The 95,567-nt window shown below is 65.6% G+C and carries 72 protein-coding genes and 2 tRNA genes; 24 read left to right on the top strand and 50 right to left on the bottom strand.

Going from position 1 to position 95,567, the window contains the following annotated elements; genetic code table 11:
* The 8 genes from FRC96_RS21060 to FRC96_RS21025 form a co-directional block, all read right to left on the bottom strand.
* Positions 1–402: DnaJ domain-containing protein (locus tag FRC96_RS21060; protein ID WP_146977525.1), on the bottom strand; the 402-nt coding region annotated here is incomplete at its 3' end.
* Positions 403–510: 108 nt separating this feature from the next.
* Positions 511–2,349 carry a molecular chaperone DnaK gene (gene dnaK, locus FRC96_RS21055; RefSeq protein WP_146977524.1) on the bottom strand — a complete coding sequence of 613 codons (1,839 nt, stop codon included), beginning with the start codon at positions 2,347–2,349 and terminating at the stop codon, positions 511–513.
* Between the two features lie 46 nt (positions 2,350–2,395).
* Entirely contained in the window at positions 2,396–3,217 is an 822-nt protein-coding gene (gene grpE, locus FRC96_RS21050) for a nucleotide exchange factor GrpE (protein ID WP_146977523.1), read from the bottom strand.
* 94 nt (positions 3,218–3,311) lie between these two features.
* Positions 3,312–4,352: a heat-inducible transcriptional repressor HrcA gene (hrcA, locus tag FRC96_RS21045; protein WP_230470544.1), complete on the bottom strand. Its 1,041-nt coding sequence runs from the start codon at positions 4,350–4,352 to the stop codon at positions 3,312–3,314.
* 119 nt (positions 4,353–4,471) lie between these two features.
* Positions 4,472–5,542, bottom strand: coding sequence for a lysylphosphatidylglycerol synthase transmembrane domain-containing protein (locus FRC96_RS21040; RefSeq protein WP_146977521.1), 1,071 nt, complete (start codon positions 5,540–5,542; stop codon positions 4,472–4,474).
* Entirely contained in the window at positions 5,539–7,254 is a 1,716-nt protein-coding gene (locus FRC96_RS21035; RefSeq protein WP_146977520.1) for a hypothetical protein, read from the bottom strand. Before FRC96_RS21035 ends, FRC96_RS21040 begins: the two co-directional genes overlap by 4 nt.
* Before the next feature lie 87 nt (positions 7,255–7,341).
* Positions 7,342–7,719 (bottom strand): response regulator, encoded by a 378-nt coding sequence (locus FRC96_RS21030; RefSeq protein ID WP_146977519.1) that lies wholly within the window; start codon positions 7,717–7,719, stop codon positions 7,342–7,344.
* Positions 7,720–7,973: 254 nt separating this feature from the next.
* Positions 7,974–8,044: transfer RNA gene (locus tag FRC96_RS21025), tRNA-Cys, on the bottom strand.
* A 166-nt stretch (positions 8,045–8,210) separates the two neighbouring features.
* Between FRC96_RS21025 and FRC96_RS21020 the strand changes: the two genes are divergently transcribed.
* Both FRC96_RS21020 and FRC96_RS21015 read left to right on the top strand, forming a co-directional pair.
* The gene (locus FRC96_RS21020) at positions 8,211–8,858 is read left to right on the top strand and encodes a nucleotide exchange factor GrpE (protein WP_146977518.1); all 648 of its coding nucleotides are present in this window, start codon (positions 8,211–8,213) and stop codon (positions 8,856–8,858) included.
* An 832-nt stretch (positions 8,859–9,690) separates the two neighbouring features.
* A complete protein-coding gene (locus FRC96_RS21015) occupies positions 9,691–11,457 on the top strand; it encodes a M64 family metallopeptidase (protein ID WP_146977517.1) in 1,767 nt (588 codons plus the stop codon).
* Here FRC96_RS21015 and FRC96_RS21010 read toward each other — a convergent pair.
* From FRC96_RS21010 to FRC96_RS20995, 4 genes are all read right to left on the bottom strand, one after another.
* On the bottom strand, positions 11,423–12,841 hold the full coding sequence (locus FRC96_RS21010) for a PAS domain-containing sensor histidine kinase (RefSeq protein ID WP_146977516.1): 1,419 nt from the start codon (positions 12,839–12,841) through the stop codon (positions 11,423–11,425). The genes FRC96_RS21015 and FRC96_RS21010 overlap by 35 nt on opposite strands.
* Positions 12,838–13,938, bottom strand: coding sequence for a PAS domain-containing protein (locus FRC96_RS21005; RefSeq protein WP_230470543.1), 1,101 nt, complete (start codon positions 13,936–13,938; stop codon positions 12,838–12,840). The genes FRC96_RS21010 and FRC96_RS21005 overlap by 4 nt, the downstream gene beginning before the upstream one ends.
* A 139-nt stretch (positions 13,939–14,077) precedes the next feature.
* Positions 14,078–15,727: an NAD(P)/FAD-dependent oxidoreductase gene (locus FRC96_RS21000; RefSeq protein WP_146977514.1), complete on the bottom strand. Its 1,650-nt coding sequence runs from the start codon at positions 15,725–15,727 to the stop codon at positions 14,078–14,080.
* A 53-nt stretch (positions 15,728–15,780) separates the two neighbouring features.
* The gene (locus FRC96_RS20995; RefSeq protein ID WP_230470542.1) at positions 15,781–18,975 is read right to left on the bottom strand and encodes a serine/threonine-protein kinase; all 3,195 of its coding nucleotides are present in this window, start codon (positions 18,973–18,975) and stop codon (positions 15,781–15,783) included.
* A gap of 253 nt (positions 18,976–19,228) precedes the next feature.
* Between FRC96_RS20995 and FRC96_RS22715 the strand changes: the two genes are divergently transcribed.
* Positions 19,229–20,833 carry an amidohydrolase family protein gene (locus FRC96_RS22715; protein WP_146977512.1) on the top strand — a complete coding sequence of 535 codons (1,605 nt, stop codon included), beginning with the start codon at positions 19,229–19,231 and terminating at the stop codon, positions 20,831–20,833.
* Positions 20,834–20,887: 54 nt separating this feature from the next.
* Complete coding sequence (locus tag FRC96_RS20985) at positions 20,888–21,739, top strand: hypothetical protein (RefSeq protein ID WP_146977511.1); 852 nt, start codon at positions 20,888–20,890, stop codon at positions 21,737–21,739.
* Positions 21,740–21,759: 20 nt separating this feature from the next.
* Here FRC96_RS20985 and FRC96_RS20980 read toward each other — a convergent pair whose 3' ends face one another.
* From FRC96_RS20980 to FRC96_RS20970, 3 genes are all read right to left on the bottom strand, one after another.
* Positions 21,760–22,824, bottom strand: a complete 1,065-nt coding sequence (locus FRC96_RS20980; RefSeq protein ID WP_230470541.1) for a S41 family peptidase — start codon at positions 22,822–22,824, stop codon at positions 21,760–21,762.
* A 65-nt stretch (positions 22,825–22,889) separates the two neighbouring features.
* Positions 22,890–23,786, bottom strand: coding sequence for a hypothetical protein (locus FRC96_RS20975; RefSeq protein WP_146977509.1), 897 nt, complete (start codon positions 23,784–23,786; stop codon positions 22,890–22,892).
* A 122-nt stretch (positions 23,787–23,908) separates the two neighbouring features.
* The gene (locus FRC96_RS20970) at positions 23,909–24,808 is read right to left on the bottom strand and encodes a hypothetical protein (RefSeq protein WP_146977508.1); all 900 of its coding nucleotides are present in this window, start codon (positions 24,806–24,808) and stop codon (positions 23,909–23,911) included.
* A gap of 141 nt (positions 24,809–24,949) precedes the next feature.
* Between FRC96_RS20970 and rho the strand changes: the two genes are divergently transcribed.
* Positions 24,950–25,897: a transcription termination factor Rho gene (gene rho, locus FRC96_RS20965; protein ID WP_146977507.1), complete on the top strand. Its 948-nt coding sequence runs from the start codon at positions 24,950–24,952 to the stop codon at positions 25,895–25,897.
* 120 nt (positions 25,898–26,017) lie between these two features.
* Here rho and FRC96_RS20960 read toward each other — a convergent pair whose 3' ends face one another.
* Entirely contained in the window at positions 26,018–27,004 is a 987-nt protein-coding gene (locus FRC96_RS20960) for a YheT family hydrolase (protein ID WP_146977506.1), read from the bottom strand.
* Positions 27,005–27,145: 141 nt separating this feature from the next.
* On the opposite strand from FRC96_RS20960, the gene FRC96_RS20955 reads away from it, so the two are divergent.
* Positions 27,146–27,403 carry an acyl-CoA-binding protein gene (locus FRC96_RS20955; RefSeq protein ID WP_146977505.1) on the top strand — a complete coding sequence of 86 codons (258 nt, stop codon included), beginning with the start codon at positions 27,146–27,148 and terminating at the stop codon, positions 27,401–27,403.
* Positions 27,404–27,413: 10 nt separating this feature from the next.
* Positions 27,414–28,688, top strand: coding sequence for an alpha/beta hydrolase family protein (locus tag FRC96_RS20950; RefSeq protein ID WP_146977504.1), 1,275 nt, complete (start codon positions 27,414–27,416; stop codon positions 28,686–28,688).
* Between the two features lie 53 nt (positions 28,689–28,741).
* On the opposite strand, the gene FRC96_RS20945 is transcribed toward FRC96_RS20950, so the two are convergent.
* On the bottom strand, positions 28,742–29,944 hold the full coding sequence (locus FRC96_RS20945) for a hypothetical protein (protein WP_146977503.1): 1,203 nt from the start codon (positions 29,942–29,944) through the stop codon (positions 28,742–28,744).
* Positions 29,945–30,108: 164 nt separating this feature from the next.
* On the opposite strand from FRC96_RS20945, the gene FRC96_RS20940 reads away from it, so the two are divergent.
* Both FRC96_RS20940 and FRC96_RS20935 read left to right on the top strand, forming a co-directional pair.
* The gene (locus FRC96_RS20940) at positions 30,109–31,428 is read left to right on the top strand and encodes a lysyl oxidase family protein (RefSeq protein ID WP_146977502.1); all 1,320 of its coding nucleotides are present in this window, start codon (positions 30,109–30,111) and stop codon (positions 31,426–31,428) included.
* 271 nt (positions 31,429–31,699) lie between these two features.
* On the top strand, positions 31,700–31,912 hold the full coding sequence (locus FRC96_RS20935) for a cold-shock protein (protein ID WP_111728387.1): 213 nt from the start codon (positions 31,700–31,702) through the stop codon (positions 31,910–31,912).
* A 177-nt stretch (positions 31,913–32,089) separates the two neighbouring features.
* On the opposite strand, the gene FRC96_RS20930 is transcribed toward FRC96_RS20935, so the two are convergent.
* Positions 32,090–32,755, bottom strand: coding sequence for a CAP domain-containing protein (locus FRC96_RS20930; protein WP_146977501.1), 666 nt, complete (start codon positions 32,753–32,755; stop codon positions 32,090–32,092).
* Positions 32,756–32,841: 86 nt separating this feature from the next.
* A complete protein-coding gene (locus FRC96_RS20925) occupies positions 32,842–33,048 on the bottom strand; it encodes a cold-shock protein (RefSeq protein ID WP_111728389.1) in 207 nt (68 codons plus the stop codon).
* 517 nt (positions 33,049–33,565) lie between these two features.
* On the opposite strand from FRC96_RS20925, the gene FRC96_RS20920 reads away from it, so the two are divergent.
* From FRC96_RS20920 to FRC96_RS20900, 5 genes are all read left to right on the top strand, one after another.
* On the top strand, positions 33,566–33,886 hold the full coding sequence (locus tag FRC96_RS20920; protein ID WP_146977500.1) for a hypothetical protein: 321 nt from the start codon (positions 33,566–33,568) through the stop codon (positions 33,884–33,886).
* 76 nt (positions 33,887–33,962) lie between these two features.
* Entirely contained in the window at positions 33,963–34,172 is a 210-nt protein-coding gene (locus tag FRC96_RS20915) for a hypothetical protein (RefSeq protein ID WP_146977499.1), read from the top strand.
* Between the two features lie 58 nt (positions 34,173–34,230).
* The gene (locus FRC96_RS20910; protein ID WP_146977498.1) at positions 34,231–34,905 is read left to right on the top strand and encodes a DUF6483 family protein; all 675 of its coding nucleotides are present in this window, start codon (positions 34,231–34,233) and stop codon (positions 34,903–34,905) included.
* Positions 34,906–34,949: 44 nt separating this feature from the next.
* Complete coding sequence (locus FRC96_RS22710; RefSeq protein WP_146977497.1) at positions 34,950–37,244, top strand: NADP-dependent malic enzyme; 2,295 nt, start codon at positions 34,950–34,952, stop codon at positions 37,242–37,244.
* Between the two features lie 195 nt (positions 37,245–37,439).
* Entirely contained in the window at positions 37,440–38,933 is a 1,494-nt protein-coding gene (locus FRC96_RS20900; protein ID WP_146977496.1) for a hypothetical protein, read from the top strand.
* Positions 38,934–38,940: 7 nt separating this feature from the next.
* On the opposite strand, the gene FRC96_RS20895 is transcribed toward FRC96_RS20900, so the two are convergent.
* From FRC96_RS20895 to FRC96_RS20880, 4 genes are read right to left on the bottom strand one after another with little or no spacing between them, the layout of a single operon-like run.
* On the bottom strand, positions 38,941–39,726 hold the full coding sequence (locus tag FRC96_RS20895; RefSeq protein ID WP_230470540.1) for an alpha/beta hydrolase: 786 nt from the start codon (positions 39,724–39,726) through the stop codon (positions 38,941–38,943).
* Between the two features lie 47 nt (positions 39,727–39,773).
* On the bottom strand, positions 39,774–41,132 hold the full coding sequence (locus tag FRC96_RS20890) for a LemA family protein (protein WP_146977494.1): 1,359 nt from the start codon (positions 41,130–41,132) through the stop codon (positions 39,774–39,776).
* A 49-nt stretch (positions 41,133–41,181) separates the two neighbouring features.
* On the bottom strand, positions 41,182–42,195 hold the full coding sequence (locus tag FRC96_RS20885) for a DUF4105 domain-containing protein (protein WP_146977493.1): 1,014 nt from the start codon (positions 42,193–42,195) through the stop codon (positions 41,182–41,184).
* On the bottom strand, positions 42,195–42,923 hold the full coding sequence (locus FRC96_RS20880; protein ID WP_146977492.1) for a DUF1963 domain-containing protein: 729 nt from the start codon (positions 42,921–42,923) through the stop codon (positions 42,195–42,197). The genes FRC96_RS20885 and FRC96_RS20880 overlap by 1 nt, the downstream gene beginning before the upstream one ends.
* A 215-nt stretch (positions 42,924–43,138) precedes the next feature.
* Between FRC96_RS20880 and FRC96_RS20875 the strand changes: the two genes are divergently transcribed.
* From FRC96_RS20875 to FRC96_RS20865, 3 genes are all read left to right on the top strand, one after another.
* Positions 43,139–44,221, top strand: coding sequence for a hypothetical protein (locus FRC96_RS20875; protein WP_146977491.1), 1,083 nt, complete (start codon positions 43,139–43,141; stop codon positions 44,219–44,221).
* A 68-nt stretch (positions 44,222–44,289) separates the two neighbouring features.
* A complete protein-coding gene (gene sppA, locus FRC96_RS20870; protein ID WP_230470539.1) occupies positions 44,290–46,857 on the top strand; it encodes a signal peptide peptidase SppA in 2,568 nt (855 codons plus the stop codon).
* A 37-nt stretch (positions 46,858–46,894) separates the two neighbouring features.
* Entirely contained in the window at positions 46,895–47,497 is a 603-nt protein-coding gene (locus FRC96_RS20865) for a tRNA-(ms[2]io[6]A)-hydroxylase (protein ID WP_146977489.1), read from the top strand.
* Between the two features lie 101 nt (positions 47,498–47,598).
* On the opposite strand, the gene FRC96_RS20860 is transcribed toward FRC96_RS20865, so the two are convergent.
* The 10 genes from FRC96_RS20860 to FRC96_RS20815 form a co-directional block, all read right to left on the bottom strand.
* Positions 47,599–48,072: a hypothetical protein gene (locus FRC96_RS20860; protein ID WP_146977488.1), complete on the bottom strand. Its 474-nt coding sequence runs from the start codon at positions 48,070–48,072 to the stop codon at positions 47,599–47,601.
* Between the two features lie 194 nt (positions 48,073–48,266).
* Positions 48,267–48,350 (bottom strand) — tRNA-Leu (locus FRC96_RS20855).
* Positions 48,351–48,547: 197 nt separating this feature from the next.
* A complete protein-coding gene (locus FRC96_RS20850; RefSeq protein WP_146977487.1) occupies positions 48,548–49,459 on the bottom strand; it encodes a hypothetical protein in 912 nt (303 codons plus the stop codon).
* The gene (locus FRC96_RS20845; RefSeq protein ID WP_146977486.1) at positions 49,456–50,187 is read right to left on the bottom strand and encodes an OmpA family protein; all 732 of its coding nucleotides are present in this window, start codon (positions 50,185–50,187) and stop codon (positions 49,456–49,458) included. Before FRC96_RS20845 ends, FRC96_RS20850 begins: the two co-directional genes overlap by 4 nt.
* Entirely contained in the window at positions 50,175–51,557 is a 1,383-nt protein-coding gene (locus FRC96_RS20840) for a DPP IV N-terminal domain-containing protein (protein ID WP_230470538.1), read from the bottom strand. The genes FRC96_RS20845 and FRC96_RS20840 overlap by 13 nt, the downstream gene beginning before the upstream one ends.
* 19 nt (positions 51,558–51,576) lie before the next feature.
* Positions 51,577–52,428 carry a TonB C-terminal domain-containing protein gene (locus FRC96_RS20835; protein ID WP_146977484.1) on the bottom strand — a complete coding sequence of 284 codons (852 nt, stop codon included), beginning with the start codon at positions 52,426–52,428 and terminating at the stop codon, positions 51,577–51,579.
* Positions 52,428–52,931, bottom strand: a complete 504-nt coding sequence (locus FRC96_RS20830; protein WP_146977483.1) for a biopolymer transporter ExbD — start codon at positions 52,929–52,931, stop codon at positions 52,428–52,430. Before FRC96_RS20830 ends, FRC96_RS20835 begins: the two co-directional genes overlap by 1 nt.
* Positions 52,932–52,952: 21 nt before the next feature.
* Positions 52,953–53,684, bottom strand: a complete 732-nt coding sequence (gene tolQ / locus FRC96_RS20825; RefSeq protein ID WP_146977482.1) for a protein TolQ — start codon at positions 53,682–53,684, stop codon at positions 52,953–52,955.
* Between the two features lie 156 nt (positions 53,685–53,840).
* A complete protein-coding gene (locus FRC96_RS20820) occupies positions 53,841–55,073 on the bottom strand; it encodes a hypothetical protein (RefSeq protein ID WP_146977481.1) in 1,233 nt (410 codons plus the stop codon).
* Positions 55,070–57,280, bottom strand: coding sequence for a penicillin-binding protein activator (locus FRC96_RS20815; RefSeq protein WP_230470537.1), 2,211 nt, complete (start codon positions 57,278–57,280; stop codon positions 55,070–55,072). The genes FRC96_RS20820 and FRC96_RS20815 overlap by 4 nt, the downstream gene beginning before the upstream one ends.
* Before the next feature lie 151 nt (positions 57,281–57,431).
* Between FRC96_RS20815 and FRC96_RS22520 the strand changes: the two genes are divergently transcribed.
* The gene (locus tag FRC96_RS22520; RefSeq protein ID WP_230470536.1) at positions 57,432–57,818 is read left to right on the top strand and encodes a VOC family protein; all 387 of its coding nucleotides are present in this window, start codon (positions 57,432–57,434) and stop codon (positions 57,816–57,818) included.
* 9 nt (positions 57,819–57,827) lie between these two features.
* On the opposite strand, the gene FRC96_RS20805 is transcribed toward FRC96_RS22520, so the two are convergent.
* From FRC96_RS20805 to FRC96_RS22515, 4 genes are all read right to left on the bottom strand, one after another.
* Positions 57,828–58,775: a dimethylarginine dimethylaminohydrolase family protein gene (locus tag FRC96_RS20805; protein ID WP_230470535.1), complete on the bottom strand. Its 948-nt coding sequence runs from the start codon at positions 58,773–58,775 to the stop codon at positions 57,828–57,830.
* 80 nt (positions 58,776–58,855) lie between these two features.
* Positions 58,856–60,331: an MATE family efflux transporter gene (locus FRC96_RS20800; RefSeq protein WP_146977477.1), complete on the bottom strand. Its 1,476-nt coding sequence runs from the start codon at positions 60,329–60,331 to the stop codon at positions 58,856–58,858.
* Between the two features lie 202 nt (positions 60,332–60,533).
* A complete protein-coding gene (gene ttcA, locus FRC96_RS20795; protein WP_230470534.1) occupies positions 60,534–61,346 on the bottom strand; it encodes a tRNA 2-thiocytidine(32) synthetase TtcA in 813 nt (270 codons plus the stop codon).
* Between the two features lie 91 nt (positions 61,347–61,437).
* On the bottom strand, positions 61,438–62,658 hold the full coding sequence (locus FRC96_RS22515; RefSeq protein ID WP_230470533.1) for a hypothetical protein: 1,221 nt from the start codon (positions 62,656–62,658) through the stop codon (positions 61,438–61,440).
* A gap of 202 nt (positions 62,659–62,860) precedes the next feature.
* On the opposite strand from FRC96_RS22515, the gene FRC96_RS20790 reads away from it, so the two are divergent.
* Genes FRC96_RS20790 through FRC96_RS20780 form a run of 3 tightly spaced genes read left to right on the top strand, consistent with a single transcriptional unit; the run spans position 62,861 to position 64,508 of the window.
* On the top strand, positions 62,861–63,169 hold the full coding sequence (locus tag FRC96_RS20790) for a hypothetical protein (protein ID WP_146977475.1): 309 nt from the start codon (positions 62,861–62,863) through the stop codon (positions 63,167–63,169).
* Between the two features lie 41 nt (positions 63,170–63,210).
* Complete coding sequence (locus tag FRC96_RS20785; protein ID WP_146977474.1) at positions 63,211–63,693, top strand: low molecular weight protein-tyrosine-phosphatase; 483 nt, start codon at positions 63,211–63,213, stop codon at positions 63,691–63,693.
* 17 nt (positions 63,694–63,710) lie between these two features.
* Positions 63,711–64,508: a protein-L-isoaspartate O-methyltransferase family protein gene (locus FRC96_RS20780; protein WP_146977473.1), complete on the top strand. Its 798-nt coding sequence runs from the start codon at positions 63,711–63,713 to the stop codon at positions 64,506–64,508.
* Positions 64,509–64,585: 77 nt separating this feature from the next.
* Here FRC96_RS20780 and FRC96_RS20775 read toward each other — a convergent pair whose 3' ends face one another.
* From FRC96_RS20775 to icmF, 4 genes are all read right to left on the bottom strand, one after another.
* Positions 64,586–76,063 carry a tetratricopeptide repeat protein gene (locus FRC96_RS20775; RefSeq protein ID WP_146977472.1) on the bottom strand — a complete coding sequence of 3,826 codons (11,478 nt, stop codon included), beginning with the start codon at positions 76,061–76,063 and terminating at the stop codon, positions 64,586–64,588.
* A gap of 703 nt (positions 76,064–76,766) precedes the next feature.
* The gene (locus FRC96_RS20770; RefSeq protein WP_146977471.1) at positions 76,767–77,570 is read right to left on the bottom strand and encodes a hypothetical protein; all 804 of its coding nucleotides are present in this window, start codon (positions 77,568–77,570) and stop codon (positions 76,767–76,769) included.
* 320 nt (positions 77,571–77,890) lie between these two features.
* Positions 77,891–79,789: an ABC-F family ATP-binding cassette domain-containing protein gene (locus tag FRC96_RS20765; protein ID WP_146977470.1), complete on the bottom strand. Its 1,899-nt coding sequence runs from the start codon at positions 79,787–79,789 to the stop codon at positions 77,891–77,893.
* Between the two features lie 78 nt (positions 79,790–79,867).
* Entirely contained in the window at positions 79,868–83,104 is a 3,237-nt protein-coding gene (gene icmF, locus FRC96_RS20760) for a fused isobutyryl-CoA mutase/GTPase IcmF (RefSeq protein WP_146977469.1), read from the bottom strand.
* Positions 83,105–83,266: 162 nt separating this feature from the next.
* Between icmF and FRC96_RS20755 the strand changes: the two genes are divergently transcribed.
* On the top strand, positions 83,267–83,659 hold the full coding sequence (locus FRC96_RS20755; protein ID WP_146977468.1) for a hypothetical protein: 393 nt from the start codon (positions 83,267–83,269) through the stop codon (positions 83,657–83,659).
* Here FRC96_RS20755 and FRC96_RS20750 read toward each other — a convergent pair.
* The 7 genes from FRC96_RS20750 to FRC96_RS20720 form a co-directional block, all read right to left on the bottom strand.
* Entirely contained in the window at positions 83,641–84,210 is a 570-nt protein-coding gene (locus FRC96_RS20750) for a NifU family protein (RefSeq protein WP_146977467.1), read from the bottom strand. The genes FRC96_RS20755 and FRC96_RS20750 overlap by 19 nt on opposite strands.
* Before the next feature lie 3 nt (positions 84,211–84,213).
* The gene (gene sufU / locus FRC96_RS20745) at positions 84,214–84,690 is read right to left on the bottom strand and encodes a Fe-S cluster assembly sulfur transfer protein SufU (protein WP_146977466.1); all 477 of its coding nucleotides are present in this window, start codon (positions 84,688–84,690) and stop codon (positions 84,214–84,216) included.
* The gene (locus tag FRC96_RS20740) at positions 84,687–85,931 is read right to left on the bottom strand and encodes a cysteine desulfurase (protein WP_146977465.1); all 1,245 of its coding nucleotides are present in this window, start codon (positions 85,929–85,931) and stop codon (positions 84,687–84,689) included. The genes sufU and FRC96_RS20740 overlap by 4 nt, the downstream gene beginning before the upstream one ends.
* 46 nt (positions 85,932–85,977) lie before the next feature.
* Positions 85,978–87,315, bottom strand: a complete 1,338-nt coding sequence (gene sufD / locus FRC96_RS20735; RefSeq protein WP_146977463.1) for a Fe-S cluster assembly protein SufD — start codon at positions 87,313–87,315, stop codon at positions 85,978–85,980.
* Positions 87,312–88,070, bottom strand: a complete 759-nt coding sequence (gene sufC / locus FRC96_RS20730; protein ID WP_146977462.1) for a Fe-S cluster assembly ATPase SufC — start codon at positions 88,068–88,070, stop codon at positions 87,312–87,314. The genes sufD and sufC overlap by 4 nt, the downstream gene beginning before the upstream one ends.
* A gap of 106 nt (positions 88,071–88,176) precedes the next feature.
* The gene (gene sufB, locus FRC96_RS20725; protein WP_146977460.1) at positions 88,177–89,613 is read right to left on the bottom strand and encodes a Fe-S cluster assembly protein SufB; all 1,437 of its coding nucleotides are present in this window, start codon (positions 89,611–89,613) and stop codon (positions 88,177–88,179) included.
* Between the two features lie 55 nt (positions 89,614–89,668).
* Positions 89,669–90,160 carry an RrF2 family transcriptional regulator gene (locus tag FRC96_RS20720; protein ID WP_230470532.1) on the bottom strand — a complete coding sequence of 164 codons (492 nt, stop codon included), beginning with the start codon at positions 90,158–90,160 and terminating at the stop codon, positions 89,669–89,671.
* 357 nt (positions 90,161–90,517) lie between these two features.
* On the opposite strand from FRC96_RS20720, the gene ligA reads away from it, so the two are divergent.
* Positions 90,518–92,500, top strand: coding sequence for an NAD-dependent DNA ligase LigA (gene ligA / locus FRC96_RS20715; RefSeq protein WP_230470531.1), 1,983 nt, complete (start codon positions 90,518–90,520; stop codon positions 92,498–92,500).
* A gap of 273 nt (positions 92,501–92,773) precedes the next feature.
* On the top strand, positions 92,774–94,048 hold the full coding sequence (locus FRC96_RS20710) for a hybrid sensor histidine kinase/response regulator (RefSeq protein WP_146977455.1): 1,275 nt from the start codon (positions 92,774–92,776) through the stop codon (positions 94,046–94,048).
* On the opposite strand, the gene FRC96_RS20705 is transcribed toward FRC96_RS20710, so the two are convergent.
* Both FRC96_RS20705 and FRC96_RS20700 read right to left on the bottom strand, forming a co-directional pair.
* Complete coding sequence (locus FRC96_RS20705) at positions 94,042–94,899, bottom strand: class I SAM-dependent methyltransferase (RefSeq protein ID WP_146977453.1); 858 nt, start codon at positions 94,897–94,899, stop codon at positions 94,042–94,044. The two genes, FRC96_RS20710 and FRC96_RS20705, sit on opposite strands and share 7 nt — an antisense overlap.
* A partial coding sequence (locus tag FRC96_RS20700) for a tetratricopeptide repeat protein (RefSeq protein WP_146977452.1) occupies positions 94,896–95,567 on the bottom strand: 672 nt, incomplete at its 5' end. The genes FRC96_RS20700 and FRC96_RS20705, both read right to left, overlap by 4 nt.

Here is a 95,567-nt window from a genome sequence, read left to right as displayed (position 1 = left end):
CGGCACCCGTACCGCGCGCCGACCTCCGGCGTGGGCCTCCTCCAGGCTCAGGTCCAGGCGCACGCGCACATCCGCGCCTCGCCGCGCCCGCGCCTGCGCGCGGCCGACGCTGCCAAAGACCGAGTTAAAGATCTCGAAGATATCCCCGAGCCCCTCAAACGAGGGCCCACCCATGGTGTTGACCCCGCCGATGCGCCCGGAGCGATCGTAGGCGGCGCGTTTGGCCGGATCGCTGAGCACCTCATAGGCGTGCGCGAGCTCCTTGAAACGCTCCTCCGCGCTGGCGTCGTCGGGGTTCTGGTCGGGGTGGTAGCGCAGCGCGAGCTTGCGATAGGCCGCTTTAATCGTCGCCCCATCGGCGTCGCGTCGCACGCCCAACACCTGGTAAAGATCTGCCTTCATAACACCGAATCGAAAAGGGTTGCCGCCGGAAACAACCGGGCCCCGGGGGTCTGCGTTGCCAACCTCCGGGGCCCTCAAACTATTCTCAACCTGAGCAAGCCAGCGGACTCACTCCTCGACCGCAGCAGCGCCGTCGTCCATCGAGGCATACATCAGCTCGGCCAGACGGTAGGCACCGGCTTCCAGGGTCGCAACGATCGTGTCGAGCTCCTCGAAGGTCGCGTCCTCAATGAGCTCTTTGATGGTGGTGATATCCGCCATCAGGTCGTTGCGCTCTTGCTCGGGCATCATGCTGCCGAACTCCTCCAGACTGCGCTCGGTGGAGTAGAGCAGCCCCTGCGCCTCGACGCGGCGCTGGGTGAGCTCTTTGGTGAGCTGATCCTGCTCTTCGTTGGCCTGCGCCTCAGCGATGAGGCGCTCGATATCCTGATCGCTCAAGCCCCCGTCAGCCACAATGTTAACCGACTGCTCCCGGCCGGTGGCCTGGTCACGGGCCGCGGCGGTGACAATGCCGTTCTCGTCGATGTTAAACGTCACCTCAATGCGCGGCACACCTCGGGGCGCCGGCGGAATGCCCGTGAGTTCAAATACCGCCAGGCTCTTGTTATCGGCGGCCATCGAACGTTCGCCCTGAAGCACATGCACCCGCACCATCGACTGGTTGTTGATGCTCGTGCTGAAGACCTCGCTGTAGCTGCAGGGCACAGTGGTGTTGCGCTGGATCATAGGCGTGAACACCCCGCCGGCGGTCTCCACACCCAGCGTGAGCGGGGTGACGTCGAGGAGCAGCACATCGGTGAGCTCGCCGCGCACGATGCTGCCCTGCACCGCCGCGCCCATCGCCACCACCTCATCGGGGTTGACCGAGGTGTCGGGACGTTTGTTGAAGAACTGCGCCACGCGCTTTCGCACCCTGGGCATACGCGTCATGCCGCCGACCAGCAGCACCACGTCAACCTCATCTCGGCTCACGTGCGCATCCTGAAGGGCGGTGCGACAGGGGTCGAGGGAGCGCTCCACCAGGTGGTCGACCAGCTCCTCGAGCTTCTCGCGGGTCAGGGTGGCTTCCAGGTGCAGCGGGCCCTCATCACTCATGTGAATAAAGGGCATGTTGATCTCGGCCTCTTCGGTGCTGGAGAGCTCGCACTTGACCCGCTCGGCGTCCTCTTTGAGGCGCTGCAGAGCCATGGGCACCTCCCGAAGATCCACGCCGTGCTCATCTTCAAAGGTGTCGGCCAACCAGTCGATGATGGCGTTATCGAAGTCCTCGCCGCCCAGGTAGGTGTCGCCCGAGGTGGAGAGCACGCTGAAGACCCCGTCGGAGAGCTCCAGAATCGAGATATCGAAGGTGCCGCCGCCGAGGTCGTAGACGGCCACCTTCATGTCGCTGGTGTCGGTGCGCGCAAGGCCGTAAGCCAGCGCCGCGGCGGTGGGCTCGTTGACGATACGCAGCACATTGAGGCCCGCGATGCGCCCGGCGTCTTTGGTCGCCTGACGCTGGGCGTCGTTGAAGTACGCGGGCACCGTGATCACCGCGTCTTCGACCTCCTCGCCAAGATGATCTTCGGCGATGGACTTCATCTCTTTGAGGATCAGCGCCGAGATCTCCGCCGGTGAATAATCTTTATCCTGAGCACGCACCCAGGCGTCGCCGTTGGGGCCCTCCACAATGGGGTAGGCGCAGCTGCGCTTGGCCTGCTCGACATCGGGCGCGTCAAACCGACGACCGATCAAGCGTTTGACCGCGTAGATCGTGTTCTCCGGGTTGGTCTGCGCCTGACGCTTGGCCACCTGCCCGACAATCCGCTGGCCGTCGTCGGTAAACGCCACCACCGAGGGCGTGGTGCGCGTGCCCTCCGCGTTGGGGATCACGATGCGCTCGCCATTGGCGATCACACACACGCAGCTGTTGGTCGTCCCTAAGTCGATGCCGATCGTAAATGCCATGCGTCTCGCCTCATCCGAGATTCAAGGAAGTTGGTCCTACCGCTGCTCAGTCCTGAGCGGCCGCGCCCTCATCGCTATCGTCCTCAGGCTCGCTGGCCGCTTCGACCTGGTCTTCGTCGCCGGAGTCTTCAGTCTGCGGGGCGTCGATGCGTTTTGCAACAGCGACCAGCGCCGGGCGCAGCAGTCGGTCATGCAGGAAGTAGCCTTTCTGGTACTCTTCGACGATCGTACCGGTATCAAATTCAGTGCTCTCAACCTGCTGAATCGCCTCATGGCGCTGCGGGTCAAAGAGCTCCCCTTTCGATACGAAACCCTGCACACCGTACTTCGCGAGCGCGTTGACGATCTGCTTGTAGACCATCGTCACCCCGTCGACGATCGAGGCCGGGTCCTCTTTGCCTTCGGCGTGCTGCAAGGCGCGCTCCAGGTTGTCGACGGCCGGGATGAGGTCGGAGACAACCTTGTCGATGCCGTATTTGCGCAGGTCTTCTTTCTCGCGATCGGCGCGGCGGCGGTAGTTCTCCAGATCGGCCACCGAGCGCATCAGCTTATTCTTGAGCTCGTCGCGCTCTTCGCTGACCTCGTTGAGACGGGTGCGGGACGCCTCGAGTTCGGCTCTTAACGCTTCCTGCGCTGCCTCGTCCTCGTCATCCTCTGCGTCGCTGTCGTCGTCCCCGGCGTCGGAGTCCTCGTCACCCACCACGATGACCTCTTCGTCATCGCCATCCTCATCCGGGCTCAAGAAGAGGTCATCGTCGAGGTTCTCGCTCTCCTCCTCATGACCTGCGGGCTCTTCGGCCCCGGTGGCTTCGGTGCTGACTTCGGTGGGTTCGTCCATCGATTCGTCGTGCTTCTCGTTCTCAGTCAAGGCGCGCTCCTCATTGAGACACAAGCTGGACGAGTCACGCCATTGCGCGCGCTCGCCCCAGATCAGGTTGAAAAGGAAGGGTTGTTGTAGCCGTTTAGCTCAGCTCATCAAGCTCTTTCGATAGCATACGGGCGGTATGCTCGACTAGAGGAATGATCCGGGCGTAGTTCATGCGTAAAGGCCCCAGAACGCCGACCAGGCCGACCTGTTCGCCCTCACGGTAGTAGCCGCAGGCGATCAGGCTGAGGTCATCACCCAGGTCCAGCCCCAGCTCCGACCCGATAAGCGTCTGAACCTTACGCGCCTCGCAGATACGGTCGAGCACATCGAGCACCCGCTCCTTATCTTCGAGCGTGCGAAGGACCTCACGCACCCGGGCGATGTCATGGGCCAACTCCCCGAAGTCGAGCACGTTGAGCTGCCCCTCGACATAGAGCTCAGCGCCGGTCGCCAGATCGAGCACCTGCTGGCTGAGCGAGAGCGCGCGGCGCACGTAACTTCGGTAGCGCGATTCGCTCGCGGCGAGCTCCTGACGCACACGACGCCGCACCTCGACGAGGCTTCGGCCGACGACCAGCTCGGAGAGGTAGTTGCGCATCCGCTCGATGGAGTGGCGCTCCACGGCCTCCTCCATGCGGACCACGCGGTTGAAGACGCGGCCATCTTCGGTGATGAGCACCACCAGGATGCGACGCTCCGAGAGCCAGGAGAGCTGCACATCACGCAGGCGCGCGGCGGCCAGGCGAGGCGTTGAGACCAGGCTCGTCAGATGTGAGATCTGGCTGACAAGCAACCCGGCGCTGCGCGCCATCTGTCCCACGTCGTCGGCTTCCAGCTCCGAGAGGGTCACCATCCAGTCGGCATGCGGACCGGTGACCACCGCGCCGGTCGCCACCAGGTGGTCAACATAGAGGCGCATGCCGCTGGCCGTGGGCACCCGCCCGGCCGAGGTGTGAGGTTGATGAAGAAGCCCCAACCCCTCAAGTTCCGCCATCACATTGCGGACGGTAGCCGAGCTCACCGAGATCGTCTCGGCGCGCGAGACAGCCGCGCTGCCCACAGGCTCGCCGGTGCGGTTGAAGAGCTCAACCACCTGCACCAGGATCTTGATTTGCCGTTCGCTAAGCAATGTCACGACGTCGTCTCGGGGCGTAGTCGATCGGAGCGGCGATGCTGCCGCGTTGCACTCAAGAGCCCTAAACCCGCAGGCGTGCACGAGGATTCCTCGACGCTACGGGCTGACGCTGACACGTGTCAATCTGCGCCGGTCGCCGACGCCCTGGCCCGGCGCGCATCGCGGCGCCACAGCCAGGGCGCGCGCGCCATCACCCAGGCACCTGGCAGCACGATCACCAGCAGCTGAAGCACATGAACAAGCACGGCAAAGACGGCGACCTGCGCGGCCAACAGGCTCACTTCAAGGTCCACAAAGAGTCCGAGCCCCTGCGACATAAAGAACTCGAAGTTGCCCGCCATCGCCGGGCCGGCCGGGACCATAATACCGATGACGAGCACCGCCATCACCGTGGCCATCTCCCAGAGGTTGACCTCCAGATCAAAACCCAGCGCGAGCAGCGCCCACATCGAGAGCGCGTTGGTGCTCCAGTAAAGGGCGGTCGCGGCCAGAAATCGCCCCAGGTTTTGACCATCGACAAGGGACTTAAAGCCCTCGACAAAGCCCATCAAAAGCCCCGAGACGCCGGAAGCGAGTTTGGAGGACACCCGCCCCAGGGTCTGCTCCACGATCACCTCGGCCCAGTGGCGGCGGGTGTAGGCGATGATGCACATGATCATCGCCGGCAAGAAGATCATCAGCGCGATCAGCCCCGCCCCCCGCGCAAACGCCACCGGCGCCTCGCCCTGGTAGGTGGAGAGGGCCAGAAAAAGCAGGCCGGTGATGATCAAGCCGTCCATCACCCGCTCCACCACCGCGGTGGCCAGCAGCCCGGAGGCCGGAAGGCTGGAGCTGCGCGAGAGGACCACCGGCCGCACAAACTCCCCGAGCCGCAGCGGCAGGAGCACAATGGCCGTAAACCCCAGCGTGCAGGCCTGATTGACCATCGAGGTGGAGACGTCCCCCAGCGGTCGCACCAGGTAGTTCCATCGCCAGATGCGCGCGCCGTGACAGATGGTGTAAATCGCCACAAAAGCCAGCGACGCCACGCCAAGCCGACCGTAGTCCGCGCTCGCCAGGTAGGCGCGCACCTCGTCGAGGGGCAGCCCGCGGGCGGCGAGCCAGAGGAAAAAGAGGCCGATCAACGAGGCGACCCCGAAAGAACCCGCGATGCGAGCCGCCCCGGACATCTTCGAGCCGGACTGTGTCATTCACCAAGTTCGCGTTTGATGCGGTCTTTGAGGCCCTTAAGATCGCGGTCGACTTCCATGCGCTGGAAGCGCTCTTCGATCTGCGAGCTGCGCTCGGAGGTGGCCGCCCCACCCTCATCGCCGGCCTGCGGCGCCCCACCACGCGCGGCGCTCTTGAGCTTCTCTTTCTGACGGCGGATGTCAGCGAGCTCCTGGACCAGGGGCCCGGCCTCATCCTGATAGCCACGCAAGATCGCGCGGGCCTCGTCCTCCAGATCCTTTTCGTTCCACTCCCGGGCAAGCTCCAGGCGGCCTCGCCAGCGCTCCTGGTGCTTTTCCAGCTCCTCGAGGCGGCGCTCGCACTCGCGCTCGCTCAAGATCAACTGCGCGAGCTGCTCGCGGGCTTCCGCCGCGCTGATGGTGGCACGAGGGGCCTCCGGCCGGCTGCGCGGCGGAGGCACCACCAGCGCGCCTTTCTCACCGGCCTCACTCCCGGCGCTGCCCGTCGCGCCTGGCGAAGCGCTCGGGGTCTCGGCTGACGTCGTGGAGCCGGCGTCGGCGCCGGCGCTTCGACCGATGCTCTCAAAAGGACCGGCCGCCGGGGCCTGCTCACCGGCGGGCGGCACCTCGGGTGACGCTGGTTTGCGCCAGACTTCGCGTGACGAAAGCGCCGCCATCAGCGCGTCGACGACCCGGGTGTTGGCCTCCCCGTCGCGCGCCTCCAGAAGTTGCTCACGCAGATCTTTTAAACGTTGCGGCTCGGTAAAGCGGTCAAGCTCACTGCCCAGGCGCAGCACATCGCGGACGCGGCCGGCCAGCCCGCGCTGCTGCAGCGCTTCAGCCTCGACGTCCGCCGCCTCACTCGTGCCCAGCAGCAACGCCGGCGTTCCGCAGACCATGACATCGGCCAGGTAAGGATCATCACCGGCAGCGAGGACCAGATCAGCGGCCACCACATAACGCTCCAGGTCGGCGACCTGCCCGAACATGGAGGCCGGCAACCCGTACTGATCCGCCGCGCGCCGCAGCGTCGCGGCGACCGCACCGTCGCCTCCATGATGGAAGATCACGCGCGCCTGACGGTCCATCAGCGTGCACTGAAAGACGAGCTTCTCCAGGGTGGCGTGATCGATGTGTTCGGCGCGCACCAACACCACCAGACTCTCGGAGAGCCCGAGCTCCGCGCGCGTGGCGTCGCGCTCCGGGGCGTTGAGGCTCTGGGGGCGCACCACCGGTCCGGCCACCTGCACCCGATCCGCACGCGCGCCCTCCCCTTCGAAGGCCTCCGCCGTCTTCGCGTCGGGCACCACAAAACCATGCACCGAGCCGGCAAACCACGCCGTGGAAGCCACGTGCTCATGCACAAGGCCGACCTGAACCGCGCCCACCCCGGTGAGACTCTCGATGACGCTGAGCGCCCGCACAAAACGCGGGCTCGTGAGCACGAGCACGTCGGGGCGAGCCCGGCGCAGCGCGCCGATAAAGTCCTCGTCGCCGGCATGGCCGCGGGTGGCCACCCGAATGCCTCGCAAGAGCCGCTCGGCGCCGCCGGCCAGCGCCTCACGCGCCGCCGTGCCCAGCACCTCGGTGATCGAGACCAGCTCGGCGTCCACACCGCGGCCCTTCAGCCCCTGAACCACCGCCTCGTACGCGCCCTCGCGCGAGCGCTGATCCGAAAGAATCCAGATGCGCCCGGACTCGCCAGAAGATGCCTCGTCGATGACCTCAGTCATACTCTCGCTCCTCAAGGCGCCGGGCCTGCTCGCTCCCCCGGTCGCCGCATTCAGGGATCAGGTAACTCGATAACTAAAAGACGTTGTTCAGTACTCGTAGAACTTATCGAGGAAGTCACCGATCTGGGTGACATCCATCGACTTGCAGAAATACCCGTTGATCTCGTTATCGACACAGAACTGCTGGAGACGATCGGCGTCCATGTCGCTGTAGGCCACGATCACCATCTCATCGTAGTCCACCGAAGCGCGCAGCGTCCCGAGCAGGTCGTCGATGTTAAGGCGATTCATCGCCACGTCGATCAACAAAATCTCGGGGCGCTCATATTCGATCTTTGAGAGCGCACCGTTGGGGGTGGCCAGATGCACCACCTCGTATCCCCCGCCCCCCTGGAGGCTCTGCTCAACCTCCATCACATCGAGGATGTTTTCATCGAGAATCATCACTTTGCGACGAGACTCCATCGCTGCCTCCTGACACGTCGTTGGTTCGACACCTGAGACGCAACGAATCGTTACGCCGACTGCGGGCCACACCCTAAGCTGCCCCCCCGCACATCGTCAAAGAAATCGGAGGGTCAGGGGCACACCCGACCATGATCGCCACTTCCCCGCCGAACGCAACCCGATTCCGGGGAGAAACGCGCCGGGCGACGCGCATGAAAAAACCCCGATGAAACGAGGTTCATCGGGGCTTCTTCGACACGCTGAGTTGTGAGAGGCGGCGACCGGATTCGAACCGGTGATCAAGGCTTTGCAGGCCCATGCCTTACCACTTGGCTACGCCGCCAGCGCAGGATTTGAACTAACACCGCCCCGGGGGGCTGTCAACGATGTTTGTGCCCGCGATCCGCATTAAAGTCAACGTCGCCCTGTGCTCCGGCGCTGCGTTGACCCGGGGGCGGCTCCGGGTGCAGACTCCGCAGCGCATCTAACCCCTTGAAAGGACAGCAGGGATGACGGTTGCACTACTTATAATCATGACGGCGGTCGCGCTCGGAGCGCTGGCGCTCTTTTTTTCGTACCATCGCCGCGAGCTGCGTCGGCTGCAGCGCCACCACCGCGCCGAGCTTGAGCAGGCCGACGACGATCACAGCCGCCGCGTCGAACGCCTGGGCCGAGAGCACAGCCAGGAGCTGCAGTACGCCCACCACCCGGTGGTCCGCGACCTGCTGCCAGCCCTCGACGCGCTGGATGAGGGGCTTCGTCACAGCGCCCCGGACTCCGAGAACGACGCGCTCTATGAGGGCCTCAAGATGGCGCGTGGGTCGCTGGTGCAAGCGCTGGCGCGCCATGGGATCGAGCGCATCGAACCTGGCCCCGGCGAGCCTTTCGAGCCTCAATGGCATGAGGCGGTTAGCACCCGCGTCAGCGACGAGGTGCCCGCGGGAAGCGTGCTCAGCTGCCTGCGCGCGGGCTACCGCCATCAGGATCGTCAGCTGCGCGCGGCGATGGTCGAGGTGGCCTCCGATCAGCGCTTCGACGCCCCATCATCCCCGGCGGCGGGCTCGTCTTCGGCGGACGACTCGTCATCGGGCGGCGAGCCGGACTCCATCTCTTCGGCGGCCACTTCAGGCTCGGACGCCTCGGACTCCCCTTCCTGATCCTCGGCCGAGGCCTCCCGCGAGGTGTCTCTGCCAAAGATATCGAGCGAGACCTGCTCATACTGGGTGGAGCGCGTCGAGGTCAGCGGGCCGACCTCGACCGAGCTGTTATAGAGTAGCACGGCCACACGCAAGGTCTCGCGAAGCAAACGGTCGACGACCTCGGCCTCCACCTCATCCTCGGCCACCACGTAGAGGGAGCGGTTGCCCAGGCGCAGCGAGGTGACTTTCTCGGCGAGCGCCACCATGCGCTCACGCAGGTTGGCGTCGAGCAGCGCCTCGATCTTCTCGGAGGCAGCCTCACTGACCATGGTCGCAAAGCGCGCGTCAAAGGCCTCATCCCCGGTGCTCACCGCCACCAGCCCGCGCCCCGGGAGCACACGCCCGTTGCTTCCTTTGCGGCGAATCTTCATCGGCTGGCGCAGCACCTTTGGGAACCGCACCGAGAGGCGATACGCGTCGCGCTGGGGCTCGTCCCAGAGCTCGCCGCGCACCCGGAAGCCGTTGAGTTCGCCGCGCATACCGATGACGTGGGACTGAAAGATCGAGGTCTCCCAGACGTGGTCGAGCCCCATGCGATCGGTAAAGGTGCGCACGTCGCTGAGGCGCTCCGCGCGCGCCTCACCGGCGCGACGCATCCTCGCCAGGCGCCAGCCGAACCAGCCCACGGCCGCGATCAACACCACCAACACCCCGAGCGTCATCCAGGTCCACATCCTTCCTCCTCGCGCCGGCTCACTACCCGGCCTGGCACCCACGTTGTGTGCTAACTTACACTCCGCTAGCCTGCACGGGTAGTCCCCCCCTCAACCTCCTTATCTGTGGAACGCGCATGCATCGACTTCTCCGTTGGTCCCTGGTCGCGGGCGCCGCGATCATGTTGAGCGCCTGTGTCGAAGGTATCGACGACGGCTCGACCCTTCAGCTGCGCACCGCAGCACCCGAACAGGAGGGCGCACAGCTGGGCATGGACGAAGGCAACACCGTCGAACTCGCCGCCGAAGCCCGCCAGGCGCGTATGGTGATCTTCGACGCCATTCTGGGGAGTAACCCCTCCGCGCCGCCCTCGGTGGAGGTCGCCCGGGTGGTCGACACGCCGCTCTTCGTCGATGACGACGCTCACGACACCGACACCCACTGGATCACCCGGGCGCGCATTGAAGATACGCAGGGCGCCACCCTCTGGTCCCAACGGGTCAACAGCCTCTTTCAACTGCTGGAGTTTTTGAACCTGCTCCTCGACCAGCAGGCTGCCGTCGAGCTCAACGCCAACCAGGTCTACGCGCTGGTGCGCGCGCAGTACACGCCGCTGACCCAGTTCGCCACGCGCGTCCCCACAGATGTCGCCGGGGCCGAGGACTACATCCTGGAGCTTGCGCAGGCCGATGGGAGCTGGGTCGAGCTGGGCCGCTTCCCCATCGAGGAGCTTCTTGCGCAGGCCGAGCCCAACAGCGTCGAGGGGCAGGTCGACACCATCGTCGAGAGCGGTCCGGCCGACGATCGCATGGACATTGTGATCCTGGCCGACGGCTACACCGACGAGGAGCGCGCCCTCTTCGAGGGCGACGCTCAGGCGGTGGCCGAGCGCATCCTGCAGACCTCACCCTTTATCGAGCACCGCGATCTTTTCAACGTGCACAGCGTGTGGACACCCAGCAACGAATCCGGCGCCGGCTACGACTGCCGCTTCGGGCAGACGGCGTGCGAGGGGCGGCTGCGTGACACGGTCTTTGAGACGACCTTTGTGATCCCGGCGGTGGCCGACATCTTCAACATCGATATTGGCGAGGTCTCCGACCGGGTGGCGCTGCCGATTCAGGTCGGAAGGATGTTTGAGGCCGCCGCGCTGGCGCAGTACGACGAGATCGTGCTTCTCTCCAACACGCGCAAAGTCTCCGGCTTTGCCGGCGTCTACGTCTCGCTGGTGACGACCTACGACAACCGCCAGAGCTTCCCGGACACCGTCGTCCACGAGCTGGGCCACACCCTGGGCATGCTCGGCGATGAATACATGGTCGACGGGGACCCCTGCTTCTTTAATGAACCTTTCATCCCACTGCCGGCCAACATCGACGAGCTGCGCCAGGGCGAGCCCTTAAGTTGGGATGCCTGGGTGGGCGCAGATACTCCGCTGCCGACGCCGCCCAATCAGGCCACGGCGCATCCGGTGGGGGCTTATGAGCGGGCTTACAACTGCGAGTTTCTCGTGCGCCCGAGCTACGAGTGCATGATGAAAGACAGCGGCGACGACTTCTGCCCGGTCTGCGCCGAGCAGATGGTGCGACGCTTCTACTCCGGGGTCGACCCCACCCCGAATGAGGCGCTGGTGGTGGAGCGCGTCTCACCCGGTGTGATCGAGGCGCGTGTGCCGCGACGCGACGCGCCGGGCCGCTACGCGGTGACCTGGTATCTCGGGGATCGCAAAATCGGTGAGGGCGCTCGCCAGCGCGTGGGAGGTGCGACGTTTACCGACGCCGAGGGCTCCGGCTGGGTCGAGCTGCGCGCGCAGGTCACCAACACGACCGATTTTCTGGCGAGCGACCACCCGGCGGTCAACGACACGTTTACTCTGTGGGTAAAACGGGAAGACGCACCGTAAAGGTTGTGCCCGAGCCCTCCTCCGACTCGGCGCTGACGCTTCCCCCGTGCTGCTCCACAATCCGGCCGACGAGCGAGAGCCCGAGGCCGGAGCCCTTGCCGTTGGTAGATGTGGTGAAGAAGGGCTCAAACGCACGGTCGAGCACCGAAGGGGCCATCCCGCAGGCGTTGTCACGGACCTCGATCACCGCCTCGTCCCCGTCGACGCGCGTGCAGATGTCGATGCGCCCTCCGGGCCCCTCCATCGCGCGGGCGGCGTTGGTGATCAGGTTCACAAAGATCTGCTGCAGCCCTCCGGCGTGCCCCAGCAACGCGAGCGGCGCCTCGGCCAGCTCGTAGCGCACCTCCACCTGATGCTGCTCAAGCGGCACCTCGCACAGCCCCACCGCGGTGCGAATGCATCCGTGAAGCTCCACCTCTTCGAGCGTCGCCCCCTCGGTGCCGGCCAGGTTGAGAAGATCGCGCACGAAGCGATCGATACGCTCCACGCCCTCAATGATGTGCTGCAGGCGCTCGCCATCGCGAGGATCAAAGAGCTGCCCGCGGTACTTGCGCAGCAGATAATCGGCGTAGTTCAGGATGCTTGTGAGCGGGTTCTTCAGCTCGTGGGCCACACCGGCGGCGAGCTGCCCCAGGCTCATCAGCTCCTCGGCGCGAGCGAAGCGGCGCTTGAGCTCTTCGAGCGAGGATTGGCTGGGCTGAACCACCACCACAAGACCGCGCATCGGACGATGCCGACTCCCCTCCTCTGGCGAGATGGGGCGAATGCGCACCTGCACTTGCTCCCCGCCGTCGGGCAAGTCGCTGCCCACCAGACGCGTGAAGACCGGCTCGGGCATGGTGCCGGCGAGGGCGCGCGAGGCCGCCACCCGCAGACGCGGGCGGTCCTCCGGCGCGAAGATGTCGAGCAGGTCGCATTCCGGATCTTCGCCTGGAGCAAGCCCCAGCACCCGGGTCAGCGCCGCGTTGGCCAGGCGCACCTGACGTCGGCCGTCGCAGATCGCCACCAGCGCGTCGATCTGATCGATGATCGGGGCCAGGCGCTCGTCGGTCTCCGGCTCAAAGAGCACGCGGTAGTTGCCATCACCCATGGGCGCCAGGCTCACCGAGACCGTCTCGCGCTCGCACCCCTGCAGCGAGACGCCGCCCAGAAAATACTCTTCGCGGCCGTCTTCGGATGGCTGCAGCCGCATCTGAGAGAAGGTCTCGCGCTGGGTGAGGTTCAACCCCGGCAGCGCCGCGCCCTGCGCGATACCGAGGAAGGCTCGCGCGAGCCGATTGACGTAGATCAGCTGTCCGGTGGCATCACATACCGCCACCGGGTCGCGCAGCTCATCGAGCACCCGCGCGAAGTTGATCATCTCGGCTGCGACGGTCTCACTCATAGTCCATCTCCTTGCTCGGAGGCCGGTGAGGGCACCGGCTCCGAGGGTCCTGCTTCATCCAGATCCACAATCAGCTCACCCCCGGCATACTCTTTGGTCTTGTAGCGTGTGATGCGCCCGATCTTGCGCACAATCTCGCTGATACGACGGGCCTCCTGATGGATGGTGTCGACGGCACGCTCGGCCAGCTCGGCGCTGTGCCCCTGGCGCTGCAGAAGCTCCGCATAGCCCATCAGGCTGGTCAGCGGTTGGTTGAGCTCATGGGCGGCGGCGCCGGCCAGCTCGGCGATCACCGCCTGGCGCTGCGTGCGCTCCAGCGTCTCAAACGCCTCCTGAAGACGCTCCTCCATCGCCAGGCGTTGGCGAAGATCGGTGAAGATGCCCACGGTGGCCACCTCCCGCTCATCCTCCATCACCAGCGCGGCCGAGATGTCCACCGGGATGCGCTCTCCGTGACGATCTACGACCTCCTCGCGAAGCGACTCAATGCGACCGCGTCCGCCATGCTGGCCGCTGCGCAACATATGCATGATGCGCTCGGCCCCCCGAGGCGGATAGAGATCGCGCACGTTGAGCGTCATCGCCTCGCTCTCACTCCAACCCAGCACCCGCTGGGCGGCGGCGTTAAAGAGCACAACCTCACCCGTGCGCCTTGCCGCCACAATAGCGTTGGGGCTGGCGTGAATCACCCGATCCAGAAACTCAAACGAGCGCGTCGCTTCGTCACCACCTCCGACCTCGCGCCTCGCCACGGGCAGGCGCCAGCGCACCCGTCGCGCAAGCTCGTCCCGAAGCGAGGAGCGCCTCACCGCGTCGGTCGCCCCGCGCGCCATCGCCAGGTCGATGACCTCGTCCTGCGCATCGTCTTCGTGGACGAGGATCACCGGCATCGTGGCCGTCTCGCTGAACTGGCGCGTCCATCCCAGGATCTCATCGGGAGGGATCGTGCATTGCTCCACGCCCAGCACCACCAGCTCGGGCGCGGCGCGCCGAGCATGGAAGACCGCCTTTCGGGCGTCCGCGTAGACGCGAAGGGTCGCGTTGAGCGGCGCCAGAAGTTCGGCGATCTCTGCGGCGCGCTCATCGAGCGCGTCCACAATCCAAATCGTTCGAGAAGGGGCAGACGTCATAAGGCGAGTCAAAAGCGCGTTATCGGCCGCGCACGGGGCGACCACAGCGTCTAACCTCGCAGTTTGACGCCACAATCGCAAGTTTCCCGCCCGCTCCCGGAGAGGCTCAGGCGCTGAGCGTCTCCAGGATCGTCTCCGCCACGCGCAGCCCGTCGATGGCCGCGCTGACGATGCCGCCCCCGTAACCGCTGCCCTCACCACAGGGGTAGAGCCGCGCCACCGAGGTGGACTGGTAAGACGACGCGTCGCGGTCGATCTGCACCGGCGCGCTGGTGCGCGTCTCCACGCCGATGAGCAGCGCGTCGTCGCTGACAAAACCACGCATCCGCCGCTCAAAGCCGTCGAGGGCCACGCGCAGCGCGTCGATCACAAAGGTCGGATAGCAGCTCGACAGATCACCGGGCGCGATACCCGTCTTGTAGGTCGTCTTTCGCACCGAGGTGCTCGCCACCCCTTGTTTGAAGTCGCTGACACGCTGGGCCGGCGCCACAAAGCCTCCACCACCGAGTGTGTATGCGCGTCGCTCCGCCTCGTGCTGAAAAGCCATCCCGGCGAGCAATCCGTCGTAGTCGTCGAGCTCCTCAATGGGGCCGAAGGCGCCAAAGTCTTCGGGGCGCACGCTGACCACCAGCGCCGAGTTGGCCCAGTGCCCTTTTCGGCTGGCGTGGCTCATGCCGTTGACGCAGATGCCATCGGGAAGCGTATGCGAGGGCACCACCTGACCGCCCGGGCACATGCAGAAGCTGTAGATGCCCCGGCGCTCGGCGCCTTTGCCCAGGTTTTCGGCAAGGCGATAGTCGGCCGCCGGAAGATCGGGAAGATCCGCGTATTTGCCGTACTGAATGCTGTTGATGAGCTCCTGACGATGCTCCACCCGAAAGCCCACCGCGAAAGGCTTGGGTTCCATAGCGACCTTTAAGTCGGCCAGGTGGCGGTAAATCTCGCGGGCGGAATGCCCCACCGCCAGCACGACGCGGTCGGCGTCGATGCGCTCCCCGTCGCGCAGGCGCACGCCCTTGACCACCCGCTCGCCACGCTCCTCTTCGACGATCAGTTCGCTCACAAACGCCCCGAATCGCACCTGGCAGCCCTCATTGAGGAGGTGCGCTCGAAACGCTTTGCAGAGCGCGACCAGGCGGTCGGTGCCCAGGTGCGGTTTGCCATTGATGAGGATCTCTTCAGGGCCGCCCAGCGCCACGATGGTCTCCAGCACGTGGCGCACGCGCACGTCGTTGACGCGAGTGTAGAGCTTGCCGTCGGACCAGGTCCCGGCGCCGCCCTCGCCAAAGCAGATGTTGCTGTCTTCTTTGAGCTCGCCGCGGTGCATCAACGCCGAGACATCTCGCCCCCGAATTTCCACCGGTTGCCCGCGGTCGAGCAGGACCGTCTCCACGCCGCTGTCGGCCAGTCGGTTGGCGCAGAAAAGCCCCGCCGGGCCGGCGCCGATGACGATCACGCGCTCCTTTTTGCGGGGGTTGAAGCGCTCGGGTGCCAGGCTCCCGGGCGCCGGCGCCTCTTTGACCCCCTCGGGCAGCTTGCCCAGTGATTGCGCATCGCTGAGCGCCACCTCCACATTGTAGACGTAGCGCGGCCGCCCGCGCGCATCGAGGCTGCGCTTGAGGATCTCAACCTCCTCGATATCCGAGGGGCTGACCCCTAACTTTTTGGCGGCCTGAGCGCGAAGCTCGCTCTCATCGGACTGAAAGTCCACGCGCAGATCGCCCACGCGCAGACGCTTGCTCTTCGACTGGTTCATCGCGGTCACTTCGAGGTGATTTGGGAGGCATGGGCCGGCGGCATCGCGCCGACTTAGAGCCTGGGGAGGAGCCCGTGAGCTCCCATACGGAAGGCCTGGTTTCGCCCCCGTTGCAGAAGACGCGCACCGACATCGGCCAGCTGCAGCTCGATCATCAGATCGCCTGTGGCCATCAGCAGCTCGGCGCGCTCGACCCTATAATCTTCTCGGGCGTCGAAGGCCAGCGCGACACGCTCGAGCTGCTCGGCGCCGATCTCCTGCTCAGCACGGCTACGCAGCACAAGCCCGCCCAGGAAGAGCGCGATCTTCTCCTCAGAGGCTCGGTGTCCCAGCTCCTGAGCCAGCCGGTAGGCCTCCGAGGCCCGGCGACGCGCATCGGAGCGGTTGCCCAGCGTGGCCAGGGTCCAGGCCAGCTGAAAAAGCGCCTCGATTACCACCCAGGCCCGCTCCGCCTGCAGGGCAAGATCGAGGGCCTCCAGGAGCGCATCGCGCGACTCCACCGGGCTGCCAATACGACGCAGATCGGCCCCGTAGCCTGTGCGCACCTCCGAGCGCAACCCCTCCTCGCCCAGCCGATCGGCCGTCTCAATGGCCTGCTGATAGCTCTTAAGCCCCAGGGCCGACTGGCCGCAGAGGATTTGCACGTGCGCGAGGCTCCCGAGCGCGCTGGCCTGACGGTAGAGCACCACCCCGTCTGCGGCACGCTCAACGCAGCGCTGCAACATCTCTCCGGCGAGCTCAAGCTTGCCGCGCCCGAGCAGCAAACGCGCGTCAAGGGCGAGCAGATCGACGACGCCAAACTCCGAGACACCTTCCTCGTCGATGCGTGCGCGCCAGCGCTCCGCCTGCGCCATATCGCCAACGTAGAGCATCAGCTCCGCGCCGCGGAAGAGCACCTGCCAGCGCAACCAACGCGAGGGGCATGATCGCGAGAGCTCCTCGGCGCGCTTCAGCCACGAGCGCGCGCCCGTCGCATCGAAATGGGCCATCGCGAGATTGGCCAGATGAAGGCTCACCAGCGCGCGCTCCGGCCCATCGGTGAGCGCCTCATCGGCTCGCTGAAAGAGCGCGAACGCCCGGGCGATGTCCCCGTCGGCCCGCTCCTCCTCGGCCGCCATGATGAAGTAATGCGCCGCCAGATCGAGGTTGCCCCCGGCGGCCAGATGATGCGCGGCCTCCGCCGCACGTGCCGCCCCCCGACGCCAGTCTTTTGTCAGCTGCTGACCGATACGCCGATGCAAGGCCCGCCGCCACTCCGGGCTGATCATATCCGAGACCGCTTCGCCAAGCTCATCGTGGATCAGCCGTACAAAGCGGCCGCCGGCCAGAAGATCGATCTCCACGAGGTTGCGCCACAACACCGTCTGCAGCGTGCGCTCAGCCTCCGCGGCGCTCGCCCCGCCGGCGACCAGGAGCTTGCGGACGCTCTCCCAGAGCAGCGGACGCTCCATCAGCGAGAGAAGCTCCAGACATTCTCGCCCGGCCGCACCCACCGCGGTGACCCGACGCCTGAGCGACTCGCGCAACGACGCCGGGACGCCTCGCGCCTCCACCTCGCCAAGCCGCGCCTCCCAGCGTGAAGCCGACTCACGACGCAGCAGCCCGGCATCAATCAGATAGCGACACAGCTCCTCGACGTAGGCCGGACGCCCCCGCGCAGCGCGATTGACGTCCTCAATCCACTCCTCCGAGAGGCCGCGCAACGCCAGCTGCTCTCCAAAGAAGTCGGAGACGTCGTCGCGCACCACCCCCTCAATTGGCAGCAGCTGCACGCCCTGCCCTTTTTGAAGGCGGGCGCAGACGTCACCCTCGGTCAACGCGGCGACGATGTCGGGGCGGTTTCGCACCTTCACCGCCCGAAACCAGTCCTCCAAAACCTCGAGACTCGCCTCATCGGCCAGGTGCAGCTCATCGATGAAAAAGACCAGCTGCTGGGGCTTGAGTAACCCCACGGCCTCTTCCAGAGCCGCGCGCATCCAGGCCTGCTCCACATAAGGCTGCACCCGCTCCCCGGCGGTCAGAATCCCCAGCGAGGTCATCAGCTGGCGGGCCTGCAACGCCGGTCGATAGGGCTCAAGCCCCAGCTGATCCTGGCTGAGCGCGAGCTCCATGGTCTGCGTCACAAGGTCGGTCAGCAGCGCGTAGGGGCCCATCCCCTCATAACAGGTGCTCTCGAGCACCACGTGTCCTCCCAACTTCGAGGAGGCCTGCACGTCGTGCAAAAGACGCGACTTCCCGGCCCCGTCCGCACCGCGGATCAGGTAGAGCTGGCCCATCGCCTCGGTCTCATTGGTCGAGAGCCACTCCAGCAGAAGATCGTCTTCATCGATCCGCCGCGCCAGAATACCGCGCTCGAAATAACCGCGGATCACCGGCGTGGCCGCCACGTCGAGCGAGTTGGCCATCCGCCCGGCCGACCACTGCTCAAGCACGCCGGTGTCCTGGGCCAGCGCCTGAAGCGCCTCGCCAGCGTCGGCATAGTCGACGTCGGGGAGCTGTCGCAAAAGCGCCATCGTAAAGCGGCTCAACTCCAGCGGCACCTCCGCGTTGAGGCGGTGGGGCTCCGGCGGCCGAAAGTCCTCTTCGGTCGGCGGCGGGTCCTCTTTGCTGCGCGGACCGAAAGGAAGCACCCCGCAGAGCGCGTAATAGAGCGTGACACCCAGGCTGTAGAGGTCGGAGCGCTGCTCGCCCTTCTCGCCACGAATGACCTCCGGCGCCATGTACGAGCGCGTGCCCCCGCGCAGCGTGTCGCGCTTGGGATCCATGCTGGAGAGGCCGAAGTCCACCAGCTTGGCCATCGGCAGCGCCGAGGCGTCGTCGAGCCACAAGAGCATCACGTTGGCCGGCTTGATGTCGCGATGAATCATGCCCATCGCGTGCAGGTAGCTTAACCCCTGCAAGAGCTGCAGCGTGATGTCGATCAGCGCCGCGGGCTCCAGGAGCGCGCGGGCGTCCTGCAGGCTGAACCCGTCGATGTACTCCTCGGCCAGGTACACCCCGCCGTCGGGGAGGCTGCCGTAATCGAAGACACGCACGAGGTTGGGGTGCGAGAGCTTGGAGAGGATCTCAAACTCCCGGCGCAGCATCTTACCCTGCACGCTGTTGTATGCGTCGGCCGAGAGCACCTTGAGCGCCACCTCGCGCTCGCCCTCGCGCAGATCTTCGGCCAGATAGACCGAGCCGCCCGCCCCCCGGCCCAGCGGCTTTTTGTAGGCGTAGCGCCCCGCAAAGACCTTGGTCGCAGACACGCTCCTGGACTTGCGCTTGCGCGCTCGCTGCTTGTTTTCAATGGCCATCTAGTTTGCCCGGGGTTACTCGCCACAGGATCGACCCACACCGGTCAATGCCGCGTCTGCCTAACATGCCACGCGCCCCGCAGATCCTCAACCGACTCACCGGTCAGCCCCGCCGCCGTGGAACGATACGGTGACGATCTGGCGAAGATCGTTTCACCTACGAGGCGAAGTCGATACACTGGCGCCGACTTCAATGGGAGAGACCATGCGATCTTCGCTTTATCTGTTGCGCGCCACAGCCCTGCTTGTCCTCGCTCTGAGCGCCGCCTGCTCCAGCGCCGACCCGCCCATCACCAACCCCGATACCGGCCAGCCCGATACCGAGGCCCCCGACGCCGGCGATCCGCCGGATGCCGAAGACGACACCGACGCCGACCCGATCGAAGACGTGGGCTCGCAGCCCTCCCCTCCCGCCGAAGTCGAGCGCGCAGGCGCCGGAGGCTTTTTGCTCCGCGGCACCGTCCTCACCCTGGACGGTCCCATCGACGATGGCGAGGTGCTCATTGAAGGTGGCGCCATCACCTGCGTCGCCGACGATTGCTCCGGCGAGCCGGGCGCGGCGACGGTGACCGTGATCAATACGAACGGGGTGATCTCCCCGGGGCTTATCGATGCCCATAATCACCTGCCCTACAACTTCTTGATGCCCTGGATCCCCGGCGACGCCGGCTTCTTCGGAAACCGCTACCAGTGGGCGGAAGATCCCGGCTATGAGGCGCATGTGGCGCCTTACGCCAACCGCCGTAGCACCGGCACCCACTACTGCCCGGCTGCCAAATGGGGAGAGTTGCGTTCGGTGATTCACGGCACCACCACCGTGATGGGGCAGTCCTTCCAGCAGCGCTGCGTCGACTGGGGCACGCGAAACGCCGACCACTACCACGGGCTGGGCTACAACCACATGCGCACCACCATCGGCTCGCCACGCGACATCACCGACTCCGACGCCGAGAGCTACATCGAGAGCTTCAACGATCCGGACGAGCCCAAGACGCGCCTGGCCGTGCACATGGCCGAGGGCATCAGCGGCGACAACATTGAGCTGGAGTTCAGCTCCTTTGCCGGCCGCGACACCCGCGACAACCGCCACGCCGGCACCTCGCTGCTCTACAACGGCACGGCGATGCTGATTCACTCGGTAGCGCTAACCGACGCCGAGCTTGAGGAGGTCTACATGACCGACTCCAAGATCGTGTGGTCTCCGTCGAGCAACCTGGCGCTCTACGGGGTGACGGCCGACATCGAGTCCATCCTCGACTTAGGCATCATCACCGCGCTCGGCCCCGACTGGACCGTATCTGGCGAGTTCGACATGCTCGCCGAGATGCGCGTGGCCTACCGCTACGGCCAGGAGCAGGAGATCGAGGCGCTCACCCCTCAGCGCATCTGGGAGATGGCCACCTGGGACGGTGCCATCGCCGTGGGCCTGGAGCACAGTGTCGGCCAGCTGGAGCCGGGGTACGGCGCCGACATCGTCGTCTTCGGACGCCAGGCCAACGATCCCTACCTGGCGGTGCTGGAGAGCGAAGCCTCCGACGTGCGCCTGAGCATGATCGATGGCCAGGTCTACTTCGGAGACGCCGATCTCGAAGAGGCCGCCGCGAGAAACGAGTTCTGTGAAACCTTCCCGACCTGCGGCACATCCAAGTTTCTGTGCGTCCAGGATAGCCCCTCGGCCGGCGATCGTCGCGATGAGACCTACGCCGCGATCCGCCAGCAGCTCATTGACATCCTCGAGGGCACTGGCTACCCGGAAGACGAACAGTACGGTCGCGGCGACGAGCTCCTCGACCTGGTCCTTTGCCCCTGATTTTTCGGCCGAGATTGCGATGGATGATCCTCGGCCAGACTGAGCCGTAGAATCATGCCCAAATCGCTTCGCCTCCGCGCCGCGCTGCCCCTCTGCGCGGCGCTTCTCGTCTCGTCACTCGTCTCCACCCTGGCCATGCCCGAGGCGCTGGCAGGCCCCTGGACCAAAGACAGCGGCGACTACTACGTCAAAGTCGGCGAGTCGGCCTATCAGGCCAACGCCTTCCGGACGCCGGAGGGCTTTCTGGTCACCGGCGTCGACTACTTCAGCGCCACGACCTACCTCTACGCCGAGCTGGGCCTGCTCGATGGCGTGCACCTGCAGACCTATGTCCCGCTGACGTATGCCCGAAACCGCTTCGGCTCGCAGAGCTACTCCGACTTTGGCCCGGGCGATATGAACCTGGCGATCCAGGCGTCGCCGCTCAACCTCAAGGTGCCCACCTCGGTGAGGCTGGAGGCCAAACTCCCCCTCTACGGGCGCCCCCCCGGTGACCTTACGCCTGCGCGCGGCGACCAGCAGGTCGACCTGACGCTCTGGCTCTCCGCCGGAGGCGGCCACCATGATCTGGGCGTCTACTTCTACGCCGATGTCGGCTACCAGCATCGCAGCGCCTGGACCTTTGATGGTACCGAGGTGGGCGACTTCTCCGATGGTTTGGTCACCATGGCCCAGGTGGGCTACAACCTCTTTGATACCGCCACCGTGGCGCTGACCTCCTCGGCGGTCTTCCCTCTGAGCGACGACCGCATCTCGAAGAGCTACCTGACGGTGGGCCCGTCGATCTTCGTTCCCCTCACCGAGCGCATCGCTTTGGAGGCCGACGGCTACCTGACCCCCTTCTCGCGCAACAGCGCAGCGGGCTGGGCGGTGGGCCTGGGCGTCTCAGTGCGAAGCCCCGACTGAGGCCGGGGCCCCATCGCCTCTCAGCGCGCGGGCAGCCCGGCCTGCTTTCGCAGGTGAATGAGCGCCTGCTCCAGGATCGCGTCGCGATTCTGGCTGACGTCATCCGGGCTGTTCTCCACATAGATATGCGGCGGCACTCCCACGCGCTCATAGAAGATCCCGTCGGCGTCGCGGGTCTCCTGCACCGAGATGGTGTAATGCCAGCCATTGGGAAGCTCCCGCGGCAGAAACATCGCCAGGCCTCCCCCGCTGTTGGTGCCGATATGCGTGACGTGATCGTACTGACGAAGCGCCAGCGTGAGCCACTCCGCAGCGCTGAAGCTGTAGCGGTTGGTGAGCACGACCACCGGCTTTGTAAATTGGCGCGGCCCCGCCGGTGAGACCTTCCAGACCGTGGGTGACGAGAAAGCGTCGTGGCGCGCCCCGTTGCGGGTGCGGGTCACCACGAAGTCGCGGGTGTCGGTCGCAAAGCGACTGGCAACGAAGGTGGTGTTAAAGGCCCGGCCCCCGCTGTTGTTTCGAAGATCGATCACGAGCCCTTCGGCGTCTTTAAAATACGCCAGCACCTCGTCGAGATCTTCAATCCAGCCATGAACATCCTCGCCAATGCCCTCGGCGCCGCTCAACGTCGCCAGGTGCACGTAGCCCAGGGAGTGACCGGCCCAGCCGTAGCGGAAGTTCCCCTCTCCGGCGCTCAGCTCCGTGCCCATGATGTAGCGCCGGCTGATCAGGTTGCGGTCGTAGTTGCGGCGCGAGCCCCGCAGATGAAGGTCACTCTGCACCCTCCCCACCTCGCCGGCCGAGACATACACGTGGCCGTCTTCCAGGTAGCGGATCATCTCGCCAAAGATCTCCAGAAGTTCCTCGTCGGTGGTCAGGGAGTCCACGCGCGGGCGGTAGCGCCGGTAGACCTCGTCCCAGTCCACATCCTTATGCACGAAATGCGCGTAGTGACGGTCAAAGGACTCCCAGAAGATCTCGAAGTTGCTCTCGGGCGTATTGGCCGGGTCAGGCCCTAAAAATGCCCCGCACCCGCCCATCATCAGCAGCAGCGCCAAAAGCACCCCACGAAACCACCCGCTCATTCGCGCTCTGGTCTTCATCGCATCCCCCCGGTTGTCGGTACCTGCTACATCGCGCGTTCTCGGACCTACCTGTAGAGCAGCCCCAACCCCAGACTGAAACGATGGCTGTAGGTACGGGTATCGAGCGGCAGATCGTAGCTGAACGCCCCGCCCCGGTACGCGGCTACCACGCCCAGGTACTTGCCCGGTGTCCACCACAGCTCGGCGCGGGTCTGCACCATGCGGAAGCTGCCCCAGCTGGCAAAGCGGCCATCGGTCACCGCCCGCCAGCGCTCCTGGACCAGGCGCACCCGCTCGTCCCCACGCACCGCGTAGCTGGGGCGCATCAGATAGCCCCCCAGGGGTACGTTGATGCCAAGATGCAGCTCTCCCCAGCCCCCCAGCGCCTGACGAAGACCGGCCGACGCATCCAGCGAGACAAAGGCCTCCCAGACCTCCACCGAGCCGATCTGCGCCGGGTCGTACTGGTAGGAGCGGTACATCGTCCAATGACTCAAGCGGGGACCAAGCTCCAGACGGCGACCGCCGCGGTTGAACAAGGCGAAACGCCACTGAAAGGACGCGTCCACAAAACTCGCGTTGGCCCAATGGCCCTGGCCATCATCGATCGCCGAGCTAAGCCGCCCCCCGTTGAGCCCCGGCGTAAACCCGCCCAGCTCCAGCGCGCGGCTCCACCGGGGCGCGCTTCGCCCCCAGCGCAGCATCAGCGGATAGGCCTGGCCTCGGTACGCCAGCGGCGAGCCGGTGGCGTCGCGGTTTCCCATCTGCTCGATGCCGCTGAAGAGCAGGAGCTCGCCACGCTCCTCCACCCTGCGATCCTCGTTTGCCCCCGCCTGCGGCTCCGCGCTATGCGCCCACCCGGCAACACACCAGTATCCGAGCGCGATCAGCAGCGCCAGCCCCCGCCCGGTCCACGTCGAATGGACCCGCAGAGAGGCGCACCTGCCCTTGAGGCTCGCCATCCTTTCCCCCTTCTTGTGTGGTATCCGATCGCAGCAGCTGACGACGCCACACCCTGCGCGCGCCCCTGCGACCTCTCCACCTCTGAAGCTAACCCCTCAACGCAGCGAGACAACGCCGCGCCTCAGCGCAGGTACGTGCTCAGAAGCCCCTTGAGCGCCTCGCCAGTCTGCTGACGCTCGAAGGGAAGCAAGAGCCTGGAGGCCACATCCCGCCCCAGCTCCAGCGCTCGCCAGGAGCCCGCGCGACGAATCCGCGCCATCGGCGGCGGCGCAAGCCCGCTCAGCGTATCCATCGGGCTTGAGGCCCACTCGACCTGCCCCCGGCCGCTGGCCTGAAGCACCACCGCCAGAAGGTCGCAGATCGCCTGAAAGGCCACCGGCTCCACCCAGCCGAGCTCCCCCGGGGAAGCATCGATTAAGAGCGCGCAGAGCCGCTCCAGGCCCTCCACGTTGGGCCCGAGCTCCAGCTGCATCACGCGGCCCAGCTCCTCGACCAGCCACTTGCTCGGCCAGCCCGGACGGTCGCCAAAGACCTGCTCGCCATGGCGCCGGGCGCTGGCCACACACGCCCTCTTGACCATCCCCTCCAGCATGCCACCCGGCCGACTGAACCCGAGCCGCCACAGCGAGCTCGGATCGCTGACCGTCCCCCCGCCGCTTCGACGCGCCTCATTGCGAAAAACACTCAAGCGCTCGAGCTGCTCGGCGTCGAGCGCCTCGGGGATCATCGCAAAGCCCAGCGCACGCAACCCGGCCTCATCGCTCTCGCTGAGTTCGCTGTAACAGGCCACATCGAAGGAGAGGATATCGGCCTCCTCGACCTGCTCCAGGTAGGCCGAGGGCGGCATGCTCAGATGCGCCAGATAGCGCGCCTGAAGCAACCCGCGCAGCGCGCGCATCGTGGCGCGCCCCTGGCTTTGCCAGAGCGCCGCCGTCCAGCGCTTTCCGTCCGGCCAGCTCACCGTCAGCAGCGCCGGATGCAGGCCGCCATGTGAATTTTCGTTTTCAATTTCGCGCGCCATGTGCATATTCTCTTGACTATGGAGTCGTGACTTCGTACGCCCGCGCCTGCAGCTCCACTCGTGTCGAGCAGCTTTCCCCATAAATCGCCGGGCCCACGCACTCTTTCGACCCTTCCTTTAATCTACCCCATCGATGCTGTCATGAGTAGAAATCGCAGCCGCGGTCGCCGCCGCAGCGGCAATCGCCAGAGCTCCAAGCCCAAAGTCGACCTGGCTACGCTGACCGCGAAGCTCTCCGACTACACCCCCATCCAGCCCAAAGAGCGCATCCGGCTGGAGACCGACCGCTACGAGTACATCGGGCGGATCATGGACATGTTCACCCCGATCTCCCGGGGTCAGCGCTGCCTGATCACAAGCCCGCCCAAGGCCGGCAAAACCACGATCCTCAAGACGATCGGAAAAGCCGTCCACAAGAACCACCCCGACATCTTCCAGCTCGCCGTCCTCATCGACGAGCGCCCCGAAGAGGCCACCGACTTTCGTCGGAAGATGCCCTTCGACGTGCACGCCTCAACCTCCGATCGCTCCTCGAGCAACCACATCAAGGTGGCGGAGAAGGCGTTCACCATCGCCCTGGAGAAAGTGCTGGAAGGCAAGGATGTGCTCATCCTGCTCGACTCCATCACCCGTCTGGCGCGCGCCTACAACGTCGAGCACACCGGCTCGGGCGGGCGCACCTTAAGCGGTGGTGTCTCCGCCGGCGCGCTCGATATCCCCCGCCAGCTCTTCGGTGCGGCCCGCAACCTGGAGGGCGGCGGCAGCCTCACGATCATCGGCACCGCGCTGATCGAGACGGGCAGTCGCATGGACGAGGTGATCTTCCAGGAGTTCAAGGGCACGGGCAACATGGAGCTTTTGCTCGATGAGGAGCTCGTGCTGCGACGGGTCTTCCCGGCCATCGACATCGCCAGCAGCGGCACCCGCCGCGAGGAGATGATGCTCGATGAGCTCGAGCGCAAGCAGACCCCGCTTCTGCGCCGTCGCCTCATGGACCAGAGCCCGGTGGAGGGCATGCAGTGGATGATCAAGCGGCTGCATGACTCCAAAAACAATCAGAACTTTTTGCGCTCCATCCCCCAGCTTTAAGCTACGCGCCGGACCGGCTCAGAGCTTACAGGCACCCTGAAAGCGCGCCCCTTTTTCCGGGGGCGTGCTTTTGTCGTTTTGGGATGAACTGCCGCCTGGAAGCGTCAGGGTCACGGCAGCTCAGCGGAAGCACCAGCTCAAGATCTGCGCCTCCAACCCCGGCTCCCCGCCGAAGCCCAGATCGACATCGGACCGAAAGAAGACATGCCCCCCGCCGGCGATCCAGCGCGCCTCGACGCGGGTCGCCGCGCTCACCAGCGGACCGCGCAGCGAGTCGGCGGGAATCATCGGATCGCCGGGGCTGGCCACCACAAGCGTCGGGACCTCCAGGGTCTTGAGCAGCGGGCCCACCGACTGCGAGCGATAATAATCGTCGACGTCGCGAAACCCGAATCGCGGCACCACGGTGAGCTGGTCCCACTCGCGGATCGTGGTCGCCAGGCGCACCCGCTGCGGCGGCGTGGGCACCGATCCGCGCTCGGCGATGCCCGCATACATGGCGTTGAGCCCGCTGAGCAGATGATGCCGATAGATCAGGTTCCCCGGCGCATCCAGACAGCGCTGGGTGGCCCCCAGGTCCAGGGGCGGGCAGACGGCGGCCACGGCCTGAACCTTCGGCCCCACGCCCTCGGCAACCGCTTTGAGGCAGACATGACCTCCCATGGAGTAGCCCAGGAGCGCGATGCGCTCAAAGCGCTCAAAAAAAGGCTGCTGGAGCACCGCGCGCAGATCGTCGGTGAGGCCGGCGTGGTGCATATCCTCGCCAAGCCCGTCGGCGCCGCGCATCGCCAGACGCAGACAGGGCAGCCCGGCGCGCTGCGCGGCGCGGGCGGCCTCCACGCAGTAGCCGCGATCCACCGAGCCTCCCAGCCCGTGCACCACCACCACAAGATCGCTGACGCCGGGCACATCGGCGAACATCCCGCTGAGCGTCACCTCACCACCGCGGCCGTCGGCCACCCGCGTGCGCCAGAGGCTCGCCCGGGGGGCCTTACGCGGCAACCAGTCATGGCGGAGCGCCGGAGCGATCGTCTGCAGGTGCCCTCCCAGGCGCTCTCGGAGCGCGGCGCTGTCGGGCAGTCGTTCCAGCGGGTTTCGCATCTTCATCGATCCTGTCCTTTTTTAAGATTAGGTATCTGCGGACGCGCACAGCCAGGCCCGGGCCCGCGCTTGCGCCTTGCCGCTTCGTTCAGCTCTGGTAGTTTGAAGGCTCCTACTACCCCAACCTCCTCCCAGGGTCGAGCCAGAATGAGCCTCCAAAACGACTTCGAATCCGCCACTCGCCGGGTGCAAACGCTGGGCAGCACGCCGGACAACGCCACGCTGCTCGATCTCTATGCCCTCTTTAAGCAGGCCACCGCCGGCGACGTCGAAGGCAAACAACCCTCCCGCTTAAAGATTCGCGAGCGGGCCAAGTTCGACGCCTGGGCTCAGAAAAAGGGCATGTCGCAAGACGCGGCCAAAGAGGCCTACATCAAGCTCGTCAACTCTCTGGTCAACGCCTGAAGGACACCCGATGCGCAGCCCCAGTCGTGTTCGCCTGGCTCTGGCCGGGCTTGCCAGCCTTCTTGTCGTCGCCTGCGGCGACGATCCGGCCACCGAGAGCCCCGACGCGGGCACTCCTGACGTCGAACTCGTCGCCGACGCCGACTCCGGCGATGTCGACGCGTCGGACGCCGGTGACGATGCGGACGCCGATCCCCTGGACGCGCTCCCCGAGCGGCCCTGGCCGCTTGAGGAGCGGGGACATTTCCGCCCCGGCTACTCCTACACCAAAATCAGCTACCTCCCGCGTGGCGATGGCGAGGAGGAGCGCGAGATCTTCATCTCCATCTGGTACCCCACCCTCGACTCCGAGGGGCGACCGGCGCGCTACCTCAACTCCATCAACGCTCCGGGCGTGCTTCGCGAGCCTGCGCCGGCCATCGACGAGGAGGAGCCTGCGCCGCTGATGGTCTTCTCCCACGGCAACGGCAGCTTCAGCGTGCAGAGCTATTTCTTTGCCGAGTACCTCACCAGCCACGGCTACGTCGTGATCGCGCCGGATCATAAGGGCAACACATTTGGAGACACCGGCGGTGCGGTACGGCTGGAGTCAACCGTCTATCGCCCTCAGGACGTCAGCGCGATCCTGGACTGGGTCGAGGCGCTCCCCGAGGATCACGCCCTCTACGGCAAGATCTCGCCATCGAAGATCGCCATCAGCGGCCACAGCCTCGGCGGCTTCACCACACTGGCCAACACCGGAGCGACGCTTGATATGGAAGCCGTCACCACCGGCTGCGCCGACGACACGATCAGCGACCGCATCTGCGAGATCTTCGAAAACGATGAGAACGCCATCTTCGACGAGGGCTTCCTCGATGCGCGTTTCAAAGCCTCCATCCCCATGACCCCGGCCGGCGCCGAAGTGTATGTGCCGGGCACCTCCGCCATCGAGATCCCCACCCTGATGTGGACCGCCGGACGTGACCTGACGCTGCCCAATGAGCGCGAAGGCGATCCTCTCTGGGAGGCGATGGAGGGTGTACAGCATCGCCGCATCGACATCGCCAACGGCGGCCACTTCACCTTCTCCAACCTCTGCGAACTTCTCGGAGGCGCCGTCGATGACTTCCAGGAAGACGGCTGCAGCGCCACCAACATGGGCTATGAAGAGGCCTACCTGGTCATCAACGCCTACAGCATGGCCTTTTTGCGCCTGCATCTCGACGGAGACACCACGTATGAAGCGATGCTCAACGGCGAAGATCCCTTGAGTGACCAGCTCATCTTCGATCGCCACGAGTGAGCGGCCGAAAGGCACTGTCGGAAGCCATCGCCGCCCTGACGCCGGCCGCGCCCTTAGAGGCCGGGCTGCGTCGGGGTGCCGGGGTCCACGTCCAGCTGAAAATCCACCGCGATGCCGCGACCGCCGTTGGCCTGGGGTGAGACGAAACGCACCCAGCACTCCCCCGGGTTGATCGCCCGCACAAGCTGCACGGAGTTGGCCGTGGGCGCGGTGGGGAACTCACAGGTCGCCGGGGTCATCACCTGCTTCTGGACCACGGCGTCGCCCCCGCAGAGCGGCGCCTGCCCCAGGGTCGGCCCGAGCTGAAGCTCATAAAATCGTCCCTGCTCCATGCGGTTGACGGCAAACCCGCGCTGGCCCTCGCTGGTCACCTCAATGACGCGCGGCTGGGCTCCGTCAACCGCCTCCGGGCCTCCGAGACGAAAGCTCATCAGCGGCTGGCCCTCCTCGTCGTTGAGCGCGATCACCCCACTCTGAGCCGGCTCCAGCCGAATCTGATGCAGGCTCTCCTCGCCATCAAAAAGCGCCATCGCCTCGGGCGGATCCACCTCAAACGCGAACTGACCGGAACCGCGAAGAAGTTGGCCCTCCGCGTCGAGTTTTCGCTGCTCGACGGTGATGGCAAGCTCGCCGGGATCGTCAAACACATAGGCCCCGGCGCCGGTGGCCGGGCAGCTCCCGTAGCGCCCCTGCGGGTCGACGCCCCCGGTCACCCGACGCAGCTCCACGCGCTGCACGTCACGAACCTCCACCTCGAACGCGTCCACAAAATGTGGCTCGTCGTCAGGGTCCGCCTCGCCATCCGCGTCGCTCTCAGGCGGGGGCTCCAGGCCTTCCACATCAAAGACGAGCTCCACGCGGGCGCGCCCGGGCTGCAGGGCCTTTAAGGCCACCCGCGCCCCGGCCACCCCCATCAGCTCCACCTCTTCAAAACCCACCACCTCCACCACGCCCTCGTCGCCACTCAGGGAGATGTCGTGCGCCTCCAGCGCGCGGTGGTCGGGGTAGCAGCCGATCGTCTCATCGCAGATCTGCTCACCGTTGGTCGGTCCGAGCACCAGGATCGTGGCATCCCACCCGGCGGCCAGCGGCGTGTTGAGATCCACAAAAAGATGACCCGCTTCACTGTTTGGAGCCGGCCCCTGCTCGGAGGCCACGCAGCCTGCGGCGCCGAGCAGCCCCATTAAGAGGGCTCCCACCATCGTACACATCTGTCGGGCGGCGGCGTGGGTGGGTCTCTTCAGGCTCAGTCTCACGGCGTTACTCCGGGTAGGTCTTCGGGTGAATGCTTCGCCAGGATCGCGCAGCGAGGCCCTGGTCGATGGCGACTTTATGTTTACGCTCTACCTGAACGCGATCCAAGAAATCAGGGGGCACGCCGGGCGCTGCGCACGGCGCCCTCTGCGCACACGGGGGGAAGATGAACCACGCGTCGAATCGAGTCCGGCTGTGGTGCTCGGCGCTATTGCTGGCGCTGTCGGTGCTGCACCTGAGCGCATGCACGTCCGGGAGCGTCGAAGACGCCCTGACCTCCTCGCCGGTCCCCGGCGCCGAGCTCCGGCTCTACGCCTGGCCGCCGCCCGAATCCACGGGTTATAGCTGGGAGTGGCCCCGCGATCTTCGGCGCGAGCAGCCGGACCACTTCGCGCGCAGCGCTCAAGCCCGCCTCAACGGGGCAAACTTCGGGCTCGGCGGCGCCGGCCCCTGCCTGGTTGACCCGGAGTCGACGCTGAGCCCGGGGCAGTGGTACCGCGTGCGCATCGACCACCCGGACTACCGGCCCGGGATCTTCTACCGCTTTCACGACGGCTACAACGAGCAATGCACCTTCGACCTCTGCACCTCACAGGCCGTCGAGAGCGCCGGCGGGCCCTGCCGCCGCGAAGACTTCGCGCTCTGGCCGCGTGAGGGCGACTACCAGCTCTTGCCCGACATCATCGTCGACGTGCGCGAGTTCGAAGATAACCTCTGGCAATGCGCGATCATGCCCTCCGGCCCTCCCCTCTTCGGTCTGCGTGTCGGGGCGAGCACGGCCAACGTGGGCACCGGCCCGCTGCACCTGGAGGGGCGAGGATTTGGCCTGGAAGATGACCCGGAGCAAGCGCAGGTGGTGCAGAAGATCGACCGTCATCAGGGGGGCCAGGACGAGCTCGACCTGGGCCAGGACGCCTTCGAGCTTCACCCGGGGCATAACCACATTCATTTCAAAGACTGGCTGGCGCTCGAGCTGATTCAACCCACCGCCGAGTGCGACACCCCGGGCCCGCGCCCCGAGGGCTGCTCGCTGGCACAGGGCACCAAGCTCTCCTTCTGCATCATGGACCTGGAGCCTTTCGACGCCGAGATCCGCCAGCATTATGCGGGCTTTCAGCGTTATCCGGAGCCCCCCACCTGCGACAGCGTCGAGCAGGGGCTCTCCCCGGGGTGGAAAGACGTCTACCACGCCCTGCTCGAAGGTCAGGTTGTCATCGTCGGGGATGCCGATGCGATGGACGCCTTGCCTGCGCAGGTGATCGTGGAGGCCAGCGTCGACCCGCAGGGCAAGCTCACCGAGCTCAACACGACCAACAACCGCGCCAGCAAAGTACTTGCGCGTCCTCTCGACCTGCCTGCGCTCTGCGACTCTCCCTTGAGTCGCATTGACTGCAGCGGGCCGGAGTCTAGCTTTGACGACGAAGAGCAGGAGATGTGTCCGGACTACCTGCGCTTCATTGACAATCTGGCGGTGCGTCGCCCCTGACACCCTGACCTCTTCTGAGGTTCGTCCTTGCCATTCCCTCCGGCATCACGTAGGAAGGCCTCGACGGTGGTGTCCCCTCGAAGTTGCTCGTGTTTGTAGCTTCGCCCCTCCCCTGGAGGGATGTGTCATCGCGTTTAAGCGATGTCCACGGCTCATCGTCGCTCGATTCATACCCACAGCCCACATCTTTAGATGGGCACGCGTTGCCAGGGGTGACGCGACAGGTGGCGACCTCCCAAACTTTGAGGCCACCACCACAGGAGAAAGCAACATGGCACAACGTCTCGTCGGTTCAGTGAAGTGGTTCAGCGAACAAAAAGGCTTCGGCTTCATCAGCCAGCCCAATGGTGAAGATGTGTTCTGTCACTTCAGCGCCATCCAGACCTCGGGATTCAAGACCCTGCGTGAAGACCAGCAGGTGGAGTTCGAAGTCGAGCAAGGCCCCAAAGGCCTGCAGGCTGTGAACGTCATCCCCCTTGACTGATCCGACTTAGAAAGTATCGGTCTATCAACCGCGGAGTTTCGGCTTCGCGGTTTTTTTTGTGTCTACACATCGTCGACTCGATAAAAATTATTATGTAAATCCCCCCCCCCCCTTGGTACCTGTGAACCGTCAGGCCCCCCTCTCCGGTGGTCCCCGCTGTTCGTCACGACACCCGGGTCAGGGCTGGGCCATAAAGAGCGCCGTCTTGAAGTAGCCCCGCTCGCTGGCGACGATGCCGACGCCGTAGTGGGTCAGCCCCTCGCGCAGCACGTTCTGTCGATGTCCGTCGGAGTCCATCCATCCGCGGTGGGCATGCGCCACGGTCGGCGCCAGCCCGATGTTCTCGGCGGCCGCGCGGTAGGCGAGCCCTACCGCGTCCATGCGCTCGAAGGGCCCCTGCCCCTGGGGGTTGACGTGCGAGAAATAGTCGCGATCGCGCATATCGGCGCTGTGCTGGCGGCCCAGCGCAACCAGGCGCATATCGCAGGAGAGCTCGCTTAATCCGCGTTCGCGGCGCTCGCAGTTGGCCAGGCGAAAGAGCGCCGTCTCATAATCGTCGCCGCAACGCTCACCGCGGTCGGCAACGACCGACGACCAGCTCGACACCGCCTGAGCTTCCTCCACGTTCGCGCCGAGATCATCAATGCGGATGTCATCGCCACCGCAGCGCACATGGCGAGAGCTTCTGGCCCACTCCCAATCCCCCTCGGCGACCGTAGCGCCCAGGCCCCCCTCAACCTCCACATAACGTGTCACCGGCGCGTCGTTCTGGCTGGCTGCGCAGCCCACCGCCATCACCGACACCACGATCCCCACCGCCCCGACCACCGCTCGCAAGCCCATCGTTACCTCCTGAGGACATCCTGAGGATCATAAAAAAAACCCCGACGTCTCGCGACGCCGGGGTTCTATTCTAAGTCGTGGAGACCTTAGTCAAGCGGCACAACGTTGACCGCCTGAAGACCCTTGGGGCCCTGCTCAACTTCAAACTCAACGCGCTGATCTTCGCGAAGGGTCTTGAAGCCCGAGGACTGAATCGCGCTGAAGTGGCAGAAAACATCTTCGCCATCAGGCTGGGTGAGGAAACCGTAGCCTTTGTCCGCATTGAACCACTTGACCGTACCTTGAATCTTCATTGCCTTACTCCTGAAACATGATCTGCGCTGCCTTTGACCGTCGCCTGACAAAGACAACCCGGGACCTCCCCGGTCCTAACTAACCCACCACGCACCATGCCGTGATGGGAAAATCCGAACGACGCCCCCGGTGGGGGTACTACGCGTCGACGACGTGGATCTCGAGCGACCGGCGAGCGCCTTACATGCCCTCACCTCAAAACAAAAATCGCTCTGGTGTTCATACCAACAGCCCCCTTGAAACCCTCCCCCTGCTGCCAGACCTCGACGTCACGCCGGGGCTCCGAAAGCTCGGTAAGAACTCGCGTAAGCAAATTGCCATGAACGTGATGGAGTATGACACCTCCAACGCGAACTTTCAACGTCTTCTGTTGACGCAGCGCGTCGCGCGATCTTACCGCCGGGTCAGGCCCATCGGGCCATCGGATATGTTGGTTGTTCATACCCGTAAAATTGCCTACATGTCGAGTTCCTTTCCCGAGGCGTCCTGGCCTCCCCCCGAAGTCCTGAGGGTGCCGTGCAACGTTCCAAGCTCATTGTAATCGCTATCGCCCTGGTCATCGTCGGCGGCGTCGCCGCGTGGTCCTACGTCAACTTTGTGGAGAGCCCTCCCTACGACCCGCAGGTCGCTCATGAGTTCGCCCACTACTTTGAGCGACGTTGCGTCGGGCAGTTCGAGGAGAGCGTGTGTGCCGACGCCATCGGCAGCCATCACCGCCCCTGCTTTAACGAGGCGATGGTCATGAATGAGACCGGCGACTTCGCCCTCGACCATGACCGCGACGTGTACATGGCGTGTATGCGGGCGACACTTCCGCAGGTTGAGAGCGCCCGCTGAGCTGTCGGAAGGTAAAAGGGTGCTTATCACTCTCTGATTGCAGTTTCCTTTGAACCTTCATCTCAGGGAGCGCACCATGAAACGACGTGTCAGCCGTGAACAACTGATCATGATGCTCGACGAGCTCGATCGTGGAGAGCTTGAGCCTGGCGAGGTCGAACGTCTCATCACCACTCTGGAGCTCTCGATGAGCGATGCTGACGCACTGACGATCATCGAAGACGACGAGCTCAGCGCGGGTGAAATCGCCGACCAACTCCTGGGTTATGACCCCCGGGAGAGCTGAGAGGTGGGATGTCCGCCCCGCGGCATATGCGTGCCTGTATGAGACTTAATCTGCTGCCATGATCGTAAAGAACGAACATCTGATGCGCGCGCTGGAGGCGCTCTCCCGAGCGTACAAACGCGTCGCCGGCGCGCGCACCGAGACCTCGGACGACGCGATGGCGCTGGCGGCGCTCGACCAGACTCTGGCCGAACATCTGCACACGCGCCCCGAGCTCATCCACACGCTGAGCTACGACGATCTTCGCGCGCTCGACTCGCCGCTTGTCGCCTCGCTGGGACGGTTGTTCACGTTGCGCGCGGCGATGCTCCATGATCTGGGGAAGGCCGGTGCCGCAGCCCACAGCGCGGCGCTGGCGTTTTCGATGTTGCGCCAGACGGTGCGCGAGCGCCTCGACGACGAAGACCGCTACGCAGCACACCACCTGCATCGGCTGCTCGTGCACCCGGTCGCAGCCCTCGGGTTGCAGCCTGACGAAGTTGCGCGAGCCTACGTCGAGCTCTTTGACTTCTACGCCGAGCATCGCATCGACGATCGCGCCGAGGACACGCTTTTTCATGCTCTGGAGCTTCTGGCCGACGACGCCCCGGAGCGTGCGCGCCTTGGCCAACGTGCCCGAAGCTATTATCAACGTCTGCGGACGCTCGACGACATCGAGCTCCGACGACGCGGCCTCTCCCGTTTTGACGTCACCCAGGCCCTGGCCGACCTCGACGATCTTTTAGGCTGGTGAGGGGCGCCCTCGCCAGACCTCCCCCCTCTCGGAGTCCCTCCCCCATGACCGTCAACTCCAAGCACGACGGCCCCATCCGCCGCAAAGACGCGCTCGACTACCACGAGTTTCCTCGCCCCGGGAAAGTGGAGGTCCTGCCCACCAAGCCCCTCTCCACCCAGCGGGATCTGGCGCTGGCGTACAGCCCGGGGGTGGCTGAGCCCTGTCGCGAGATCGCCGCCGATCCGCAGGCAGCCTTTCGCTACACCAACCGCAAAAACCTGGTGGGCATCATCACCAACGGCACCGCGACCCTGGGGCTGGGCGACATCGGCGCGCTGGCCAGCAAACCGGTCATGGAGGGGAAAGCGGTCCTGTTTAAGGTGCTTGCGGGCATCGACGCCTTCGATATCGAGCTCGACGAACGCGATCCGGACGCGTTTGCTCGCTGCGTCAAAGCGCTGGAGCCGACCTTCGGCGGCATCAACCTCGAAGACATCGCCGCGCCGCATTGCTTTGCGATCGAGGAGCGGCTGCGCGATGAGCTCGACATCCCGGTCTTTCACGATGATCAGCACGGCACGGCGATCATCACCGGGGCGGCGCTGATCAACGCGCTGGCGCTGCAGAAAAAAGAGATCGAAGAGGTGCGGGTGGTCTTCGCCGGCGCAGGCGCTGGCGCGGTGGCCTGTGCGCGGCTTTATGAGTCGCTCGGGGTCAAGCGCGACCACATCACCATGGTGGATATCCACGGCGTGATCTTTGAGGGGCGAGAGGTCGACATGGACCCCTACAAAGGCTACTTCGCCCGCACGACCGAGCAGCGCACCCTGGCGGAGGTGATGGTCGACGCGGACGTCTTTGTCGGGCTGGCGGCCGGCGGCATCGTCTCCCGTGAGATGGTCGCATCGATGGCCGAGCGCCCCATCATCTTTGCGCTGGCCAACCCGGACCCCGAGATCGCCTACCCGGAGGTGATGGCCGTGCGCGACGACGCGATCATGGCCACCGGGCGCAGCGATTATCCCAACCAGGTCAACAACGTGTTGGGCTTTCCCTTCATCTTCCGCGGCGCGCTCGACGTCGGCGCCCGGCGCATCACCGAGTCGATGAAGCTGGCGGCGGTGCATGCGCTGGCGGCACTCGCGCGCGAAGAAGTTCCGGAGGTGGTCTCGGAAGCCTACGACGAGAGTCATATCCGCTTTGGGCCCGAATACATCATTCCCAAACCCTTCGATCCCCGCGTGCTGCTGCGTCTTTCTCCGGCCATCGCCGAGGCCGCGATGGCCGAGGGTGTGGCGCGCCAGAGCGTTGATCTGCCGGCGTACGTCGAAGAGCTGGAGCGCCTCCAGGGTGTCTCGAAGGGCCTGATGCGCCGCCTGATCAATGTCGCCAAGCGCGACCCCAAGCGCATCGTCTTCCCGGAGGGCACCGAAGATAAGATCATCAAAGCGGCTCAAATCCTCGTCGATGAGGGCATCGCCTGCCCGATCCTGCTGGGGCCGGTGGAGGTGATTCGAGCGCGAGCGCGCGAGCTCGACATTGACCTGACGGGCATTGAACTTCTCGACAACGAGCGCGACCCGCGCTTTGAGGAGCTGGCCCACGTGTATTATCGGATGCGCCAGCGCAAAGGGGTGACGATTGCCGATGCGCGCAACCACCTGCGCAGCCCGGAGCCCTACGCGATGCTGCTCGTGCACGAGGGTCTGGCCGACGGCGTGGTCTCGGGGGTGACGCGGCCCTACCGCGAGTCGCTCAAGCCTGCGTTGCAGATCATCGGCGTCGATGAGCGTCAGAGTCGCGTCGCCGGCATGCACGTCGTGGTCACTCGCCGCGGGGTCAAACTCTTCGCCGATACGACGGTGAACATTGAGCCCGATGCCGAGACCCTGGCCGACGTCGCCATCGCCACGGCGGACTCCGCTCGCCTCTTCGACCTGGAGCCCCGGGTGGCCATGCTCAGTTACACGAACTTCGGGGCGAGCCGTCACCCGGACGCGAGGCGTGTGGCGGAGGCGACGAGGATCATTAAGGCGCGGCGCCCCGACCTCAACGTCGACGGTGAGATGCAGCTGGAGTTTGCCACCGAAGCCGATCTTCGAGCCGACAAGTTTGCGTTCTCCACCCTGGAGGGTGAGGCTAACGTGTTGATCTTCCCGGACCTCAACGCCAGCAACATCGGCTACAAGCTCCTCAACCAGCTCGGGGGCGCCGAGGTGATCGGTCCCATCTTGCTGGGGATGCGACGGCCGGTGAATGTGTTGCAGTTCGCGTGCTCAGTCCCCTCGATTGTGCATCTTTCTGTCGTAACCGTTCTGCACGCCCAGCAGCTGGAGCGCGAACGCGCTCAGCGCTAGGCGCACTCCCTTCTGAGGGGTGATGCCCCGAGAGCTCGTCGTGAGCTGTCGGGGCACTTTTTTGCGCCATACTCTTGCAGGAAACGCGACGCTTGCAGGGCCCACGCTCGTTGTCTCCGCGTGACCGGTCATTACGATCGCATCGACACGATGCAGCCCGCTGGATGCCCGAATCTCTGTTGATGGAGCCCACCGATGTTGAAGCGCCCTGCCCTGCCCCTGCCGTTGATGGCCGCGATTGCTGTGACGCTGCTGGCCCTTCCCGGCGCCGTCGCTCAAGCCCCCCCTTTGCCGAGTGAGGCCGAACTCTCGCCGCAGGACACCGCTCCGGCCGACGCCACGGAGGCGATCGACACCATCGCCTCGCTCGCCAGGGATGCGGGGTGTGAGGTGGTCGCCAGTCTGATGCTGGACCCGGGCCCGGTGCTGGCGTGCGCCGACCAACGCGTGGTGATCTTCGGCGAGGAGGGTCGGGAGGTTCGCCGCGCCGCCGGCCCTATCGACGCGCTGCTGCCGGCGGATGATGACGTCTGGGTGATCACGCGTCGCCAGGAGGCCAGCCTGCTCTCGGGTCTTCCGCAACCCGGCAGCTCCACGACCTCGCCAGAAGGCCCCGTGTCGCCGCGGCCGACGCCCCCCGCATCACCCGGCCCCGATGAGGCGTTCGTCGCAACGGTCGTGGAGAGCGACTTCGGCAGCGTCATCATCGACATGGGCAGCGCACAGGGCCTTGAGGACGGCCAACTTCTCGAACTTTATGAGATCGAGAACGTGCGCCTGGGCGACACCACTGAGAGCACCCGGCGACTGCGCACTCTGGCAATTGCTCCCATCGACTCGCTCAGCGAGAACCGCGCCGAGCTCAACCTGGGCATCAACGAGCGCGTGCCCGCCGGCGCGCTGGCCCGCCCTACCAGCCGGGAGCGCACGACCAGTCGGCTGACTCCTCCGCGCCTCCCGGGGCTGGCCCGGCTGAGCTTTACACTGCGCCCCTTTCTGGCGCTGGGCACTGTGGGCGCGGGCTCATTGAGCGAAGCCTCGGCCGCCTACCAGTTTGAGGGCCCCTGGACCGCCGAGGTTCTTGTCGATCCGCTGGCGATTGGCTTCTCGCGTGCGGCCAACCTGCTGGCCGTGATCGGCACGGCCATCGTCTCGTATGACACCACCCCCTTCCAGGTGGGCATCGGTGTGGGCACGACCACCATCAACTCCACGGCGTATCAGAGTGGGGGCAGCGATACCGGTGGGTTCGGCGCGGAGCTGGGGTTTGCCATCTCCCAAAAAGTTCGGCTGGGCGCGCTGGACGGCATCCACATTCAGCTCGTAAATAACTTCTTTCTTTACGATGGCGCCTTCCGCTACGGGGGCACCGCCGGCGGTGCGCAGGTACCGGCGGGCTCTATCGGGAAGTCCTCCTGGATCGTCGCGCGAGGCGGCGCCGGCTTTGCCGGCCATGCCTTCGGGGAAGTAGGGCTCAAAGTGCTGGCGCGCGGCAACGGCGACCACGGGTCGATCTTCTTTGTGCCCACGGTCGGGCTCGCCCAACTTCGCGGCACCCGGGAGGTGGATTGCGGCAGCGGCCCCGAAGTGCCCCTCGGTGAGCCCGCCCCCTCCGGGGCTCGAACCTGCTACGCCGAGGTCAGCCAGGGCGGGCCCATGATCGGGTTTCAGATCGAGTGGCGCCCCTGAACCTCGCTTAAGGTGCCAGGGTTAAGGTGGGCACAAACGCCGCCCCCTCCCCAGCGTGACGGGTCAGAAACGCCGCGAGCGCGCTGTGGTAAAGCGGGAAGTTCGAGAGGTCGTTATGCGCGCCGCCCTCAATTAGGTGAAGCTCGGCCCGCTCGCCAAGAGCCCCGGCCAACGTCTGGCTATGATGCGCCCCGATGAGCTCGTCCTCGCTGCCGTGAAGCAGAAGCACCGGCAGTGTGGTCTCCGCCAGATGATCCTGGTTCGGGAAACGAAAACGCAGCGTGAGCCGCGGCAGCGCCCAGGGCATCAGCTCGCGTCCCAGGGCCACCAGGCTGCTGAAAGGCGACTCCAGAACCAGCGCGCGGGCCTCGACCTCACTCGCCAGCTTTGAAGCCACCCCGCTGCCGATGCTGCGGCCGTAGAGGATCACGTCGTCTGCGCGATAGCCCTGCTGCATCAGCCAGCGGTAGGCCGCGCGACCATCTTCGTAGAGCCCCGCCTCGGTGATGCGACCGGTGCTCTTGCCATAGCCCCGGTAGTCGACAACCAGCGTGTCGTACCCCAGGGGGACGAGGTCGGAGCTGACGTCTTTCCAGGTGCGCAGGCTGCCGGCGTTGCCGTGAAAGTAGAGGATGACGCCGCGGCTGGCCTGCGCGCGGTAGAGCACTCCGCTGAGCACCTCCTCATCGGAGGTTGGGATGCGCACCTCTTCGGCGGTCAGGGGGAGTTCGAAGTCGAAGTCCGCCGCCAGGCGCTCCGGGTAGAAGATCAGTCGGCTCTGCCAGGCCATCATGATGACTCCACATGCAATGAGGATCACAGCCAGTGCGCCTGCACGTTTCATCGGACGCTCGCGGCGTTGGTGTGGCGGCGCTCGCGTTCATCGGGCACGGGACGCACGCCGAGGGCGCGCGCGACCAGGCTGTCGGGGAAGCGCTGCAGGCGCGTGTTATGGCGTTCGACGGAGTCGTTGTAAAAGGCTCGGGCCCGGGCCACGCGATCTTCTGTAGCGCGAAGCTCTTCCATCAACCGTCGGTAATGCTCGCTGACGCGAAGATCAGGGTAGGCCTCCGCCAGGGCGTCGCCACCCGCCACAGGGTCTTCGCCGGGCTGCGCCAGCGCGCGACGTCGGGTGAGCTCGCGCAGCAGTTCGGCCTCCCTCGCGCCATAGCCGCGGACCAGTTCGACGAGCGTTGTAATGAGGCGATGGCGCCGGGCCAGCTCCACCTCCAGCATCGACCAGGCCCGCTCGACGCGGTTCTGCAGCGCGACCATCCCGTCGAGGATCACCTTGAGGTAGAGCACCACCACGCAGGCAAGCGCCCAGACCATCAGCAGCGCACGCGCGCCGGGGTAGGGTTCGGAGGTCGGTCCTCCGGGCGCCGCCGTCTTCATCGCCAGCAGGTCATCCGAGCCGACCCACCAGCCGAGGATGGCGATCGCCACCAGGAGTAAAAAGAGCGCCCACCGCCCGTAGTTGCGTGTGATCTTCGCTTCACCCAGGGTCGTGATCACATAGGCCGGCGCGCTCCAGTGTCCGGGGCCGATGCGCAACCTGTCGCCCGCCTCCACCAACCGGGCAGGCCCGATGATGCTGACCTCCTCGCCAGGATGAATCACCCGAACCTCGCGGCGGCGAAGGCCCGTGCGCCCACCGCGTCGCCTCGCCCGGGAGCGTCGGCGAGTGTTGGGCCCTCCGGTCTCGATCACCTCCTGGAAGTCGACGCGGGTGTGCATCTGCGCCCCCTGCGGGTCGACCTCGACGCGGCCGGTCTCGTCTTCGAGCCAGAAGGATGCGCGAGAGGCGCGACGGCTGACCTCGCGCCACTCATAACGCACGCGTCGATGACGGCGGCGGCGCCGAGTCGGGGGGGCCTCGTCCACCACGGCGACCTGCTCTTCGACCCGCTCCGACCAGTACACCACCGGTGAGTTTGAACCGGGCGCTCTTAAGAGGTCGTGCTCACCGTCGGCACGCGCTTTGCCGCGCACACGGCACATCCCCACCGTCAGGCCGGCGCAGGTTGAGAGGGGCAGATCTTCGATGAAGCGCTTTTGGGCCAGCGCGCGGAAGGCCAGAAAGAGCATCAGCGCCACGCCCAGCAAGAGCCCGAGGTCGGCCAGGGAGACGCTCGCCAGGCGGGCGCCCTGCCAGACGTCGTCGATCAGCGTGAGGTGGCGAATGAGGCTGACGTCCATGGTGGCTCCAGAGTGCGAGTGAGGCTCGGCGATGGTGCGGGGCGTTGAATCAGGGCGTGCTGCGGATGGCCTCGGAGAAGTTCGCGTCGAGAGGCGCTGCGAGCGCCCGTTCGTTGATCAGATAGCGTTCGCGCGCCTGCGCGACGCTCATGCCTTCGGGCAGCAGATCGAGCTCGGCGATGAGCTCTTCGCTGAACCCGGGGAGCAGCACCCGGTAGTCCGGCGGAAGTTCGACGGCGTTGATGCGCTCATAGTGGGCGGCCAGGTTGGAGGAGCAGGAGTTGAGCACCGTGTGGTACCAGCCGGGCTCGGTGGCCAGGGCCTCCATACGCTCGACCATGTCGACGAAGAACGCCGCGGTCTTCTCCGGTCCGGCGTTCATGGGGATGACCCAGGTCGGGTCTTTGTGAACGCGGGTGCGAAGCCCCAACGCGTCGCGTTCATCGGCGGCGACGTAGAAGAGCTCGTACTGGCGAAACATCCCGCCGATCGGATCGTAGCTCTCGCCAACTTCTCGTCGGGCTTCGGCGGAGAGCACCACAAAACGGCCGTCTTCAAACTCAAAGCTCACCATAACATGCGCCACCCCGGGCACCCCGCCGAAGGTTGTGAGGACAAAGTAGGCCTGCTTCATCTGGTCGAGGTTGTAGGTCGCATCGTACCAGCGGGCTTCTTCGACCTCGCCATCCTCGCTGTAGCGGAAGTCGCGAACATGGCGCAGCGTGACCTCCCTGCCCTCGATGGTGGCGCGGGGCGCGCGGGAGACGTTCTCCTGCCAGTCGCGCTCGGTGGCCGGGCGCTGCGCGATGAAAAAGACGCCTACGAGCGCGGCCACCAGCGCCACCAGCAACCCGCCGCGTTTGACGCCGAGCATCACCGGCCAGGCGAGCATCGCGACCATGACCGCAAGCCCAAGACCCAGGCGCATCGGGTTGAGCTCGCCGCCGACACCGCCGGCGTAGGTCAGGAGCGCAGCGGCAAGCAGCGCCGCCGGGAGCATCGCCACCGTCACCGCCCAGCGAAGCCAACGGGGTCCCTCGTCGTGTGGGGTCGTCTCGCTCATCAGTAGCAGGCCCAGGCAAAGGTCAGCACGTCGGGGTGGTTCGGACAGCAGGTCAGGTGGCCTGCGCCCATGTCGCCAAACATGTAAGGGAGGTTATCTTCGGAGTCGATCTGCAGGACGAGCTCCATCCGCGCGTCGCATTGCGGGCAGGAGGGGTACTCTACGCCCTGGACCCAGGCGGGCCAGCCGCCGAGTTTATCGCCGGTGGCCGGGCGCTCGGCCTTGTCGAGCGCTTCTTCCTCTTCGGGGCTGAGCTGGTCGCCCATCTGATAGAGCTCCTCCCAGCCGGGGACGTCGTCGTCGATGGCCTCCCACCCTTCGATGCGTCGCGCGGCGAGGGGCTCCGCAGGGCCTTGCGCTGCGGTGTTGGCGGGGGCCGAGGGGTCGTCGATGCGGCGGGCCATGACGCTGCGCGCGAAGGGGAAGTAGGCCTCGCATTGCACCTCGCAGAGGGGATCGCTGCTGGTGCAGTAGAAGAGCTGCAGAAGACCATGATCGCCCAGGCGTGTTTGCTCTGCGGGAGGGAGGCTCGCGAGGTTGAGCTGAACAAAGAGCTGCTGCGCGGTGTTGCAGTTGGGGCAGGTGGGCCAGCTCTCATCCGCCTTAAGCCAGGGACGTCCGCTGAACTTGCTCGCTGTGAGCTCGCCGTCGCCTTCGGTGGTGACCGGTCGGTAGGCCGTACGACGGTGGGTGAGGATCGTGGGCGGGAGGATGGTCTCGTTATTCATGATGCCTCGTGAGGTGAGGTGAGGTGAGGTGGCGCGTGGCGGCGTCGGGACATTGGCACAAGCCCGTGATGCGCGGTCATCCTACGCGCGGCAGGTGCTCGCTTACAAACCCGCGCCACGCCTTTACACCCCTCGCGGCCAGACCTAGTGTGAGGCGACATCGACATGTTTGCCCCTCCGAGCCCGGGGCTGACGCGCTACCAGGGAGCCACGTGATGAAGACGAACTTATCTATGCTGATGCGATCGGCGCTGACCTTTGGCGTGAGCGCGCTGGTGTTGCTGACGACGCTGCCCGCCTTTGCGATGGGCGATCTTCTGGAGACGCTGCCCGGCGGACACGACGCGGTGATGGCGGTGGACTTCGACGAGACGCGCGACTCGCCATTTTTCCGCGCAGCGCTGGGGTGGATGCGCTCGCATCCGGCGGTGGGGCCGGCGCTCTCGGCGGTGGAAGAGACGCTGCAGATCGAGGTTCAGACCGATCTCGATGAGCTGGTGATCCTCTCGGACACTCCGCCCCTGAACCTGGCGATGCTCAGCGGCGGGGCCAACCCGATGGATCCGTCGAGCCTGGACTTGAGCTCGGTGCGAGGTTCGGTGCTGGCGGCGCGAGGTGACTTTGAGGCGGGCAAGGTCCTGGAAGGCGTACGGGCGCGCAACTCGGACGCCGCGGCGCTGAGCGTGGGGGAGCGCGCCGGGGTGCGCACCGCGCAGATCGATGTGGTCACGCTGGCGCCCAACGCGGTTCTGGTGCTCACCGGAGAGCGCGCCTATCGCGATGAGGTGCTCGCGCGGCTGGAGCGTGGCGAGCGGCTGGGCGCCCGCTTTGTGGGCGCGCTGGCCAAGTTGGGAGAGGCGCCAGGGGTGGTGATGATGATTCAGCCGAACTATGAGGGGGAGGCCGGTGACGCGAGCTTTGCGGCGCTGAGCGTGCGGCTGAAGTCGCGCGTGCTGGCGTCGATGGTGATGACGATGCGCGACGACGAGCGCGCGCGGGTCTCGGCGCAGGAGATCGCTTCAGCCCGACAGCAGGCGCTGAGCAACCCGCTGGTGGCGATGTTTGGCCTCGGGCCCGCCGCGCAAAACCTGGCGGTGCGTCAGCAGGCGGCTGATCTTTTCGTATCGACCTCGATGACCAACGATGAGGCGAAGATCCTCTTTGATCAGGTGATGCGCATCGTCAAAACCTCCGGTGAGTTGGAGCAAGGTGCAAGTCCCGCAGCGCCGGTGGTGCCCCCGACCCAGGCCGCCCCGGCGCCGGTGCCGGAAGACGGTGTGGAAGCTGACTTCAATTGATGCCCCGGCGCGCCCGCATTGAGGCGCGCGAGGGTCGCTGCCCGTGTCTTGATGCAAGGACCATCCCTATGAACTGCCCTCGCCAGCGCGTCGCGCTGCTGCTCGCCACCCTCGCGCTTTTGCTGCCCTCCTCCCTGGTTGCCCAACCCTCGCCGAGCCAGGGGGTGGCAGTGCCGGACAGCTCACTGACCACCCAGGCCGACAGCGCCAGCCTGGAGGTCAACCCCGCCGGGCTGGGGTTTGTGAAGGGCTCGGAGCTGGGGTACCGCTACCTGATCCCCTCGGACGCCTTTGATAACGTTCTGGGCTCGGGCCACGCGGCGAGCTTCGCGCTGGGCAATGGTTATGTGGGGCTGGGGGGCCAGGTGCAGTGGCTCAAGCGGCCGGAGCTCGGCCCGGAGCTCGGGAGCTATCGCAAGTACACCCTGGGGATGGCGGTGGCCGCGCCACGCTTTTTCAGCCTGGGGTTGGGCGTCAATATGTTCGGGAGCCGCAGCAGCGAGCGCCTCAACGACCTGACCACGCTGGATGTGGGGATGCAGTGGCGGATCGGTGAGCACCTGGGGCTGGGGATGATGGTGCGTGACGCGATGCCGGCCTACCTGGAGCAAGACAGCGCGCTGCCGATGCGGCTGGGGCTGGGGCTTGCGCTGCGCGGGTTTGAGGGAAGGCTGGTCTTTGACACGGAGCTCTACCACGTGCGCGGGGCTCGTCTCCTCTCGGTGGAGCCCCGGGTGATGGGGGAAGTGTATCCGGGGCTGCGCCTCTTCGCGCGCAGCGCGATCACACTCGATACCGAACGGGAGCATGAGCCGCGCATGGTGGCGATGAGCGCGGGCGCCGAGATGAGCCTGGGACTTCTGGGGACGTCGGTGGCGGCGCTGCTGAGCAAAGATACCGAGAGCGCCGATGTGGCGTTTAATGCGCTCAACGGTCGGGTGTGGATGGGCAATCAGCGGCGGCGCTCGGTGGTGGGCTCGTCCCGGCGGTGGGTGCGGCTGGACCTGGACAACTCGATCGCCGAGCAGGCCATCTCGCAGCTCTTCGGGCCGTCGACGCGAAGTTTTCTGAACCTGATGGAAGATATCGACGCGATCACCAACGACCCCACTGTGGCCGGCGTGATCCTGGGGGTTGGCAACTTCAACCTGGGCTACGGCCAGCTCTGGGAACTGCATCAGGCATTCCAGCGACTTCATGAAGCGGGCAAACACAGCGTGGCGTTGATGAGTTCGACGACCACCGCCGGCATCTATGCGGCCTCCGCCGCGCGCGAGGTGTGGATGCTGCCGGCGACGCCTTATGCTCCGACCGGACTGCAGGCCGAGCTGACCAGCTACCAGGGGCTGCTGGAAAACCTGGGCGTGGAAGCGGAGTTCGTGCGCATTGGCGCGTACAAGTCAGCGCCGGAGGCCTTTGTGAACGCGATGCCTTCCGAAGAGGCGCTGGAGCAGACCGGGGAGTATGTCGAGGCGATTTATGACGAGCTGACGAGCCGCATCGCGCTGCGTCGGGGGCTGGAAGCCGAGGCGTTCAAGGCGATCGTCGACAACGCCCCGCTGCTGCCGGATGAGGCGCTGGATCGGGGCCTTGTGGATGCGCTGGTGTATGATGACGAGCTTCCCGAGCGGATGCGCGAACTTTTTGGTTCCGGGGTTCGCGTCGAGCAGGGCTACCGACCGGTGGTCATCGATGATGAGGCCTGGGGGCTGCGTCCGGAGATCGCGGTGGTCTACATCGACGGGGCGATCATCGACGGCGGCTCGGGTCGCTCCCCGCTGGGAGGCAGCGTGATGACCGGCGCCGCCAGCGTGAACGCCACGTTGCGGCAGCTCGCGAGCAACGACCTGGTGAAGGCGGTGGTGCTGCGCATCGACAGCCCGGGGGGCAGCGCGCTGGCAAGCGACCTGATCTACCGGGAGGTGCGGGCGCTGGCGCGGACCAAGCCGGTCATCGCCTCGATGGGCAATGTGGCGGCCAGCGGCGGGTATTATGTGGCGGCGGGCGCCGATGAGATCTTTGCGACCCCCAACACGCTGACCGGCTCGATCGGCATCTTTGCCGGAAAGTTCAACTTCGAGCGCTTCGCCAGCCGACTGGGTGTGAGCTCGACGCCGGTGCAGCGCGGAGAGCGCGCCGGGGTCTTCTCGCTGTGGCGAGGCTGGAGTGAGGAGGAGTTGGAGGGGGTCAGTGAGACGATGACCTACCTCTACCGCCTCTTTTTGACGCAGGCTTCGGCCGGGCGGCCGTTGAGTGCCGATGCGCTCGACAAGGTGGCCCGCGGGCGCGTATGGACGGGGACGGCAGCGAAAGATGCGAAGCTGGTCGACTCGATCGGCGGCATCCTCGACGCGGTGCGCCGTGCCGAGGAGCTGGCCGGGCTGGCTCCGGATCGCGCTGAGGTGACGAGCTACGGTGGCATGAGCGGGTTGCCCGCGCCGCAGGGCTTTGGCGCCTGGCTGCGTGCCTTCGTCGCCGCCGACCCGGCCGCCAGCGCGCCGCGGCTGCTCGATCATCTGCCTCAGGGTGCCTTTCGTCGCGCGTTGGAGACGGTCGAGACCCAGGCGCTGTGGCCTCTTTACTTCGAGCAGGGCCAAACGCTGATGCTTCCGTCCCACCCCCTGCGCCTTCATTGAGACGCTTACCCTTGAGACGCTTATCCTTGAGACACGTATGAACGCCCCTCTCTCTCGACAGATGCTCAACCTCGCGCAGCCGACCGACGATGGATGGTATGAGCGAGTGAGGGAGCATCTCGACACGATCCTCATCGACCACGCCCACCTGGAGAAGCGCGCCGCGTCGACGGCGCTGAGCATGATCTTTCGCTACACCGGGCGCGCCGGCCTGGCGCGTCAGCTCAGCGCGGTCGTGCAGGAGGAGATGGACCACTTCTCGCGGATGCTCGACGTGCTGGAGGCCCGCGGGGTGGAGTTGGTGCGGCTGGAGCCGGCCCCCTACGCCTCGAAGCTGGTGAAGGCGGTGCGCTCGGAGGAGCCCTACATGTTTATGGATAAGTTGCTGGTGGCCGGGCTTATTGAGGCGCGCAGCTGTGAGCGCTTTGCCATCCTCAGTGAGAACGTCGAGGATGCCGAACTCGCGGCCTTCTACCGCGAGCTCTTTGAGACCGAGGCGATGCACTACACCCTGTACACCAACCTGGCTCGGGACCACTTCTCGCGTGAGGAGGTGAAGGCGCGGCTCCAGGAGCTCGCGCTCATCGAAGTTGAGGCGCTGCGCGCCGGCGGTGAGACGCCGCGTCTGCACTCCTTCTAGCAGTGTGGTGGCCGCAGGTGGCCCGGAACGACAAAGGCCGCGTCCCCTCCGAGAGGGGCGCGGCCTTTTTTGTGTCGTGAGGGCCGTGTTCGCCCGAGAACTTATTGCACCTGACCAGCTCGGTAGACCGCCGCGGCCTGGGTGGCGAAGACGGTGAAGGTCGCGTCGTTGGTGGCGCTGCGCAGCTGCATGTAGGCGGGGGCCTCGTTCTCGACGACCAGCTCGCCGGTGAGCACGTGGCCGTTGTTGAGCACGATCTGGTCCAGGGCGTCGATGCCCGCGGGCTGAGAGCCGTCTTTCCAGTTCACGGCGCTGACCTGCGAGGCGGGCACGGTGCGGATCTCACCGAAGCGCTCGACGGTGTAGAAGTCGGCGTTGATGGCCACGACGTTGCCCTGGATCTCTTGCCCGCTGGTCAGCTGCAGGACGTCGGTGGTGACCGCGTCGCAGGAGGGGCATACCGAGCTGACGTCGCTCCAATCTCGGAAGCTGTAGTCCTGGGCCGAGGCCGATGCAGTAACCATGAAGATTGTCAGGGCTACCAACGAAAACAGCGCGCCACGCACGTGCGACATAACTCTCTCCTTGACCATACAAGTTTGGCGTTGCTTCCAGCAGTACTCAGGGTCTTACCACCGCCGGCGAAGGCAGGCAAGCCCCCGCCCCACCGGTCAAAAAAAGTGAAGATGGCCAGGGGGGCAGGTCGGGCGTTGAAGGGAGGATCAAAAAAGCCCCTCAACGCGCGGGCGTTGAGGGGCTTTTTTGGTGATACCGGAGGCGGGACTTGAACCCGCACGATCTCTCGATCAACGGATTTTGAATCCGCCGCGTCTACCGATTCCGCCACTCCGGCGAGTCTTGCGCCCGGGTCGGGCGAAGTGCGCTGTTATGTAGAGCAGACCGGTGCAACCCGCAAGCGCATTCTTCAGTTTTCGTGAGGAGGTTGCCCGTAGAGGGCGAGGCAGGTTGCATCCGCTTGTTAAGGAATTTAAGGGTTTGTAGGGGAATACGCAAGCGAAAAGGTGAAGGCCTTATGAGAAACCTTGCACGTTACGTGCCGGACGGCGTCACCCAGCGCCCCTGGAGGCGGGGGGAGTCGGGATCGGGGCTTCCGGTGTCGAGCAGGTAGAGGTCGCGCAGCGAGGCGCTGGCCAGGAGCGCGCCGGCGACGTCTTCGGCCGGGGCGAACTCAACTTCGTCGGCCCAGTCGGTAGAGCGCTCAAAGCGAGCGCGAGGGGTGTCGAAGAGGCCGTGGGTGTCGCGGGCGGAACGGAGGAGCGTCTCAAGCTGGCGAGCGAGTTCGGGGGCGGCGACCTGGACGCGGGCGCCGGCGCGGGAGAGCGCGCCGAGGTCTGCGACGCCCTCCTCTCCCAGGCGCTCCCGAGAGGTGGCGGCGACAAGCTCCGGGCTGATCTGGCGCGCGCTCACCTGACGGGCAAGGCCCAGACGGACCTCGGCGCGGTAGCGCTGCTGGTTGGCGATGGCGCTCAAGGTCTGGGGGGCCTGCTCTCCGAAGATCGAGGTGTCGGTGAGGTCGGGAAGATGGTCAAGCAGGCTGGCCGTCCAGGGCACACGCTCCAGGACGCACATGCCCCGGTCGCAGGCGCCAAGCCCGGCGGCCGGATGCAGCGTGATCTGCGCGGCACCCATCGCCAGGACGCTCGCCATGCCGCTGACCTCGTGGGGCACGACGACGGTGAGCTCCACGTCGAGGTGGCGCAGCGTGCGCAACAGCGTCTCGGCGAAGGCGACGTGGCCTCCGCGCGCGACGATGATGAGGGCTGCCTGCTGGACGTTTGCCTGACGAAAGCGCTTTAAGAGCTGAGCGACAAGGCGGTGGCCCGCCTCTTCGTCGAGGTCGACGGCGTACTCCCCCTGCCAGCTGGCCAGCGCGATGAAGGTGGGGCATCCCAGGAGCGCTTCGAGCTGATCGACGATGGCGTTGAAGTCCGAGGTGCTCATCGGGGCAAAAACTCCACGCGGCGGTTGCGAGCGAAGTCATCTTCGGACTGACCGAAGGCCACGGGCTTCTCTTCCCCGTAGGAGAGGGTGGAGAGTCGGTCGGCCTTGATGCCGCGCTGCACGAGAAAGTCGCGCACGAAGCGGGCGCGGCGCTCTCCGAGCGCGACGTTGAACTCCGAGGTGCCGCGCTCGTCGGTGTGGCCTTCGAGCAGGATGGTGGCGTCGGGGTTTTGACGAAGCCAGCGCAGGTTGGTCTCCAGAGCCTGGCGCGACGTCTCGGAGATCTCGGCACTGTTGTAGGGGAAGTGCACCGTGGTGAGCTTGAGCTCTTCCTGCGGCTCCTGCGGCTCGGTTTCGGTGGTCTGAGGTTGGCCTGTGCCTTCGGCGGCGCGACGGGCGGCTTCCAGGCGACGCTGGCAGTCTTCCCAGGTCTCATCGGCCTGCTGCTGCGCCTCGCGGGCGAGACGTTCGGCGGCGCGGGCCTTGCGTTCGGCGGCCTCGTACTCTTCGGCCTGCACATGCGCACGAGCCTCTTCCAGCAAGGCCTCCGCCGCCGCGAACTTCTCGCCGGCGCAGTCTTTGCGACCTTCGGCGGCCAGCACGGCGGCCTCGGCGGCGTCGAGGGCCTCCTGGGGAGGTTTGGGGCAGGCGCTGAGCAGTATGGCCAACGCCACGAGCATCGGGGTCTTAAACCAGGTGCTCAAGCGGTACTTGTTTAACGTTCCCATGCGGCCTCCTCGTAGCTCGAACCCTCTTCGGTAAGCAGTTTCTGGAAAAGCCCGTCGGCGCTCATCAGCCAGAGGCGCTTGCCCTGCCCTCCGCGGTCGCTGGTAAAGACGAGATAACGTCCGTCGGGGCTGTAGCTGGGCTCGAAGTTATTACCCTGGTCCTGGGTAAGGCGTTCGATATTGCCCTGCATATCGACGGTGAAGATGTCGTAGTGATTGCGTTCGTCCCGGCCGCTAAAGACGATGCGATCGCCGCGGGGGGACCACTCCGGGGTGGTGTTGTAGGTGCCCTGGAAGGTGAGGCGACGTTGCTCGGTACCGTCGGCGTTCATGACGTAGATGTGGGCGCCGCCGGAGCGTCCGGAGACGAAGGCGATTCGGCTGCAGTCCGGACTCCAGGTCGGGGAGACGTCGATGGCCCAGTGGTCGGTGAGGCGCTGCACGACCGAGCCGTCTTCGGGGCTGATGAGGTAGACGTCGGTGTTGTCGCCGCCCAGCGAGAGGGTCACAGCGAGTTTCCCGCCGCAGAAGGCCGCGCCGCTATTCTGACCGCTGCGGCTGGAGAGCTTGGAGACGCTGCCGCCTCGCCAGACCCAGAGGTCGGGGTTCTGGTCCTGGTAGCTCGTGAAATAGATCGATCCACCGGGCCCGAAGGAGGGGAGCAGGTTGATGGCGTTGTTGCGGGTGATGCGTTGCACACCGCTGCCATCAATGTTCATCACGTAGATGTGCTTGGCACCGGAGCGGGTGCGCTGGGAGTACGCGATGCGCGATCCGAAGAAGCCGGGCTGGCCTGTGTAATGCTCAATGACCGCATTGATGAAGGCGTTGACTTCCTTTCGCACGTCGTCGGGGCTGAGCGTGCTGGCCGACCAGTTCAGGGAGATCTGACGGCCCTGGTCGACGGAGAAGAGGCGCAGATCGAGGGCGATCTGATCGCCTTCGGCGCGCACCGAGCTCTTGACGAGGCCCTGGGCGCCGACGTTCATCCAGTTGGGGAAGTTAATGTCGGCGGCGGCAAGCCCCTCGTTGTGTGTGTCGAAGAAAAAGCTGTCGACGGGGAGCACGCGGAAGTAGCCGGCGAGGTCGAGGTTGCGGCGCAGAGTCTGCTCCACCTGGTCGGCGATGGCGCCGTCGGCGCCGGCCAGCGCCTGGGTGTCAGGCACCGCGACGGGCAGAAGGGTTCGACGTGCGGAGCCGCTGACCTCGACTTCGATGCCGGAGAGGTCGCCTTCGGTGGCGGTGTCGCCGGAGGGAGGTGCGTCCTGGGCACTGGCGTAGAGAGGCGTCAGGGCCAGGCAGAGCCCGATGAGGGCGGAGGCGCTCCGACGGAGGCGTCGGTGTCGAGGGGTGGGCGCGAGAGGTCGCATCATCAATTCCTTGTCGAGGTCATCGTGCGGTGGAGTCCCACCGCGTCAGCAAGAGCCCCTCACGGAGCACCTCGCGTCGAACATCTTCATTGTCAGGGAGCGGCAGGGTGCGGCCGCCGTACTGGACATGAAACTGGCGGATGGCGCGGTCGATGCTGGCGTCGAACTGCTTGTTTCCGCTGCGGGCGCGGAAGGTGTGGCTGACGATCTTTCCGCCTTCGGAGAGGCGGACAAAGACGCGCACGCTGCCGGCGAGTTGAGCGAGCTCGGCGTCGCCCAGGGTGGTGGGGACGGTCCAGGCACGGAGGAGTTCCTGGAGCAGGCGCGCCTGGTAGGTGCCCATCATGTTGGCCATGGCCGCATCGGAGACGGTGCCGCCGACAACGCCGTCTGCGCTGCCCTCGGGGGCGTCGTCGTTGTAGGGGCGGTCGGGGTTGCTCAGGGCGCTCAGCGCTGCTTTGCGACGGCGTTCGCGCTCTTCCTGCTCACGGCGGCGCTCCTCTTGTTCTTGCAGGCGCTGGCGCTCCTGCTCTTCTTCGTGGCGCTGAGCCTGGAGGTTGACCTGATTCTCATCGGGTTGGGGCTCGGGGTCCGGGACCACGACGGCCTCATCAGGTGCGGGCGGGGGCGGCTCCGGGTTGGCCATCCGGGGCAGCGCGGCCTCCTCCCGCTCCTCGCCGAGCGCCAGGAGCTCGACGCGCTCGAAGACTAGCTCAAGGGGTGGGGGCTCTTCGGGGGCGAGTGTGGAGGCCCACCAGACGCTGAGCGCGATGACGCCGTGGAGCGCCAGGGTGAGCGCAATGCCCGCGCCCATCTCGAACACTCCCCCACCCTGCTGCGTCAGGGCTGGTTTTGGCAGGTTCGACGTCATCACTTAGGCTCGGCCTGTCGGTACTCGGGGTTGGTCACCATGCCTACGTTGGAGACGCCGGCCAGGCGGATGCGATTCATCGATCCGACCACAAAGCCGTAAGGGATGTCGGGGTGGCCGAGGAGATAGAGGCGCCCCTGGTCCTGGAGCTTCTGGTTGGAGGCGACTTTGGATTGCAGCTCATCAAAGCAAGGCTCGAAGCGCTGCGGCTCGACCTGGTCGAGGGCGGCGGTGCAGTCGACGATCATCGTCTCACCGATGAAGATCTGGAGGTCGTCGTTGATCTCCAGGATGATCTGGTCGGTCTGATCGAGGTTGACGCGGCTCTCGTTGTCGCGGGTGACCGGAAGGTCCATCTCGACTTCTCGCTTCTCGTCGTCTTGCTCGATCAGCGGCGTGGTCACCATGAAGATGACCAGGAGCACGAGCATCACGTCGACCAGCGGGGTGACGTTGATCTCGGAGAGGACGGTCCCCCCACCACCTGAGGAGTTCATAGCCATGGGCTATCCCTGGGACGCGGATTACTTGAAGAAGTGGCGCTTGACGATGTTGAGGAAGTCCGAGGAGAAGTTATCCATCTCGCCCCCTAAGACTTTGATCTTGTTAACGAACAAGTTGTAGGCGACGACGGCCGGAATGGCCGCGAAGAGGCCCATGGCGGTGACGATGAGAGCCTCGGCGATGGGTTGACCGACGACGTCGATGCCGGCGGCCCCGGAGGCGCTGATGTTGAGAAAGGCGACCATAATACCCCAGACCGTGCCGAAGAGGCCGATGAAGGGTGAGGTTGAGCCCACGGTGGCGAGGAAGGGGACGAGCTTCTCCAGCTCGGTCATCTCGGTGCGGGAGGCGCGGCGCAGAGAGCGCTCGACGTTCTCAATATCTCCGAGCTGCTGGCGCATCGACTCCGCGCCGGCGCCTTCGCTGCTGCCCTTGAGCTTGGAGAGCTCGATGTAGCCGGCCTTGAAGACGCGGCTCACCGGGGCGCGGGGGAACTCCTCGGAGGACTGGTAGATGGCGTCGAGGCGTTTGGACTGCCAGAAGACGTCCATGAAGTCCTGAGATTCGGACTGGGCGCGGCGGAAGTAGAGGGCCTTGTAGCCGATGATGTACCAGGAGATGACGCTGAGCACGGCCAACAAGATGAGGATGGCGGTGACGACGGCGTCGGCGTCCATCACGATCTCGATGACGCTGATGTGCGAGCCGGCGGCTTCGGCAAGAAGGGGCGACGACAGGAGGTTTGCGAGCATGCGGCGCTCCTCGCGAACAGATGGGGTTGCTGAAGTGGTGGGGCACCCGACGAAGTCGAGGACAACACGGTGCGGGTGCCAACTACAGGACATACCGGGGTATCACGAGCGCCGGAGCACTGGCAACGCGCTTGAAAGCGCGCTCAGCCCGGGGCTTTATTCCCCCAGCCAGAAGGCCAGGCCGGCGCCGGCGCTGACGCCGTCGCCGAAGGCGGCAAAGAAGCGCAGGTCGAGGCGGCGGGCGCTGCGGTAGAGGATATGAAAGACCGGGACGCCGATGCGGGAGTTGGAGGTGAGCATCCAGTCGCCCTGCCCTCGCTCCAGGGCCGCCAGGAAGCGGAGCTCGTCGGTGAGGTTGAGGCCGAGCTCCACTTTGAGGGGGACACCCCAGCCTCCCCAGCGCCAGCCCTCGGTGCCGGAGGCGCCGGCGCTGCCCGGGGCAAAACGAAAGGAGCGCAGGGCGAAGCCGGCCTCGGCGGTGAGCGTCATCTGGTCGAGGTGGGCGAAGAGCCTGCCGAGGTTGATGGTGCCTATCGCGCTGAGCGCGACGCGGGCGCGCTCGTAGGGGAGATCAAGGCGATACTGAACCAGGCCGCCCTGCAAGGCGACGCCCACGCTGGTCTGGGCGGCTGTGGCCACCCAGGGGCGCCAGACGCCGCGCAGCTTGTAGTCGGACATGCCCAACCCCAGCTCCTGGGCGACGCGCAGGTCGAGGTCATAGTGGCGACGGCGCCAGTAGGCCTGGGCGGCAGCGACGTGGCGCAGGCTCAAGTTCTCGGGGCGGATGTACTCGTAGCCCAGATGCAGGCCGAGGCCATGATCGCGACGCGTTGAGGAGGGCACGCCGAGCTCGTCATGAAAGGCGGTGCCGAGCACGTCGATGAGCCAGGAGCTGGAGAGCGTGGCGATGCCAAGGAAGAGAAGTTCATTGCTGAACTGGTCGATCTGGGCGTTGCCCGTGGGGCGAAGTTTGAGGACGGCGCCGCCGGCGATGGTGGTCAGGCCCACGAGCTCGGCGCCGGCCAGGAAGTAGGCGGTGGAGGGCTCTTTGAGGTGCCAGTGCCCCACCCCGTGGAGGATCACGCCAGCGCTTGCGGCCAGGAGGGTGGCGTGTGCGCGGCGGCGCTGCTCGACGGTGCTGACGAACTCAAAGCCCTGATCTTCGAGTTCGTCGCGGGTGCGCCCTTCCAGAGACTCCCCACGTTGCGCTTCGGGCGCGATCGCGTCGGCGGGGGCGGTTGAGGTGTCGGTGTCTTGCGCGGCGTCCGTGTCTTGCGCCCGATCTGGAGCGGGCTGGGCGTGCAGCGGAGCAGCAGGCACCGTGAGCGCCAGGAGCACGACGCCCAGCCCCACGATGAGGTTTGAGACGCGGGATGGCGCAAAGGTCACGGCGCGCTCCCGTCGGCGTCGGGAGCGGGGGCGGTGGAACGGTGCAAGGGGGTCATGATGCTGCGCTCATAGGCCGCCCACTCCCCCGACGCCACCTGGAGCATACGCAGCTCCCTCACCGGCTCGCCGCGATCATCAAAGCGGTAGCGTCCGGTGGCGCCGCCGGCCCACTCGTTGCCGTGGAGGGAGTTTGCGAGGGTCTCGGAGCGACCGACGCCGCGCTCGACCATCAGCTCGCGCAGGCGCTGGACGGAGTCGTAGGCGAAGGCCTCAAAGTAGTCGGCGCCGCGCTCGTAGACGGCTTCAAAACCGGCGCTGAACTGGCGGGTGTCGGCGTCGTCAAAGGTCGGGGAGTACCAGGCCGGGATGAGCGCGCCTTCGACGTAGCTTGCGGCCTGACGGGTGACGATGGGGTCTTGCCAGAGGCTGGTGCCCAGGTAGTGGACGTAGGTGCGCTGGGCTCGGGGTGAGGGGCGCTTGTCGGGGGCGTGGCCCCAGATGTTCTCCTGGGCCATGAATGCGCTGAGCTGAGCGATCTTGCTTCCGGAGTCCGGGATGAAGATGGCGTCGGGGGTGGCGCGGGCGACGGCCTTTGCGGTGTCGACGAAGTTGGAGCTGGAGCGATCGTAGGCGACCTCGGCGACGATCTGACCGCCGCGGGCGCGGAACTCCTGCGCGAAGGCCTGGGCCATCACGCGGCCGTAGCCCATGTCGGGGAAGACGACGGCGGCGCGGCGGTCGTGGAGCTGCTCAAAGGAGAGCGTGGCCATGGCGCGGGCTTCGGAGGTGGCGCTGAGGAAGTTGCGAAAGAGCAACGAGGTGCGGTCCTGAGCGGCGCCGTCGATGGCTTCGGGGGCGAGCGCGATCATGGGGATGGCGGCGTCGGCGGCAGGTTGACGAAGTTCAGCGGCGATGCGGCCGTCGAGGGGGCCGACGATGGCGAGCGCGCCCTGCTCTACCAGGCGTTGGAGGGCGGCGGCGGGGTCGGCGGCGCTGTCTTCGATGACGAGTGTGACGGCGGGCTCACCGGCGACGTGAAAGGACTGCTGGGCGATGAGCATGCCCGAGAGGGCGCGGTAGCCGACCGCGCGGTTGGGACCGCTTAATGGAAGGAGCGCGCCGACGACCAGGCGTCGCGCTTCGCTTAAGGAGGCGATGGTCATGGAGAGCTCGGCGGCGCGACTGGCGACCCCCATCTCCAGGAAGTACGGGGCGTTCTCGTTGAAGATCTCCAGGAGGGCTTCCTGCTCGCGCTCATCGATGCCCTGACGGGCTTCGCGGCGGACGTAGGCCCAGGTGGCCAGGGCACGAACGAAGGGGCGCTCGGCGTTGAGGAGCTCGGCGGCCTGGCGATCATTCAAGGTGTCGGCGGCGTCAAAGGCACGGGAGACGGCCATGACCTGAGCGGGGAGGAGCGATTGGCCGTCGCCGAAGGCCACGTCTTCATCAGCGCCGGCGTAGGTCTGAATCTGGGCGGCGCCGGCGTCGTCGAGGGAGGGTTCGTCGGTGCCGGCTTCGGCGTCGGAGGAGGTGTCCGCAGCCTCCAGGGGAGCATCAGCCCGGGGTTGAGGCTTGAGGGCCTCAAAGGTGCGCGCCCAGGCCTCGATCGCATCGGCGGGGCGCTGGGCCTGCTGGAGCCCCTCGGCGATCAGGGGCCAGACCCAGGGGCGGTCTTTTTCGAGGATGGCCGGGCTCATGGAGGGGCCCGGGTAGGCGCGTAAGGTCTCGGCGACCTGCGCCGGCTGGGCGTTGAGGGCCTGGCTCAATGCCAGGTAGGCGGCCGCGCCGAAGCGTACGCGCTCATCCACTGTGGCGGAGGAGGCCAGAGGTGCGAGGAGACGTTCGACCTCGGGAGCGAGCTGCTGCCACTGGCCCTCTTCCATCGCTTTGAAGCGCGCGTCGATGTCTCCGATGAGGGCGCGGGCGATGTAGAGTTCGGCCATCTGGGCGATGCGATCGTCGGCGTTTTCGGCCTGCAAGAGGCGAAGTCGCTCGGCGGCCTGGTCGTAGTCGCCGGCGTTGAGGAGGGCGACGGCGTCGTCGAACTCCGCCTGCACCTCGGGAGACTTCGCCACGATGGGCGGCTCCTGCTCCAGGGTCGTGCTGCTGCGGGTGGTCTTGCAGCCGAGTGGCGCGCTGAGGAGAAGCACGCTCAGCGCCAGAGTCAGGCCTCGGGTCGACTTTCGGAAAAGGTGCACCTTGATCATTACTTGCTCACCGTCATCATCGCTGATGCGGGCGATGGAGTCGCCGCGCTACGTCACCACCCGATGTACCACAGGGCGTCAAAAGCTCGAAATTCTTCCGGTGGTCGCCCGGCTATGCGAGGCTCCGTCTGACCATTGTTCAGGAGAAGAGATGAGCCACGGAATGCATCATATCGCCCTGGGGGCCCGTGAGGTTGAGGAGGTGGCGCGGTTCTATGCCGGGGCCTTCGGGCTGAGGGAGCTGACGCGCCATCATTATGCGGATGGGGCGCTGCGCTCGGTCTGGCTGGAGTTGAACCCGGGCGTGCTGATGGTGGAACACACGCGCGAGGAGCGGGCGCGGGTGGAGGGTGTGGGGGCCGGTCCCTTTTTGCTGGCGTTCGCGATCGCGGCGGAGGAGCGAGCCTTGATGCGCGGGCGTCTGGAGGCAATGGGGTGTCAGGTTGAAGACGAGAGCGCGTACACGCTCTATGCCCGCGACCCGGAGGGGAACCGGGTCGCGGTGAGCCATTACCCCCACCCTGCCCCCGGGGGTTGATGGGACGGTTCAGCGGATGCGGCCGCGGCGACGGCGCAGGCTGTTGATGTGGCGCGCGTGGCGGAAGGCGCTCTGCTCCTCGGTGAGGCCGGCTTCGGCCGGATCGCAGACGCCGAGGTTGAAGACCATGCATTTGGGCCCGCCGCCGCCCTTGCCGAAGAACTCCGAGACGTCGATCTCGATGACTTCAACGCCGAGCTTCTCGATGGCCTTCTGGGTCTTTTTACGGACGCCGGCCGGGACAAAGAGCAGACGTCGGTCTTCAACTTCGACGTAGAAGGAGTTTCCGAGGAAGGCTTTTGCGTCCTTCTCTTCGATCTCGACGAGGCGATCGCCCAGAGCCTCTTTGATGCGCTCGCGGGAGACGGGCTCGAGGGCGTCGAGGTAGACGAGGACGTGGTCGCCCAGGTCACAGATGGCGGTGTCGCCGTGGTAGTAGCGCTCGTCGGAGAGGGTGAGGGAGACGACGTCTTCGTTGAGCAGGCCGCTCTCCAGCCAGTCGCCGACCTCGGAGTCGGAGCGGAAGCCGTGGGTGAAGATCCAGGTCTGCTCATCGCCCTTGAGGACGGGGAAGGCGTCGGCCTCCCCTTCCCAGCGCCACTGCTCGGGGATGTCGCTGACCTGCAGGCCGAAGTTGGTGAAGAAGTCGGCGAAGCGCTCGGTCTCCCCCATGCGGTGCTCCACCATGAAGTGGGAGGGGAAGAAGGTCTTCTGGGGGGAGGGCTTCGTGTCGCGCAGCCCGTAGATGAAGCCGGCGTTGGCGGTGAAGACCATGCCGGTGAGCTCGGGGGTGGCGTCGATGACGTAGACGTCGAGGCCGCATTCGAGGAGCTGGTCGACGTAGGTGTTCCACTGCTCAAGGGCCAGGGTGGGATCGACCTCTTTGAGGGATTTGTCCTTGTTGCGCGTGTGGGGGTTCGCGCCGCCTTTGATCGCAAAATGGCGTGGGTGCGCCATCAATACCGCTGGTTTCATCAACTACCTCTGCCCGGTGCTGTGTGGTGGTCAGTGATGTTCAAACAATGCGCGCCCTTCTATCACATTCGCACGCTGCGCGCACCACGGACGCGGGTGGTGGCCTGGGAGCGTTTGAGCGCGCGCCAACGCGCGCTGAGGATGATGGCGTAGGTAACAGCTTTGAGGACCGAGGTCAGGCCGATGGTCCAGACCAGGGCGGCAAAGGGGCCGATGACCTCGGGGGCGTCGGCGGCGCCGAGGGTGACCCAGCGCACGCCGTCGATGAGGTTGTCGAGGCCAAAGAGCAGGCCCGCGGCCAGGGGGATGCGCAGGAGGTTGTAGCCACCGGAGACGGCCAGGGCCGTGCGGGACTGCCCTGCCCCGACCATGGCGCCGAACATCGACATCTCGAAGCCCACCGCCCACATCACCCAGCCGATGTAATAGACGTAGATCATGGCGTAGCGCAGGGTGTCGAGGTCGTCGGTGACCATGCGCGAGAGGGGTTCGGGGAAGAGGATGAAGATCAGGCCCACGAGCTGGCAGCAGAGGGCGCTGAGCCCAGCGCTGATCCAGGCGCCTCCCCAGGCGCGGTCCATTTTGCCGGCACCGACGTTCTGACCGACGATGGAGATGCTGGCGGTGAGGAAGCCGCTGCCAAAGGCAAAGCCGATCCACTCGATGCCGCGCAAGCCTGCGCCCAGGCCGCCCTGGGCAGCCGATCCGAGTTCGCCGGCCATACGGTTAAGCATCAGGTAGACGCCGCCGTAGATCAGGCCGGAGAGGGCCTCGAAGATGCCGATGGCGGCCATCTGGCGGGAGAGGTCGAGGTCGGGGCGCCAGGCGATGAGGCCGCGGACGCCGGCCATCGGGTCGAAGTCAAGGTCACCGCGCAGGATCATCCAGAGGCCCACGACGCCGGGGAGACCGCGGCTTAACGCGGTGGCGAGCGCAGCGCCTTCGATGCCCATGGCAGGAATGGGGCCCCAGCCGAGTACGAGGATGAAGTTGAGGACGATGTTGACCAGGAGGCTTCCGATCTCCAGGACCAGCGGGGTGCGGGTGTCGCCGCAGGCGCGGAAGACCCCGACGACGACGAGCATCAAGGCGAAGGTGGGTGTGGCCCAGTAGATGATGCGGAGGTAGTCGGCGACGTGCAGGCCGACCTCGGGGGTGACGTTGGCCAGGCTCACAAACCAGGGCATCACCAGGACGCCCGCCACTGCGATGATCAGCGAGAGGCCCATCGTGGTGGTGACGGCGCTGCGAAAGAGCTGCCCGATGCGCTCGGGCTTGCGCGCGCCGAAGGCCTGGGCGATGAGCGCGGTGGCCCCGACCGGGAAGACCTTGATGAAGGTGAAGTGGAGGATGAGCAGCGCGAAGCAGGCGGAGAGCGCGGCGGTGGCCGCAGCATCGCCCAACATGCCTACAAAGACAAAATCGTTGAAGGCGTAGAAGTTGGCGAGGATGGCCTGCAGGACGGCCGGCCAGGCCAGCTGGGCGGAGCGGCCAACGAGGCTTCCCTCGGTGGTGTCGACGGTGGAGGCGCGTGCCATCGGGGTACCTCAAAGCCCGTTGCGGGCTCGGCGAACGTCGACGGTGATGTGGGCCGTCGACGCCCGTTACAAAGGGGGAGGCGCACAGGAGCGCGCGAGGGAGGGGGTTGGGTCGGTAGCTGCGTGGAGCGGGTGCAGCGACGCGAAGGTGAGCACGGATCGGGCGCAGACGAGCCCGTTACCGGAGGGGTATGAGGGAGCGTTAGAAGAGCGCCGGCTCGGTGACGCAGCTTCCGGTCGGAAGGGGCGCGGCGGCGTGTTCGGCCAGGGCGCGGAGGTCGTTGTCGAGGAGGTGGCTGGGTTTGACGTTGCCCATGGCGGCCAGGATGCTGTGGCGGACATGGGGGATGGTCGTCTCCAGGTCGTCGAGGAGACGTTTGACAAACTTGCGCTTGCCCTCGATGGAGCCGCAGAGGTTGCAGGGGATGATGGGGAAACCACGCATCGCGGCGTAGGTGGCGATCTCGTCTTCGGCGGCGAGGATCAGGGGACGGATGACCTGGAAGCGGCCATCGTCGGTGGTGAATTGGGCGGGCATGCCCTGGGTGCGGCCGGAGTAAAAGAGGTTGAGGAGGAGGGTCTCGATGCTGTCGTCACGATGGTGCCCCAGAGCGATCTTGTTGCAGCCCAGCGCTTCGGCGCGACGGTAGATGATGCCGCGACGCATGCGGCTGCACAGCGAGCAAGGGGTGGCGTCGGGGGCGAGCTTCTCCTGGACGACGGCGTAGGTGTCTTCCTCGCAGATCTCAAAGGGGATGGGTTGCTCTTCCAGGTAGGCGCGGAGCACGCCTTCGGGGTAGCCGGGCTGCTTCTGGTCGAGGTGAAAGGCGGTGAGTTTGAGCTCGAAGGGGCTCACCCGTTGCAGCTCCAGGAGCATGTCGAGGAGGGTATACGAGTCTTTGCCTCCGGAGAGGCAGACCAGGATGTGGTCGCCGTCTTCGAAGATGCCAAAGTTCTTTGCCGCGGTCTTCACCTTTGCGAGAAGACGCTGACGACGTCGATCAAGCTCGGCCATACTCACCTCAGGGAGCCCGGAAATACTACCGCCGCCGTCTATACTCGTTGCGGCGGCTAGGCTCAACCCGCATTGTCTCAGGCGCGCAGGGTCAGCGAGAGGGGGGATGGTTGGGGACGGCGTGGGCCGGGCGGATGATCTGATGGGAAGGTTGCGAGCCTGACTTTTCGTCGGCCTGGAGGGTCTGGAGATGTGCATCCCAACTCTGAGCGTCGTTGCGGGCAATGACCTCCAGCGGGGTGAGGGGAAGCGAGGGTGGAAGGCGGGCGGCGGCGTCATTGAGCACGTAGTGGTGGGTGAGGATGATGGGAAGCGGCGGGCCGCCGCCGGTGGCGCGGGAGGCGGCGTCGTCCCAGGGGTTGCCGGGGGTAACGACTTCGGCGGGTGCGTCGCCCTGCCCTGCGGTCGTGAGCACGGGGCCAGCCGGCAGGCCGAGCTCGGCGAGGGTGCGGGCGGTCAGAGGTGTGCTCTGTTGATCATCGACGAGGTAGATGACGAGGTAGCCGCGGCGGGCGTAGTAGGCGGCGAGCTCCCGGGCGCCCGGGGTGAGCGAGGGTGCGGGCTGCGAGGTCGCCCCGGGAGGTGCGGAGGCGTCGGCGGTGGTGGTCGCCGGAGCCTCTTCGGCGGATGGGACGTCCTCGGGTGAGGTTTGCGGCGAGGGTGGAGCTGCGTCGGGGCTTGAGGTTGGGAGGTTGGGGGCGTCGGGCGCCGGGGGAGACGTTTGAAGGATCGCGGAGGCGGCGATGGCGACCGCGCGAACCTCGGGGGCGACCACCCAGATGTGCCCTGTGGCGAAGGTGCGATCGCCGGCGACCTGAACGGCGTAGGCGTAGCGGCCGCGGGTGGGTCGCGTGGCGAGGGGCCAGGCGAGGCGGCCGTCTTCGTCCGTGCGCACATGTCCGATCTGCTCCCAGCCACGTTCACAGCCGCCCCAGAAGATGCGTGCCCACTCGCCGCGGAGTGGCGCCTCACCGTAGGTCAGGCGGGCGTGTAACGTGATGGGTTGCCCGGTGGTGATGATCTGGTCGGGAGCCTGGTGGGTGGGCGGTTGGGTGGTGGCGAGGCGTTCGGAGGCGGCGCTGATCCAGGGTCCGGTGCGCGCAGGTTGAAAGTCTGTGGTCGGGCAGCGCTGAACGAAGCGCATGTCGGTGGAGGGGGGGCGAAGCTCTTCGACCAGAGGCATCAGGGGGCGTTGCGGGGGGCGCCAGTCGGTACGACTGGCGCAGCCCGTTGCGGCGACGATGGCGATTGTCAGTGCGATGATGGCGATGGCGCGAGGCGCCGGGCGTCGGTCCCCCGGGATGGTGTGCATGGCGTTTCCCCCCCCTGATTGTCGAATGCTCGTGGGATAAATGTAGGATCGCGGGAGAGATGGTCGATCGGGGGGGCGGTTGGGGCCTTGAAAGGAGGCGGGGGATGGCGCAAACTACGGGCGAAAAACATGCGTAAGGATCATTCCCCTGATTGGATAGGCGATGCGAGACCGGAGGTCTCGTCGAAGCTGGAGATATGAGATGAGTTTGACACTGCAAGCGCTGGAAGATGCGGGGTTTCCGACGGAGAACTGGCCGGAGGATCTGCCGACACCGGGGGAGTCGAATATCTATTCGAAGGAGTTGGAGGGGAAGAAGGCGTTGTACCGCTACCAGGTCAACGTTGAGGGTGCGACGTATGCGATGGAGGTGCTGCTGGATCTTTCGACAGCGCCGGACCCGGCCGAAGGCGTAGGGTTTATGTTGAACCAGTTTGCGTTTTTGTGGCGACAGGATCGGTCGCAGGTCGCGGTGCAGCCCAACGGTGCGTGCCGACGGATCAACTTCTGAGTGGCTGCTCGATGCGGCGCCAGGCGTAAGGAGAGCGAACGATGACGACCCGTGTGATGTTCTTTTGTCTGGGTAATATCTGTCGTTCGCCGCTGGCTGAGGCGTTGTTTCGGTACCATGTGGAGGCGCGGGGGTTGGGGGATCGCTTTGAGATCGCGTCCTCGGGGACGAGTGGCTATCACGTGGGGGAGCCGCCCGATCCGGGGAGTGTGAAGGTGGCGAAAGAGCGGCTGGGGCTGGATATCTCGGGGCAACGGGCCCAGAGGCTGGTCGGTGCCCATGTTCAAGCGTACGACTGGCTGGTGGCGATGGATGGCGCCAACCTGCGAGACGCCAGGCGACTGGAGGGTGGGGAGCGCCAGAAGCTGGTGCTGCTGCGGGATTACGAGCCGAGCGAGGCACAACGCGGAGGGGATGTTCCCGACCCGTGGGGCGGAGGCCCGGAGCATTTTGAGCAGGTCTTCGAGATGGTGGAGCGGTGCACCGCCGGGCTGCTCGATGCGTTGATGGCCGACAGAACCTGAGAGAGCGAGGAGAGGCTATGAGAGGCTGGCCAGAGGTGTGCCGGGTGGTGGGCCTGAGTCTGCTTGCGGGGGTGGGGTTGATGGGGTGTGAGCGCTCCCCTGCCCCGTCGCTTGAGGGTGGGCAGGAACAGGCGGATGTGACGATGGGGACCATTGAGCCGGAAGCGGACCCGGAGGCGGCGGCGCGCGCGGGGGAGCGGGACCGGATGGTGCAGTCGCAGGTGGTGGCGCGAGGAGTGAAGGATCGCACGGTGGTCGAGGCGATGCGCGAGGTGCCGCGCCACGAGTTTGTGCCGGCGCCAGTGCGTCCGCGGGCGTATCAGGATGCGCCCCTGCCGCTGGGAGGAGGACGCACCGTGTTGCAGCCCTACCTTGCCGCGCTGGTGCTGGAGCTGCTGGAGGTGAGCCCGGATGATCGCGTTTTGGAGGTGTCTCCCGGCAGTGGGTATACGGCAGCGGTGCTGGAGGCGATGGGGGCGGACGTGACCGTGATGGAGGGGAATTGTGAGATGGCCGGGTTGATGAGCGATGACCTGGTGCGTGCCGGGTATCGGGGGGTGGAGGTGCACTGTGGCAATGGGCTTGAGGGGTGGCCGGAGCCCGACGTGGGTTTTGAGGGCGTTGCCGTACACGAAGCCCTCACCGAGGTGCCCGAAGCCCTCATTGCGCAGCTCTCGCCGGGGGGACGCATGGTGGTGGCGCTGGGTGAAGGTGGGGAGCAGGCGCTGACGGTGGTGATGAAGGGGGAGGATGGGATCGTGACGCAACGGGATGTGGAGCTGGTGCAGTTCTGGCGTTCGGGGGAGGCGGAGTAGGCTGAGCTTCGCGCCGAGGTCAAAAAAAGGGCCGCCCGAAGGGGCGGCCTTTTTTGTGAGGTTGAGGGAGGTGGGGCTTATGCGCCGAGGGCGTCGAGGGCTTGCTGGCTGGGGGCGTGCGACGCGTCGACGCGGAGGGCGCGCTTGTACATGTCGCGGGCGCCGCGCTCGTCGCCGGTGGCCTGTCGGATGGCACCGAGGTGGTAGTAGACGTCGACCTTGTCGGCGTTGTCTTTGATGTTCATCTGATGGAGCAGGAGGATCTGGAAGATCTTGAGTGCGTGCTCCATGTCTTCGCTGTGGAAGGCGAGCTTGCCGAGGCTGAGGAGGTTGGGGACGTAGGTGGCGTCGATCTTGTGGGCGGCCTCATAGGACTCTCGGGCGCTGGTGAGATCGCCGGCCTGTTCGGCGAGCTTGCCCTGGAGGTGATAGAAGCGCACGACGTCTTTCATCTGGCGGGCGTCGAGAAGTGACTCGATGACAGCGTTGAGGATGGGGGTCGCCCGGTCGAGGAGGCCCTGCTCGATGTAAGCGTCGAGGAGAGGCTCAACGATGGCGAGGTCATCGTCGGTGATGGCGCGGGCCTTCTCCAGGGCGTCGGTGCGCAGCGAGGTGCCGGGGAGGTGAAGTCGGGCGAGCTCTCCCATTTGCAGATAGAGCTGGACCTTTTCGTCGGCGGCGTCGGTACGTTGGGCGCGGTGGTCGAGAAGGTTGTAGACGCCGAGGTGGTCGTCTGTGCGCTTGTAAAGGGCATCGAGACGGCTGAGCACGACCTCGTCATCGGGGTAGGACTCCAGGATGGCGAGGTGGGTCTCGGCGGCGGCCTGGGGTGCGTCGGCGTCCTGCTCCAGGGTGCGGGCTCGCTCCAGCATCAGGTCGTAGCGCTGCTGCTCGTCGGCGTGCTCCATGCGGCGGTCGAGGACGGCGATGACGTTGTCCCAGGCGTGTTGAGAGCGGTAGATGGCCTCCAGGCGGTTGAGGGCGTCGGGGTGATGGGGGTCGGCCTCAAGGACGGTGCCGGCGAAGCCGGCGGCTTCGTCAAGTTGAGAGAGTTCCTCGTGACAGATCTGGGCCATGACGAGGAGGTGGTGGATCTGGGCGTCCTGGTCGGGGGCGCGGTCGAAGTGGAGCCGGTGCAGGGCGAGGAGGTCGTCCCAGCGGGCTTCGTTTCGGTAGAGATCGCCAAGGGCGGCGATGATGTCGGGGTGATCGTCGCGCAGGGCGAAGGCGGCCTGGTAGTCCTCGATGGCGGCGTTGGGGTCGCGGTCGACCTCGTAGCGCAGGCGCGCGCGTCGGAGGAGGAGGCGGACGATCTCGTCTTCGTTGCTGGCGAGCTCGAGCTGGCGGTCGAGTAGATCGCGCAGAGCCTGGTGGTCACCGAGGCCGTGGTAGACGTCTTCGAGAGCGCGCAGGATCTGGAGGTCGTCGGGGGCGAGCTCGCGGGCGCGGGTGTAGGCGTCGAGAGCGCGCCCGTGTTGTTCGAGGCGATCGGAGGTGACGGCGCCGAGCTGCGTGAGGAGTTCGAGCTGATGTTCGGGCTCGGTGCGGTGGTTGAGGAGCCGATCCAGGGTGTTGGCGAGCTCCTCGTAGCGTTCGGTGATCTCGAAGAGGCCGCAGAGGGTTTCGAGGACTTCGGGATCTTCGCCCTGGAGGTCGGTCAGGCCAACAAGGGCGTCGATGGCGCCGGGGTGATCCTGGAGGCCGAGGCGCACGCGTCCGAGTTCGGCGTAGAGGTCGGCCTGTTCGGAGGCGTCGTGGGAGGACTGGAGTCTGGCGGCAAGCACAGCTTCCAGGCTCTGGTCGTCGCCCTGCTGGCGAGCGATGCGCTCGAGGTTTTCAAGGGCCTGCGGGTGGGTGGGTTCCGCAGCGAGGACGACACGGTAGAGAGAGGCGGCCTGCTGGTCGTCGCCGAGGATGCGGGAGGCCCAGTCGGCGGCGCGCTCGGCGAGTTCGAGCTGACGGATGGGGTCGTTTAGGTTCTCGACGATGTCTTCGTAGAGGGCCACGAGCGCCTCGTAGAGGTCGCGTTGCTCGGCGATGGCTTCGATCTTCTCCTGGACGTCGACGTCGTGGGGATCTTCGCGGAGCGCCCTGCCCCAGTGGGCGTATGCAGCTTCGACGTCACCGAGCTCTTCGTACTCCAGGGTGGCGACTTCGCGCAGGAGGTCTGCCCGCTCAGCGGCGCTCTCGACGGTCTCGAGCTTCAGCAGGTAGAGGCGGCTGAGTTTGAGCCAGTCCTGAGCCTCGCGGTAGGTGGGTTCGAGAAGTTGCAGGATTTCCGGACGTAGTTCATCGAGATCGCTGAGGCGCTCCAGACCCTCGACGGCGCCAGCGTGGGTGGGGTCGTCGAGGAGGACGCGGCGGTAGAGATCGAAGGCCTCATGAGGCTCTTCGATGGCGAGTTCGAGGAGGTAGGCGAGCTGGTAGTGGGTCTGAAGGAGCTCGTCGCCGTCGACCACGGTCTGTTTGGCGCGGAGGATTTCGACGAGGTTGGGCCAGTCTTCGAGGGCCTGGTAGATCTGGTCGAGCCAGCGCAGGGCGTCGAGGTCGTACTCATCCATCTCGAGGACGGCCTGGAAGTGCTTGATGGCCTCGTCGGCCTCGCCCATGCCCTGGGCGTAGCCCTGGCCGACGGCGAGGTGCATGGAGCGCCGGACCTCGAGGTCTTCGACGCCGAGCTCGAGGGCTTCTTCGTAGAGGGCGACGAGGTCGTCCTGGAAGCCGAGGTGGTCGGCGAGGAGTTGGAGCTGCTCGCGGAGGAAGTCGACCTGGGGGACGTCGCGCAGCGCTCGCCCCAGGGTGGCGAAGGCTTTCACGGGGAGGTCAAAGGCGTCGATCTGGAGTTGAGCGAGATCGATATAGAGGCCCGCGCGTTGCTCGGGGATCTCGTTGAGTTCGATCATGCGCTCGTAGAGGGCTTCGAGCTCATCCCACTCTTGCCCGGTGCGGTAGGCCTCCTGGAGGGCCTGACCGGCGGGGACAAGGGCTTCGGGGTGGGTCATCAGGCGGAAGAGCGCGCCGCGGACCAGGTAGTTCTGGGGGTCACGCTCAAGGGCGCTGGCGTAGCGGTCGAGGGCCTGAAGAGGATCGTTGAGGTGCTCAGCGAGGACATCGCCCTGTCGGACTTCGAGGGAGGTGATGTCGCTGAGGGCCTCGGGGTCAAGGAGTTCCTGCCGGGCGTGGAGCGCGTCGAGGAGTTCGGGCCAGCGCTGGTTGGCGTTGTAGAGATCGATGAGGGCGTCGAGGGCGTCGGTGTCCTCGGGGTTGATGGCTAAGGCGTCGATGAAGCTGGCGATGGCGTCATCGGGGCGCTGGAGGTGGTCCCGGCGGAGTTGCCCGAGGCGATGGAAGGCGCGTGAGCGCAGGGCGTCGCCGTCGACGATGCTGAGTTTGTCGATGAGGAGCGCTTCGAGGCCCTGCCAGTCTTCGAGGGATTCGAGGAGACGCTCCATGACGAGGAGGTAAGAGAGCTCGGAGGGGTCGTCCTGGCGGAGCTCTTCGTAGAGGCGGAGGGCCTGGTCGGGCTGGTGAAGGGTCTCGTCGTAGATGCGGGCGATGCGCACGCGCAGGCTCTTGCCCTCTTCGGGGTCGTAGGTCTCCGCGAGGCGACGTTCCAGGATCTGGACGAGGGGCTCCCATTTGGAGAGTTCGCCGTAGAGTTGCTGGAGTTTGCTGAGGGTGTCCTCGGTATCGGGAGCGATCTCGACGCTTTGCTGGTAGGCGGCGATGGCGCTCTCTTTGTCATCGAGGGGGCCTTCGTAGACGCGAGCGATGGCGGCGAGGATGCGGCCCTGGCGGGCGACGTCGTCGGAGTCTTCGAGGGCGGCGAGGTAGATGGGGATGACGCGCTGCCAGGCGTCGAGATCGGTGGCGAGGACTTCGACGAGCTCTTCGATCTCGGCGTTGGAGGGGTCAAGGCAGTAGGCGCGCGCCAGGGTGATGAGGGCCTGGGAGCGTTCGACGACGTCTTCGCTGACGCGGAGCATGAGCTGAGCGCGCTCGACGAGGACCTGGACTTTGAGTGCGACGTCGTCGAGGAGGCGGACCTTCTCTTCGAGGAGATCGTCGATGCGTTGCCAGGCCAGAGACTCGTCGTAGGTGTTGAGGAGGAGGTCGATGACGCTTAAGCGCATGGGCTCCCAGGGGCCGCTGCGGCGCTCGAGGTCGTGGCGCAGGCCTTCCAGGGCGCGGATGGTGGGGCCATGGGAGGGCTCATCATTGAGGATGGTTCGGTAGGTCTCGATGGCCTCTTCGACGGCGTCGAGGTGAGCCTCCTGGAGGCGGGCGAGCTTGAAGCGGTTGTCGAGGACGACGTCGGGGTCGAGGGCGTCGCCGATGCGCCAGCGGTAGATCTCGGCCAGGTCGAACCAGCGCTCGACTTGAGCGAGGAGTCGCTCCAGCGAGGCCCGGTAGGAGGCGGAGGTTGGGTCGACGTCGAGGAGTTGGTTGTAGGTGTCGATGGCGGCTTCGACATCGCCGAGGACTTCTTCGAAGAGGACCGCGAGTTTTTCGAGCCAGGGCGCGGCGTGTTCGGGCTGCTGCTCGGCGAGGAGGCGGTAGTGGTCTGCGAGCGCGTGCCAGTCGCGCTCGCGTTCCAGGAGACGCTCGCGAAGATCGATGGCGCGCTCCAGGTCCGGGGCGAGGCCCATGGCGAGGTTGACGGCGTCGGAGGCACGCGAGGCGTCGAGGAGGCGGTCGGCGAAGATCTCGGCCTGCTCCACCCGCAGGTGCGCGCGGAGCGCGTCGTCGATCTCGTAGCTCTCGCGCAGGACGGTGTCGTAGCACTCGGCCAGGGTGAGCCAGCCCTGCTCGGGGTCGGTGACCCGGGCGGCGAGGATGGCGAGGGCGTCGCGGGCGGGTTGGTCGGCGGGGTCGAGGGCGAAGATGCGGCCGTGGATCTGCCAGGCCCAGGCCGGATCGTTGAGTTCATGGTCGACGATCTGGGCGAGCTCGCGCAGCCAGGCGAGGCGCTCTGCCGGGAGTTCGCTGGCGGCGGCGCGGGCATCGAGGACGCGAGCCAGGCGGGGGCGGTCTTTGCGCTGGCGGTAGAGGGGTTCGAGGTGCTGAGCGGCCAACGCGCTGTGTTCGGGGTCCTCGTCGAAGACAGCTTCGAGGGAGGCGATGGCGTGGGGGTGCTCGGCGTCGATGTCGAGGGCGCGGCCGTAGAGTTCGATGGCGCGGGGGACTTCGTGGAGGGGGCCACGGCAGAGGTCCGCCAGGGCCAGTTCGGCCTGCAGCACTTCGGAGGGGAGGCTGCTGGAGGCGGCGATGTCGGTGTAGAGGTCGGCGAGCTCTTCCCATCGCTCCTGTTGGGTGAGGAGACGGACGAGGTTGTCGAGCGCGAGCTGGCCGCGGGGCTCGAGGGCGCGGACGCGTCGCCATGTTTCGACGGCGGAGAAGGTGTCGTTGAGACGGGTCTCCTGCAGCTCGGCGATCTTTCGAAGGAAGGTGAGCGCGTCGGAGGGTTTGGTGTCGAGGAGCGCCAGGTGGCGCGCCTCGAAGATCTCAATGAGGTCGTGCCAGCGCTCCTGGTGGTCGAGGAGAGACATGAGGCTGGCGAGGGCTTCGGCATGGGAGGGTTCCATGGCGAGGACTTCGCGCAGGTGGTGTTCGGACTCGGCCTCATCGCCCAGTGCGTCGCCGAAGATCATGGCGAGCTTGAGGTGGAGGTCGAGGATCATGCGGGGTTCGAGGGCACGCTCCAGGACGGTGCGGAGGTGTTCGGTGAGGGTGTCCCAGGCCTGGAGGCGGCTTCCCAGTGAGATGAGGGCGTCGCCGTAGCCCTCGCGCTGAGGCTCCAGAGCCCAGGCCTGAGCAAAACAGGTCATGGCGAGCTCGCCGCGGTCCTCGAAGCGGTCTCGGGCGATGACACCGCGGTCGAAGAGGACGGTGGCCTTCTCGGTGGGGTCGAGGAGTTGGGCCGCGAGGCGATCCAGGAGATCGAGGTGGCGAGACCATGTGTTGTTACGGCGGTAGATCTCGCGCAGATCGGGCGCGACGTCTTCGATCCAGGCTTCGTCTTGAGCGAAGGCCTCGAGGCGTGCGAGGGCGTCGGGCTGGTCTTCGACCCTGGCGAGGATGGCGCGGAAGACCTGGAGCGCTTCGGCGGTGTCGAAGAGTTCGTCGGCTAAGGCGGTGCCGAGTTGAAGTTCGAGTTCGAGGCGAAGCTCGGGGTCGCGGGCGGCGGGGCTGTCGAGGCGCTGGCGGGCGACGTCGACCCAGTCTGCCCAGCGGGCTTCGTCGCGGAGAATACGGTCGAGTTGGGCGAGCGCGTGAAGGTGACCGGGGGTTTCGGCGACGATACGGCGGTAGGTCGCGATGGTCTCTTCGAGATCGTGGAGCTGGTGTTCGTAGACTTCGGCGAGTCTGGCGAGGACGCCCATGCGAGCGGCGCCCTCCTCGACGAGTTCAGCCTTGCGCTGAAGGAGCTCGGCGAGTTCGAAGTGCTGGTCTTGCGCGGCGTAGAGGCGCTCAAGGGCTTCGACGACCTGGAGATCGGTTGGGTCGGCCTCAAGGATAAGGCGGTTGGTGTCGATGGCATCGGGCGCGTTGTCCAGGACCTGCTCCTGGAGAATGGCCACGCGGCGCAGGAGCTTGAGGCGCTGCTCGGAGGTGGCGACTTCGGACTGGCGCAGGAGGATGAGGCTGAGGTTTTCGGTGTCGCCGGTCGCCTCAAAGAGGCGCTCGAGGGCCTCCATGGCGGGGATGTCGTTGGGGTCGAGCTCCAGGGCCTGCTCAAAGGCGGCGATCGCGCGGGTGGGATCGTTGAGCTTCTGGGTGGCGAGCTGACCGACGCGTTTCCAGATGGCGCCGGCGGCGAAGGCGTCGGCGCGGGTGGCGGCCTGCTCAAGGGTGGAGGCGGCCTCATCGAGGGCGTCTACAGCGTTGGCGAGTTCGATGAGGCGTTTGCGGCGGTCCTCATCGTCGGGCTGGATGAGGACGGCGCGGGCGATGGCGTCGAAGGCCTGACGGGGTCGGCTGAGCTTTTTGTGGCGAAGGGTGACGAGCTCATCGAGGATCTCGAGCTGCTCAAAGGGGTCTTCGCAGAGCTCGAGACGGATGGCGAGGACGTGGTCGAGGCGGTCGTACTCACTGCGCAGGCGATAGATGGGCTCGAGGGTGCGGGCCAGGTCGAGGCGAAGCTCGGGCCAGGAGGCCTCGGAGGCCAGGCGGTCGTCGAGATCGGCGACGAAGGCCAGGACCGCGTCGTCACCGGGGTCGTCTTCGAGGAGATCGATGCTGATGGCGACGGCGCCGGGGAGGTCGTCGAGTTGCTCAAAGCGCAGGCTGGCGAGGCGTCGCAGGAAGGCGCGGCGGCGCTGGGGCTGGAGGGTCTGGTCGGCCTGTTCGGCGAGTAAGGCGTCGAGATCGTGCCAGGCCTGCTGATCGCGGAGGAGGCGCTCGAGGGCGTCGACGGCGTCGGCGTGATCGGGCTCGATGGCGAGGATTTCGCGGTAGAGCTCGATGGCGTCGACGGGCTGATGGAGGGCATCGTCGAGGAGGCTGGCGGCCTCGGTCAGGAGGTTGACGCGGTCTTCGTCGAGGTCGACGAGGAGCGCGCGTTTGCGGAGGATGTCGACGAGATCGGCGGTGCGCTCGTCTTTACGGTAGAGGCGTTCCAGCGCTTCGACGGTGGGGAGGTCCATCGGGTCGTAGGCGTGGAGGCGCTCCCAGGCTTCGAGGGCTCGCGGGCGGTCTTTGAGCTGGTGCTCTCGGATGGCAGCCAGGTGACGGAGCAGGTCAAAGCGCGTGGGGGACTCATGACCGAGGAGAGGGCTCTCGGCGGTGAACATCTCTTCGATGAGGGCCCATCGGTTGAGACGAGCTCCGAGTTGTTCGACGCGGAGCCAGATATCGTCGCGTTCGGGGTCGATGTTGAACTGGCGGCAGGCGTGGGCGAAGGCTGCTTCGGTGTCTTTGAGTTCGTCGGCGTAGAGGGGGATGAGTTCGTCGAGGATCTCCTGCTCTTCGAAGGGATCATCGCAGACTCGCAGTCTCGCCTCGAGGGCTTCGGCGAGGGGCTCGTGGGCGTTGAGGTCGCGAAGGATGGGCTCGAGGAGTAAGGCGGCGTCGCGCGCGAAGTCGTCGCGATCGAGGAATTGACGGGCGGCAGTGAGGGCGCCGTCGTGTTCGGGGTTCTCCCCTAAGACCTCGGCGTAGGCTCGGAGCGCGCCGTGGGGGTCATCGAGGTGGTCGCGCATGAGGTCGCCGAGTTCCATGCGGGCGCGCCAGACGGCTTCAGGGCCCTCGTAGGCCGCCAGGGGGATCTCGCGCATGAGGAACTCGGCGACGTCGTGGTGACGCTCGTCGAGGCGGTGGAGTTCTTTGACGCCGCGGAGCGCCCCGAGGTGGTCCGGGTCGCGGTCGAGGATCTCCATGTAGGTCTGGCGGGCGGCGTCTTTCTGGTCGAGGTGAGCGCGCTGGACGTCGGCGATCTTGGAGAGCTGATCGACAAGATCGGCGTCTGCGGCGCCCTGCTCTGCCAGGAGCTGGATCTGAGCGCGGAGGGTGTCGACGCGATCCTCGTGGCGGCCGGCGCGGTCGTAGAGGGGATCGAGGGCAGCGAGAATTTCCAGCGACTCGGGCATGCGGGGGCGCAGCAGCTCAAAGATCGCAATCGGCCGCTCGGTCTGCTGGAGGTCTTGCGCCAGGAGCGTGGCGGCGCGGGAGAAGAGGTCGTTCTGTGTGGCTTCGTCGTCGATGGCCTCGGCGCAGTCGATCCAGGCGTCCGCGAGGGTCTGCTGCAAGGCAGCAGCGCGGGCGTAGACCAGGGAGACGTCGAGGATTTCGGGGTCCGCCGGGAAGCGCTCAAAACACTTGAGGGCCCAGGCCAGGGCCTGGTCAGGTTGAGCGCGACGGTGCTCGAGGTCGGCGATGGCGAGCATGGACTCGACGCGGGGGCCGTCTTCGTCGCGTCGTTCCAGGAGGAACTGATGGGCCTCAATGGCGCGATCGAAGTGATCGTTTTCGACGTAGGTCGGGAGGAGACGCTCGTAGAGCGCGGCCTGGGCGTCCTCGTCAGGAGCGCGCAGGAGGAGGTCTTCCAGGGCCGCGATGAGGCGGGCGTCGTCCTGGAGGTGCTGTTGCGCGAGGCGGACCTGGCGTTCACGCAGGTCGATGACGGCGGCGTCATCGCGGCCGTCGGCGAGGAGGTCGAGGCGCTCGTAGAGATCTTCGGGTCGCCGGGCGTCGAGGTAGAGGTCTTCGAGGGCGTCGAGCCGGGAGGTATTGCCGAAGATCTCGCTGAGGCTGTCGAAGGCCTCGTGATGGTCGGCGTGGTCGCTGAGGATGGCCTGCCAGGCGCGGGCGGCTTCGTCGAGATCGTTGAGGCGTTGATGGAAGAGGCGCGCGGCTTCTTCCCGGGTGCTCAGAGCCCTATCGGGGTCAAAGGAGGAGGCTCGGGACTCAAGGAGGGTGGCGAGGGAGCGCCAATCTTCGAGGCGGCGGTAGGCGCGTTGGAGCTCGTCGAGGCGCTCTTCGGAGGGGTGGGATTCGGTGAGGGCTTCGAGGACACGCGCTTCACGCTCGGGGTCGCGAAGTTTCTCGCGGGCCATCTCCAGAAGTTCGGTCAGACGGGTCTCACGATCGTCGCCGAGTTCAAGGACGGCCTCTTTGACCTCGAGATCGAAGAGGGAGCGGAAGTCCCGACGTTGCTCGTAGATCTGGCGGAGGCGGTCGCGGACGTCGGCCTCTTCGGGGGCGATCGCGATGACGCGTTCCAGGTAGGGGATGGCCTGGGTGACGTTGTTGAGTCGCTCCTGCCAGATGTCGGCGACTTCGAGGAGGAGGCCTACGGCGCGGCCGATGTCGCCCTGCTCTGCGGCGCGCTCGGCGGCATCGGAGAGCAGGCTTGCGAGGTCATTGAAGCGACGGTTCTTCTCGTAGAGATCGCGGAGTTGATCGAAGGCCGAGGGATGGAGGGGATCGAGCTCCAGGATCTGGGCCATGATCGTGATGAGCATGGAGTCGAGGTTGAGGCGAACGCGGTAGATGTCGGCCATTTCCTCGAGGAGCGCGATGCGCTCAGTGGTGTTTTCGGGATCGTTCTCCTCGAGCTGGCGGACTTCATCTTTGATGAGGTCGACGAGGGCGTTCCATTTACCGTGGTCTTCGTAGAGGTGTCGGAGGCGACGACGTGCTTCGGGATCGGCGGGGTATTCGCGGAGGAAGTTTTTCCAGACGTCTATGGCCTTCTCAGCGCTGCCGAGTTCGGTCTCGGCGATGTCGGAGAGGCGTTCGGCGACGAGCCAGTAGTCCTCGCGGTCTTCGAGTTGGGTGAGACGGCCGGCGAGCAGGGAGAAGAGCTTTCGCCAGTCTCCGGCGTCTTCGTAGTAGGCTTCGTAGAAGGCGAAGACGTCGGGGTGGGCGTCGTCGAGGAGCTTGAGGCGTTTGAAGTAGTACTCGGCGCGCTCGTCGTCGTTGAGTTCCAGCCAGTAGAGTCTGGCCAGCTCGGTCATGACTTCCCACTCACCGTCGCGCTTGCGCAGGTAGCGCACGGAGTGTTCAAGGGTTTCGGCGAGTTGGCCGATGTTGCCCTGTTCGCGGAGTTCGGCGCGGATTGCGGCGAGGGCGGAGAGGTTGGCCGGGTCATCCTGGAGGGCCTGGCGGGCCGCATCGAGGTCGCCGTCGAAGGGGGCGACGGCGTCGAAGAAGGCGTTGACGCTGCGCTTCTGAGGTGCGGGGGAATCTTCGGAGGCAGAGCCAGGCTGAGTCATAGCGTCGGCGTCGTTGGAGGTAGGAGCAGAGGCGTCGGGTCGGGCGTTAAGTTCGTCCACGATGAGGTGCGCGTCGTCGTTCTCAGGGTCGGCGTCGAGGGCCTTCCGGGCAAACTGGAGCGCACGCGCGGCATCACCGGCAAGCCGGTCGTACTCAAGCTGGGCGGCTTCCAACCAGGCCTGCGCGGCGTCGGTGCCCTCCCCTTCCGCCAGCAGTTCGGTGGCGAGTTCGTCGGCTTCGGCGATGGCGTCGGCCATTGTGACGCCGCGCTGGTAGAGGGCGGTGAGCTGTTCGACGAGAGGGTCGGGATGCTCGGTTTGCGCCAGCGTGTCGAGCGCGGCGGGGAGATCGCCCTGGTGCTCAGCCTGGATCTGCGCGATGGCGAGAAGGAGGCGTGCGCGCTCGGCGGGATCGGCGGCGACGCGTGCCTCGATCTGATGGGTGGTGAGGAGGTTGTCCCACTCTCTATGGCGAAGGTAGACGGCGGAGGCGCGCTGAAGCGGGAGGGCGTCTTCGGGGTGGGCCTTGAAAGCGGCCTGGTAGGCTTCCATCGCGCGGGCGCGCTGGTCGAGGTCTTCGAGGTAGAGGTCGCCTAAGGCCAAAAGAGCGCGGGCCTTTTCAGGTCCAGGCTGAAGGGATTCGGCGAGTGTGTGGAGGCTCTGCGCGAGGCTCTGGTAGTCGGGTTTGAGGGTGCTGATGCTGGCTTGTTCTCGGGCCGCGGAGAGGGCTTCTTGCCAGTGTCCGTGTTCCCAGCAGAGGCTCTGGAGGGCGCGGAAGATGTCGGGGTTACCGGGGTCGGTGGCCAACTGGTCCTGGAGCGCGCGGAGCTGATCGGTCATCGATCTTACCTGTCTGTAGAGCGGGAGTGCCTGCCGCGAGAATGTCGTCGGTGAGGCTGATGGCGAGCGCGGTATCCTACACTGATCGGGGGGTGAAGCCGTCTGGCAAATGTAGCAATCAAAGCGGGAGGGCGGCAAGGCGGTCTGTGTGATGAAAGGGGTGCGGTTACAAGACGTAGCGAACAGGTGAGTTGGAGGTGGGGTGTGGGCCCGTGTCAGGAGGCAGGCGGAGCGCCGGGGGTGGGGTTCGAGGGTGAGGGGTGATGGATGTGGAAGGCTGAGGGTGAGGCGATGCGCGAGGAGGCGATGGAGGCGTCGGGCTCGATGTAAGGTAGGATGTTGCGAGGTGAGCGAGGGGTCGGGCTGAGGGTCGAGTCCCACCGGGAGGGGTGTGAGAGGGGTCAGGCTGAGGGTCGAGTCCCACCGGGAGGGGTGTGAGAGGGGTCAGGCTGAGGGTCGAGTCCCACCGGGAGGGGTGGATCATGCCCCCGAATGAGGGATAACCTGCAAGCGTTTACAGGCCCGAGAGGGGTCAGGGTGAGGGCGAGGCAAGGAGGGACGGGCGTGATGAGGGGTTGGTGCGCGGGTGGCGGGCGATTTGGCGTCCGCAGGGAGGCGGACCTGTGATGTACGGAGCCCAAAAAAAACGCCGGGCGAATGCCCGGCGTTAGCGTGTTACGCGCAGATGCGATGATGTGAGCCTTTATTCGGCGTCAGGAGGCTTGGGGAGGTCGGCGTCATCGTCCGGTTTGGTGGGGAGGTCGATGATGTCGATGTCGTGATCATCGGGGCTGTTGTTTTTGCCGCGGCGGCGGTGGTGGAGGGCGATACGGGCCTGCTGGTCGCGGATGGACGCGAGCAGGTCAGCGCGGAGCTCGGGCTGCTCGAAGGTGCTGGCGAGGATCTGGACGATGACGTTGGCGTACGCTTCGCGTGCGGCGTGGCGCGCGCCTTTGACGCGCTCAAAGGAGAGGACGTCATCATGGACCACGAGCTGGCGTGCGAAGTCGTTCTTGTAGGTGACGAGGTCGGCGACCAGGTCCACGATGCCGACATCGACGACCTGAACGTGGAGGTCGCGCTGGAGGCGGCGGGTGAGGAGGTCGTAGGCGGCGAGCTGCTCCTCCATACGGGAGGAGACCACGGGGCGTACGCCTCGGGGGAAGGCGACCTGGAGCACCTCGATGGCAGCGAGCTTGCGGGGCGTCTCGCGGTGTTGGGCGCCGAAGGTATCGCAGATATCATGGATCTGGGAGAGGGTGCGGGCGATGAGGGCGCTGGTTTTGACGGCTTCGGCTCGCGAGGGCAGTCCGGTTTGACCGGAGTTGGCCCATTGGTCGTCGAGGAGCTGGGAGCGTGCGCAGGCTTCGATGGCGATCTCAGTGCGGGAGCAGACCTCGTCGAGGCCGGCGTCGCAGGCTTTCTCAGCGATGTCGGAGAGGCAGAAGGCCATGCTGCCGTTGGGCTGCTGGTAGAGGTTGAGCGAACTCCAGGTGGTTTCAAACATAGTGTCTCCGTCGGGAGGGGAGCCGAAGGTAGGCTCAGGGTCAGCGCGGCGAGGGCATGGTCGACGGCATGCCCGGGGTGCGTTGAGGGTCCCCGACGGCATCGCAAGGCTGAGAGCTTGCGACGGAGATGTGCGACGCCAACGCCCGGCGAGGGGCTTCGACCTGAAGACGGGGAAGGTGGCCACGCGTCACCGCCCCGACACATCGCATATGAAGTGGGGGGAGTCTGGGCGCGGGGTGGCCAGGGTCAAGTCGATTTTTCGAGAACGGGGGCGTGTGGGTTTGGTAGCAGGCCATGATCGGGCCGCCATCGGTGGGGTCAGGCGAGTTCGGAGAGCTCCATCCAGCGCTCCAGGGCGGCCTCAAGTTCTGCGCTGAGTGTGGTCTTTTCTTCGTCGAGTGCGGCGACGGCTTCGTAGTCGGTGGCAGATGCGACCATGGCCTGGTCGATGGCTTCGAGACGCGCTTCGATCTCAGCGATGCGAGGCTCGAGGGCTTCGAGCTCGCGGCGCTCTTTGTAGGAGAGTTTGCGGGGGGCGTCGGGATTAGGGGCGGCCGGCTCGGGGGAGGTCGTGCGCTCGGCCTCGGCGCGAGCGGCAGCCTCCTGACGCTCTGCTCGGGCCTGCAGGGCGCGACGCTCTTCGAGGAAGGCGTAGTTGCCGGGGACCTCTTCGACGTGACCGTTCTCTTTGAAGGTGAGGAGGTGTTCGCAGGTTCGGTCGAGGAAGTAGCGGTCGTGGCTGACGGTGATGACGGCGCCTTCGAAGCTGTCGAGGTAGTCTTCGAGGACGGTGAGGGTGTCGACGTCGAGGTCGTTGGTGGGCTCGTCGAGGAGGAGGACGTTAGGCTGACGCATGAGGATGCGGAGGAGGTAGAGGCGTCGGCGCTCACCTCCGGAGAGTTTGTGGATGTAGGTCCACTGTTTGTCGCGGTCGAAGAGGAAGAGGTCGAGCATCTGGGAGGCGGTGAGGAAGCCATCGGAGGTGGGGATGCGGTGTGCGACCTCGGTGATGTAGTCGTGGACACGCATGTCGGGATCGAGGCCTTCGGCCTGCTGGTCGAAGTAGCCGATGACGACGGTTTCACCGATATCGACGACGCCCTGGTCGGGGGTGAGGCGGTTGGCGATGATGTTGAGGAGGGTCGATTTTCCGGCACCGTTGGGACCGACGATGCCGAGGCGGTCGCGGCGGTCGACGGTGTAGGAGACGTCGTTGAGGATGGTGCGACCTTCGTAGGCGTGGGAGACGTGGTCGAGGCGGATGATCTTTTTGCCGAGGCGACTCTCGACGGTGTCGATCTCGACCTTCTGCTCGTCGAGGTTGACGGCGCCGTCGATGAGGGCGTGGGCGCGCTGGATGCGGGATTTACTTTTGGTGGTGCGGGCTTTGGGGCCTCGACGCAGCCAGGCGAGTTCCTTTTTGGCGAGCTGAGCGCGCTTGGACTCGGCGATCTGTTTGAGCTCTTCGCGGTGTGCGCGAGCTTCGAGGAAGGCGGAGTAGTTGCCGGCGTGGCGGTAGACGGTGTGGTCTGCCAGCTCGAGGATGACGTTGGCGACACGGTCGAGGAAGTAACGGTCGTGGGTGATGAGCAGGAGGCCGGTGCTCCGGGAGGCCAGGTAGTCTTCGAGCCAGGCGACCGTCTCGATGTCGAGGTGGTTTGTGGGCTCATCGAGGATGAGGAGGTCGCTGGGGCGGACGAGGGAGCGGGCCATGGCGACGCGTTTTTGCTGGCCACCGCTCATCTGACCGACGGGCTGGTCGTGGTTGAGGATGCCGAGCTGGGAGAGGATGGTTTTGGCCTCGTTCTCCAGGGTCCAGCCGCCGACGCGGTCCATCTCTTCGCCGAGCTCGGCGACGCGCATGATGAGGTCGTTGTCCTCAGGGTTGGTGGCGAGTGCGCGGCAGGCGGCCTCGTAGGCCTCGACGACGCGGAAGGCCTGGGGTCCATCGGCGATGACGGTCTCCAGCGCGGTGCGTTCGGGATCGAGATCGGGTTCCTGGGGGAGGTATTCGATGCGGGCCTGGCGGGCGTGGGTGACCTTGCCTTCGTCGGGGGGCTCGAGGCCGAGGAGGATACGAAGGAGGGTGGTCTTGCCGGCGCCGTTGACGCCGAGGAGGCCGACGCGATCGTCTGCGCCCAGGCCAAAGCTGACGTCTTTAAAGAGGGTGCGGTCGCCGAAGGATTTTGCGACGGAGTCCACAGAGATGACGACCATAGAGCCTCAGATCCCCCCTGGCGGGGGGAGGAGTAAGGGGGAGCGCGTGGGTGTGGAGAGGCGGGTACCGAATGGGGGTTACATCGAGCGTCGGTATTGCCCGCCGACCTCGTAGAGGGCGCGGGTGATCTGCCCGAGGCTTGCGACGCGGACGGTGCGCATAAGCTCATCGAAGATGTTGCCGTCGCTGAGCGCGACCTCTTTGAGGCGTTGGAGGGCGGCGTCGGTCCGGGCGTCGTGGTCGGACTTGAAGCTGGCGAGGTTGTCGAGCTGGGTTTGTTTCTCTTCGGTGGTGGAGCGGATCAGCTCGAGTGTGGTGCCATCGCTGTCGTCGATACCTTCAGGTGCGATGAAGGTGTTGACGCCAATGATAGGGAGTTCGCCGGAGTGCTTCTTGAGTTCGTAGTGGATGGACTCATCCTGGATTTTGGAGCGCTGGTACTGGGTCTCCATGGCGCCGAGGACACCACCGCGGCGGCTGATGGCCTCGAACTCCTGGAGGACGGCTTCTTCGACGAGATCAGTGAGTTCGTCGATGACAAAGGAGCCCTGCCAGGGGTTCTCGTTCATGGAGAGGCCGAACTCGCGGTTAATGATCATCTGGATGGCCATGGCGCGGCGGACGCTGGCCTCGGTGGGGGTGGTGATGGCTTCGTCAAAGGCGTTGGTGTGGAGGCTGTTGCAGTTGTCGAAGAGGGCCAGGAGCGCCTGGAGGGTGGTGCGGATGTCGTTAAACTGGATCTCCTGGGCGTGCAGGGAGCGGCCGGAGGTCTGGATGTGGTACTTGAGCTTCTGGGAGCGCTCATTGGCGCCGTAGCGCTCGCGCATGGCGACGGCCCAGATGCGGCGGGCAACGCGGCCGAGCACGGTGTACTCGGGGTCCATGCCGTTGGAGAAGAAGAAGGAGAGGTTAGGGGCGAAGTCGTCGATGTTCATGCCCCTGGCGAGGTAATATTCGACGAAGGTGAAGCCGTTGGCCAGGGTGAAGGCGAGCTGGCTGATGGGGTTCGCGCCGGCCTCGGCGATGTGGTAGCCGCTGATGGAGACGGAGTAATAATTTCGGACCCTGTGGTCGACGAAGTACTCCTGGATGTCGCCCATCATCTTCAGGGCGAACTCGGTGGAGAAGATGCAGGTGTTCTGGGCCTGGTCTTCCTTGAGGATGTCGGCCTGGACGGTGCCGCGGACGACCTGGAGGGCGTTCTCGGCGATGTCGTCGCGCTCGGCGTCGGAGGGCGCCCTGCCCTCGCGCGAGGTGAAGGCGTCGACCTGCTGGTCAATGGCGGTGTTGAGGAACATCGCCAGGATGATGGGCGCCGGACCGTTGATGGTCATCGAGACGCTGGTGTTGGGGGCGCAGAGGTCGAAGCCGTCGTAGAGGCGCTTCATGTCGTCGAGGGTGCAGACGCTGACGCCGGAGTTTCCGACTTTCCCGTAGATGTCGGGGCGAAGGTCGGGGTCTTCGCCATAGAGGGTCACCGAATCGAAGGCCGTCGAGAGGCGGTTGGCGGGCTCCCCCTCGCAGAGGTAGTGGAAACGTTTGTTGGTGCGCTCGGGGGTGCCTTCGCCCGCGAACATGCGCTTGGGCTCTTCGTCGCGGCGTTTGAAGTTGAAGACGCCGGCGGTGAAGGGAAACTCCCCGGGGACGTTCTCAAGGAGCTGCCAGCGGACGATGTCGCCCCAGTCCTGGAAGCGCGGCAGGGAGACGCGGCGGATCTTGGAGCCGGAGAGGGAGGTGGAGGTTAGCTCGAAGCGGCGGACCTTGTCCCGAATCTGAACTTCGAAGTGGTCGCCGGCGTAGCGCGCTTTGAGGTCATCCCAGCCGTCGAGGAGTTTTTGGGTGCGGCGGTCGAGGCGATCTTCGAGCTCATCGCGGCGGGCGTGGAGGGCCTCGGCGTTGTCTTCGCCCAGGAGCTTTGCGGCGCCGTCGAGCTGGTAGAGTTTGGTGGCGACATCGGCCTGCTGCTCGGCCCAGGCGCGGTAGCCGCGGCAGGTGTTGGCGATATCGGCCAGGTAGCGGGTGCGGTCGGCGGGGATGATCGTGTGGGTCTTCTGGCTGACGGGGCCGTCGAAGCTCCAGCGGGAGTCGAAGCTGCCGAAGAAGCGGGTGGCCAGGGCGTGGTAGAGGGCGCTGACGCCGGTGTCGCCGAACTGGCTGGCGATGGTGCCGAAGACGGGGACCTCTTCATCGGGGATGTCGTAGGAGATCTGACGGTTGCGACGCAGCTGCTTGCGGACAGCGCGCAGGGCGTCTTCGCTGCCAGCCTTCTCGAACTTGTTGATGGCGACGAAGTCGGCGTAGTCGAGCATGCCGATCTTCTCGAGCTGGGTGTGTGCACCAAACTCGCTGGTCATCACGTAGAGGGAGCAGTCAGCGTAGTCGACGATGTCGGCGTCCCCCTGACCGATGCCGCTTGTCTCCACGATGACAAGATCGAAGCCGGCGGCCTGAACGACCGTGAGGGCGTCCGCGAGGGCGTCGGAGACTTCGCCCTTGGAGCCGCGGGTGGCCAGCGAGCGCATGTAGACGCGGTCGTCGTCGATGGCGTTCATGCGGATGCGGTCGCCGAGCAGCGCCCCGCCGGTCTTCTTGCGGGAGGGGTCGACGCAGATGAGCGCGATGCGTCGGTCGTCGAAGTCCATGAGGAAGCGGCGGATGAGCTCGTCAGTGAGGCTGCTCTTCCCTGCCCCGCCGGTGCCGGTGATGCCGAGGACCGGCGCTGCGGTCTGGGGGGCCGGGAGGCTGAGTTCGCCAAGGCGGCCCTGCTCCGCCATGGTGATCGCGCGCGCCAGGGCGCCGGGGCGAGCGGCGAGGACCTCGGAGGGCTCGGCGACGCCGACGCGGGCGACCGGATCGTAGTCGGTGAGTTCGAGCATGTGGTTGATCATGCCCTGGAGGCCGAGGCGGCGGCCGTCTTCCGGGCTGAAGATCTTCTGAACACCGTAGGCTTCGAGCTCGGCGATCTCCTCGGGGACGATCACCCCGCCCCCGCCGCCAAAGACCTTGATGTGGGAGGCGCCCCGCTCTTTCAGCAGGTCGACCATGTATTTGAAAAATTCGACATGTCCGCCCTGGTAGCTGCTGATGGCGATGCCCTGGGCGTCTTCGGCGATGGCGGCGTTGACGATCTCGTTGACGGAGCGATTGTGACCCAGGTGAATCACCTCGGCGCCGGAGGCCTGGAGGATGCGGCGCATGACGTTGATGGCGGCGTCGTGGCCATCGAAGAGGCTGGCGGCGGTCACAAAACGCACGGCGTGGGTCAGAGAGATGGGGGTGTTGACCGTGTCGGGTGCGAGGGCGTGGACGCTCATAGGCTCATCCGTATGTTCTGGGTCTGGAGGTCCGGGCTCGCTCGCCGTGAGCGCCCGGCTTGAAGTATGATGGGGGCACTTAAGCAAATGGCGCCCCCTGTTGACAAGCCCCCGGAGCGAGGATGTAGCGGTCCCCTCGTCTCCACGTTCCCCGAGGCATCGATGCCCGTCCCAGACGCCCTTCGACGTTGGTTCATTGTGCATTTTGTGGCCGACGTGATCTTTGCGGTGCCCCTGATGGTGGCACCCGTCGCCTTTTTGACCGCCCTGGGATGGGACAGCGTCGACCCGATCAGCGCTCGCCTCGTCGGGGCAGCGTTGATCGGTATCGGCGTGGAGTCCTGGTTGGGTCGCGACCGTTCAGCGTCGTCGTACCTGACGATGCTTCGGTTGAAGGTGCTGTGGTCGGCCAGCGCCTGCGTTGGCATCTTCGTGTCGATGCTTCAAGGGGCGCCGGCGATGGGGTGGGCCTTCTTTGCGATCTTCGCCGGGTTTAACACGCTGTGGCTCACCTGGTACCGGCGCCTGAAGAACGCTCAGACCGTAGCGACGTAGAGCTCCGGATCGACCTCAACCTGCAGGAGGTTCTCAATGGCCAGCAGGGTTCCGGTCATGGAGGCAGGGCAGGTTCCGCAGGCGCCCTCGTAGCGCACCAGGAGCTGGTTATCGACCAGGCCCATGATCTTGAGACCGCCGCCGTCGCCGGCGAGGAAGGGCATGATGTGCTCGTCGATGGTCTCGCGGATAAGCGGGATGCGGGGGTCGTCCATGCCCGGGAGGTCAGAGTCGTCGGTGTCGTCGCCGCTGACCGAGAGGCCACCCTCGGGGTTAGCGTCGGCGAAGCTGGCGGCGCGGATGGGCTCGGCCACGGCGCGCAGGAGTTGCGACCACTCGGCGCCGCCATCCTGGGTGACCGTGATCCAGCGGTCGGCGAAGTAGACGCTGATGACGTGGTCGATCTCGAAGATCGCTTTGGCCAGGGGAACGGTCGACGCCTGGTTGAAGTCCTCGAAGGAGCGGGTCACGAAGCCGTGGGTGATGGCCTCGGTGAGGACGAACTTCATGGCGTTGGGGTTTGGGGTGGGCTCGATCTCGGCGATTTTCATGGGTTACTCCTTGCTCCAGATGTCCGAGTCGCCCTCGGTGGAGGTCTCGTCGTCGCCTTCGAGGGCGGCGTGCATGGCGTGCCAGGGGAGCACGGCGCATTTGACCCGCTGGGGAAGCTGGGCCACCCCTTCGAAGACCGTAAGGTGGCCGAGGCTGTGGTCGCCCTGAAGATCGAGTTCGCCGGTGAGCATCGCCCGGAACTCCTCGATGAGTTGCTCGGCCGACTCGACCTTTTTGCCCTTGATGCGGGTGGTCATCATCGAGGCGGCAGCTTTGGAGATGGCGCAGCCGCTGCCCTCAAAGCTGACGGCTTCGACGATGTTATCGTCGTTCACGCGGGCGTAGATGGTGTAGTTATCCCCGCAGAGGGGGTTGGTGCCCTGGGCGACGCGGTTGGCGCCTTCGAGGGGACCGAAGTTACGAGGCTTGCGATTATGATCCAGGATCACCTCCTGGTAGAGCGCGCGCATATCACTCATACGCCGAAGATCTCCTTGACCGAGTGGATGCCGGCGACGAGGCGGTCGATGTCCTGGTCGTCGTTGTAGAATGCGAAAGAGGCGCGGGCGGTGGCCGGCACGCCCAGGCGCGTCATGACGGGCTGGGCGCAGTGGTGGCCGGCGCGGATGGCGACGCCTTCGCTGTCGAGGATGGAGCCGATGTCGTGGGGATGGACGCCTTCAATGTCGAAGGAGAGGACGGAGGCCTTGTGTTCGGCGGTGCCGATGAGGCGCACGCCGGGGATGGCGCCGAGGCGCTCGGTGGCCTTCGCCAGCAGTTCGGCCTCGCGCGCGGCGATGCGCTCAAAGCCCAGCTCCTGAAGGTAGTCGATGGCCGCGCCCATGCCCACGCCGGCGGCGATGGAAGGGGTGCCCGCCTCGAACTTATGGGGGAGCCCGTTGTAGGTGGTGCCCTCCCAGCTCACGTTCAGGATCATATCGCCACCGCTTCGGTAAGGCGGCATCTTCTCAAGCCAGCGCTCCTTGCCGTAGAGGACACCGATGCCGGTGGGGCCGCAGAGCTTATGGGAGGAGAAGGCGTAGAAGTCGGCGTCGAGCGCCTGCACGTCAACCTGCATGTGGGCCACGGCCTGGGCGCCGTCGATGAGCACGGGGATATCGCGAGCGTGCGCGCGAGCGATGATCTCTTCGATGGGGTTGACGGTGCCCAGAGCGTTGGAGACGTGGTTGACGCCGACGATGCGGGTGCGATCCGTCAGGAGCTCGTCGAGATCGTCGAGCAGAAGCTCACCGCGGTCGTTGATGGGGATGACGTCAATAAAGGCGCCAACCTCCTCACAGATGCGCTGCCAGGGCACGATGTTGGCGTGGTGCTCCAGAGCCGAGAGGAGCACGCGGTCGCCTTGCTTCAAGAAGGCCTTACCGAAGCTGTGCGCCACCAGGTTGATGGCGTCGGTGGTGCCGCCGGTAAAGATGCACTCTTTGAGCGAAGGCGCGTTGAGCAGCTGCTGGACCTTGAGGCGCACGTCTTCAAAGGCTTGCGTAGCACGCTGGCTCAAGGTGTGGACGCCCCGATGCACGTTGGAGTGCAGCGTGCTGTGGTACCAGACCAGCCGGTCGATGACCTGCTGCGGCATCTGGGCGGAGGCGGCGGTGTCGAGGTAGGCCAGCGGGTGGCCGTTGATCGACTGCGCCAGGATGGGGAAGTCGGCGCGGACCTCCTCCCAGGAGCGGTTGAGGGCGGTGGGTTGTGCGGACATCTGAACCTCGTTAGGCCCGGGCTTTGAGCCCGGGCCCGTGTGCTGCTTAAAGCCCGGTGTCGGTGGAGGCGATCACGGCGTCGGCCAGCGATTCGCGTACCGAGGCGACCGTGATGGTCTCAATGACTTCGGCGGCGAAGGCGAAGGTCAGCAAGTTGCGCGCCTGCGCCTCATCGATGCCGCGGCTCTGCAGGTAGAAGAGCTGCTCGTCTTCGAGCTGCCCGACGGTGGCGCCGTGCGAGCAGACGACATCGTCGGCCAGAATCTCAAGCTGGGGCTTGGTGTCGACGTGACCCCGAGCCGAAAGGATGAGGTTCTGGTTGAGCTGCTCGGAGCGGGTGTTCTGTGCGTCCTGGCGGACAAAAATCTTACCGTTGAACACCGTGTGGGCCCGATCATCGACGATGGTCTTGTGCAGCTGGTAGCTGCGCGAGTTGGGCAGCGCGTGGTCGATGGCGGTGTGGGTGTCGGCGACCTGCTTGCCGCGCACCAACGCGAGCCCGTCGAGGGTGCAGTCGATGTTCTGACCGACGTAGCGCGCGTAGGAGTCGTTGCGGGAGAGCGCCGCCCCCAGGGTGATGGCCGTCGAGATGTAGCGGGCATCCTGAGAGAGGGTCACCAGGTTTCGGGCGACGTGGAAGGCGTCGGTGGATTCGCGCTGCACTTTGAAGTGCTTGACGTCCGCGTTGGCCCCGACGATGACCTCGTCGACGACGTTGTTGAGGTAGGCGCCCTCGCCAGCCCCGCGGTACTCCTCCACCACGGTGAGCTCAGCGCTCTCACCGGCGACGATGAGGTTGCGGGGGTTGGCGTGCACCGCGCCCTTCTCACCGGTGGTGAGGAAGAGGAGGTGAATGGGCTTCTCAACGACCTTTCCGCGCGGCACGAGGATGACCGCACCGTGACCGAACTGGGCGGTGTTGACCTCGTAGAAGACGTCGTTGTTGAAGTAGTCGTTGGTGCCGACGTACTCGGCCAGGGTGTCGACCTGATCGTGATCGAGGACCTGGCTCCAGTCGGCGATGACGACGCCTTCGGGAAGCTCCGCGGTCGATGAACGCGCGCTATCAAAACGCCCGTTGATGTAAACGAGCGTCGCGGCGCAATCTTCGGCGAGTCTGAGGGCGTCGATGGCCTCATCACCCGGATCGACGTTGACGTCGTCGGGAGAGATGAACTCGGTGTCGAAGATGGTGGCCGGCTTGATAAAGCGCCATTCCTCGTGACGAGAGGTCGGCACGTCGATGGAGGTGATGCGACCGAGCGATTCGGTGCGCAGCGCTGCCCACCAGCCCGGGAGCCCCTGGTCTGCCAGGGGGCCGGGCTGAGCGAGCGACTCACCGATGAAGGGGTGCTGCTCCGGGGTGTTCTTCAACGCGCTCATGCCGCTCCTTGCTCTTCCAGGATCCAGTCGTAGCCACGCTCTTCGAGCTCGAGGGCGAGCTCCTTGCCGCCGGACTTGACCAGGCGACCGCCGGCCATCACGTGCACAAAGTCGGGCTGCACGTAGTTGAGAAGGCGCTGGTAGTGGGTGACGAGCACCACGGCGTTACCTTCGTTGGAGAGGGCGTTGATGCCGTTGGCCACGACGCGCAGCGCGTCGATGTCGAGCCCGCTGTCGGTCTCATCGAGGAGCGCGACGCGCGGATTAAGCACCGCCATCTGCAGAATTTCGTTGCGCTTTTTCTCACCGCCGGAGAAGCCGACGTTGACGCTGCGGTTGAGGAAGGCCGGATCCATCTCAACGAGCTTCATGCGCTCGCGGACGTAGTCGTCAAACTCCAGCGGGTCGAGCTCGTCGAGGCCGTTGGCGATTTGTTTGGCGTTGTAGGCCTGGCGAAGGAAGGCCGCGTTGGAGACGCCGGGGACTTCGACCGGGTACTGGAAGGCCAGGAAAAGTCCGGCGCGGGCGCGCTCATCGGCCTCAAGCTCAAAGAGGTCGTTGCCCTCAAAGGTGACTTCGCCGCCGGCAACTTCGTAAGAGGGGTGGCCTGCGAGGACTTTGGTCAGCGTGCTCTTACCGCTGCCGTTGGGGCCCATAATCGCATGCACCTCCCCGGGATTTACCGTGAGGTTGACACCTTTAAGGATCGTCTCCTCGCCAACCGTGGCGCGTAGATCTTTGACTTGCAGTAGCATAATGCGTCCTTCGATTTTAGAGCGCGGTCAAAGGGCGACGCGCTCGTCGCGTTTGTACGTCGGGCGGGCGGCCACGGGGCCGACCCGGTGATATCTGTCAGGGGGCTTAACCCACCGAACCTTCGAGTTTGATGCCAAGCAGCTTCTGGGCTTCGACGGCGAACTCCATCGGGAGTTCCTGGAAGACGTCTTTGCAGAAGCCGTTAATGATCATCGAGATGGCGTCTTCCATCTCGATGCCGCGCTGCTGGAAGTAGAAGATCTGATCTTCGCCGATGCGCGAGGTCGAGGCCTCGTGCTCCACTTTGCCGGTGGGGTTGCGCACGTCGATGTAGGGGAAGGTGTGCGCGCCGCAGCGGTCGCCGATGAGCATGGAGTCACATTCGGAGTAGTTGCGCGCGCCGTCGGCACCGGGGGCGATCTTGACGAGGCCGCGGTAGCTGTTCTGCGAGCGACCCGCCGAGATGCCCTTGGAGATGATGGTGGAGCGGGTATTTTTGCCGATGTGCACCATCTTCGTACCGGTATCGGCCTGCTGCATGTTGTTGGTCAGCGCCACCGAATAGAACTCACCGATGGACTCGTCGCCCTTCAGGATGCAGGAGGGGTACTTCCAGGTGATGGCCGAGCCGGTCTCCACCTGGGTCCAGGAGATCTTGGAGCGGCGGCCGGCGCAGAGCCCGCGCTTGGTCACAAAGTTGTAGATGCCGCCCTTGCCTTCCTCGTCGCCGGCGAACCAGTTCTGGACGGTCGAGTATTTGATCTCGGCGTCGTCCAGGGCGACCAGCTCGACGACAGCCGCGTGCAGCTGGTTGGTATCGAACTGCGGCGCGGTGCACCCCTCCAGGTAGCTGACGTGGCCGCCGTCTTCGCAGACGATCAGCGTGCGCTCAAACTGCCCGGTGTTCTGGGTGTTGATGCGGAAGTAGGTCGAGAGCTCCATGGGGCACTTGACCCCTTTGGGGATGAACACAAAGGAGCCGTCGGTGAAGACCGCCGAGTTGAGCGCCGCGTAGAAGTTGTCGGTATAAGGCACGACCGAGCCGAGGTACTTTTTGATCAGCTCGGGATGCTCCTGCACCGCCTCGGAGAAGGAGCAGAAGATGACGCCCGCCTCGCTCAGACGCTTCTTGAAGGTCGTGGCCACCGAGACCGAGTCGAAGACGGCGTCGACGGCGACGTTCTGAAGCATCTTCTGTTCGTGAAGCGGGATGCCGAGCTTCTCGTAGACTTCGAGGATGTCGGGGTCGACCTCATCGAGGCTGGCCTTCTTCTCTTTCTGCTTGGGGGCCGCGTAGTAGATGATGTCGTCGAAGTTCGGCTTCTGATAGTGGACGTTGGCCCACTCCGGCTCCTCCAGGGTGAGCCAGTGCCGGTAGGCTTTGAGGCGGAACTCCAGCATGAACTCCGGCTCGTTTTTCTTGGCCGAGATCAGACGGATGACGTCTTCATTGAGCCCCGGGGGGATCGTCTCGGTCTCAATGTCCGAGACGAACCCGTACTTATAGGGGCGATCCAGCATGGACTCGATATTTGAACTCATCGTCTTACCTCGGGGTTGGTGATGCCTGGGGAGCGAGCCTGCGGCGTGTTGAAGCTCAGTGGGACGAGCCCTGCGGCGCAGGTCGCTCGGAGTGCGTAAGGTGCTGACGGTTCAGGTGGCGCCGCACGCTGGCTTCGTCTGCCAGGAGCGTGGCCAACGAGATCCCGTCGAGGGTCTCAATGACAAAGTTGGAGATGTACGACCAGACCGGCCGAATCGAGCATCCGCAGCCGCGTGCGCACCGCTCCAACTCTCCGGTATGGCGTTCGCAGATGTCTTCGACCTCAAAGAGGCCGCCGAGCACGCGGATGACATCGCCCAGGCTGAGATTTTCAGCCGGCGCGGCCAGAAGAAAGCCGCCCTGGGCGCCGCGGCGCGAGTCGATGAGGCCGCCCTGAGCCAGGGTGCGCAAAATCTTCTGCGTGTAGGGCAAGGACATCCCCTCCAGGTCGGCGACGGCCTGCGCGGAGATCGACTCCCCGGGGGGCTGTTCGGCCACCCGGAGGATGCAGCGCAACCCGTACTCTTCCAGCGCTGTGATCTTCATCGAAACCTCGGTCCTCTGGAGCAGAAAAAAACAACGAAGCTCGCCGAACGCTTCGGGCGGCTCGATAGCATACTCAAACGTACGCATTCAAGGTGCTTTCGGACAATCCATACACTTTTGTATGAATTAAAGATGCCGCCCGCCGCCGGGGCCTTTTCTCACGCAGGTAACGGCCGGGTCGGCCGCTTTCTTTCCGCAGACGCTTTCTTTTCAAGAAAAAGCGCGTGCGACGCCTCATCTGGTGCGAGGTTCGCCCTTGAGCAAACGCCCGGCTCGCGCCATAACTCCCGGCCATGCCCCTGAAGGCAGCATGGCAACGAACGCAGATCAGCAGATTATATGACGCGGAGCAGGACGATGAGCGCCCCGACCTGGGAAGACCTTTCGATTGACGAGCTCGAAGAGCAGGTGCGTTACCACAACCGGAAGTACTGGGTGGATGACGCCCCGGAGATCAGCGACGAGTCGTTTGATCGCCTGGTGGAGGTGCTGCGCCGAAAAGCGCCCGGTAGCGAGGTGCTCAACCAGATCGGACCGGCGGGGGCCGACGTCGACGCCATCGATCCCAACGCTGAGAAACTCACCCATGACCCGCCGATGCTCTCGCTGGACAAGGCCTACGACGAAGCTACGCTCCTCAAATGGTACGAGAAGTTCGAGGGCGATGTGGTCGTTACGCCGAAGGTCGACGGGGTCGCCGGGTGCTTTCGCTACGACGCGCAGGGCCGGCTTAGCGTTGCGGCCACCCGTGGCACGGGCACCGTCGGGGAGGTGATCACCGAGCAGGTCCGCCGTATTAAGAAGTTGCCGCTTGAGGTCGACGCCTCCTCCATCGAGGTGCGTGGCGAAGCGTATATGCCGGTGGAGGTCTTTGAGCGGAAGTTCAAACACGATTACGCCAGCCCCCGAAACCTGACCGCCGGCGCGCTCAAGCTCAAAGATCCGGAGAAGACCGCCGACTACGAGCTTCGATTCTTCGCCTTTGATCTTCTGGGCGAAGACTTTGAGAGCGAGGCCGAGAAGATGGCGCGGCTCAAGGCCCTGGGCTTTGAGACACCGGAGACCTTTCAGGTCAACAACGACGCCATTCAGGCGACCTACGACGACATCGCCAGACGGCGCAGTCAGCTGGGCTACGAGACCGACGGGGTGGTCTACAAAGCCAACAGCATCGCAGAGCAGAAGCGCCTGGGCTCGACCGCGCACCACCCGCGCTGGGCGATCGCCTATAAGTTCCAGGGAGACGCCGGCGAGAGTGTGCTGCGCGATGTGGTGTGGAACGTCTCGCGCACCGGGGCGATCAATCCGGTGGGCATTGTCGATCCGGTGGTGCTCTCCGGCGCGACCGTGACCCGCGTGAGCCTGCATAACCTGGCGATCATGGAGCATCTCGGCGGCGAGGAGGGGCTGACGCTGGGTTCGAAGGTGCTGATGATGCGCCGCGGCGGGGTCATCCCCAACCTGGAGCAGGTGCTGGAAGCGGGTGATGAGCCCGTGGTGATCCCGAGCGAGTGCCCGGAGTGCGGCGCGCCCACCGAACGCCAGAATGACGTGCTGATGGCTCACCACAGCGAGAACTGCCGCGCGGCGAAGATCCGCCAGATCGAACATTTTGTGAGCCGCATGGAGATCAAAGGCTTTGGCCCCAAACTCCTGGAACAGCTCTACGACGCCGAGCTCGTCACCTCGCCGGTGGACCTCTTTACGCTGAGCGCCTCGGAGCTCATGGGGCTGGATCGCGTCGGGGAGATTCTGGCCAACAAACTCATCGAGCGCATCGAAGGCCGCAAAGAGGTGGAGGTCGAGAAGTTCTTGCAGGCCTTAGGGATCCATGAGCTCGGCAAACACGTCAGCGCCATACTCGCCGAGCGCTACGACTCGATGGACGACATCCGCGCGGTGGATGCGGAGGCGTTCGCCGAGGTGCATACCATCGGGGAGGTCATCGCCGCGTCGGTGACCCGCGGGTTGCAGGAGAACGCCGAGCTCATCGACGACCTGCTCGAGCACATCACGCTGGTCTTCCCCACCCCGCGAGAGGCTCCGGCAGTCGAGGGCTCGCCGCTGGCCGGAAAGCGCGTGCTCTTTACCGGGGCGATGGAGTCGATGACCCGCAAAGACGCCCAGGCGGAGGTGGAGAAGCGCGGCGGAGACTGCCCCTCCTCGGTGGTCAAAGATCTGGACTACCTGGTGATGGGGGATGCCGATATGGAGCGCTTTGAAGGTGGCTGGCGATCGAGCAAGCTCAAGAAGGCGGAGAAGTTCAACGCTGAGGGCGGTGAGATCGCGATTGTTGGTGAGTCGACCTTCCTGAAACTTCTGGAGGAAGGCGAAGGCTAAATGTTTGAGGGGTCGGGGCTGTTCTCTTTACAGACCCGACCCTGCTCTTTTTAGACCCTGCCAAACAGTAGGTACTGACATGCAGCAAGAAGTGGTGTGAGGGTGTTCAATAGACCTTTTACCCCGGGAGAGCATCTGTTAGTCTTCGCTTCACTTCGACACTGACCTACGTTCCGCGGCGCAGCAGCCCGGTCGCCTTGAACCTGCGACCCGCGCGCGGCAACCGCGCTCAGGGGCAGCCCCCCTGAGTCCGAGCGCTCAACGGGTGATGTTATGACCAGCTTTACGGGTGCGCAGTCTCGGGGGACCTTTCTGGTGGTCGACGACGAGCCGGATATCCTCGACGCGATCGCGCGCCTCTTTCGCAAAGAGTACACCGTGCTCACCGCGCAGTCGGTGGAGGAAGCGCTCAAGCTCATCGCCGCGCACGATGTGCAGGTGGTGATGACCGACCAGCGTATGCCCAAGATGTCGGGCATTGAGTTCCTGGCCGAGCTTCGCGAAGAACATCCCGAGATCGTACGCGTGCTCTTTACCGGGTACTCGAACATCTCGGATGTGATCGACGCGATCAACGAGGGGCACGTCTACCGCTACATCTCCAAGCCGTGGAAGCCGGTGGAGCTGCGGCTCTTTGTGGCGCAGGCCTTTGAGTACTACCGCGCTCAGCGCGAGCGGCGTGAGCTGCTCTCGCAGCTGCGCGAAGCCAATGAACAGCTTGAGGAGCAGAACGCGCTCTTGAGCGCGGCCAACGAAGAGCTCAAGCTGCTCGACCGGGTCAAAAACGTCTTTATGGAAGTCGTCAGCCACGAGCTGAACACGCCGATTGCGATCGTGTTTGGCTACACGTTTTTGCTGCGCAAAGAGCTCGGCGATGACCTCTCCTCGGTCGCCTCAAAGGCGCTCAGCGGGATCGACTCCAGCGCGGTGCGGCTCAAGAACATCTCCAACCGCATCTTCAAGATGCTGGGGGATGACGGCTCCGGCGAGGCGCTGGATCTGGAGTGGGTGGACGTGCGCAAGTTTGTGGACTCGCTCCAGGATCAGCTGGAGCCTTTTTTGCAGAAGCGACATCAGCGTCTGGAGACCATCGTGGCGCCGGAGGCTCAGAGCATCCTGGCCGACGAAGACAAGCTCAACGACATGTGCCTGAATCTGCTGATGAACGCGATCAAGTTCTCGTACGACGAGCAGGTCATTACGCTGGACATCGGTCTGTCCGACGATCCGGAGGTGCTGGCGCTGACGGTGCGCGACAGCGGTGTGGGAATCTCCGATGACGACATCGCGCAGATCTTCGATGTGTTTTTCAGCACCTTCAACACCGGGCACCACTCCTCGGGGCAGTTCGAGTTTAACAAGCGTGGCATCGGGTTGGGGCTGGCCGTCGCCAAACGCTTTGCGGAGATGCACGGGGGCTACATCAAGGTCGACAGTGAGGAGGGGCGCGGCTCGCTCTTCACGGTGTATCTGCCGGTGCGGCCGGAGCAGCAGACCTTGCGCGGCAGCGTGCAGACGCGGCAGCTGGCGCAACACGCGCCTCACTGAGCTTTATCGCCCTTCGTTTTCATCAACTTCAGGCGTGCTTTGAGCACGGCGTGGCGGGGATGGCTCTGCGGCACCCGGGTGAAGGTGTCGAGGGCGCAGTTGCGTTCGCCGGCGACCCACCACAGCCAGGTGTGGTCGGCCGGGTCGAGGCCGCCGGCCTGCCGCCAGCGTTCGAGCACCCGCTCGACGCATCCGGCACGCTCAGCAAGCGCATCGAAACCTTCTGCACGCTCGCCGGCCAGGATCATCCACTCACCTGCGAGGGGTTGCGAGAGGATCATCGGCATCCCCGTTTCTCGGGCGATGGCGCGAAGTTCGTGCCCGTAGATTCCAAGCAATGCGGGCTCAAGGGCACGGATCGGGTCGGCGTCTAAAGCGGCCTGGTCGAGCACAAAGAGCACAGCGCCCTCCCCGGCCAACTCCAGTACGCGTCTCACGTGCGCGCGGGCGCGCTGCGCTCGCTGCTCGGTGGTGGAGGCGCGGCCGTCGACCAGCGCGCCGATGGCGACAGCGAGCGTAAAGGGGCCCGCCTCGTCGACGTGCGCGTCGAAGAGGTCGGCGTAAAGCAGACTCATGTCGGACGGCAGGGTGGCGAGGGTCTGGCGGGCTTGTTCTATCAGCGCCGGATGACGCTCCACGCCTGTGTAGCGTACCGGGAGAGGCTTCAGGTAGGCGGCGAGAGCCGCCGGGCCGCATCCCAGATCAACGAGGTGGTCGCCGGAGTGCGGTCGGAGCGCGGCGATTGCCAGCTCAAAGCGCAGCCACTGCTCCAGCCGATGTCGCCAGCCAGCGCGCTGCGCGGGCTCTGCGGCCGACGCGAGCTCCTGGTAATAGTCGCCGATGCTGCTCATGACGACTCGTCGCTCACCCAGCTCGACACCGCGGAGAGCCCGTCTGCATCTTCCGAGAGCGCCCCTACCAACCCTCGAAGCGCCGCGACCACTTCGGACTCGCCAGCGTCGCTCGCCACCTCGATGGTCTCGCGCAAAAGCTCCCGGACGTTGAACATCTGCATGGACGTGCCGCGCAGTGTGGGCGTACGCGTCTGAAGGGTGGCCATGACCTCGTTCCAACGCCCCAGGTGTGCCTGGGCGGCAAGCGTTGTAGCCAGCACCTGGGCGCGGGGGGCGGCCTGGGCGGCGCGATCAAAGGCATCGTCCAGGGGCGCGCAGAGATGCAAAGCGCGCAGGGCGTCACCGCTCTGGAGCGCGATCAACGCGAGATTTAAGCGCACGAGGTTGGCCTCGTTGGAGCCCAGCGCCTCGTAGAGTTTGAGGGCCTGCTCCGCGCGCTCTCGAGCGCGCTCGACGTTGCCCTGAAGTCGGCTGCGCTCGGCGAGGTCGTTGAGGCAGTCGGCGACGCCGCTGATGTTGCCAACGCTCTCAAAGAGGGTCATCGCCTCTACGGTCGCGCTGCGGGAGGCTTCGACATCGCCGGCCTTGCGCGCGACATCGCCGAGGGCGTTGAGCGCGCGTGCCTGGCCGTAGGCGTCGCCCAGGCGGGCGTAGGCATCGCAAGC

Origin of the sequence: Lujinxingia vulgaris (assembly GCF_007997005.1) — a bacterium.
Taxonomy (GTDB): domain Bacteria; phylum Myxococcota_A; class Bradymonadia; order Bradymonadales; family Bradymonadaceae; genus Lujinxingia.
The sequence above is the reverse complement of the archived record's forward strand: the minus strand, read 5'-3'. Positions and strand labels throughout refer to the sequence as shown.

Bases quoted from the DNA above. Each gene is read 5' to 3' on its own strand.
- dnaK (WP_146977524.1), bottom strand. From the start codon at position 2,349: ATGGCATTTACGATCGGCATCGACTTAGGGACGACCAACAGCTGCGTG.
- FRC96_RS21040 (WP_146977521.1), bottom strand. From the start codon at position 5,542: ATGACACAGTCCGGCTCGAAGATGTCCGGGGCGGCTCGCATCGCGGGT.
- FRC96_RS21035 (WP_146977520.1), bottom strand. From the start codon at position 7,254: ATGACTGAGGTCATCGACGAGGCATCTTCTGGCGAGTCCGGGCGCATC.
- FRC96_RS21030 (WP_146977519.1), bottom strand. From the start codon at position 7,719: ATGGAGTCTCGTCGCAAAGTGATGATTCTCGATGAAAACATCCTCGAT.
- FRC96_RS21020 (WP_146977518.1), top strand. From the start codon at position 8,211: ATGACGGTTGCACTACTTATAATCATGACGGCGGTCGCGCTCGGAGCG.
- FRC96_RS21015 (WP_146977517.1), top strand. From the start codon at position 9,691: ATGCATCGACTTCTCCGTTGGTCCCTGGTCGCGGGCGCCGCGATCATG.
- FRC96_RS21010 (WP_146977516.1), bottom strand. From the start codon at position 12,841: ATGAGTGAGACCGTCGCAGCCGAGATGATCAACTTCGCGCGGGTGCTC.
- FRC96_RS21000 (WP_146977514.1), bottom strand. From the start codon at position 15,727: ATGAACCAGTCGAAGAGCAAGCGTCTGCGCGTGGGCGATCTGCGCGTG.
- FRC96_RS22715 (WP_146977512.1), top strand. From the start codon at position 19,229: ATGCGATCTTCGCTTTATCTGTTGCGCGCCACAGCCCTGCTTGTCCTC.
- FRC96_RS20985 (WP_146977511.1), top strand. From the start codon at position 20,888: ATGCCCAAATCGCTTCGCCTCCGCGCCGCGCTGCCCCTCTGCGCGGCG.
- FRC96_RS20980 (WP_230470541.1), bottom strand. From the start codon at position 22,824: ATGAGCGGGTGGTTTCGTGGGGTGCTTTTGGCGCTGCTGCTGATGATG.
- FRC96_RS20975 (WP_146977509.1), bottom strand. From the start codon at position 23,786: ATGGCGAGCCTCAAGGGCAGGTGCGCCTCTCTGCGGGTCCATTCGACG.
- FRC96_RS20970 (WP_146977508.1), bottom strand. From the start codon at position 24,808: ATGGCGCGCGAAATTGAAAACGAAAATTCACATGGCGGCCTGCATCCG.
- rho (WP_146977507.1), top strand. From the start codon at position 24,950: ATGAGTAGAAATCGCAGCCGCGGTCGCCGCCGCAGCGGCAATCGCCAG.
- FRC96_RS20960 (WP_146977506.1), bottom strand. From the start codon at position 27,004: ATGAAGATGCGAAACCCGCTGGAACGACTGCCCGACAGCGCCGCGCTC.
- FRC96_RS20955 (WP_146977505.1), top strand. From the start codon at position 27,146: ATGAGCCTCCAAAACGACTTCGAATCCGCCACTCGCCGGGTGCAAACG.
- FRC96_RS20950 (WP_146977504.1), top strand. From the start codon at position 27,414: ATGCGCAGCCCCAGTCGTGTTCGCCTGGCTCTGGCCGGGCTTGCCAGC.
- FRC96_RS20940 (WP_146977502.1), top strand. From the start codon at position 30,109: ATGAACCACGCGTCGAATCGAGTCCGGCTGTGGTGCTCGGCGCTATTG.
- FRC96_RS20935 (WP_111728387.1), top strand. From the start codon at position 31,700: ATGGCACAACGTCTCGTCGGTTCAGTGAAGTGGTTCAGCGAACAAAAA.
- FRC96_RS20930 (WP_146977501.1), bottom strand. From the start codon at position 32,755: ATGGGCTTGCGAGCGGTGGTCGGGGCGGTGGGGATCGTGGTGTCGGTG.
- FRC96_RS20925 (WP_111728389.1), bottom strand. From the start codon at position 33,048: ATGAAGATTCAAGGTACGGTCAAGTGGTTCAATGCGGACAAAGGCTAC.
- FRC96_RS20915 (WP_146977499.1), top strand. From the start codon at position 33,963: ATGAAACGACGTGTCAGCCGTGAACAACTGATCATGATGCTCGACGAG.
- FRC96_RS20910 (WP_146977498.1), top strand. From the start codon at position 34,231: ATGATCGTAAAGAACGAACATCTGATGCGCGCGCTGGAGGCGCTCTCC.
- FRC96_RS22710 (WP_146977497.1), top strand. From the start codon at position 34,950: ATGACCGTCAACTCCAAGCACGACGGCCCCATCCGCCGCAAAGACGCG.
- FRC96_RS20900 (WP_146977496.1), top strand. From the start codon at position 37,440: ATGTTGAAGCGCCCTGCCCTGCCCCTGCCGTTGATGGCCGCGATTGCT.
- FRC96_RS20895 (WP_230470540.1), bottom strand. From the start codon at position 39,726: ATGATGGCCTGGCAGAGCCGACTGATCTTCTACCCGGAGCGCCTGGCG.
- FRC96_RS20890 (WP_146977494.1), bottom strand. From the start codon at position 41,132: ATGGACGTCAGCCTCATTCGCCACCTCACGCTGATCGACGACGTCTGG.
- FRC96_RS20885 (WP_146977493.1), bottom strand. From the start codon at position 42,195: ATGAGCGAGACGACCCCACACGACGAGGGACCCCGTTGGCTTCGCTGG.
- FRC96_RS20880 (WP_146977492.1), bottom strand. From the start codon at position 42,923: ATGAATAACGAGACCATCCTCCCGCCCACGATCCTCACCCACCGTCGT.
- FRC96_RS20875 (WP_146977491.1), top strand. From the start codon at position 43,139: ATGAAGACGAACTTATCTATGCTGATGCGATCGGCGCTGACCTTTGGC.
- sppA (WP_230470539.1), top strand. From the start codon at position 44,290: ATGAACTGCCCTCGCCAGCGCGTCGCGCTGCTGCTCGCCACCCTCGCG.
- FRC96_RS20865 (WP_146977489.1), top strand. From the start codon at position 46,895: ATGAACGCCCCTCTCTCTCGACAGATGCTCAACCTCGCGCAGCCGACC.
- FRC96_RS20860 (WP_146977488.1), bottom strand. From the start codon at position 48,072: ATGTCGCACGTGCGTGGCGCGCTGTTTTCGTTGGTAGCCCTGACAATC.
- FRC96_RS20850 (WP_146977487.1), bottom strand. From the start codon at position 49,459: ATGAGCACCTCGGACTTCAACGCCATCGTCGATCAGCTCGAAGCGCTC.
- FRC96_RS20845 (WP_146977486.1), bottom strand. From the start codon at position 50,187: ATGGGAACGTTAAACAAGTACCGCTTGAGCACCTGGTTTAAGACCCCG.
- FRC96_RS20840 (WP_230470538.1), bottom strand. From the start codon at position 51,557: ATGCGACCTCTCGCGCCCACCCCTCGACACCGACGCCTCCGTCGGAGC.
- FRC96_RS20835 (WP_146977484.1), bottom strand. From the start codon at position 52,428: ATGACGTCGAACCTGCCAAAACCAGCCCTGACGCAGCAGGGTGGGGGA.
- FRC96_RS20830 (WP_146977483.1), bottom strand. From the start codon at position 52,931: ATGGCTATGAACTCCTCAGGTGGTGGGGGGACCGTCCTCTCCGAGATC.
- tolQ (WP_146977482.1), bottom strand. From the start codon at position 53,684: ATGCTCGCAAACCTCCTGTCGTCGCCCCTTCTTGCCGAAGCCGCCGGC.
- FRC96_RS20815 (WP_230470537.1), bottom strand. From the start codon at position 57,280: ATGATCAAGGTGCACCTTTTCCGAAAGTCGACCCGAGGCCTGACTCTG.
- FRC96_RS22520 (WP_230470536.1), top strand. From the start codon at position 57,432: ATGAGCCACGGAATGCATCATATCGCCCTGGGGGCCCGTGAGGTTGAG.
- FRC96_RS20805 (WP_230470535.1), bottom strand. From the start codon at position 58,775: ATGGCGCACCCACGCCATTTTGCGATCAAAGGCGGCGCGAACCCCCAC.
- FRC96_RS20800 (WP_146977477.1), bottom strand. From the start codon at position 60,331: ATGGCACGCGCCTCCACCGTCGACACCACCGAGGGAAGCCTCGTTGGC.
- ttcA (WP_230470534.1), bottom strand. From the start codon at position 61,346: ATGGCCGAGCTTGATCGACGTCGTCAGCGTCTTCTCGCAAAGGTGAAG.
- FRC96_RS22515 (WP_230470533.1), bottom strand. From the start codon at position 62,658: ATGCACACCATCCCGGGGGACCGACGCCCGGCGCCTCGCGCCATCGCC.
- FRC96_RS20790 (WP_146977475.1), top strand. From the start codon at position 62,861: ATGAGTTTGACACTGCAAGCGCTGGAAGATGCGGGGTTTCCGACGGAG.
- FRC96_RS20785 (WP_146977474.1), top strand. From the start codon at position 63,211: ATGACGACCCGTGTGATGTTCTTTTGTCTGGGTAATATCTGTCGTTCG.
- FRC96_RS20780 (WP_146977473.1), top strand. From the start codon at position 63,711: ATGAGAGGCTGGCCAGAGGTGTGCCGGGTGGTGGGCCTGAGTCTGCTT.
- FRC96_RS20775 (WP_146977472.1), bottom strand. From the start codon at position 76,063: ATGACCGATCAGCTCCGCGCGCTCCAGGACCAGTTGGCCACCGACCCC.
- FRC96_RS20770 (WP_146977471.1), bottom strand. From the start codon at position 77,570: ATGTTTGAAACCACCTGGAGTTCGCTCAACCTCTACCAGCAGCCCAAC.
- FRC96_RS20765 (WP_146977470.1), bottom strand. From the start codon at position 79,789: ATGGTCGTCATCTCTGTGGACTCCGTCGCAAAATCCTTCGGCGACCGC.
- icmF (WP_146977469.1), bottom strand. From the start codon at position 83,104: ATGAGCGTCCACGCCCTCGCACCCGACACGGTCAACACCCCCATCTCT.
- FRC96_RS20755 (WP_146977468.1), top strand. From the start codon at position 83,267: ATGCCCGTCCCAGACGCCCTTCGACGTTGGTTCATTGTGCATTTTGTG.
- FRC96_RS20750 (WP_146977467.1), bottom strand. From the start codon at position 84,210: ATGAAAATCGCCGAGATCGAGCCCACCCCAAACCCCAACGCCATGAAG.
- sufU (WP_146977466.1), bottom strand. From the start codon at position 84,690: ATGAGTGATATGCGCGCGCTCTACCAGGAGGTGATCCTGGATCATAAT.
- FRC96_RS20740 (WP_146977465.1), bottom strand. From the start codon at position 85,931: ATGTCCGCACAACCCACCGCCCTCAACCGCTCCTGGGAGGAGGTCCGC.
- sufD (WP_146977463.1), bottom strand. From the start codon at position 87,315: ATGAGCGCGTTGAAGAACACCCCGGAGCAGCACCCCTTCATCGGTGAG.
- sufC (WP_146977462.1), bottom strand. From the start codon at position 88,070: ATGCTACTGCAAGTCAAAGATCTACGCGCCACGGTTGGCGAGGAGACG.
- sufB (WP_146977460.1), bottom strand. From the start codon at position 89,613: ATGAGTTCAAATATCGAGTCCATGCTGGATCGCCCCTATAAGTACGGG.
- FRC96_RS20720 (WP_230470532.1), bottom strand. From the start codon at position 90,160: ATGAAGATCACAGCGCTGGAAGAGTACGGGTTGCGCTGCATCCTCCGG.
- ligA (WP_230470531.1), top strand. From the start codon at position 90,518: ATGAGCGCCCCGACCTGGGAAGACCTTTCGATTGACGAGCTCGAAGAG.
- FRC96_RS20710 (WP_146977455.1), top strand. From the start codon at position 92,774: ATGACCAGCTTTACGGGTGCGCAGTCTCGGGGGACCTTTCTGGTGGTC.
- FRC96_RS20705 (WP_146977453.1), bottom strand. From the start codon at position 94,899: ATGAGCAGCATCGGCGACTATTACCAGGAGCTCGCGTCGGCCGCAGAG.